The following is a 111,388-nucleotide window of genomic DNA, read 5'->3' on the forward strand; positions in this document are numbered from 1 at the left end:
CGGTCCGCGCATCGAACACGCTGATCGAGCTGTATCGCCCGGGAACCGGCACTGCGGTCACCTCCAGCGGCCCGGCTGTCAGGTCGTAAGGGCAGGCAGAATAGAGCAGGTCGGGGCTCGGCCGCACGACGAATTGCCGCTCCGCACGCACCGGCGGCAGATGGGTGAAGTGGTTGGTGGGCGCGTTGCTGGCGATCTTCGCTTCGGCCAGCCGCATCAGGCCGAAGGGCGCGGCTGCGAGCGTCGCATAATAGCTGCCAACGGCTGCAGCAGCGACAACCGCGAACGGGGCAAGACGCCGCATCATGGGCGGCACTCCCCGCGGGTGATCGAAGGCAGGCTTATTCGCGCTGGATCGCGCGCCATGGTCCCGCGCGGTCGATAGGCCCTGAGGGTCAGCTCGAAAGGGCCATCCGTGCCGGTAGGCACCCACAGTCCGGGCTGCTCTGCCGGGCCGATCCTCACCGTCCAGCGGGTGGCGGGGTCGGCGTCAATCCGCGCGCTGCCGATGGAATGGCGGTGCCATCGGTTGGGGATCAGCCAGCCGCCGCGGTCATAAAGGGTCACGCTCCACCAGCGCGCCTCGATCGCTCCGCCGGTCAGGGCATAGCTGCACTTGCCGGAAAGCGGCGCCCCGGCACTGTCGGTCGTCGCGGTGAAATAGCGCGCTTCCTGCGCCGGAAGGGCCAACAGCCCGCGCAGGGCGACGATTGCGCGCGTCTTCATGTCGGCATGGGCGGTGCCAATGTCGCGTCCGGTGCTCCATGGCCCCACGCGCACATCATTGCCAAGGCCGCTCGCCTGCATCTGCCAGACCGCAAGGCCGCCGCCCAGCGCAAGTCCCAAGGCGACGAGACCTGACCATTTGAACACTGCCTTCACCTGTCTCTCCCCGCCTCACCAGCGCCGCGCAGCTTCAGAAATAGCGCTTCGGGATCAGCCCCTGGGCATAGGCCTCGCGCTCCAGCTCCTCGCGGAAATCGGGGTGTGCGATGGAAATCATCGCCTTGGCGCGTTCTGGCACCGGCAGGCCCTTCAAACAGGCCATGCCGTACTCGGTCGCGACATACATCACGTCGGTGCGCGGCACGGTGACGATGGTTCCCGCGGAGAGGCCCGCGACCACGCGGCTCTTGCGCACGCCGTGCTTCTCGTAGGTCGATGGCATGCACAGGAACCCTCGCCCGCCTTCGGATTCATAGGCCGCGCGCACGAAACCGAGCTGGCCGCCGGTGCCGCTGAAGTGCCGGTAACCGTCCGCCTCGGAGGCCGCCTGCCCCTGCAGGTCCATCTGCCCGGTGCTGTTGACGGAGAACACATTGTCGTTGCGCGCCACGGTTCGGGGCAGATTGGTATAGTCCACCTGTCGCGCGGTGAAGGCCGGATTGCGGTCCAGCGCGGCGTAGATGTCCGCCGTCCCGATCGCGAAGGCATAGACCGCTTCGCCCACGTCGATCTGTTTGCGCGCGCCCGTCGCGGCGCCCGCCTTGACCAGCTCGACCAGCCCCTCGACCATCATCTCGGTATGGACGCCAAGGTCCTTCACGCCCGCGCCGGCAATCGCGCGGCCCACCGCATTGGGCAGCCCGCCAATGCCCAGCTGCAGGCAGTCACCATCGCGGATTTCCGCTGCCACCAGCCGCGCGATGGCAAGGTCCACCTCGCTTGAGGTCGCGCCCGGCAGCTCGGCCGCAGGCAGCGTGAGGCCTTCGATCACGAAGTCCACTTCGCTCTCGTGCACGGCATTGTCCGGTCCGAAGCAATACGGCAGCGCCGGATTGACCTCGACGATCACCACGTCCGCCTTCTCGACCAGCGATCGCAGGTAGGAGGCGGAGACCGAGAAATTGTAGTTGCCCTGCGCGTCCTTCGGGCAGACCTGGAACACCGCGATATCCACCCGCTCCACGAACCGCCGATAGAGATCGGGCCACTCGCCGAGGTTCAGCGGGATATAGGTGCAGCGCCCCGCATCGAACTGCCGCCGGTCGTACCCGCTGAAATGCCAGCTGGCGCTCAGCACATGCGCGCCTTCGGGATCGGCCTCCTGATACGCGCGCGGGCGCGTCGTCAGGCAGCTGCGCACTTTCACGCCCGAAAGCGCGTGCACGCGGGCGGCCAGCGCCGTGTCGAAGGCCTCGGCCTGCGTCGCGCCAAACCCGTAATCGAGCCACATGCCGGACTTGACCAGCGCAGCGGCTTCTTCTGCCGTAATTGCTTCAGGCATTTCAGGCGCGCTTTCCCGTGCGCAGCAGCCAGAAAGCGCCCGCAAACAGGCCCGCCACCAGCAGGCTCATCCACAGCTGGCTCGCGAGATCCGGCTGGAGCCCCATGAACACGAGCACGGCCAGCATCGCCGCCAGGGCGGTCAGTGTGCCGAAGGGGTGGAACCACATCTTCAGCGTCAGCCGCTCCGGCGCCTCGCGCTCCATCCGCGTCCGCTCCTTGAGCTGCGCGATGCCCACCAGCGCGTAGAGCAGGATCATCGTCACGCCCGAGGAATTGACGAGGAAGCTGAACACCGTCCCCGGCGAAAGCCACTGCGCGGCCAGCGCGCCATAGGCGAAGAGGCTGGCGGCGATGATCGCCCGCGCCGGCACCCCGCGCGCGTTCACATGCACCAGCCAGTCTGGCGCATCGCCGAAGCGGGCAAGGCCAAACAGCGCGCGGCTCGTCACGTAAAGTCCGCTGTTGAGGCACGACAGCACAGCCACCAGCACCACCGCGCTCATGATCGTCTCGCCGCCCGGGATGTGCATGGCCGCCAGCGTCGTGGCGAACGGCGAATGCCCCGGCACGATCTGCGTCCATGGCACCACCGCGACGATGAGACCGATCGCGAGCACGTAGAAGATCACGATGCGCAGCGCGACCGAGACGGTCATCCGCGCGATCACCTTGGCTGGATCGGGCGATTCCGCCGCCGCAATCGTCGCGATTTCCGCCCCGCAGAGCGAGAAGATGGTGGAGGCCACACCCGCCAGCACCGGCCCCCAGCCATGCGGCGCGAAGCCGCCATGCGCGGTGAGGTTGCCAATCGAAAAGCCCTGCGGCGCGGTGATCCCAAAGACCCACAGCGCGCAGATCAGGCTGAACACGAGGATCGCGGCAACCTTGATCGAGGAGAACCAGAATTCGAACTCGCCGTAGCTGCGCGTCGACATGAGGTTCACGCCCGTCATCAGCGCGGTCAGGCCTGCGCCGATGGCCCACTCCGGCACGCCGGGCAGCCAGCCGCCGATGATCTTGGCCCCGGCAATCGCCTCCACCGCCACCACGACGACCCAGAAATACCAGTAGAGCCAGCCGGAGAGGAAGCCTGCCAGATGCCCCAGCCCCGCACGCGCGAAGTCCGGGAAAGTCCGCACGCCTTCGAGCACGATGGCCATTTCGGCGATCATGCGCATGACGAGGAGGATCAGCAGCCCTGCGATCAGATAGGAAATCACCGCCGCCGGCCCGGTCAGCGCAATCGTGGTGGACGAACCGACGAACAGCCCTGCGCCGATGATGCCGCCAATCGCGATCATCGAAACGTGGCGCGGCAATAGCGTACGGCTCAGCTCCACGCTCCCCGCACCGCCTGCCTCTGCAACTCCCACTGCGCCCACGCCATTCCCCTTTGCTTGACCTGCCATAGGGATAAGCGGCGCGGCGGTGCTGTCAAATGCCGACTGTCATCTGAAAGCCCCCCTCCCCGGCGGGGAGGGGTTGGGGGAGGGGGCTCGGCCTCTCCGGAAAGCGCTGGTCACCCCCACCCGGCCTCCCCTGAACGGGGGAGGAGCCACTTGCACCACCCCCTCAAAACCCCAGCGGCGCGTTTTCCTTCACTTCCTTCATCACGAAGAACGTCCGCGTCTGCCGCACGCCCGGCAGGGTCAGGAGCCGCTGACCGTGGAGCGCGTTGAAATCGGCGATATCGCGCACCCGGATTTTCAGCAGGTAGTCGAAGTCCCCCGCCACCAGATTGCAGTCCAGCACTTCCTTCATGCCCAGCACCGCGCCCTCGAACGCGGCAAAACTCTCGGGCGTCGAGCGGTCGAGCACCACGCCCACCATTACCAGCGTGCCGAGTCCGACCACGACGGGATCGACCGCGCCCCTGAAGCCGGTGATCGCGCCCAGTTCCACCAGCCGCGCCACGCGCCGGTGGCACGTTGCGGGGCTGATGTTGGCCATCTCTGCCAGTTCCGCATTGGACCGCCGCCCGTCGGCCTGCAGCAGGCGCAGCAAGTTGCGGTCGATCCGGTCAAACTCGATGGAAGGTTCTTTCATATAATGTCAATCTATCGGAAAAAGACGTAAATCGAAAGCCGATCAATCCCGATTAAAACCTGCTGATCCCCCAAATTTGCAAGCACCTTCCAGCTACTTTGCATTAGCTTCCGCAGCCGAATCACACCCCTTGCCGGAGCCGCCATGTCTCTCCTCGCCCCGTTCGAACGCTACCCGCTCACGTATGGCCCCACCCCCATCGAGCGCCTGCCGCGCCTTAGCGAGGCCTTGGGCGGCAAGGTCGAGTTCTGGGCCAAGCGCGATGATTGCAATTCCGGCCTCGCGTTCGGCGGCAACAAACTGCGCAAGCTCGAATATATCGTCCCCGATGCCATCGCCTCGGGTGCGGACACGCTCGTCTCCATCGGCGGCGTCCAGTCCAACCACACCCGCATGGTCGCCGCCACCGCCGCCAAGCTCGGCATGAAGTGCGTCGTCGTGCAGGAAAAGTGGGTCCCGCACTACGACGCTGTCTACGACCGCGTCGGCAATATCCTGCTCACCCGCCTGATGGGCGCGGACAGCCAGCTCGTTGATGACGGCTTCGACATCGGCATCCGCCAGAGCTGGGAGGACGCGATCGAGAGCGTCAAGGCCGCGGGCGGCAAGCCCTATCCGATCCCCGCCGGTGCCTCGGTCCACAAGTACGGCGCGCTGGGCTATGTCGGCTTCGCCGAGGAAGTCGCCGCGCAGGAGGCCGAGCTTGGCTTCCAGTTCGACTACATCGTTGTCTGCGTCGTCACCGGCTCGACCCAGGGCGGCATGATCGTCGGCTTCGCCGCGCAGGACCGCGCCCACACCGTGATTGGCATCGACGCCTCCGGCACGCTGGAGCAGACCCGCGCGCAGGTTCGTTCCATTGTCGACAACACCGCCGAACTGATCGGCCTTGGCCGCACGATCCGCGAGGACGAGATCGTCATCAACCCGGACTACGCCTACCCGGCCTACGGCGTCCCGTCCGAGGAAACCAACGCGGCCATCCGCCTCGCCGCCCGCACCGAGGCGATGATCACCGACCCGGTCTATGAAGGCAAATCGATGCAGGGCATGATCGACCTGACGCGCAAAGGCTTCTTCCCCGAAGGCAGCCGCGTTCTTTACGCCCACCTCGGCGGTGCCCCCGCGATCAACGGCTACAGCTACTACTACAAGGACGGCTGAGCCTTCTTGATCCTCCCCTTTTTCGCGAAGCACAAAAGGGGGAGGTGGCCCGTGGAGCGGGCTGGAGGGGCTTACAAGCGCTCCAGCGTCAGCAACCGCCGATCCCCCAACCACGCCCGCTCCAGCGCTGCCTCCGCGGCGCGGGCTTCCAGATCATGGCCCAGCGCCCGCTCCGCCTTGGCCAGCCCCCACAGCGCCCAGCCATTCCCCGGCGCCACCAGCAGCGCCTGATGGAACGCATCGCGCGCCTCGCTCGCCTTGCCGCCCGCAAGCAGCGCGGCGCCCAGCGACTGGCTGACCGGATAGTACCAGTAAGGCGGTTCCTGATAGGGGATTGTCCCCTCGATCGCCTGCGCCTTGCGGTATGCCTCCGCCGCTGCCACGAAGTCCCCTCGCGCAAAAGCCAGCCGCCCGCGCACCACATGCTGAGCCAGATGGATCAGGTCGGTCGCCGGAAGGCCGGTCCCGTCCACAGCCTTGATGCCCGGGTCTGCCGTCACTCGCTCCATCGCCGCCAGTTCCGCCTCCAGCGCGTTCGCCTGCTTCAGCCGCGCAAAGGCTACGCCCCGGGCATAGTGCCACATCGCCAGCACATAGGGCAGGCGCGCGGTCGGCTTCGGCAGCGCCAGGATCTGCGCAGGCGTCCCCCCTTGCGCAAAGGCGAACGAAGGCGCGGCGACCACCGCCTCGATCCAGCCCAGCTGCACCGCCTTGTCCTCGGGGATGATCCGCATCAGCTTGCGCGCCTGCGCCACCGCCAGTCCCAGATCGCCCGCCTGCTGTGCCGAGGTCACGATGAAGTGGACGTTGTGCGGATAGTATCCATAGCGGTACATGCCGTCGTCCGGCACCTTTGCCAGATAGGCCTCATCCGCTTTCGCCGCCGCGATATTCGCCCGGATCGAATCCTTGTAGCGTCCGATGCGGTAGTAGATGTGCCCCGGCATGTGGACGAGGTGCCCCGCCTCCGGCATCGCGCTCAGATTGAGCGCGTCCGCCGCCTTCTCCCCGCGCTTCGGATCAACATAGTTCTCCGTCAGGTGAATATAGAGGTGCGCCGCTTCATTGTGCCCGGGATGCCGCGCCAGCACGCCTTCGACCAGCGCCACCGCCTTGTCGATGCGCACCCGTGGTTCGGAACGCCCCGGCTGCCAGTAATTCCACGGGCTCGTATCCATCGCCGCTTCGGCGGCCAGCACGGCGACTTCATCATTGCCCGGCACCCCGTCCGCCAGCTTCAGCATGGCATCGGCATAGGCCGCATCCATCGCGCTGCGATCCGCCTTGGGGTCCGCCGAATAGCGCGCCGCCAGCGCCGCGATCAGCGCGCGGTCCAGCGCCGGAGCGCCGGGCGCGAGCGCCTGTGCCTTCTCCAGCGCTTTCAGTGTCGGTGCCAAGGCCTTCGCGTCCATCGGCGCGTTGATATTCGGCCCCTGCACCAGCGCCTCGCCCCAGAAGCAGAGTGCACACCCGGGCGCGAGCGCCTGCGCCTTGCGGAACGAGGCGACCGCCGCCGCATGGTTGAAGTTGTAGGCCATTTCGAGGCCTTGATCGAACCACGGCCGCGCCTCGGCCGTCAGCCCGCCCGGCTCCAGCGCCGAACGCGGCACCCCGCCGTAAAGCGGGAACTTGTCCGGCACCACAGGCCCCATCAGCGAGGCCGCCTGAGCCAAGCGCCGCAGCAGCACCGGCTCGCTCGCCCGCGCCTTCTCCGCACAAGCGGCCGCTGCCAACCGCGAGGGATCGAGCATGGCGAGCGCCGCCGCATCGGAATGCGGCGCGGGATGCCACCGCGCCGCTCCGGCAGCGGCGGCTATCCCGCCTGAGGCGAGCAGTACCAGGGCCATGATCGGATGAATGCGCAAGGACGGCCTCCCGTGTCAGAGGGTCGAGTGTATGCCGCGCGCATGCCGTTCGCACCAACGTTTTGGCAGGATTGCAACGCTGTGTTCGGATGCCACAAAACCGGCATGACCGGGGCGGAGGGGATTATGAGTGCGATGGCGTGCTCCGCATTCGCCATTTTTCTGCAGGCTCGGATATTTGCGCCATTCCGGGCACTCGCGCGGCGGCTTGGGCTGGTGCGCGCGTGGCAGCCTGCGTCTGCGGCGGAGTGGCGGCGCCCCCGCGATCAACGGCCACAGCTGCTATTGCAAGGACGGCTGACAGTCCCGCCAGAACGGGCCAATCCGTTTCGCCAAATCGATGGACTCCATACGTGAATTCTGGAGACGTCTTCCCGGAAGCCCGCAAGAGGACCGAGGATACCCATGGCGAACATCGCCGGCACCGCGAATGCCGATACTCTCGATGGCACCGCGCAGAACGATGTGATCGATGGTCTGGGGGCCGACGACGTGATCCGCACTGCCGGCGGGCTCGATACGGTCCATGGCGGTGATGGCAATGATCGCATTGGCGCCAACTACTTCGATGGGTTCAGCGGCACTCTCTACGGTGATGCCGGCAACGACCTGATTCTCGCGACGGCCTATCGCGGCGCGACCACGGTCAGCGGTGGCAGCGGTGACGACCGGCTCTACCTCGGCTTCTACAGCAGCTATTCCGCCAACACCCTGACCGGGACCGGCGGCGAAGGCAACGATCTCGTGGTGCTCGGGTCGGCCGGAACGGTCGATCTCGGCGCAGGCGATGACCGGTTCATTTCCCAGGCAGGCTCTGCGCAGACGGTCACCCTCGGTGCAGGCCGCGATGAAGTGGTCCTGGGTTTCCGCGGACTGGGCTCGACCGATCTCTCGACGACGACGACCTTCGATTTCGGCAGCGGCACCTCGAATCTCACGATCACCGATTTCAAGCCCGGTGAAGACCGCATGACCTTCAATCTGAAGCAGGCATGGTCTGCCGCCAGCGCCAATCCTTTCGCGGATGGTTACTGGCGGTTGGAGCAGCGCGGCGCCGATGCCGTGCTCGAATACGACACCACCTACGGCTCTGGCCTCGCGGCGAGCTACACCGATTACATTACCTTCAAGAACCTTGACGCCACGCTGCTCACCGCTGCCGATCTCGATGGCTTCGATCCCCATGGCGCCCTGCCCACCGGCAAGGTGATCACCGGCACGGCCGCCTCCGAAGGCGGTCCGTCCGATCTCATGCTGCGTGCCGCCGGCCTTGTCGGCAGCAACGGCGCCGACAAGATCTACGGCAATGGCGGCAACGACGATCTCTTTGGCCGGGGCGGCAACGATGCGCTGATCGGTGGGTCGGGGGATGACAACCTGTTCGGCGGCCTCGGCATTGATGTGCTCCAAGGCGGCACTGGCAACGATTATCTCGAAGCCGGCAGCGAGAACGATCGCGCCTATGGCGGTGCGGGCAATGATACGCTGGTCGGCGTGCTGGCCGATGGTCACACGGCCCTGATCGATGGCGGCAGCGGCGCGGATACGCTGTTCGGGGCCGGCGGGCGCGATATCCTCCTCGGCGGCACCGGCAACGACCGGATCGATGGCGGGCTTGGCAATGACGCGCTCTATGGCGGGCAGGGGGCGGACACCTTCGTGTTCTCCACGGCGCCCGGCCCGGCGAACATCGATTCCATGGCCGATTTCTCTTCCCCGCTCGGGGATCGCCTCTCGCTCAAGGCTTCTGCCTTTGCCGGGATCGGCGCCGTCGGCGCACTTTCGGCGGACGCGTTCTACGCGGCAGCAGGCGCCAGCGCGGCGCACGATGCCAACGACCGGATCATCTACGATACCGCGTCAGGCACGCTCCGTTTCGATGCCGATGGCACCGGCACGGCAGCGGCCATAACATTGGCCGTGCTCAAGGGGGCACCGCTGCTCGCGGCGACCGATCTGCTGGTGTTCTGAACACCGGCAGATCGGCCAATCAGGCCGGATTATTCCGCCGCCTCGCGCTGCGCCTCGCGGGCGAACATCTCCACCAGCTCGTCGTCGGTCGCCCCGAGCAGCTTGGCCGCCCAGGTGTGGAACACCTGCCCGCCGCGCTCGTTGCGGCCGAAGAGCACGTCCTTCATCAGGCCGCTCTGCAGCGCCACATGCTGGCGCTTGCCGGTCTTGTAGTCCTCGTCGCGCACCACGATCTCGAGGAAATCGAACTGCTCGTGCGCGGCCTTGATGGCCACTTCGTCCGAGGGCTTCTTCTCCATCACGTAGAACTGGGTGGTGTAGCTTTCGCCCACCGTATCGCCGGGGAAGAGCTGGCTGATCATCGCGCCGCGCAGGCCGCCGCCGTAGAAGCTGGCGATCGAGATATGCGGGAAGATCGTCCAGACGCCCTGCACCAGCACGTCGTCGGGCAGGTCCTCGTCCTTCAGCGTGGTGAGGTCGATCTGGCGGTCATCCTCTGAGGAAACCTTGATCGCATACTTCGAAGGGGTCGAGAGGCGCTGATGCGGGCCGAACTCGAAGTAGTTGGCGCGGTTGTAGAAATCCGAACCGAAGGTGTTCGCGTGGAGCACCGGCAGGTGGTAGAAATCGAGGTAGCCGTCGTAGGCGGTCTTCCAGTTCGGTCCCGAAAGCGTGCGCTGGCTGAACAGGTACCAGTCCTTGAACCCGAAGGCCTCCAGCAGGCCGTCATAGCCGCACAGGTAGTCGGCGATCGAGAGCTTGGAATTGGGATCGAGCGTCGCCCAGATCAGGCCGGCGCTTTCATAGACCGGAAAGCGCGTCAGGCACAGCGCCGCCTTGTCCACCGCGCCGAAGTCCTGCGGGCTGGCCACGCCGATGAGGTCGCCGTCGTTCTTGAAGGTCCAGCCATGATAACCGCAGGTGAAGCGATTGGCATTGCCGCTGCCCGAGGCCACCGGGTTGCCGCGGTGCGTGCACATGTTGAGGAACGCGCCCACGCTGCCGTCGCGCTGGCGGGTGAGCAGCAGCGGCACACCGGCAATGTCCATCGCCTTGTAATCGCCCGGATTGGGCAGCTCGCACGAAGGCGCGACCATCAGCGGCAGGCGGCGGAAGATCTGCTTCTTCTCGCGCTCGAACAGCGCCTCGTCGGTATAGGTCGAGGCGGGAATGCGCACAACCTCGTCGGCGAGTTCCATCGTCCCGGCATCGCCATGGGCGATAAGCGAACGGGTCATTTCGATCAGCTGTTCACGTGACATGGCGTTATCCTCGATTCCCAAGGCAGGGCTTTTTCTTGGGCTACAGTGATCCCCGGCAGTCCTGCCTGCAATTGTCATTTTTGCTTGGCGCACGTGTTTGAGGCGGCACCGGCCCGCTCCGTTTCGGCGCGGCCGCAGCAGCCATCAACGCGCCAGCTGCGCGTTGAGCAGCATGTGGAAGTGCCGGATCTTCGTTTCGCCATAGTTCGCGAACACGATCTCCTTCGACTTGATCGATTTCATGCCCCGCTGCACGTGCGGCAGGTTGACCACGTCCTGATTGAACACCTTGGCCAGCATGCCCAGTTCCTCGGCGTCGCAATAGTCGTCGTCGAAGTCCAGCCAGTGCACCTTGGCCGGGGCCGGGCGCTTCTCGCCCTTCTTCACCGGCATCATGAACATCGTCTCGTGGATGCATTCCTCCGGATTGTCGCCCAGCGGGCGGAACCGGTAGAAGATCGGGTTGAGACACCCCCACGGGCTGATGTTGGGGAAGAGGTTGTAGTAGATCGTGTCGACGAACTCGGCATCCGAAAGCCTGTCGACCTCATCGCCCAAAGTCGCCCGCCAATGCTCGCGCGATGCGTCCGCCAGGGCCTTGCGGCGGTCCGGCACCGGACCGGTCGTGGTGTGATCCTCCTCCAGCTCCCACCCGGCGGGCAGCTTGCCGCCAACCCAGTCGCACAGTTGCACGTCCGCGTGGTCCAGCTCGCCTTCGATGTGGTGCGCCTGGTGGTCGAACACGCCCGTCCGCCCATCGCGCGCGGTCACTTTCACGCGGTCTTCGACCAGCCGCTCGTACACGCTCCCCGAAAGCGCGTGGCGCACCTTGGCATACGTCTTCGCGCCCTCCAGCGGCTCGGCCACCAGCGCGGGGTTCACATGCGGGCTGAGCAGGCCATTGGCCGAGATCGCGCGCGACATGTTGCCAAACACGTCATACTTCGAATTGGCGTCGCCCATCACGTCGAGCAGCGTCGGGTGCGTCGCCACCACGTGATAGGCCTCCATGAAGGCCTCCTGCGCCACCTTCCAATTGCAGCGCAGTTTCTTCGCGACGTGCACCGCCTTGTAGCGCCGCTCGAACGGGATCGGCTGGAAGTGCCGGTCGATATCGCCGAGGAAGTCCTCGAAGGCTTGCGCCTTGTCATCCGGATTGATGAACACCCAGCCGCCCCAGCGCCCCACCCGCACCGGCGGCAGGCTGTGCGTCTTTGCGCTGACGGAGGGGAAATCCCACTGGCACGGCACTTCCTTCAGCGCCCCGTCGATGCCCCAGTTCCAGCCATGGAACGGGCAGCGGAAACTTTGCACCCCCTTGCTGTCCTCGATCAGCAGCGCGCGGCCGCGGTGGAGGCAGGCGTTGGGAAAGGCCTTGATCTCATCCGGCCCGGTGCGCACCACGATGTAGGACAAGTGGGCGATATCATAGACATGGCTGTCGCCCACGTTCGGGATATCGTCTTCATGGCAGGCCATCTGCCACACCCGCTTCCACAGCCGCTCAACCTCGAGATCGAAGAAATCGCGCGAGTAATAGATGCTCGGATCGACAATCGTCGGCCCCGGCGGCAGCGGACTGTCCTCGCGCAGGCGCTCCGGCACCTGATGCGTGTCCATGTCCAGCAGCGCGTCATAGGTGATGCCCTTGGACCGGTTCGTCCCCGTCAGCGTCTCGACCATGCTCGGCTCTCCTCTTCCGCGTGGGATGATGGCGCAGGACACCCGCCACAGGCTTTGACCTGCCTCAATTTCGCCGCCCTCAAAATTGAGAGCGAAACGCGCAAGGCTTGCAACTGCCGCCTCCATGCGTACCAACGGGCGCGCAACCGGAACGGACCCTTGCCGATGATCCTCCATAGCTGGCGCGTCCTCCTCGCCGCCGCCGCGCTCCTTCTCGGTACCCCGCTCGCCGCCCAGTCCGCGCCGCAGGGTGAAGTCATCACCACCGCCTCGGGCAAGGTCGAAGGCTTCGTTCGGAACGGCGTCCTCGAATTTCGCGGCATCCCCTATGCCGCCCCTGTTTCCGGCAATGCGCGCTGGAGCCTGCCCCAGCCCGCCGCGCCATGGACCGGCACGCTCCCCGCCATGCACTTCGGCGGGGCCTGCCCGCAGGCCGCGCGCTACGGCCTCACCGAACGCAGCGACGAGGAGAACTGCCTCACCCTCAACGTGAGCCTGCCCACCACCAAAAGCGCTACCCGGCGCCCCGTCCTCGTGTGGCTCCACGGCGGGGCTTTCGTCGGCGGCGCGGCCTCGCTCTACCGGCTGGACCGGCTTGCCAAGGGCATGGATGCCGTCGTCGTCAGCGTGAACTACCGCCTCGGCGTGTTCGGCTTCATGGCCCCGCCGGCGGGCACGTCCGGCGCAGGCCACGTCCTCGGCCTCGAAGACCAGCGCCTCGCCCTCCGGTGGATCAAGGCCAACGTGGCAGCCTTCGGCGGCGATCCGGACAACATCACCCTCGCGGGCGAATCCGCCGGTGCGGCCTCGGTCTGCATGCAGCTCATGGCGCCCGAGGCCAACAAGGGCCTGTTCCACCGCGCCATCATCCAGAGCGGCGCCTGCGGCACCCCCTTGCGCACGCTCCCGCAGGCCGAAATGTTCGCCGCCAAGGTCGCGAAGGAAGCCGGCTGCGCCGATCTCGCGTGCCTCAAGGCCATCGAACCGCAAGCTCTCATCGCCGCCGGCACCCGCGCGGCCAAGGGCGAACTCCTCGCCTTCGCCCCCTTCACCGGCGGCTCCACCGTCCCGGGCTCCACCCTCGATGCGCTCAAGGCTGGCGATTTCCTCCGCGTCCCCGTCCTCAACGGCTTCACGCGTGACGAAATGAACCTCTACGTCGGGTACGATGTGCAGGGCGGCGCCAGAATCACCCATGAAACCTATCCCGCCGCCGTCCGCGCGATCTACGGCGACAAGACCGACAGAGTCCTCGCCCGCTATCCTCTGGAGCCCGACGAAAATCCTGCTGAAAAGCTCGGTTCGCTGATGAGCGACTTCATGCCCGGCCTCGGTATCACCCACTGCCTCGAAATCGAAAGCGGCCTGCTGCTCGCGGTGCAGACTTCGGTCGTCCAGTGGGAATATGCCGATCGCTCCGCGCCGTCACGCGGCGTCTCGATCCCGATCAGCCCCGACCCAGGCTTTTACCTTGGCGCGGTCCATTCGGCAGAGCTTAACGCCCTGTTCCCCGGATTCTCGAACACCAGCACCATGAGCGCGCCCGATCTCTACCCCACCTCGCAAGGCATTGCAGACGTCATTGTCGATTCATGGGCCCGCTTTGTGCGCCGCAGCCCCGGCGCAGAGGATCGGCGCATAACCCGGCTTGGCAGAGTCCTGCGCTACGAGCCCGGTGGCGTCAGCCTGTTCGACGCATGGTCCGAATACCAGTGCGATTTCTGGCGCGCCGAATATCCCGCCTTCTTCGCCTCCCCATCCCGCCCCAGCAAGGAACCCCAATGAACACCGCTATCGTCACCGGCGCCGCGCAGGGCCTCGGCCTCGTCACCGCCCGCCGCCTCGCCGCAGCCGGCTACCGCGTCGTCCTCACCGATCTGCAGGACGTTGCCGAACAGGCCGCTGCCATCGGCGCACCGGCCATCGGCATCAGCGGCGACGTTTCGGACGAAGCCTTCGTCGAAGACATGGCGGCCCGCATCGCCGCGGATTTCGGCGGCGCGCAGGTCCTCGTCAACAACGCCGGCATCAGCCTGATCCAGCCCGCCGAGGAGACCACGCTCGATCAGTGGCAGCGGATGATGGCCATCAACCTGCAGGGCCCCTTCCTCCTCTCCCGCGCCTTCGGCCGCCAGATGTTGCGCGCGGGCAAGGGCGCCATCGTCAATGTCGCCTCGGTCGCGGGCCTCGGCGGGGTGATCCACCGCTCGGCCTACAACACCTCCAAGCACGGCCTCGTCGGCCTCACCCGTACGCTCGCGGGCGAGTGGGGCGGCCGCGGCGTGCGCGTCAACGCCGTCTGCCCCGGCTGGATCAAGACCGAGATGGACGTCAAGGACATGGGCTCGGGTGCTTACGACAACGCCGACATCGAAAACCGCGTGCCGATGGCCCGCTTCGCCCAGCCCGAAGATGTGGCCGAGGCCATCACCTTCCTCGCCTCCGACGCCGCCGCCTTCATCAATGGCGTGGCGCTTCCCGTCGATGGCGGCTGGACCGGCGACATCAGCTGGGACAGCCTGCGCCTCAAGACCCGCGCCTGATGGCATCCGGCGCAGGACGGTCGCCGCCAGGTGAACCGTCCTGCGCCAAGGGCGCTGCGGAAAAAAATGGAAGCGCGATCGGCCATCGGAAATACCCTGTCGGAGACATCGAAGTGTCGGATTAAGTAAGTAGGCTGATATCTTTCGGAATAGTGAAAGATAATCTGTCTTGCTTTGAAACAAATTACGTCAAAGATCCCTATTTTTACTTAAATGAATTGTAGTCGTCTGATTGTTTCTGCAGAAAGGAATATCTTTTATCACCGGTCGTTGTTCCCAGCGAAGCCACGCGGCGTTCGTGCTTGCGTGACGCACCGGAGGAAGAATCATGTCGGACCTTTTCAAGTTTGTAGTTAACCAGAACCCGGTCCAGATCGCCGAATACAACGATGGCGGGTGGTCTCCGGATCACCTCAAGCTGAACCAGACGCTTTCGGTCGATGCGGTCACGCACGATGTCACCATCACCTCCACGTTCGATAGCTATGTGAAGGTCGAAACCTTCAGCCAGGACAGCAACCTGTCGGACAATCCGACGAACGATCCCACGATCTACAAGCTCACCAACGAGACTTTCCTCGCTCCTGGCGGTGGCAGCCAGATTGCCGACCCCACCGGCAATGTCACCAACGAGCACCTGCAGGGCACCGGTGGTGACGACAACGAGCAGGGCGGCGGCGGAAACGACGTCATCGACGGCGGCAACGGCAACGACGACATCAGCGGCGGCCAGGGCGATGACAACCTGATCGGCGGCAACGGCAACGACACGATCAACGGCGGAACCGGCTTCGATGCGATCACCGGCGATGCCGGCAACGATACCCTCGATGGCGGCGCGGACAACGACATCGTGGCGGGTGGCGCCGGCCAGGACAACGTCAGCGGCGGCGACGGCAACGACCAGCTTTCGGGCGATGCCGGCAACGATACGCTGGACGGCGGCAACGGCGATGACTCCATCAACGCCGGTACCGGCAACGACACGGTTGTCGCGGGTGCGGGCGCCGATACAGTTGTGGGCGGCGACGGCAAGGACAATGTCAGCGGCGGCGACGGCAACGACCAGCTTTCGGGTGATGTCGGCAACGATACGCTGAACGGCGGCAACGGCGATGACACGATTGACGCCGGCACCGGCAACGACGCGGTTGTCGCGGGGGCAGGCGCCGATGTCGTGCTGGGCGGCGACGGCAACGACAAGGTCGATGGCGGCACGGGCAATGATACGCTCGATGGCGGTGCCGGCGGCGACAAGCTCGCGGGTGGCGACGGGGTCGATGCGCTCCATGGCGGCGACGGCAATGACGCGCTGAGCGGCGATGCCGGCAACGATTCGCTGGATGGCGGCACGGGCAACGACATCCTCAAGGGCGGCGATGGCAGCGACGATCTGAACGGCGGCGACGGCTCGGATTCGCTCACCGGCGATTCTGGCGACGATACGCTCCAGGGCGGTGCGGGCAACGACAAGGAACTTGGCGGTCTCGGCAGCGATCACTTCCTCGCTGGCGTCGATGCCGGCAACGACAAGCTCGATGGCGGCAAGGGTGAAGACCTCGTCGATTACTCGCATGCCGCAGCCGGGATGACGATCGATCTCGCCGCCGGCATCGCGCATGCGACCACTGCCGATGCCGGAACGGGCACCGATACGCTGAGCAATATCGAAGACGTCACCGGCAGCGCGTTCGATGATATCATCGTGGGCAGCAAGGAAGGCAACGTCATCACCGGCGGCGGCGGTGCCGATACCCTCACCGGCGGCAAGGGCGCAGACGTGTTCGTGTTCACCGCCGTTACCGACAGCCAGGCCGGGCACGCCGACACGATCACCGACTTCACCGCCGGCGACAAGATCGACCTCTCGGCGATCGACGCCATCGACGGTACGGCCGGCAGCGCCTTCACGTTCTCGAATGCAGCCCCCACCGAAGGCAATGCCGCCGGCGTGGTCTGGTTCGACAGCGCGACGCACACGCTCTACGCCAGCACCAACGCCGATGCGGCGCCGGAACTCGCGATCGTGCTGCAAGGCGTCGACACCCTGACCGCAGCCGACCTCGTGCTCTGAACCTGCTGTGTGCGGCGGCCGGCAATGCCCGGCCGCCGCACCTTCCCCGTTCTCGCGCAGCATGGAGGGGGACACGTCTTCGGCCCGGCCGATGTCGATAGGCTGGACCTGCCCCGAACCGGGGGCGGGAAACTTTCGAAGATGGCGGTGCGGACCGCTCCCGCAAGGCGATGCCAGCAGACAACCGGCGCGTCGGTTGATCACAATTTGCTGTCCTACAGCCACTCCCTTGCGGCAGGATGGGGCTCCCCTTCCTCACGCCGGGATCGCCCATCTTGCCCCGTTCCGCGCCCCGAACCGGCCATCCGGTGATCGCCTTGATCGATCAAATTTTCCGTATTGATCGAATGCAATTATTCCCCAGGACAGTGTCAACTGTGTCAACCTGCCTGCGAACGGCCTCTCCAATTGGGGAGTAGGCAAGCCGGCCCCCCACGCGTTTCATGGGCCCGATAAGATAGGGAGAATGCCATGCGTGTTGCTCTGCCCGAGGCCCATCACATGAACCCGCTCGGCCACTTGTCCGAGCATTATGCACCCGAGATCGTGAACGCCGCCTTCGGCTTTTCCGATGTCACCTACCGCATGTCGAAGCTGCCCACGCGCCTGTTCGAAGGCGCGCGGATGCGCACCGCGCTGATCAACGGATGCCAGCTCTGCCAGAACTTCCGCGTGCTGCGCGACCGGCCCGATATCGACCGTACGAATGGCCCCGCGCCGGACGAGGCATTCTATGCCGCCGTCCACGAATGGCGCACCTCGCCCGTGCTGTCAGAGCGCGAGAAGCTCGCCATCGAATATGCCGAGAAGGTCGGCCTCGATCCCAAGGCACTTGCCACCGACGAGGAGTTCTGGGCGCGCTGCAAGGCGGCGTTGACCGATGACGAGATCGTCGATCTCGCCTTCTGCGTGGCGGTGTGGATGGGGCTGGGGCGCGTTGCCCACGTGCTCGGGCTCGATGCGGTCTGCGCGCTGCCGGCGCTGCGCGAGGTGGCTTGATGGATCGCAGAAGCCTGCTTGGCGGGCTGGCCGCCGGTAGCGCGGCGCTGGCGGCTGGCGGGAAGGCGGCAGCGGCGGCGGCGGGGCCTGCCGTCCCGCGGGCGGTGCTCGTCTACGAAGCGGTCGCGCTGCTGGAGGAGACGATCCCCCACGGCCTCACGCCGTATGGTGAGCGGTTCCGGGTCCCTATCATCGGCGGGCATTTCGAAGGGCCGGACCTGCGCGGACGTATCCTTCCTGGCGGGGCAGACTGGCAGCTGAAGCGCGGCGACGGCTACCTCGAACTCGTCGCTGACTACTACATGGAAACCGATGACAAGGTCCTCATCCAGGTCACCAATCGCGGGCTTGTCCAGACCCAGGGCGGAAACTACGCGATGACCACGCCGCGCTTCGAGGCGCCGATGGGCAAGTATGGCTGGCTCAACCAGTTCATCTTTGCCGGCACCGTGGCGGACGGTGATGGGAAGGTGCCGTCGGTCAGGCTCGCGATCTTCAAGCTGGTCTGAGGCTTTTCCCGGCGCGCCGAACGTGCCACGCTGTGCCCGTTTGTGTGCCAGCTGAAAGTCCTCGCCGATGAACACGCCCGATCTTGCCGCCTGGTGGATGCCTTTCACCGCAAACCGCCAGTTCAAGGCGCAGCCCCGGCTCCTCGCCGAAGCGCGCGGCATGTTCTACCGCTCGGCTGACGACCGCGAGATTCTCGACGGCACCGCCGGCCTGTGGTGCGTCAACGCCGGGCACGGGCGGGAAGAGATTGCCGATGCGGTCTCGCACCAGATCCGCACTATGGATTTCGCGCCGGCCTTCCAGATGGGCCACCCCATCGGCTTCGATTTCGCGTCCCGACTTGCGGAGATCGCGCCCGCCGGGCTCGACCGCATCTTCTTCACCGGCTCGGGTTCGGAATCGGTCGATACCGCGCTCAAGATCGCACTCGCCTACCAGCGCGCCATCGGCCAGGGCACGCGCACGCGTTTCATCGGGCGTGAGCGCGGCTATCACGGCGTCGGCTTCGGCGGCATTTCGGTCGGCGGCATCCTCAACAACCGGCGCGTGTTCACCAGCCTGCCCGGCACCGATCATCTGCGCCACACGCACGATCTTGCCCGCAACGCCTTCAGCCGCGACCTGCCCGAATACGGCGCGGAACTGGCCGACGATCTCGAGCGGCTGGTCCAGCTTCACGGCGCGGAGACCATCGCGGCGGTGATCGTCGAGCCGGTCGCGGGCTCGACCGGCGTACTGTTGCCGCCAAAGGGCTATCTCGAGCGCCTGCGCGAGATTGCGACCCGGCACGGCATCCTCCTCATCTTTGACGAAGTGATCACCGGCTTCGGTCGCCTCGGCACGCCGTTTGCGGCGGACTATTTCGGGGTGACGCCCGATCTCATCACCACGGCCAAGGGTATCACCAACGGCACGCTGCCGATGGGCGCGGTGTTCGCCAGCCGCGCTGTGCATGACGGGATCGTTAAGGGCCCGGAAAACCTTATCGAATTGTTCCACGGCTACACTTATTCCGGCCACCCCGTCGCTTGCGCCGCGGGCCTTGCCACGCTCGACATCTATGCGCGCGAAGGCTTGCTGACGCGCGGCGCGGCGCTCTCCGGGACCTGGGCTGATATTCTCCACGGTCTGCGCGATGCGCCGCATGTGATCGATGTGCGCACAATCGGCCTCGTCGGCGGGATCGAGCTTGCCTCGCGCGAAGGCGCGCCAGGCGCACGGGCCTACGATGTATTCACCGATTGCTTCCGCGAAGGCCTGCTGATTCGCGTGACGGGGGACATCATCGCGCTCTCGCCGCCGCTCATCGTGGAGGAAGACCACATGGCGCGTATCGCCGAAACGATCCGCGCCGCGCTCGAGCGCGCAGGGTGAACTGCGGGGAAAAATGGTGCCCAGAAGAGGCGTAGAAGTTTCGTCTCAGGCAATGCCGGGGCGTCTCTACCTACCCTGTAAAATCAGCGATTTGTCTTGTAAGGTGTTCGTGGTCGGTCGCCCTCATTTGCCTGAAATCCCGCCGAAATGTGGGAACGAATGTGGGACCGTTTCAGGCGTCAAAATGTGGGAACAGATGCCTGAAATTCCCTGACAGGGACTCGAACCAATGGCGCTTACGACGTTGAAGGTGAAAAATGCAAAACCCGGTCGCCATGTTGATGGCCGGGGCTTGTGCTTGCTGGTGAAAGACAGCGGCGCGCGAACCTGGGTGCTGCGGATGCAGCGCAACGGCAGGCGGCGTGACTACGGCCTGGGATCAGCGCTGGAAGTATCGCTCGCAGAGGCCCGCGATGCGGCAGCGGAATTGCGCCGTCAGGTCCGTGAAGGTGCCGATCCGGTCGCCGAACGGCGCAGGGCGCGCAAAGTCATGCCGAGCTTTGAGACCGCTGCCCGCGACTGCTATGATGCACTGAAGGAGGGCTGGAAAAATCGGCGCTATGCCAACTGGATTTCCAGCTTTGAAAACCATGTCTTCCCACAGATTGGAACCAAGCCGGTCGATCAAGTGGACAGCGCGTGCGTGGTCGAGGTCTTATCGCCCATCTGGCTCGAAATACCAGAAACGGCCCGCCGCCTCCTCCAGCGCATTGGCTCTGTGCTGGACTTCGCGCATATCAAGGGCTGGCGGGAGGAAGAGGCGTCCTTGCGTTCAGTTCGCAAGGGCTTGCCGCGCCAGACTGTCAAGAGCGTCCATCTGGAAGCCATGCCCTATTCCGACGTGCCCGCGCTCATGGAAACGCTGGCGACTGCATCACCGACGACTGGCCGGGATGCACTGCGCTTCACCATCTACAATGCTGTGCGGTCAAACGAGACTCGCTTTGCGGTCTGGACCGAGTTTGATTTGGACAAAGCCATCTGGACCATCCCCGGCGAGCGGATGAAGGCAAAAGCAACCCACGTCGTGCCATTGTCAGCACCTGCGGTAGCATTGCTGCGGAGGCGCTGGAATGAACGCGCTAACGATACCGGACTGGTGTTTTCCGCTGACGGCGAAAAGCCCATGAGCGATATGACCATGACCAAATTGTTGCGCGACGGCGGCATCAAGGGTGTGACCGTCCATGGCTTCCGTTCCGCTTTCACGGATTGGGCGGCAGAGAAAACAGATTTCCCGAAGGAAGTTGCAGACAAGGCGCTGGCGCATAAATTGACCAATCAGGTCGAGGCCGCCTATCGCCGGACGGATTTTCTGGAAAAGCGGCGCGATCTGATGGCGCGGTGGGCACGGCATTTGGATGGTGGGCTGACCAGCATAGCCATTCATACAACCGAAGCGGCAGGCGCGCCTATTCCGGCCCGCGCTGCCGCATGACGAGACGGTGGAGGCTGGCGGTGATCACACGGGTGGATTTGCCCAGCTTCACCGTATCGACCTCACCATCCGCGATCAATTCGTAGAGCTTGGTGCGACCGACGCCGATCATGCGAGCGGCGTCGTTGACCCTGACACAAATTGGCTCAACCGGCGGTGACGTTGTCACCGCGCCGCGCTTTCGTCACGGAATGCAACCGGATCATCGATCCAGCGGTTCACGGCGGACTCCCGCCAGCCGGTGCCGTGAACGCTGATTTTGACTTGGTGGGGGAAAGTGCCCTCGGCAATTTTGCGATACACGGTTGAGCGGGACAGCCCGGTGCGGGCCAATACGGTTTTCAGGCGGATGATTCTTTCAAGGTTTGGCATGGCATTATCTTCCATCAGTTGGCAGTCGTTGACACCCCCTTGGAAGAACAATTGGCAAACGAAACGAGTGATGCAAGCGCATTTTTCGGCCGTCTAACGCCAGCGCATTCAGGGATACAGTGACTGATAAAAGGATAGAGACGGCTTCGGAAGCGTAGAGAAGATTACACACGCCAACATAAGGTTATCTATTGCGGTGAAATATTTTTCCATATTGCTGCGAATGGTTTGGTATATATTCCGAATTCATAACCTGCCGCAAAATTTTCTTGCATGGGAGTGATGATCGATTCAGTCATGATAGATGATCCATGGCGGCTTCCTCACCCCTGAACAACGGCGGAATCTGACGACCTTGGCGCAATCCGGCGGTTGCACACCGTGCTCTGCGGCGAGCAAACGCGCTGGCGCTGCTGGATCGCGGGAAGAGTTGCGAAGAGGTGGCCGAGGTTCTGTTGCCGGGTGGCGACACGGTCAGGACCTGGCACAGCCTGTCTGAGCAAACCGGCATCCGAGCGTTCGAATTTACACCCATCAAACTACCTTTCCGCTGATACTTGGTCGTCGTTGTTCCTAAAGCAGCTATATCTAGGAATTCTCAGATTTAGCGATTCAAGGCAGAAGGATAATCAGGTAGGGCAATTAGATTCGTTGGCGATTTGCAGTTCGCCGGTACAAACATGCCGATCAGTTCGGGCATTAAGGGAAGTGAAGTTGGGGGCCAATTTAGAACAACAACAGGTGATTGAGTCTCTCGATGGGCCTGTGTTGATCGTCGCAGGCCCCGGCTCTGGAAAAACCTTCAGCCTTGTTGAGCGGACTGCGAACCTGCTTGCGACGCGTGATGTCGTACCCGAACGCGTGCTGATTTCGACGTTTACCGAGAAAGCCGCCAAAGAGCTTAAAACCCGTATCACTGACCGCCTGCAGAAGTCGGGTTCAGCCATCAACCCAATGGACCTGACCGTTGGTACGCTCCATTCCATTTTCCTCGATATCATCGAGGAGTTCCGTGCATTCTCGCGTATCCGGCGCAACTTCACGATCCTTGATCAGTTTGACCAGCAGTATTTTGTGTTCCAGCGGCTGCCTGAGTTTCGGGAGATTGATGGGCTGGAGGCATTCATTCGGCCGACGCCTGGGCTATCCTCCTGGCGGGTCGCTGACCGGCTTTGCGGATACCTCAACAAAATTTCGGAAGAGGCGGTTGATCCTGGCGCGCTGGCAACTGCTACCGCTTCGGAATTGCAAATTCTTGGCGCGGCTTACACACGCTATCAGGCATTGCTGGAGCAATACAACTACGTCGATTTTTCGACCATTCAGGTTGAGGTGTTGCGGCTGCTCGGCCTGCCAGAGGTCCTAGAAAAGCTGTGTTCGCGCTTCGATTATCTGATGATCGACGAATATCAGGACACGAACACGATCCAGGAGCGGATTGTGCTCAAACTGGCCTCTCGCCATCACAACATCTGTGTTGTCGGCGATGACGATCAGGCGCTGTATCGGTTTCGCGGTGCTTCGATCCGTAACATTCTCGAATTCCCGTCGCGGTTTCCTGCCGGGAGCTGTAAACAGATTTATCTGACCAAGAACTATCGCTCCCACCCCGACATTGTCGATTTCTACAACCGCTGGATGGAGCTGGCGGATTGGCAGGGGCCCGACCGCTCCTATCGCTTCGGCAAGGTGATTCAAGCTGCCAGCGATGATCGTGCTGCGCGGCCTGTCGTTTTCAAGGTTTCTGGCGAGGATGGTGAAGACAACTGGGCGAGTGAAACTGTTGCGTTTCTGACCAAGCTCCGGGCTGACGGCATCGTCAAGGATTGGAATCAGGTCGCGTTTCTGTTCCGTTCGGTACGCAATCCCAAGGTTGTGAGTTTCGCCAATGACCTGGAAGCTGCGGGCATCCCGATCTTTGCGCCGCGATCGAACATGTATTTTGAGCGCGACGAGATCCGCCTGATGATCGGCGCCTACATGTTCCTGTTCCCGCAGTATGGCTCGATCCGTGCCACGCGCGAGGGGATGCAGCTGGATGTCTGGGCCTATTTCGACCGTTGCCTGAGTGACTTCATCGCGCACCTTAAATCGGGCGAGGACGCGCAGATCGCGGCCTGGATCAAGGACAAGGCCCGGCAGCACCTGTCGTTGTCCGAGAATACCAACTACTCGTTCGCCAACCTGTTCTACGATCTGGTCCAGTTCCCCACTTTCAGCCGCTATCTCGGCGAGGACATTGCCCATGGCGGCGTACGCGATAGGCGCCCCGCGCGGAACCTGGCTAAATTTTCGCGCCTGCTGAACAAGTTCGAATATCTCTACAATGTCATCATCCTCCAGCCGGACCGGCTTGAGCGCGACCTGCTGATGCTCTTCAACTATTTCCTGCGGTTCCTCTGGGATGGCGGGATCGAAGAATATGAGGATGAGGCTGAATATGCCCCTTCCGGCTGCGTCTCGCTGATGACCATCCACCAATCAAAGGGCTTGGAATTTCCGATAGTCATTGCCGGCTCGCTCGATGCGGTGCCGCGTCACCAGCAATCCCCGCTCGATGCGCTGCTAGAAACGGAGTTTGGCGAAGGCGAGCCGTTCGAACCGCTCGACCGGATTAAAACGTTCGATTTCTGGCGCTTGTTCTACACCGCCTTTTCGCGCGCGCAGAACATGTTGGTGCTCAGCTGCCAGGAAAACACGCCCAAGGCCAAAGGGCAGCGCAATGTCCCGACGCAATACTTCAAACCCGTCTACACCCCGCTCAAAAGCTGGCGCGAACTGAAATTCGATCCGGCGATCACCAAGCTGGCCACGATCAAGTCGGGCAACCTCAAGCATAGCTATTCCTTCACCTCGGACGTGCTGATTTTTGAGGCTTGCCCGCAGCAATACCGCTTCTTCAAGGATCTGGAGTTCGCGCCAGTGCGGACCAATGCCATCCTGTTTGGAACCTTGGTCCACCAGACGATCGAGGACATCCACAAGGCCGTGCTGCGCGGTGACGAAAAGAAGGTCACCACGGATCAGATCGATCACTGGTTCCGTACCAACTACGCCAACATCTCCCAGAAGGAGCGGGTCTATTTGGGCGAGCCGGTGCTGCGCATCGCGCGCCGCCATGTTGCGACCTATGTCGACCGGGAACGGGGCAACTGGCATCGCCTGCGCGAGGCCGAGGTCGAGCTCAGCCTGCTCAAGGAAAATTACGTCCTGAGCGGCAATGTCGATCTGATCCAGGCCGAGGATGGGGCTTGGGAAATCATCGACTTCAAGACAGAGAAGAAGCCCGATCTGATCGACGATGCGGAAAAAGTGGCGCGATACCGGCGGCAGCTGCAGATTTACGCGCACCTGTTCGAGGAAAAGCGCGGCGTGCGGGTGGACCGGATGGCGCTGTATTATACCGGCGAGGAATCCGGGAACCCGCGCATTACGTTCAACCGTGAGACGGCGGATATCAAGGGCACGATTGACCAGGTCGATTCCGTTATCGGCAAAATCGTTGCCAACGACTATGGGTTGAAGGAGCGACCGGAGAAGCTGTGCAAGAACTGCGACTTCCGGTCATTTTGCGATATGACTTTTTGCCGTGCCTGATGCGCGGCTACACCAGTGAGACGGGATTCAAAGGGCGGCATGAGCAAGGATAACCCAGAAGCATTTGAGACGTTTGAATTCGATCTGCCGCCGATCCGTGGGTTCCCCGAACTGCGTTGGGCGGGCAAGCGCCCGTTCAAATCCACCCAGTATTTCCCTGCCCAGAAGAAGGAATCCTATGGCGACCCGACCGATGGTTGGTGGAACCGCCTCTACTGGGGCGACAACCTACAAGTGATGTCGCACCTACTGCGGGAGTTTCGGGGTCAGGTTGATCTCGTTTACATCGACCCACCGTTTGACAGTAAGGCTGACTACAAAAAGAAGATAAAGCTGAAATCTGGAAAATATACGAACGATTCTTCAGTTTTCGAAGAAAAGCAGTATGAAGATATTTGGGTATCTGATTCATATTTTCAATTCATGTATGAACGGCTTCAACTTATAAAGGAGCTATGCTCTGACCATGCTAGTATATTTGTACATATTGATCCTGGAACATCGCATTACATAAAAGCGATAATGGACGAAATTTTTGGTCCAGACAATTTCCTTAATGAGATTATTTGGAGTTATCGTCGCTGGCCGTCGATTTCGAAGAAATTTCAAAGCATGCATGATGTCATCTTGTACTATAGTAAATCAAAGTCGGATGAAAGGCGGTTTGAGGTCAGTTATGAGGATGCTTCTGAAAGCTATATGAAGAGATTTGGGGGGAAAACCCAAATACTTGACGAATCGACCGGTACGCGGAAAATTACCTCGGACGAGGATACTAAGGGAATGCCTCAGCGCGATGTCTGGGATATTTCAGTTTTAGCCGGAAACAAGCCTGAACGTGTCGGTTATCCAACGCAGAAGCCGGAGGAATTGATTGCTCGTATCGTCAATTCGGCTTCAAAGCCAGGCGACCTTGTGTTCGATTGTTTCATGGGTTCTGGGACGACGCAATCTGTTGCGATGCAACTCGGAAGGCGATTCATAGGGGCCGATATCAATCTTGGCTCTATCGAGACTGCGAGCAAACGACTGATTGGCGTGAATAAAATCATAAACGCCGGTGAAGCCGACCTCCTTGAAGGGCTGGCTGAAAAACCTCAGAAATTTTTCACTGGTTTTGAACTGTATAACGTCAATAATTATGATCTCTTTCGCAACCCCTCAGATGCTAAGAACCTCATAACCGAGGCGATGGAATTGCAGCCATTGCCGCCAAGCAGCGCGTTCGACGGCCAGCGTGAGGGCTATCTCGTCAAGATCATGCCTGTGAACCGCATTGCCACGCGGCAGGACTTGAACGAGGTGATCAACGGCCTCGACTTCAAAGCCTTTGAACGCCGCCAAGCCGAGGCACCGAACAAGCCGGTCGAGCGCATCCACCTGGTTTGCATGGGGCATGAGCCCGATCTTGGGCCAGCCTTGCAAAAGGAGGCCAAGCCGTTCGACATCGAGGTGATGGTGACGGACCTGATCCGCGACAAGGCGCACCTGCATTTCAAAAAAGCCTCCGACGCCCGCCTCGCCATCGAGAATGGCGAACTGGTGATCAAGGGCTTCTACCCGATGAACCTGCTCCAGAAGCTGTCGCTGGAAAGCGACGCGGTGGAAGACTGGCGCCAGCTGGTTGAGAGCGTGAAGGTCGATTTCAACTATGACGGTGCGGTGCTGACACCTGCCATTGTCGATGCGCCGGGCAAGGAAGAACTGGTCACGGGCCGCTATGCGATCCCCGCCGAAGCCGCGACGATCCGGGTGAAGATCACCGATCTGCTTTCCGAGTCATGGGAAGGCGAAATCGAAAATGGCTAAGGGCAAGAAGACGATCCGGCAGGATTTCGCCTTCTTTCAGGCCCTGCTGAAATTCTACACCGAAAACCGCGGCACGATCCGTAAGCGGTACAAGCAGCTGTCGAAGCAGGTGCTGGATTTCAACGATCCGGAACTGCGGACCGATGCCTTTCTGCGTAAGCCGCAGTTCGAGGCGCTGGAAATCTACATTTTCCTCAAGGAATTTGGTGACAACGCCCACGTCCACCAGCTGTTTCAGCAATGGGCGAAGAATGAGGGGATGTTCGCCGAATTCCAGACGACCGGTGCTGACCGCAGGGGGCAGGGCACCCTGCTGCCTTTCATGGAGTTGGAAGGCGAAGAGCAATATCAGGCCATCTTCGCCAAGCTGAGCGAGCGCGCCCGATCCTACCCCAACTACATTTTCGCGCTGACCATGGGCTTGGGCAAAACCATCCTGATGGCGACGTGCATCTTCTATGAGTTCCTGCTCGCCAACAAATTCAGCAAGGACACGCGTTTTTGCAAGAACGCGCTGGTGTTCGCGCCCGACAAGACGGTGCTGCAATCGCTGAAGGAAATCCAGACGTTCGATCTCAGCAACGTCGTCCCGCCCGAATATGCCAATTTCCTGCGCTCGAATCTGAAGTTCCACTTCCTTGATGACACCGCCTCGACCATCGGCGCGCAGGACGGCTCATCGTTCAACGTCATCATTTCGAACACCCAGAAGATCATCCTGAAACGCCGCTCTGCCGCGCCGACCGCGACCGACAAGCTGTTCTCGGAAAAGACCGGCACGCTGTCGGAAGTCTATGGCGAGCTCTACGAAATGCTGGGTGAAGCTGCGCCGGAAACCGACGCCGATCTGGCTGTCAACGCCCGGTTCCAGCGCATCGCCCGCCTGCCGCAGCTCGGCATCTATGTGGATGAAGCGCACCATTCGATGGGAGCCGCGCTGGAAAAGGATCTCGGCCAGGCCAAGCAGGATTCTGCGTTGCGCACGACCATCGACGAGTTAGCCCGCGCGCTGGAGCACAAAAAGACCAGCGTGGTCGGATGCTACAACTTCACCGGCACGCCCTATGTCAAAGATACGATCATGCCCGAGGTTGTTTATGCCTACGGCCTGAAGCCGGCTATCGATAACAAATACCTCAAGCAGCCCGATTTCGTGGACTATTCCGGCAACGTGAAGTCCGGGGACTTCCTCAAGCTGGCTGTGCAGGATTTCTGGGAGCGCGAAGGCGAAAACCGCCGGGAGGGCATGCTCCCCAAACTGGCAATCTTCGCATCCACCATCGATGAACTCGATACGGAACTTCGCCCTGCCTTGGAGAAGATTCTCACCGATCTGGGCGTGCCGACGAACCGAATTCTGGTGAACGTCGGTGATGAAAAGCTGACCACCGGCGAGGATATTCGCGAATTCAATCGCCTCGATACCGAAGCCTCAGACAAGCAATTCATCCTGCTGGTCGGCAAGGGGCGTGAAGGCTGGAACTGCCGTTCGCTGTTTGGCGTGGCGCTCTATCGCAAGCCCAAGTCCCGAATTTTTGTGCTGCAATCGACCATGCGATGTCTGCGATCGATTGGCGAGATTCAGGAAACCGGGCACATCTACCTGTCGGCCGAGAACATGGAGATTCTGAAGGACGAGCTTCAGCAGAACTTCCGCGTCACCACTGATGAGATCGGCCCGAAAAAGACCGATGACAGCGAGACTTACATTGTAACAGCGGTCCCCCCGCCGGTCGTTCTGACAATCACACGCCGCCGCCAGCTGTTTCAGACGCGGCGGAAAGACGAGCCCGAGAAACTGGCATTTGACCTTTCGGATACCGCCTTGGAGCAATATCGGGCAACCCTGCGTCGCCGGAAGGCCGTCAACGCCGCGATTGAAGAGCAAGAGGATGTCACCGAGCGGCTCGATAATCGCAAGTTTAGTGAATATACTTTGGTTGCCGAAGTCGCCCGATATTTCGCAGGCGATGGCGTCTCCCCCTTTGACATTTCGGCAATGTTGGAAGCGACCGATGCAGGGCTGCCGCGACTGGTCGAAGCCGTCAACATGTCGAATGACGTGCTTTATGATCTGGTGATACCTGCCGTTTTCCAGGCGCTGTTCGAGATCAAGACGTTCGATGACCCGGTCGAGGAACAAATCGAGCTGGTAAAGGGCTACAACCCGGAAACCAATCGAGTGCCAACCTTCACCTTCCGGGCGAAGCCGCATCTCGTCGCCAGTCGCGATTTTCCGCAATACGCAGGAACGCGGCACCGGACTTTCCACCTCGACCATTACTGCTTCGACAGCCAGCCAGAGATCGACTTCTTCGAAAAGGTTCTTAAACTCAACGACGGTGACAAGATCTACTTCACCGGCATGTTGGTGCACGGGCAATCCGGCTTCAGGGTCAATTACATCCACCCGGAATCGCATACCGTCTGCAACTATTATCCCGACTTCCTCATCCTGCGCGAGGATGGATCGACTCATCTGGTAGAAGTAAAATCGGCATGGAAGTCCGATGATCCGGTGGTGGTAGCAAAGAAGGAAGCGGCAGAGCGGCTCGCTGAGGGCAGCCGATTCCATTACGCATTGTTGACCAAGGACGACTTCGACGAGTTCCTGGGCACGGAGACCGGTTGGCAAAAATTTGCAAAGCGACCGTTGAGAAGTGGTACGTTGGACCTTGCACCACATTGATCGCAAGCGGTGGGGGGCCATGATCCCGATAGCATGTTGCATCACGTACGCCGGTTAAACCAGAGGGTAGGCTGTTGTTTCCGCCCATGATAATTAGAATCTGCGGGGACGAAGTTTGGAAGTCCAGCAAGGGGGGGGAATTCCCCTGCGGCCGAGCCGAGGTCTCTGCCGACCCCTTTTGCGGGGGCACCCCGCAACGCCCCAGGAGAGTGAGAGTGCGGAAAGATTTTCCGTGACGGGTTGAGTGCCGAGAGAGAGGCTTCCGGCGCCCGTCATGGAGATTTTCCCATGAACATGCAGGTTTTCGACGCCCGCGCCGATGCGCGCGGCGGATACAAAGTGGATGTCACGCGCGGGACACGCATCGGCCGCGTCTCGTCCGAGTGGTTCTCGCGGCCCGATGACGAGCGGTTCCTTTCGCTGGACGAGCTGGCCAGCGCGGTGCGCGGCCGTTCCGAGCGCAGCCGGACCCGTATCGTCGAAACGGCCCTCATTCATGTTGAGGCGAACCGGAATGATCCCGAGCGTCTGTCCCTGATCCTGCCCGGTGCCGAGGCGCCCGTGGCCCCCACCCACTGGAGTTTTGGCCAGTTGGCGGCCCAAGTCGGGGCGCCCGCCGCCTATCTGCGGCAGCTGCCCGCACCATTGGCCGCGATCAATCTGCAATATGGCCTGACCTCGAACCGCGCCGAGCAGATCAAGACGCTGGAAACCGATGATGCTCGATCTGGGGGCCGCATCGAACTGCGCGCCGTCACCGGCCCCGACTATGGCCGCATCTACGACCATGAACTCGTCGAAGCCGTGCAACGCATCGCCGGCAACGGCACCGGCGATACCCGCTGGAAAGTCCCAGGTTGCCTCGACTGGTCGACCGGTATCTACAATCCGCGCGTCGACATCACCCGCGACACCACCACGCTCTATGCCTCCGACAGGGACGTCTTCCTCTTCCTGGTCGACGATCTTAACCCCATCGAGGCGGGGCGGCTGCCCGATGGCTCGCCCGATCTCTATTTCCGGGGGTTCTATTGCTGGAATTCCGAGGTGGGCGCCAAGACGCTCGGCATGGCGAGCTTTTACCTGCGCGCCGTGTGCCAGAACCGCAACCTCTGGGGCGTTGAGGATTTCGAGGAAATCACCATCCGCCACAGCAAATATGCTGCCAATCGCTTTGCCCATGAGGCAGCGCCTGCGTTGCTGAACTTTGCCAATTCCTCGCCGCAGCCCTTCGTTAACGGCATAAAAGCGGCCCGGACAAGGATCGTTGCCCGCACCCACGAGGACCGCAGTGATTTCCTGCGGGGGCGCGGCTTCTCCAAAGCCGAGACTGGCAAGATCATTGAGACCGTGCTGACCGAGGAAGGGCGCCCACCGGAATCGATCTTCGATTTCGTCCAGGGCATCACGGCGGTGGCCCGCGACAAACCCCACCAGGACGCCCGGCTCGACATGGAGGCCAAGGCGAAGAAGCTGCTCGATCAGGCTGCCTGAGTTTCTTGAGGCCAGGGATGCGGATAGGCGTGTCTCCGGCTTTGCGCTTCATCCATGCCGTTTCCCTGATTGCCTTGGCGCTGCCCCCTCCGAAAGGAAGAGGGCGGCGCCTCACTTCGTGACGGGTTGAGGTCCAAGAGAGAGGCTCTCGGGCAGCCCGTCGCGGAGTAATCAACGATGGCTACTGCCTTTCAGAAAATCACCCTGTCGTCCTCGTACGACATCCCCTTCAACAAGCTGGTCCTGAGCCAGGCGAACGTCCGGCGGGTGAAGGCCGGCGTCTCGGTCGAGGAACTCGCCGAATCCATCGCCCGATGCGGCCTGATCCAGTCCCTGCATGTCCGGCCCGTCCTCGACGCCGAGGGCGCGGAAACCGGCATGTTCGAGGTGCCAGCCGGCGGGCGCCGCTATCGCGCGTTGGAACTGCTCGCCAAGCAAAAGCGTCTGGCCCGAACCACGCCGGTGCCCTGCGTCGTCGGCGACGCCGCCAGTGGCATACTGATCGACGAGGTGTCGCTGGTCGAAAACATCGAGCGTGCACCGCTGCACCCGCTCGACCAGTTCCGCGCATTTCAGGCCATGCGCGACAAGGGCATGACCGAGGAGGCCATCGCCGCGGCCTTCTTCTTGGGCGTCAACGTCGTCAAACAGCGCCTGCGTCTCGCCGCCGTTTCGGCGAGCTTGCTCGAGGTCTATGCCGAAGATGGCATGACGCTGGAACAGCTCATGGCTTTCACCGTCACCGAGGACCACGCACGGCAGGAACAGGTCTGGGAAGCGATCCAGGGCAGTTGGCAGAAAGAGCCTTGGCAGATCCGCCGGATGCTGACGGAAACCACGGTTCGGGCCTGCGACAAACGCGCGCATTTTGTGGGCATCGCGGCCTATGAAGCCGCTGGCGGCATCGTCCTGCGCGATCTGTTCCAGTCCGATGATGGCGGTTGGTTGCAGGATGTCGGACTCCTTGATCGACTCGTTGCCGAAAAGCTGCGGGCCGAGGCCGACAAGGTCGCCGCCGAGGGTTGGAAGTGGGTCGATGCCAGCCTCAGCATTCCCTACGGTGTCACTCACAGCATGCGGGAGATTGTCGGCACGCCGATCGACATGACCGACGACGAGCAGGCGGCGCGCGCAGCGCTCCAGGCAGAACTCGATCGCCTGACCGAGGAATACGAGGATGCCGACGAACTGCCGGATGCAGTTGATCAGCGGCTCGGTGAAGTCGAAGCTGCGCTGGAGGCGCTCGACAATCGCCCCATGCGTTACGACCCCGCCGAAATCGCCACCGCCGGAGCCTTCGTCACTATCGACACCGACGGATCGCTGATCACCGACCGCGGCTATGTCCGCCCCGAGGACGATGCGCCCGCCGAGCCGGTGATGGGCGATAGCGATGCCTACGCCGATGTCGTGCGTGACGGGCCCATCGCCCATGCCGTCAGGCCGGTCGTGGTCACCATGGGCGGCCAGCCTGTCCCGAGCGAGGAGGACGAGGAGGACGGGATCAAGCCGCTACCCGAGCGCCTTATGACCGAACTTACCGCGCACCGCACCCTGGCGCTGCGCGATGCGCTCGCTCACCATCCCCGGATCGCCATGACGGCATTGCTGCACAAGCTGGTCTCCGACATTTTCCACCAGCGCTCGGCAAACGGCGTCCTCGAAGCCCAGGTCCGGCACATCTTCTTTCCGGCCCAATCCGAGGAACTTGGCGACAGCCTCTCGGTCAAATCGGTCGATGAACGCAACGAGCTTTGGAAATGCCGGGTCCCGGCCGATGATACCGCGCTCTGGGATTGGCTGACCGCGCTTGATGAAGAAGCCCGCATGGCGCTTCTTGCCCATTGCGTCAGTTATGGGGTGAACGCGCTGTATGAACGGCCCAATCCCTATAGCAGTTCGGGCGTCAGCGAGCACGGACTGGAACTGCGACTGGCCCAGGCCAATCGACTGGCGCGCGAAACCGGGCTCGACATGGTGAACGCAGGGTGGCGACCGACCGTCGGCAACTATCTTGGCCGGGTCACCAAGGCTCGTATCCTCGAAGCCGTCCGCGAGGGCGCCGGCGAACGGGCCGCCCAACTCATCGACCACATGAAGAAGGGCGATATGGCCAAGGAAGCAGAACGCCTGCTGGCTGACACCGGCTGGCTGCCAGAACCGCTGCGCCTTGCCGATCTCAGCGGCGAGTGTGCTGCGGATGACGACAGTGGCGACGAAGCGCTGCCCGCCTTCCTGACCGATGGCGACGAGGACGAGATGGCCGAAGCGGAAGACGACGAGCCCAGCGCGATCGCCGCCGAGTAGCCAGTCCCGGCGGGGAGTGCTGACACCGCTCCCCGCCACCTCGCCAAGGGAGGCACATCATGCCCGAAACCACCACGCAGCAACCGTGCCGGGTTGTGTTTCAGTATCTCGTCCCCGTGCATGTCGAGGTCGAAGATGGCCTCGTCGCCTGCGTCAGCGTGATTGATGAAACCCCGGTGCGTGATCCGACATTTGTCGAGGGCGATGCCAGCTATCTCGCTGAAGCCGTCGCTGCCGCTGATGATGGTCAGGACTGGCCATCATGGCAGTTCGGCACCTGACCGCCGATCACCACCACCTTCCCATCAAAGCCCGGCCAATTCGCTTAGGCCTGCGCGGCATATGCCTCGCGGGGCCGGGCTTTCTCGTTTCAGGAGCCTGACATGGCTGATTATTTCACGCATTTCTCATGCCTGCTCGATGTCGGCACGCCCCAGAACGCTGCGCGGGCACTCGAGCTTTACAACGCGCTATCTCAGGATGGCGCATCGGAAGAACCGCCATCGGACGGATTTCTTCTGTCCATCCAGCCCGAACATGGCGGATCCCAGCTATGGTTGCACGACGATGTAACCGGCGATCCCGAGCGACTGCTCCAGTTCGTCAAAATCTGCGCCGCCGAGTTCAACCTGTCCGGCCGCTGGGGTTTCCAATACGCCAACACCTGCTCAAAACCGCGCCTCGATGGCTTCGGTGGCGGCGCCCATGTCCTCGATCTGGCCACCTGCGAAACTGTCGCCTGGACCTATACCGATGGCTGGCTGGCATCGGTTCTTGACGGGGGCGACGGCGATGCCTGAGATCATCGAAACCACCGTCTATCGGCTCGACGAATTGCCCGAGGCGGCAAAGGACAAGGCCAGATCCTGGTATCGTGAGGGCGGCTTCGACCATGAATGGTACGAATGCGTCTATGCCGATTTCGAGGCCATCTGCGCCATCTTCGGCGTGGAACTCAAAACCAGACCCGTCCGGCTGTTCGGGGGCGGATCGCGGCAAAAGCCGGCGATCTATTTCAGCGGGTTCTGGAGCCAGGGCGACGGTGCCTGCTTCGAAGCCTCCTACGCATACAAGCGCGAAGCCTCACGCCGGATCAGGGATCACGCCCCCAAGGATCCCGACCTTCATGCAATCGCGGACAGCCTGCAATCCGTGCAGCGGGGCAATTTCTATCAGCTTCGCGCCGATACGTGCCACCGCGGGCGTTACTACCACGAATATTGCATGGACGTTGCGGTCGAGCGCGACAGCCCAACCCGGCAGGAAATGACAGCGGATGCCGAAGAGGCCGTCATTGAGGCGATGCGCGATCTGGCGCGCTGGCTCTACCGGCAGCTTGAAGCTGAATATGCGTATCAGGCATCCAACGAGGTGGTCGATGAGGTCATCGCCGCCAATGCCTATACTTTTACCGAGGCCGGCCGTCGGTTCGGCTGACGACAGAACAGCGCCCCGCCAATGGCCGAGGCGCTGTTGCCGGATTAGCCGTTCAGCTTGTCCTTCACCGCCTTGGCAGGCGCGAACGTGAGCTTCTTGGATGCAGCGATCTGAATAGTAGCGCCAGTCGAAGGATTGCGGCCTTCGCGGGCCGGTGTGTCCTTGACCTTGAACTTGCCGAAGCCATTCAACGCAATTTCGTCACCCTTGGCAGCGGCGTCAGCAATCGCGGCGAAGACACCGTCAACCAGCTTACGCGCATCAGCTTTGGTCAGTTCATGCGCGGCGGCAATCGTATCGGCAAGGTCACTATTATTCATCGGTTCGAACTTTCCTGAATTTGTGGAGTGCCCCGCTTAGCGGCCTGCGTTGCGAAAATCTATATTGGGCAGGTTTACCGCCCGAGAGTGAGAGGGTCGCCGGGATGGAGATGAGTCCGGGCGGTTCGAGAGAGCGCCCGCGCGGGCTTGTCCCTTTCCGCTCTCTTGGGGCTTACCTCCATGAACATTCTGACCTGTGTGCCAGGCGCTGCGGCCACGCCGCTTTCACCGTCCTCGGCAATCCTTGCTGCCGCCAAGGCCCTGTTGACCCATCTCGAACGGGGCGAACGGGTGACCGCCGCCCACCTGCGCGTTGCCATGGAAAGCGCTTTCGGCGCCTCTGACGCGGCCGGTGCATGGGACTGGAAGGCCGCCTATGAGGCCTGCGAGGTCGCGACGGTGCTGTTTATGCGCAAATATGGCAAAGCCCTGTTTCGCAAATCTGCATCCCCGGCGGCGCGGCTTTGCGTTCTGGAGAAAATCGCCGACCTGCTGCCAACACACACCCGCCGGTCCGAGGAGGGCCAAGCGCTTCAGCAATTTTCGACGCCCTTGCCGCTTGGCCTCGCCGCGCTGACCGCCGCCGCCATCGCGCCCACCGATCGCGTGCTGGAACCCTCGGCCGGGACAGGCCTGCTGGCGATCCTTGCCGCAACCACCGGCGCCCCGCTCATTCTCAATGAACTGGCGGAAACCCGCGCTGATCTGCTCGCCGCGCTCTTTCCATCGCTCGCCGTCACCCGCTTCGACGCCGCCCAGATCGACGATCACCTGGATGACGCGTCCATCCCCAGCGTCGTGCTGATGAACCCACCCTTTTCGGCGATGGCCAACGTCGAGGGCCGCGCGGCGGATGCCGCCTATCGGCACATCGCCTCGGCACTGGCGCGCCTCGCCCCCGGCGGCCGGATGGTGGCGATAACTGGCGCAAACTTTGCGCCCGATGCGCCCGCATGGCGCGATGCCTTCATCCGCCTCCAGCAACGCGGCCGCATCGTCTTCTCAGCGGCGATCGATGGCTCGGTCTATGCGCAGCACGGCACCACATTCCCAACGCGGTTGACCGTCATCGACAAGGCACCGGCCGATGATCCATGCGTGTTTCCCGTCTCACCGGGCCGCGCGCCGGACGTCGCCACGCTGCTCGATTGGATCGAAACGCAGGTTCCGCCTCGGCTGCCGGTGGCCTTGCCGATCAGTGCCCCGGTTCCTGAACCGCGCCGCGCCAGCCCCAGTTTTGCGCGCCCAAGCGCCATCGCGATACAATGCGGTCGACCAAGCCTGGCTGATCCAGAAGCCGTTGAACTTGCCTACGAGTCGATCGATTGGGCACAGCCCGAGGGCACGCGCCTGACCGAAGCGATCTATGAAGAGTATGGATTGCAGTCGATCCGCATTCCCGGTGCCCAGTCGCATCCGACCAAGCTGGTGCAATCGGCCGCGATGGCCAGCGTCGCGCCGCCCAAGCCGACCTACCGCCCGCTGCTGCCAGCCAACATCCGCACCCTCCTGTCAGATGCCCAACTCGAAACGGTGATCTATGCAGGCGAGGCCCATGGCGATCACCTCGCCGGCTCGTGGACCCTCGATGAAACCTGGGATCTGATGAAGGCAGCCCCGGTTGATGCCCAGAACGCCGTCCGGTTCCGCCGTGGCTTCATGCTCGGTGATGGCACCGGTGCGGGCAAAGGTCGCCAGTCTTCCGGGATCATCCTCGACAACTGGCTGCGCGGACGGCGCAAGGCCCTATGGATTTCGAAGTCGGACAAGCTGCTCGAGGACGCGCAACGCGACTGGTCGGCCCTCGGCATGGAGCGGTTGCTGATCTCGCCGCTGTCGCGCTTCCCCCAAGGCAAGCCGATCACGCTGGCGGAAGGCATCCTGTTTACAACCTATGCCACGCTGCGATCCGACGACCGCGGCGAAAAGGTTTCGCGGGTCAAGCAAATCGTCAATTGGTTGGGCGCCGATTTCGACGGTGTGATCATTTTCGACGAGAGCCACGCCATGCAGAACGCCGCCGGTGGGAAAGGAGAACGCGGGGATGTTGCCGCCTCGCAGCAAGGACGTGCCGGGCTTCGGCTCCAGCACGCGCTGCCCGATGCCCGCATCGTCTATGTGTCGGCGACCGGCGCCACCACGGTTCACAATCTCGCCTATGCCCAGCGCCTGGGGCTCTGGGGCGGCGAGGATTTCCCTTTCGTCACCCGTGCCGAATTCGTCGAGGCCATCGAAGCTGGCGGTGTGGCCGCCATGGAGGTGCTTGCCCGCGATCTGCGTGCATTGGGGCTCTACACCTCCCGGTCGCTTTCCTACGACGGCGTCGAATATGAACTGGTCGAACACGCGCTGACCGATGAGCAGCGGCGCATTTATGACGCCTACGCCATGGCATTTTCAGTCATTCACAACCACCTCGACGCAGCCATGGAAGCGGCCAATATCACCGGCAGCACCGGCATGTTAAACCGCCAGGCAAAGTCCGCCGCTCGCAGCGCCTTTGAATCCGCCAAGCAACGCTTCTTTGGTCATCTGCTGACCAGTATGAAAACGCCCACCCTGATCGGCGCAATCGATCAGGATCTGCGCGATGGTCATGCCGCTGTCATCCAGATCGTCTCCACCGGCGAAGCTCTGATGGAACGCCGCCTTGCCGAACTGCCGACCGAGGAATGGAATGACGTTCGCGTTGACATCACGCCGAGGGAATATGTCCTCTCCTATCTCCAGCACTCGTTCCCGGTGCAGCTCTACGAGCCCTTCACCGACAGCGAAGGCAATCTGTCGTCGCGGCCGGTTTATCGCGATGGCCAGCCCGTCGAAAGCCGCGATGCTGTCGCGCGGCGTGACGAGCTAATCGAACATCTCGCCAGCCTGCCGCCAGTTCCCGGCGCGCTCGACCAGATCGTCCAGCGCTTTGGAACCGACATGGTGGCTGAAGTCACCGGCCGGTCGCGGCGCATCGTCAGGAAGGGCGACCGCCTCGTCGTTGAAACCCGCGCCCCTTCCGCCAATCTGGCCGAGACGTCGGCCTTCATGGACGATCAAAAACGCATCCTGATCTTCTCGGACGCGGGCGGTACGGGACGCAGCTATCATGCTGATCTCTCGGCTCGCAACCAGCGGCTGCGTATTCACTATCTGCTCGAACCGGGCTGGAAGGCTGACGCTGCCATCCAGGGGCTGGGCCGCACCAATCGCACCAACCAGGCGCAACCCCCATTGTTCCGGCCCATCTCGACCGATGTGAAGGCCGAGAAACGCTTCCTTAGCACCATCGCCCGGCGCCTCGACACGCTCGGTGCCATCACGCGCGGGCAGCGGCAAACTGGCGGTCAGGGCCTGTTTCGACCCGAAGATAATCTGGAAAGCCTCTATGCCCGCGATGCCCTGCGCCAGCTCTACCTGCTGCTCGTGCGCGGCAAGGTCGAGGGCTGCTCGCTGCAACGGTTCGAAGACGCCACCGGGCTGAAGCTGATCGACGACAACGGCATCAAGGATGAATTGCCGCCCATCACCACCTTCCTCAACCGGCTTCTGGCCCTGACCATCGCTCTGCAGGGCGTGCTTTTCACAGCCTTCGAGCAGCTGCTGACGGCCAAGATCGAAGGCGCGGTCGCGGCCGGCATCTATGACGCCGGTCTCGAAACCCTCACGGCGGAAAGCTTCGTCATTACCGACCGCAGCACCATCCACGTCCACCCCGGCACCGGCGCGGAAACACGGCTGCTGACTATCACCGAACGCCAGCGCAACCGGCCCGTCACGCTTGCGGATGCCATGGCACGGCACCGCGATGGCAGTGGAAAGCTGCTGGTCAATGATCGGTCCGGCCGGGCCGCCGTGCAGGTGCCGACAACCAGCATCATGCTCGACGACGGCGAAATCGAACGCCGCGTCCGGCTGATCCGCCCCATGGAAGCCCATAACATCGCCTTCAAGCTGATGGGCGAAAGCCATTGGCAGGAGGTCGAACCGGCTATCTTTGCTGCCGCCTGGAACGCTGAGCTTGCCGAACTGCCCGAGTTTGAGGATCGCACCATCCATATTGTCGCCGGGCTCCTCCTGCCGATCTGGAAGCGACTGCCCGACGAATCGACGCGGGTCTATCGGCTCCAGGCCGATGATGGGGAGCGCATCATCGGTCGCCGCGTCTCGCCGGCCTGGGCGGTCAATGCCACAAGCATGGGCGCGATCAGCCTGACGCCGGACGAAGCATTCGCGGCGCTGATCGACGGGCGCACCATTCTCGACCTGACCGAGGGGCTTCAGCTTCGCCGGGTGCGGGTTATGAGCACCAACCGTATCGAGCTGTCCGGCTTTACCGACACCATGCGCGAGCGCTTGCGGGCATACGGCTTGTTCAGCGAAATTATCTCGTGGAAGTTGCGCTTCTTTGTGCCGACCGATGGCAGCGGCTGCGCGGTTTTGGCGCGATTGCTTGACACCTATGCTCTGACACGCATCGCCGAGCGGGAGGCCGCGTAATGGTTCGCCATGATGCTTCCGATCTTGCGCATCGCCTTGGCCGACAGGCCGAGGCGGTTTGCCGCCATTATCTCTCGTCCGGTCATCGCCAGGGGCACTATTGGCAAGTTGGTGATGCCCGCAACGCGCCCGGCCGGTCGATGTTCGTCAGACTCAAGGATTCGTCCAAAGGCCCTGCGGGCAAATGGCAGGATGCAGCCACCGGTGAGCATGGCGACCTGCTCGATGTGATCCGGGAAGCACTCGGCCTCATCGATTTTGGCGATGTCGCAGTGGAGGCGCGGACATTTCTCAGCCTGCCGCATCCCGCACCAGAACCAAGGCCGCCCAAACGAAAGGCAATGCCAGCGCCATCTGGCTCATCCGAAGCCGCCCAGCGGCTCTTTGCCATGTCGCAGCCGATTGCGGGCACCCTCGTCAAAACCTATCTCGCCCATCGCGGCCTTGTGGGCCTGACCGGCACGGCAAGCCTGCGGTTCCATCCCCGCTGCTATTATCGCGCCGGTCAGCATGAACCCACCGAAATCTGGCCAGCGATGATCGCCGCCGTCACCGATCTCGAAGGGCAGATCACCGGCGTACATCGAACCTGGCTGGCACCGGATGGCTCGAACAAAGCCCCGATCGACACTCCGCGCAAAGCGATGGGCGCCCTCCTGGGGCACGCAGTCCGCTTTGGCCTATCCGGCGATGTAATGGCCGCCGGGGAAGGCATCGAGACCGTATTGTCGCTGCGCCAAATACTGCCCGATATGGCGATGGCTGCGGCGCTCTCGGCAGCACATCTCGCTGCTTGCCTGTTCCCGCCATCCCTCCGCCGCCTCTACATCGTCCGCGACAAGGATCCGGCCGGGGACGGTGCGCGCGATAGCCTGATCGAACGGGCCAACGCTGCCGGGATCGAGGCGATTGTGCTGTCGCCCCTGCATGGCGATTTCAACGAGGATCTCCTTGGCCTCGGCATCGCCGCGCTTGCGGCAAATGTCCGGGGCCAGCTTGCCACGCCGGATGTCGCCCGCTTTTTGCAAGTCACGACGTAGCCCGGAACGACGAGAGGTGTGCGACGGCGGCCCCATCAACGCCCGCTCTGATAATTCTCAATCGGTAGTGGCCCGCGCCTCGGCCTTCGAGAGGGCGATCGGCCGGCAAACGGTCCTGATCAGCAACGGCTGCGACCAACGATTTTCCGCCGCCCCGATCCACCCCACGCGGAAGCCCGCGCGAGGACCCCGGCTCAGGCCTTTGCATCGCGAAGCAAAATCGATGGTCTGCGCCATCCTTCGCTGCGCTTCGGCCCTACAGCTTCGCTTTGGGTGCAGATCCAGCCCGCCCGCCAGCTTTTCTCGCCATGAAGGCCGCGATGATCGCGGTCAAACCGAGGAACCATCCCATGAGCGAGCATGACGACTTCGAGCCCGAGCACACTTCATCCCCAACCGACCATTTGCTCCAGGAACTTCAGCTTTACGGCTATCGCCCCTTCGAGGACGAACCCGACCCAAGGCCTTTGCCCGAAGGGAACCGCGTTGCCGGTGCCGTTGCCGATATTTTCGACGCCCTGATTGCGACGCTGGAGGACACCCGCCTCGAACCCGATCTCGACGACTTGCTCTGGTCGACGGTCAATATCTTCCACCGGGCCACCGATCGGATCGAGCGCGAACTTGACGACAATGAGCAGGCGCAGCGCCGGGGGCAGCGTGAGCAAGACGGCAGTGAGGTCAAATCCGTCGAACTCGAACGCCTGATCGCGCAAGGTCAGACCCTGCTGGAACGCCGTGACGCCTTCGAACTGATGCGTGACCAGGCCGCCGACCACTTCGAACGCCAGACCCGATCAAGCTGGAAACCGCGCTCCGGATCGATGGTCAACCATCGCAATCTGACCTCGGCCATGATCGACAGCCGTGATTTCCTCGCCGCCAAGCGCCGGGCAGAAACCGAGGTTCTACTTCCGGCCGGAGCGAAAATCGCCTTCTCCGGTGGCGACAGCGCCGATCACCAGCTCATCTGGGCCAAGTTGGATCAGGTCCACGCCAAGCACACCGACATGGTGTTGCTGCATGGTGGCTCGCCCAAGGGTGCCGAAAAGATCGCCTCGCGCTGGGCCGACACCCGCAAAGTGCCGCAGGTTGCCTTCAAGCCCGACTGGACCAGGCACGCCAAGGCGGCTCCCTTCAAGCGCAACGATCAGATGCTGGCCATCATGCCGATCGGGGTCATCATTTTCCCCGGCACCGGCATCCAGGACAATCTTGCCGACAAGGCCCGCAAGCTGGGCATTCCGGTCTATCGCTTCGGGGCGGGCGGCGCGTAAGCGTCGCCGATCAATAATGGAAACGGCATTGCGCGATTTCCAGCTGCTGATCGGGCGGACTGCCCGTGACACGGTAGACCAGCCGGTCTTCGAGCGTGACCCGCCTGGACCACCAGCCTTTGAGGTCGCCTTTCAGGGGCTCGGGCTTACCCGTCCCCTTGAATGGTGTGCGCTGGCATTCCTTGATGAGATCGTTGACGCGCCCAAGAATATTGGGGGCATTGGCTTGCCAGTAGAGATAATCTTCCCAGGCAGCGTCGGCGAAGACCAGCTTCATGGCTCGATCAGATCACGCGCCATGCCCTTGCCACCGTCCAACTGCCCGATTGCAGCCATGAGGCGGTTCCGGTTGGCCTCCGTGGACAGCAGGTGCATCGACTCCTCGATCGCGTTCCAGTCCGAAAGTGAAATCATCACCACGGACTCGGCTTTCTGTCGTGAAACAACCACAGGCGCGCGATCCGCAACGACGCGGTCCATCACCTCTTTCAGGTGCGCGCGGGTATCGGAATAGCTGATCACGTCCATACTGGGTCTCCTGCCCACTTATATGTACCAATTCCTGTACAATTGCAAGGCCGGGATCGAGGCCGATGCTGCGCCGAAGCAGAAGCCCAGAATGACATGCGATCGAATGAGGGCAATTGCCAGAAGGCTTTGCTCCGAATGATGCCTTCGATCCCCTGTGCCGGACGGTGAAACCACCCCCGCTTCAAACGCGCTGATCCTTGGCCCAGCCAAGGGCCTGACGCCATCAACCCGTAAAGGGTCGGACTACGCATCCGCGTGCCGCCACACTGGCTTTGCCAGCGCGGTGATTGCAGCCCTTGGCCGGTCACTTCGGGCGCCTGTCAGCGGGGGGATGGTCCTTCCGCTTCGCACAGGAGCCGGATCGATGTCCCTCAACGACGCTCAAGCCTTCGCCTTCAGCCTCGCCGCCACCCTGATGGTTGCCATCGTGATCTTCCGCGCAGGCGACGGTAGCCTGTCAGTCGTACCCGCCGCCGAATTCGACCATGACGCCGAAATTATCGCAGAAATTGACCCATTCGCGCCCTGACCGGTCGCGATGGCCAGCCGGAGCGGAGATCCCAATCGATTTCCGCTCCCTCTTTGGCCTGACTTTCGCTATACTACGCGGCGTGCCGTGGAGGTGGTGGAGGCGCGACCGTCAGACCAATTCATACGGGAGTCCACCACCATGATTATCCTTGGCATACTGCTGTCCATCGCTGCGATCGGCCTCTTGTGCTGGTTGCTGTTCACCCTTGCTGTCTTTGCATTGCCCTTCCTTGTCGGCGTCAGCGCGGGCACATGGGCCTATCATACTGGTGCTGGCTGGTTGGGCACGATCCTTGTCGGCCTCACCGTCGCAGGCGTGACGCTCGGCCTTGGCCAAGTGTTGCTCAAGACCGTCCGCCCACTTTGGGCGCGGTTGCTGATCGCACTCACTTTCGTCGTGCCCGCTGTCATCGCGGGCTATCACGCCACCCACGGCATCGTGAAGCACACCATGCCGTCCGAAACCTGGCAGATGGCCTTCTCGATTATCGGCGCAATCTCGGTCGGCGTCACCGCGTTCGCTCGGGTCGCGGGAATGGCGGCCACCGGCCCAGCCAGCCGGAGCATGGTCAGGGCCTGACAGGCCCCGGCGCAAACGAATTGGACGACCAGAGGGGCGTGCTCGATCGACATTGACAGTTACCTTCTGCCCAACGACAGTAGTCGACCAACTTACGTCGTTGAGGCCCCCGGTTGCCAGTGACCGGTTTAGAAAAAACCCGCCATTCAAATCGAGTGCGCGCGGTTGGCGCGCTATGGCCGTGATACCAAAAGCGGAACAGTCAGAAGCTTGGCATATGTTTACAACCAGATTCTGCCACCTGTGATCAACAAATCCTTCGCCTGCCGGCCACGTTCGCTTGCTATAACTGATGATCAAATCGCGCGATATATGTGATGATCACGGCGCGGTGGCGTTCGACGATACGCTGTTTTTGCTCAACATCTCCTGCCACACGCAATATCTGAATGCCCAGCCCATCGACGATCGCCGAAATATAAGCAAGTTCGTCCTCTAGTACTGATGCGTCACAGAGTTTTGCCAGGTTGTCGCGGATGGCCTGATCCCATAGCGCATAATAGCGGTCGTTTTCTTCTGCCAATCGCGCGTGACCGGTTGCACCTGCTGTCCAGAAAGCAAACCAAACCTTCCATTCGATTTCTCGTTCTTCATCAAACGGCAATCCCTGAAGAATGATTTCGCGCAAACATTCGAAATGGCTCATGCCGGACTGGTTGATCATACCGATCCGGTTGAACGAAACTTCGCAAACAACGCGCAGGATTTCGATCAGCAGATCGTCGCGGTTGGAAAAATGGTGGGTGATTGCCCCCGTTGTATACCCCGCTTCGGCTGAAATGCGCCGAAGCGTTGCGCCTTGCAGACCTTCTTGGGCGATCAGGCGCATGCCGGCTGCCACAAATTCCGCACGGCGGCTTGCTCTCTCGGCACTTTTTGACATTTACGCTCCTTGACGCATAACGGTCGTTATGCAACACCTGTTATGTCGAAATTGTGACCAAGCGGCATGGCGGTGTCTTTTGAGATGACATCTCGGGATGAAACGGTCTGGCACGGGGCTGTGTCGCTCAACTGCGGGTGTTGCGTTGCTCCAAGCGGCAATGCGCCAAACCGCATAGTAGGGGTGTGCCAAAAATGCAACACATAAAGCCCCGCGCGAGTGCGGAGCACAAAGTGGAATTCACCATCGGTTAAATCTGAACTTCTTGCAGAAATAATTTTAACAACAAATATATTTACGCAAATTTGCAAAATGGGGGCAAAAATGGATATCACAAAACAAGTTAATATGCTTTGTTTGCGCAAATTACGCATTCTATTTCTTGGTGGGGCGGCCTTGGCGTTGAACGCCACGATGACACTGCCTGCCCATGCTCAGGCCGAACCCGCAAGGGCGGCCCAGCAGCAGGCAGGTGCCGTTACGGGCGACATCGTGGTGACCGCCCAGCGCCGTGAACAAAAGGTGCGTGATGTCGGCATTGCCCTCTCGGTGCTGTCCAGCAAGGAGTTGCGTGCACTCAACGTCACCAATGCCACCGATCTCGTGCGCGCCGTACCCAATCTCAAGTTCAACGCCTATGGCAGTTCGCAAGTGGTGTTCAATATCCGCGGCGTCAGTCAGAACGACTATGGCGACCAACAGGAACCCCCTGTCGCCGTCTATCAGGACGACAGCTACGCAAGCTCGATTACCACGGCCAGTTTTCCGGTCTTCGATCTCAACCGCGCCGAGGTGCTGCGCGGTCCCCAGGGCACCCTCTTCGGCCGGAATGCGACGGGTGGCGCGGTGCAGTTCCTCTCCAATCAGCCAGGCAAGGCATTCGGCGGCTATCTGACGGGCACTTATGGCCGTTTCAATCAGACCATCATCGAAGGCGCGCTGACGGGGCCGATCGCAGAGGGGCTGACGGCACGGATTTCCGGCCAATATGATCGCGACGACGGCTATATCAAGGATGTCACGCCGGGGCAGCCCAATCGCGGTGCCGACAATCATTGGGCCATGCGCGGCATTGTGCAGTGGGATGCATCGCCCGACTTCAAGGCTCGCCTGACTTTGCGCTACGCCGAAGCGGATCATGAACGACAGGCTGGTATGTATGCCCTCGCACCCAGTTGCGCCAATGCCCAGGGGCAGGGTGTCTATCTTGCCGCCTATCAGGTTTGCCAATATTGGTCGGGTTATAACGGCAATAGGCCGGGCGCCATGGCCACCGGCTACGCGAATCCCTCGATCACGCCTTCGCAGGGCGGATATGCGTGGGCAACAGCGGGGACCGGTGATCCTTATGTCGATCGCAAGCAATTTGGCTCAACCCTGCGCCTGGAAGGCAATCTTGGCATTTTTTCTTTGGTATCGATCAGCGACTATCAACATCTGAGCAAATTCTATTCCGAAGTTGGCGATTATCAGCCGGAATTGCCCTATGTCTATGGTCAAGGCTCCTATACGCCGGGCCCATGCCCGGGCAATTCGAACTTGACCTGCTACGCACCGGGCAGTGTATTCAATCAGGGCACGCATCTCAATCAATATAGCCAGGAGGTGCGAGCATCGGCCACGCTGGGCCATCAATTCCTGACTTTTGGGGCATTTGGCATGGTCATCAAGGGGAAATATACCGCCAAATACGCGACGCCTTTCGACGATTATGATCCCAACGTCGTTTTCAGTCAGCGCACCGACAGCTTTGCCTTTTTCGCGCAGGATGAATGGAAGATCAGCGATCAGTTCAAAATAATCGGTGGTTTGCGCTACTGGCATGACCACAAGGTTGGCGATTATTCTGCATCCGAATTGTTCGATGGCGGCAGTACGCCGGCCGCCATGCCGTTTACGATGCATTTCGGCTCCAGCGGATTGTCCTATAACGATCCGAGCTGCACGACCTCACCTTGTTCGTGGACGTATGGCAGCGGCGTCGCTTCAGGCATCACGGTGACGCCGGCCGATGCCCGCCCGAGTTACAGCGGCGTCACCGCGCGGGCGGAAATCGACTACAAGCCCGGCAAGGACACGCTGATCTATGTCAGCTACAACCGCGGCTCCAAATCGGGCGGCTTCACTTTCAGCACCGGTACGCCAACGCTCGGCCAGTCGGTGATCGATACCTTCAACAATATCCCTTACAAACCCGAAACGCTCGACGATTATGAAATCGGCCTTAAGGCCAAAATCAATCGCATGGTCGAGATCAATCTTGCCGCATTCTACTATGCTTACCACAACTATCAGGCCTATACCCAAGTCGGCTACACGCAGGTCGTACGCAATCTGCCGGCCGGCAACCGCGGTGTGGAGGCCGACCTGACGCTGCATCCCTTGCGCGGCCTGACCGTGCAGACCAGTGGATCCTTGCAGCAGAGCCATGTCGACAATGTCTTGCTGCCCGATGGTGTGACAATCGTCAGGCATGACTTGCCGCAGACGCCGACCTTTGCCGGCAACGCGCTGATGCGTTACGAATTCGATCTGGCGGGGGGCCGCGCCGCGCTTCAGGCCGATTCTCTCTATACGGGCGGCTTCTGCTTCACGGTGATGTGCGCCCCGGTCGAACAGGAAGCGGCCTACCATGTCGAGAATGCCAGGATCAGCTTTACGCCCGCAGGCGATCGGGTCGATCTGGCTTTATTCGTAAACAACCTCTTCAATCGCGCCTACCGTGTCTATGCCTTTGATGGGACGGCCTATGAAGGCGCGGTCGCAGGGGTATATGCCAAGCCGCGCACATGGGGTGTGACTGCCACGGTTCATTTCGGGCCGCGTTGAGGGCCCGGTTGAAAAGCCGGATGATCGTGTCGGCCGTTCCTCAACAGGGGGCGGCTGACGCATCCCCGCTCTGGGTCCCCAATCGGGATACTTCTCGTGGACGTACGCGATGCCCTTGGTCCCCTATATCGGGCGCGAGAGGCGATAGCGGTCGCCCCAGGCGGCCAAATCTGGTGACATGATGTTGGATACGATGACAAACTACCCACCGTTTCGCCTGGGCGAACGCAAGCATGTGATGATCGGCGATCTGGCCCTGGCCTATCTCGATGATGAGGCCTGGCATCTCGAGCCGGTCATTCTGGTGCACGGCTTCACCGATTCCGCCAATACCTGGGATCTGCTGGTGCCCTGGCTCGCGGAGCATCGCCGGATCATTCGCTTGGATCTGCGCGGACATGGCGGCTCGATGCGGCCGGACAGTGGCTATGACCTCGACAGCCTTGCCGGCGATCTCATCCGGTTCACCGCGGCGCTGGGCATCGGGCAAGCCGATTATGTCGGCCATTCGCTGGGCAGCCTTGTCGTCGCGCGGCTCGCCGCTCTCGCCCCGGAACGCGTGCGGGCGATGGTGTTGATATCCTCGACCGCAAGCGTCGATGACAGCGCGACGATGCGCGTGCTGCATGACAGCATCGCGGGCCTTCGCGATCCCATCGATCCTGAATCCGAATTTTTGCGGGGCTGGTGCAACAGCCCGACCCCGGTCGATGTCGGCTTTGTTGCGCGTGAACGGCAAATGGCCGCGCAAATGCCCGCCCGGCTCTGGCAAACCATCCTGCGCGAGGCGCTCGATTTGGGCGATCTGGATCGCAATTTTGCGCAAGTCACCGCACCCAGCCTGCTGCTGTGGGGAGACGCCGATGCCATATTTGACCAGCCACACCGGGATAGCCTGATCCGCGCCATGCCGCATGGCAAGGTTAGGATCTACGCAGGGCTTGGGCATAATCCGTTCTGGGAGCAGCCGCAGCGCGTTGCGGCCGATATTTTGGACCACCTGCAATAACGGCCTGCCCCCTGACGTCTCGCCCTCCATTCAAAGGACGCCACTTTGTCCAGCGCCAGCCTTATCGAAAAGCGTTCGATTGACTATGTCCCCTTGTCCGAGCGCCACGGCAAGGTGTGGCACTTGTGGCCGATCTGGTTTGCGGGGGACGCCAATCTGGGTACGCTGGCCATCGGCGCCATCGGCCCGATGGCGCATCTGCCGTTGATATGGAGCCTGGCGGCGATCGTCACCGGATGCGCGTTCGGCACCTTTTTCATGGCATTCCATTCGACGCAGGGGCCACAGATGGGCCTGCCGCAGATGATCCAGTCGCGCCCGCAATTCGGCTATATGGGGGCGCTACTGGTCTGGATCGTGGCGATTATCACCTATTTTGGCTACAATATCGTCTGCCATATCATCGCGGGCCAAGCGGTCCATCAGGTCACTGGGTTGGCTCAAACCACGGCCTATGTGCCCTTCGGCGGCATCGCGATCGCGCTGGCCGTCGTTGGTTACAAGTGGATTCACGTTGCACAGCGCTGGCTGTCCTATGTCATGATCGCGGCGCTGGTGATCTTCTCGCTGGGTGCGCTCAGCCATTGGGATCAGTTGGTCGCCTTGGCTCCGGCGGCCAGTCGCACCGGCTCTCTGGCGATCAAGCCGTTCATGGCACAATTCTTTGCCGCAGCGGCCTATCAACTCAGTTGGTCGATCTATGTGTCAGACTATTCGCGCTACCTCCCACCCAAGGTCGGGGTTCGTGCTTCCTTTTGGTGGACGTTTCTGGGGGCGGGAATCGGCGGCGCCTGGACCATGGCGCTTGGCGCCGTTGCGGTTGTCGTCAGCGGGAATGCCGATGTTGTCGCCGGGATCGTGCAGACGGGCGATGCCATCGTCCCTCATCTCGGCGTCGCGGTCCTGTTGGGAGCTTTGCTGGGGCTGCTGACCATATCGAGCCTCAATTTCTATGGCGCTTCGCTGACCTTGCTCAGCATCATGGATTCGCTCTCGATTACCCATGCTATCATCAGGAACCGCCTGTTCGCGCTGAGCGTGATGTTCATTCCGACCCTGATCATCGCTTATCTGGCAAGAGGCGCATTTGTCGTTCTCTATTCAAGCTTCCTGAGCATAATCATTTATCTCTTCACCCCGTGGACGGCCATCAATCTGATTGATTTCTATTTTCTCCGCAAAGGTCACTATTCGATCAACGAGATTTTCAATCGGGATGGCATGTACGGCCAGTGGAATAAATCCGGCATTTCAGCCTATTTCATCGGCTTTATGGCGATGGTTCCGTTCTTTTCGACCGATGCTTATATCGGGCCAATTGCGAAGATGCTCGGTGGGATAGATGTTTCGATGCTGATTGGATTGCCTGTTTCTGCGCTGCTCTATTTGTGGTTCAATGCGAACTATGATCCCGCGCGTGAATTGAGGCAAATTGCACTCGCCGACGCGAATCTGCCCGCCTAATCTGACTGAGTCACGAACTGACGAAGGGATGAACCGATGCCCCCCTTCGTCCGGCATCGTATGATGCGGGTCGCCTTGAAGCGTCCCTGGTTTTCCGGAGGCAGGTTCAATTGAGTCATGCAGCCATATCGAGGTTCTCAAGAGCTGCATAGTAATTGGCGTCGGCCTCGGTAGGAGGAATGTAGCCGATGGGTCCGAAGACGCGTTGATTGTTGTACCAGTCCACCCAGCGCAAGGTGGCCATTTCAACGGCCGATGCGCTCGGCCAGGAGCGCTGGCGCCAGATCACCTCGGCCTTGTAGAGCCCGTTGATCGTCTCGGCGAAGGCGTTGTCATAAGAATCCCCGACGCTACCGACGGAGGGTACGAGATTGGCCTCCGCCAAGCGCTGAGGGTAGGCCATGGCTGTGGCAGCAAATATTGGGCGCTGCATAACTTCAATTGTAACCGCCCGATTGCTACCGCAGCTTATGGGTCTTGACGATCTCGATGGTGGCTGGATCGGAGACAAAGTCTTCGAGGAATTGGTCCCATTCTTCAGGAGAGCGCCGGGCGTCGGCGATCATGCTGCGTAATTCGTCGATGGCGTCGTCAGTCAGTGCAGTGCGCCATTCGTCCGGTCCCAAACCAACGGAGATGATCGATCCATAGGTGAGGTTATCGTCATTGCTGACGATGGCGTCGATGAGTTCAGGGTGCTCGTCGAGGATGTCGGCTACATAATCGAGCATGAAGACGTGGGTGACGGTGGGCATCAGGCCGCCTTGGCTGCCTGCATCAGGGGCCGCCAGTTCCAAGGCAACAATTCGTCGAGCCGGTTGATCTTGTGATCGTTGATGCGCGCCAATACGTCGGCAAGGTAGGCTTGGGGATCGAGCCCGTTCATCTTGGCCGTCTCGATGATGGTCATGGCACGCGCCAGGGTCTCGGCGCCGGTATCGGCTCCGGCGAATAACCAGTTTTTCCTGCCGATTCCAATGGACTTCAAGGCTCTTTCGGCCGGATTGTTGTCGATGGCCACGCGGCCATCTTCGAGGAACAGGCAGAAGGCCGGCCAGCGTGAGAGCGCATATCGGAAGGCATTGCCGAGGTCGCTTTTGCCGGGGAGCTTGGTCAGTTGGGCCTGCGCCCAGGCGTGGAACGCCTCAACCCTGGGCTTGCTTTGCGTTTGGCGCGCGGCAAGCCGGACCTGTGCGCTTTGGCCGGTGATCTGGCTTTCGATGTCGTAGATGGCGCCAATGCGATCCAGCGCTTCGCGGGCGATCTGCGACTTGCTGCCGACCCACAGGTCATGGAAATCACGGCGCAAATGCGCCCAGCAGGCAGCCTCGCGGAACTGCGCGATACCATCGGCATTGGGCGCGTAGAGCTTGCCATATCCCTTGTAACCATCGGCCTGCAGAATGCCGCGCGCATGCCGCAGATGCCCGAGGACATGCTCTTCCTTCCAGTTGGCGGCGAACTTGTAGGCAACGCCGGGCGGTGCTGGCCCGGCCCAGGGGCGCTGGTCGAGGAGATAGGCCCAGATGCGCCCCTTACGGACACCCTTGCCAAGATTCCCGCTGACATTGAGATTACGCAGGCTGCGATCCAGCACTCGGATGGGCGTATCATCGGCATGCAGCAGATCGCTGGCCATGACGTGGCTCTCGATCCGCTCGACTAGAGGCAAAAGCAGCTTCATGGCGCGGCCGCACCAGTCGACGAGGGTGGTGTCGGGAATGTCCGCCCCCATGCGGGCGAAGATTTCATTCAACCGGTAGAGCGGCAGGTGGTCATCAAACTTGGACACCAGAATGTAGGCCAACAGCGAGGCCGTGGCCATGCTGCCGGGGATGGGGCGGCTCGGTGCCGCGACCTGCACCATCTTGTCACAGCCACGACAGGATTTTTTGACCCGCGCGATCTCGATCACTTTGAGCTGGGCGACGATCATGTCCAGCATCTCGCTGACGTCTTCACCAACCCGGCGCAATTGGCCGCCACAATCGGAGCAAGTCGTGCCCGGGTCGAGCTCGCGACGTTCGCGCGGCGTATCGGCTGACACTCTGGGCCGGCGGCGCGGTGCACGCACTGGCGCAGCATCGTCCCCGACCTTCTCTGGGACCGGCTCTGGAGCCTCGTCCTCTTCCTCCACCGGCGATGAACTGGCCTCGGCCTTGGCGATCAGCAGATCTTCAAGGACCAGTTCCAGTTGCTGGATCTCGCGCTCGACCTTCTCCGAGGCTTTGCCAAAGGCCTGACGCTTGAGCTTGGCGATGCGCAGCTGCAGGTTCGCGATATGTTGCTCGAACACCCGCACGGTGGCCGACAGCGCGATGTTTTGAGCCTGCAACTGGGCCACCAACGCCTTGAGGGCGATGGGATCATTTGGCAGCGATGCAGGCTGAAACGACATGGCCTTTGCTACCAGAAATGGCGCAAAACTGCCAGAAAAATGCTGCGTTTGAGACCGATAAATCAGCCAACGCGCGCAGGCGGGGCGCCCCAGGATGGCCTGCGCCAATCAATCCCTTCCCACAGCATCGCCAGTTGCGCGCTGGTCAGGCGAGCGACCGCGTCGCCGCTGCCGGGCCACGGAAACGTGCCTTTTTGCAGGATCTTGTAATAGAGGCAAAAGCCCTGACCATCCCAGTACAACAGCTTGAGCCGGTCGCCCTTGCGTCCGCGAAAGGCAAAGACTGCCCCACTGGATGGCTTTTGGAGCAGGTGGTCCTGGACCAGCACGGACAGACCGGTGATGCTCTTGCGCATGTCGGTCACGCCGCAGGCCAGATACACCCGCACCCCCGTGCCGGGCCCGATCATGACGCCTCCAGCACTTGCAGCAAGTGTATCAGCGCCACATCCGTAATGGTCTCGCGGCAGCGCAGTTGCCGCCCGTTGGGCAAGGTGATGGTCACTTCCGCCACACCGGCATCGCCAATAGGCATGGGACGCGTCTCGGTGGAAACTGTCAGCTCAACCGGCACAAAGGTATCCCGGACCCCATCCGACAACAACCCTTTCGCTCGCAACTCGTGACGCCACCGATAAAGCTGCTGCCGGGTCAGATCATGGCGTCGGGCGACATCGGCAAGCGTCCAGCCATTGGTCTTAATCTGCGACAATATCTCGAACTTCGCCGCGTCCGACCAGCGCCGCCGACGCTCCACACCCAAGACCTCCAACCGTTCCAAACCAACCACCTTCGCATGTGACGTGCATAGAGACGTCTTTAACGACGTACCTTATGGCGGTAAGGCGGCCTCAATCGGGTGGTTACCTTCAATTGGCTGCAATGCGCCGACAGCCGTGCTACCGCCCTGCCATGCCATTATCGTTGTGCAACTCGGCGCGCAGGCGACAGGGTTAATTGTCGAACTGGTGAGCGACATCGTAACGGTTGAAGATGAAACCCTGCAATCGCCGCCTACCATAGGCGAAAATCAGGGGATCGCCCGTTTCCTCGACGGCATTGCCCCGATCGAAGATCGCATGGTGATGATCCTGAACTGCGCGGCACTCACCGACGTTGGCCAGACTGTAGCCGCAGCATGATGCTTTTCGCTTTGTGATCGCTATTTCAGTGCGAAAATAAGGCGTGTCGCAATTCCAACGGACTTCCTCGATTAGCGTGCGTCCCAGCCTTGGGGAAAGATCGGGTTACGGCGGGTGCGGTCAATCACCAACTGGTGAAGGAACGGCGGCAAGTGGGGCGGAAGCTGCCTTTGGCGGTCACCATGTCGAATGACCGGAAAGTCCCAGACTTGGTCAATCCTGCGCCCCCCTTCGTGTTGAACAAACCGGTTACGACGCCCCGACTTGACCTCGTAACCGTTAACTATGTCGGCGGCATCCGCCATTGCCCGAAGTCCCAAACTACGGCAGGATTCCAGACCTCAACTCGTGAACCTACCGGTCCGGAATTCGCGGCCAAGGTATCATTCGCGGACGTAGCCAGCCATGCCGCAGTCGCCAGCTGAGGCGTGTTGAGGTGGCCAATCGGCGAGCCAATGACACTCGGATCATGGCCATGCCCACAAGGCGGCAAGCCTATATCGAAAGTCGACCGACCGCCGTGTTCGCGTGGGGACCAACCAACCCCGAGGCTCGGGTTCTCAGGCAACTATGGGTGTAGGAAACGGCGCATTCCCGAGCCCTGGAATGGGTGATTGCGCTGGCGGAGAATTCCGCATGCCTGCCTGCCGGACTGCGCGATGTCACCACGATCTCCCTTTTCTGATCGCTGTGGGCCCGTCCCAAACGGCCTCTTCAATGGGCTGATCTGGCCGAAGGTCGGCTTCGCCTCGACCGCCTATGCCGCAACGGCGCTGTGCCAACTTTCTTCCCCTGACGGCAAAGCCGCCATTCCTCGCGAGACAAGAAAGCCGGCTTTGCGCCGTCCTCCGCTTCGCTGCGGCAGCAAGCTGTGCGCCGTCGGTCGCCTCCGGCCCCTCGATCGCCATCGAGGCCGCAATGGTGCGGGCTCGAACACGAAAGAATGGAGATTTCTCATGGCTACCATCGGCACCTTCAAGAAGGCTGGCACGAACGAGTTCACCGGCGACATCGTCACCCTCAACGTCCAGGCCAAGGGCGTGCGCATCATCCCCGACCCGCGTGCCAACGGCGAGAACGCCCCCAGCCACCGGGTCCTGGTCGGCCGCGCAGAAATCGGCGCAGCCTGGTCGAAACGTTCGGGCGAAGGCCGCGACTATCTGGGCCTCAAGATCGATGATCCCAGCTTCAACGCCCCGATCTACGCCAACCTCTTCGACGACGAAGACGGCGAAGGCTACTCGCTGATCTGGTCCCGCCCCAACGGGCGCCGGGGGGATTAACCCCTCCGCCAGGCCCCGGCCCGAACGGCCGGGGCCTTTTGGCGCTTGGGCGACCGAATCAGTTCTACCCGCAGTGACACTTGAGACGCGGTGCGAACCGTTCACGGCGAAGAATTTGAGTAGCAATCCGCCCAAGAGCGACTAATATAGCCGTAGTTCTGGCGTGTGCGCTCGCACCGGTGGGAGGTGATCATGCATGATCACCGCTCGACAATCGCGGGCCGCACGCGCGTTGCTGGGATGGACACAGGAGACGCTCGCTGACAGGGCCCAAGTATCACTGACCGCGCTCAAGCGCCTCGAATCCGAAAGCGGACTCGATGTGTACGAGACAACGCGCGATCAGGTACGCAGGGCGTTTGAATCAGCTGGCATCGTCCTTCTGTCCACCGACAAGGGCGAAGGTGTTCTGCGGCTTCATGAAGGTAACACCCCCAAACCGCGCGCGTAGTTTCCGTTGGGCAATTGTTAACGCGCTCACACCATTTTGGTGGTATCTGTCGCAAGTCAAAGACAGCGGCGAAAGCGATCGGCAAACACAACACGCGCGCTTGCCCTGGCTCAAGGGGGCCAACCATGTCGCAATTTCTTGATGAGCCACCGCAGAGCGAGGGCCTGACTGATTACGACCGTGAGCACATGAAGCTCTATCTGCGCCTGCTCGACGCTGCTCGAGATGGCGCAGACTGGCGCGAAGCTGCGCGTATCCTGTTTGGTGTCGACCCGGACGCCGAGCCGACACGCTACCAGCGCATGCATGACACGCACCTTGCTCGCGCCCGCTGGATGAGCGAGACCGGCTACCGGCTTCTCGCCAACGAAAAGCAGCCGCATCAGCCGTGATGCCGCCGCGGCATCGCATGATGCCGTGAAACAGGCTTCCCAGACGGCGCGCTTCGCGGAATTCTGATCCTCCTGCAATCGATTGAGCTGTAGGGAGAATCGCAATGATGCCCGATGCCTCACATTGGCGCGCCGCCAGTAGGTATGATCACGTCGACATATTGTCAGGATCGGGCCTTGCCTGGGAGTGGCTGCGACGCAACGAAGCCTATAACGAAGACTTCGAGACTTTTTCCACCCACATAGAGGAGGCCTCCACGCTCACGGCAAAGATCCGCGAGCGCTGGAGGTTGCGATTTCCCGATCAGTCCCGACCTCGATCCCGCCGCTGCATCGGTCTTCTGGCTGCCAGAAGACGATACCAGCGTGGTTATCCTGGGGCCCGAGCCCAAGGTTTTGAAGTCAGGGCGACCGCCTCGGCCATTTGATCTCGGCCATATTGAGCGCGACGAGCAAGGCATCCACGGGTTGGTTCAGCTGAGTCCGGTCGACCGCATTCAAGTCCTCGCCACCGGCGGCCCGCCGATGGCAGCCGTCATCCCTCTCGACACAGATGGCTTTGCCCGGCTCGACGCAGTCTATCGCCTGCTTGCCGCCATCCATGGCCGGCGCATTCCGCCCGATAAGCGCCTGACGCCCCAGCAACGCGGCCGGGCGCGGCACATGCTGCGCGCCTTCGACGCCGCGCGCGACGGCGCCACCCAGCTGGACATCGCTCGCATCCTTTTCCGCACAGGCGCGCTCAGTCGCGATGAATGGCAGGCGTCCTCAGTCCGCCATGTCATCAAGACCCTGCTGCGCGATGCCCGCGCCATGGTCGCGGGCGGCTATCGCCGCCTGCTGCGCCCGCGCCGCTGATCATCAGCTTGCGCTCCCTTCCCGGTGGGCGAATTTGATACCCCAAAACTTCGCCCTGCACCCTGCCAGATTCGCTTCGCCATCGTGGCCTGCATCCGCCGCACTCCAGCGGCGGCATCCCGCCCAGCCACGAAAGGCCGATCCATGCACCCCAATCTCGCCGCTTTGCCGCCGCGCTTCCTGCGCACCAAGGAAGCCGCACAATTTCTGAGCCTGTCGGCGCGCACGCTGGAAAAACATCGCACCTACGGCACCGGCCCCGCCTACAAGAAGCTGGGCGGCCGGGTTGTCTATGCGATCGATGATCTGCAAGCCTGGGCCGAACGCGGCGCCGTCACCTCGACGTCCGATCCGCGCGGCCAGGTGCTCCCCGCCAAGCGGCATTACCCCGCGCCCGAAACCGCGATCAGCCGCTTCGCCCGCTGATCGCCGGACCTCGTCGCGATGCGGCACCAATCCCCACAGGAACGCGGGCAACTCGATCTCTTCCGGGCATTGCCCGGCGAGTTCGCCGTCCGGGATGCGCAGGATCTCATGGCCTATCCCTTCTTCTCGCTCTCAAAATCCCATCGCATCGCACCGATCGACTTTACGTCCGGTGCGGTGACCATCAGGGTCGAGGCCGTGCCCGACCATGGGATGGCAACGATCTGGGATGCCGACATCCTGATCTGGGCTGCCAGCCAGATCGTCGAGGCGCGTGACGCAGGTCTGCGCACCTCGCGCCTGCTGGCCGCCACCCCCTATGAAATCCTGCGTTTCATCGGCCGTCGAACCGGCGCGCGCGATTATCAGCGGCTCAAAGCCGCGCTCGACCGGCTTCAGTCGACCACCGTGTCCACGACGCTGCGCCAGGCAGCCGAAGGGCGCCGGCACCGCTTCTCGTGGATCAACGAGTGGAAGGAACGCACTGATGGCTTCGGCCGCGCCGATGGCATCGAACTGATCATCCCCGACTGGTTCTATAATTGCGTGCTCGATGATGCGCTCGTGCTCACCATCGACCGGGCTTATTTCGATCTCACGGGCGGGCTCGAACGCTGGCTCTATCGCATCGTGCGCAAACACGGCGGCCATCAGCGCCGGGGCTGGCGCTTTGACCTTCGCCATCTTCACCAAAAGTCCGGCTCCCTCTCGGTCTTCAAGCGCTTCGTGTTCGAGCTGCGCGACATCATCCGCCGCCAGCCCCTGCCGGGTTACACATTGCGCCTCGAAGGCGCCGTGGGCGGCCGGATGATGCTCGCTTTCGAGCCTGCCGCGCCCTGTGGACAAGCTGTGGATAGTTTCGTGCTATCGGGAACCCTGGGGCACGTGCCATCGGGAACCGCAGGCACATGCTATCGGGAACCGAAACAGGGTGTAAACCGCTCTGCGACAAGCGAAATTCGGCCCCTTAACTTAGACTCTAACATAGAATCTAACTTTAGAACGCGCGCGCGAGCCGTTGAAACCCTGATTCAGAGCACAGCCCGGGCGCTGAATGCCCGTGGATCTCGCGATCGCAGCGCCGCGCCACAGGCAAGGTTGCAGGCTGCCAGCAAAGCGCAGCCGGACGCGCCCGAGCTGCCCTTCGACCCCAGCGCCAAAGGCACGGGCGCATGAGCGCGCTCCATCCTTACGCGCCGTCCAGCCAGCCCGGCGACAACGCCCACCAGTGCGGCGAGCCTGAGCCGCTCTCACACAGCGATCAACCTCCTTCCTCCCGGAGAACCCGCATGACCGACACCGCAGCCATGCGCGCAGCGGACTTTTGCGCAGCCCGTGCGCAGTCCGCTGACAACCGCACCCATGTCGAACTCACCTGGATCGAAAAGCGTATCGAGAACTGGATTCTCTTCGGCCGCGAGGTTGGCGAACAGATCCTCGACCGCCGCCGCCGCGTGCTGTCTTTCCGGCCCGGCAGCGTTCTCGCCTTCGTGCGCTGGTCCGCAAACGACTATGGCACGGTGTTCTCGCGCATCGACATCCTGCGCGCCGTGCAGCCTGGCGAGCCTTACCAGACACTGCCCTTCGTGCAGCCCGGCGGCGAGATCCTGCTCACCTGCGAAGGCTGGCCAAAGGTCGAGAAGGTGCTCCAGCACATCGACGCGATCGAGGCAGCCGGCGTCGATGCTTGCGAGGTCTCGCCCGACCATTGGCGTCATGTCGGGGGCCGTCTCAGCGTCAATCTCGAACCGCGCGCCTACACAATCGAGCGCCATCACGCCTGGCTCAAGCGCCGGAGGATCGAGGGATGACCCGCTTCGGATATGTCATGGTGACCTATTTCGGTGGGATAGGCATCGCCGCCGCATCGCTCGTCACCGTGCCGGTGAAGTTGCTGTGGAACGCCACCGCCAGCACGCCGGTCGGGCTCTATAGCCTTGGTGCGGCGGATCACTTGAAGCGCGGCGATCTTGTCGCCGTCATGCCGGACAAGGGCCTTGCCGACTTCATAGTGGGGCGCGGCTATATCGGGCGGGGCGTGCCGCTGCTGAAGCACATCGCGGCCCTATCCGGCGACAGCGTGTGTCGGCGCGACAACCACGTGACGGTCAATGGCCGGGTTACTGCAGAAGCCTTGGCACGCGACCACCTCGGACGACCCTTGCCCGTCTGGCGAGGCTGCCGGCGCCTGTCGGACGGCGAGATCTTCCTGCTGAACAGCGGCGTCCGCGACAGCCTCGATGGCCGCTACTTCGGCGTACTGAAGCTAAGGGCCATCCTCGGCAAAGCGACCCCGCTCTACACCGATCCTGCTGGCAACGGCCACTTCGTCTGGCGTGCCACATCGCACTGACCCTTTCCAAACCCGCAAACCAACGGAGGTTTTCATGTCGCAGATTGGCCAATTTACCCGCACACCTTCCGGCTTTGTCGGGCGCTTGCACACGCTCACGCTCGACGCTGAAATCGCCATCCTCACCGAGAACCCCAGCGATTGCGAAAACGCTCCCGATTACCGCGTCCGTCTCGGCGGTGACGATGGACCCGAAATTGGCGCGGGCTGGAATCGCACCGGTGAGCGCGCCGGCGCTTTCATCGCGCTGGTGATCGACGATCCCAGCTTCGCGCAGACAATCCGCCCGAACCTCTTTTGCGACGATGACACTGGCCATGCCTGGTCGCTGCGCTGGAGCCGTCTGGCGCGCCGCGAAGGTCGGGACTGACACGATGCGCCGCACCTTCCTTCCTCTCCTTACCGGCCTCGTCTTTGCCTGCGCAGCGCCCAGGCCGGCGGCTGCGCAAACCACTGCCGGACCTAGGTCCTTTTCGATCGACCCGCTCGGCACGGCGATTGCCGAAGCCGCGCAGCGCTTCGCGCTTCCCGCGACCTGGATCCGCGCCATCGTTCGCGCCGAAAGCAACAGCAATCCGCGCGCGACCTCCCCAAAGGGCGCCATCGGACTGATGCAACTCATGCCCGCGACATGGTCAAAGTTGCGTCTCGTCCACGGGCTTGGCGGCGATCCCTATGATCCGCACGACAACATCATCGCCGGTTCTGCCTACATCCGGACGCTGTTCGACCGCTATGGAACGCCGGGCTGGATCGCCGCCTATAACGCTGGCCCTGCTCGCTACGAGGCATGGCTCAGGGGCCGACCGCTGCCGAGCGAAACCCGCGCCTATGTCGCAACCGTGGCGCCCAATCTGGCGGAAGGCGGTATCCTGCAACGCGCCCGAACTGCGATCATTCTGCGCATCGACTGGACCCGATCTCCGCTCTTTGTTGCTCAACAACGGGATGCGGCGGCTGCCACCCCACTGCCACGTGAACGCATGCCGAGCGAGGCAGCAAAGCCGCCGATCTCGGGCGCTGACCCTGCCAAAGCACCACGCTCGAACGGCCTGTTTGTGGCGCGCGGCGATCAGGGAACCCGGCCATGAAGCCTAGAGGGTGCCTTCGCGAACTAGCGGGCTTTGGCGATATCTGGCGTGAGGTCAGGTGGGGCAGAAGAAACACGACTGATAGATTGCTAGATAAAAGCCCATTCCCGAATTCACCCAACCCTCTGACGAGGCTTGTCTTTTTCGGCGCATGTCGGTCGGCGCTGTGCATGCACAGCGCTTTTTTCAAGCGAATTCAGAGCTCTTCCATGCACACATGGCCATTTGGCCCAGCCAGGTGGCCGCAATGACCACCGAAGACAGCGATCTGCACATCCGGCCAGGGCGCAGCCGCTCAGCCGGCAATGCCAACCGCAACGTCATTCAACAGGTGCTACGCGCCGCGCAACGAGCCGGGCATGTATCCCTTTCTGCCATCCCGGGGCTTGTCGCAGGTCGGTATGCCGGATCAACCTTTGGCCGTGGGCGCACCAGCTTCAGCCGCAACCGGCTGTTCGGTTCCAACCGGAGGGTCGTCATCAAGGCCCGCATCGTCCGCCATAAGGGCCGCGCTTTCAGCGCGGCTCCCTTGTCGGCGCACCTGTCTTACCTCAAGCGCGAGGGCGTCAGCCGGGACGGCGAAAGGGGCGTCCCCTTTGACGGGGCGTCCGACCGAGCTGATGACATCGGCTTTGCCCGCCGCTGCGACGAGGATCGCCACCACTTCCGCTTCATCATCTCGCCGGAAGACGCGGGCCAAATGGAAGACCTCAAGGCTTTCACGCGCGATCTTGCGGAGCAAATGCAATCCGATCTCGGCACCCGGCTCGACTGGGTCGCCGTCGAGCACTGGAACACCGAACATCCCCATGTTCACCTGCTGGTGCGCGGTGTCGACGATACCGGCGGCGATCTTGTGATTGCGCGCGATTACATCAGCCATGGGCTGCGTTCGCGCGCCGAAGAGCTGACCGAAATCGAACTTGGCCCCAAGCCCGAACACGAAATCCGCGTAGCTCTCGAAAAGGACATCACTGCCGAGCGCTGCACCCGGCTTGATCGGGAGCTTCGCCTGGCCGCCGATGACCTCGGTCACCTCGATCTACGCCCCGATCAAACCGGCATCGCCGATCCGGAAATCCGCCGGCTCATGGTCGGCCGTGCCCGGCATCTCGAAACCATGGGTCTCGCGCGCCCAATCAGCTCGGGGGAATGGATGCTGCGCCCCGATGCCGAGGAACGCCTGCGCGATCTAGGCCAGCGCGGCGACATCATCAAGACCATGCATCAGGCGCTCGCCCGTCGCGGCGAGGAACGCGCGCTCGCCGATTATGTCATCGATACGGGGCGCAGTGCGACGCCCATCGTCGGACGCCTCATCGACCGCGGCCTCCACAATGAGCTTACCGGCGAAGCCTATGCGGTCATCGATGCGACCGATGGTCGGGCCCACCACATACGCCTGCGCGGCATCGAAGCCTTCGAACACGCCCCACCAATCGGCGGGATCACGGAGGTACGACGGTTTGGTGGGCCCGATGACCCGAGGCCGACCTTGCAGCTTGCCAACCGTTCCGACCTCGATCTCGCCGCCCAAGTGAAAGCACCGGGCGCGACCTGGCTCGATCATCGGCTCGTCGAGCGTGACCGCATGCCACTGGCTATGGTGGGCTTTGGCCAGGAAGTGCGCGAAGCCATGAAGACGCGGGCCGAACATCTGGTGGCTGAGGGGCTGGCCCGCCGCGAAGGCCAGCGCATCCTTCTGCAACCGAACCTGCTCGCCAATCTCCGCCGGCGCGAGTTGGACGTCGCGGGCAAAAGCCTCGCGGCAGAAACCGGGCTTACCCACATTCCCGCCAAAGCGGGCCAGCGCCTGTCCGGCATCTATCGTCGGCCGGTCAATCTCAGCTCGGGTCGCTTTGCCCTCATCGAAGTCATGACCGGCGACGGCGGCCTCGGCTTCCAGCTCGTGCCCTGGAGCCGGGAGATCGAGAAGAAGCTCGGCCAGCAAATCACCGGAACCCACCGCTCGGACGGCGGCATCGAATGGAGCCTGGGCCGCAAGCGCGTCCTCGGGCTCGGCATTTAACCAGAAGGAACGCTCATGCCCGCAACCAAAATCCTATGGGGTCAGATCCTCATCGTCCTCACCATCGTACTTGCCACAAACTGGGGCGCCACCGAATGGGTGGCCTGGAAGCTCGCGTTCCAGCCCGAACTCGGCAAGCCCTGGTTCCATCTTCTCGGGCTGCCTGTCTACCTGCCGCCCGCCTTGCTCTGGTGGTGGTACGCCTATGACGCCTATGCGCCCGCGATCTTCGCACGCGGCGGCATGATCGCGGCGTCTGGCGGCATCATATCTGTCGCAGTCGCTATCGCCCTTTCCGTGCATCGGGCCCGCGAGGCGAGCCATGCCCAAACCTACGGCTCTGCCCGTTGGGCCGACAAGAAGGAGATCCGTGAAGCCGGGCTGCTTGGCTCCGATGGCCTCATGCTGGGTCGCTATAAGGGGCAATATCTTCGCCACAATGGGCCTGAGCATGTGCTGTGCTTTGCACCGACCCGTTCGGGCAAAGGTGTGGGCCTCGTCATTCCGACCCTGCTCACCTGGCCCGGCTCGGCCATCGTCCACGATATCAAGGGCGAGAATTGGGAACGTACGTCCGGGTTTCGCGCGCAGTTTGGCGCCGTCTGGCTGTTCAACCCCACCGATTCCAGCTCGGCGGCCTTCAACCCGCTGCTCGAGGTAAGGCGCGGCGAATGGGAGGTGCGCGACGTCCAGAACATCGCCGATGTGCTGGTCGATCCCGAAGGCAGCCTCGAAAAGCGCAACCATTGGGAGAAAACCGCGCATTCCCTGCTGGTGGGCGCTATCATCCATGTGCTTTACGCCGAAAAGGACAAGACACTCGCGGGTGTCGCAGCCTTCCTTTCCGACCCGAAACGGACCTTCAAGAAGACCCTGCATGCCATGATGGCAACCCGCCATCTGGGCGATGACGGGCCGCACCCGGTGGTCGCCTCAACAGCTCGGGAACTTCTCAACAAATCGGAAAACGAAGGCTCAGGCGTTCTGTCGACCGCCATGTCTTTCCTCAGCCTTTACCGTGACCCGGTGATTGGCGCCATTACCAGTCGTTGCGATTGGCGGATTGCCGACCTCGTGGCCTCACCCCACCCGGCCACGCTCTACCTGGTTATCCCACCCTCCGACATTTCGCGCACGCGCCCGCTCATTCGCCTGATGCTCAACCAGATCGCCCGGCGCCTGACCGAAGACCTGAAAACCAGCGAAAACCGCCAACGGCTGCTCTTGCTGCTTGACGAGTTTCCGGCGCTCGGCCGGCTCGATTTCTTCGAGACCACCCTGGCCTTCATGGCGGGCTACCGCATCCAGAGCTTCCTCATCGCCCAATCGCTCAGCCAGATCGAGAAGGCCTATGGCCAGAACAACGCCATCCTCGACAATTGCCATGTGCGCATCAGCTTTTCGACCAACAACGAGCACACCGCCAAGCGCGTGTCCGAAGCGCTGGGCACCGCAACCGAAATGCGCGCCATGAAAAACTACGCCGGCAGCCGCCTGTCACCCTGGCTCGGTCATATCATGGTCTCGCGCTCGGAAACCGCCCGTGCGCTCGTCACCATCGGCGAGATGATGTCGTTTTCCAAGGCCCACGAAATCGTCATGGTCGCAGGTCTGCCGCCAATCCGGGCCAAGAAGGCGAAATATTACCGGGATGCACAGTTCAGGAAGCGGATCCTGCCGGCTCCGGCCCCCAAGCCGGCAAAACGCACACCGCCCACCGACGGCTGGACAAACCAGCCTGCGCTTAAGCCTGATCCTGCGCTGCTGGCGGTCTATGAGGGAAGCGACGAGGACACGGCGAATTCCGGCCTGCGCCGCGAGCCCGACCTGCCCGACCACGTCGCCATCGTGCCGGAGACGACACCCAGTGCGCCCGACAGGGAATTTGAAATCGGCGAGGATGATGAGGCTGATAATGCCGCTCGCCAACGCGAGGCCCTGTCACGCAGCCAGTCTGGTTTAGCGAGGCAGGTCTCGCTGGACCCAGACGACGACATGGATCTTTGAACCATGCGCGACCGGCTCAACGTCACAATCCCCGCTGAGATGATCGGCCAGATTAACGAGCTTGCCGAGCGCAAAAAAGTGCCGCGCTCGGCAATTATCGAGGCGGCGGTGGCCTCATTCTTGTCGCCCGATGCTTCTGACCGGCGCGAGGCGGCTATCACCCGGCGCCTCGACCGGCTGTCCCGTCAGACCGCCCGCAACGAACGTGATCTGCGCATTACTGCCGACATGCTCGCGATGTTCATCCGCTTCTGGCTGACCGTTACCCCGCCATTGCCGGACGACGCGCTGTCGTCCGCGCAGATCAAGGGCCGAGAGCGCTTCGAGGGTTTTATCCAGACCCTTGGGCGCCGACTCCAAAAGGGATCGAATGTCCTGCGGGAGATACCTGACGACATCATTCCCGGCGGGCATAGGGAAGGCGAACCTGAGGCGTGATGGTGGGGAGGGCGTGGTGATGCATATCCGGCCGGACCAGGTCGCCTGTGATGCCAAGGATGCGCTTGGGGAGCCCTTGCGCCAAACGGTAAGTTTGCCAGACTAACCGGCGCGGCGAGCACCATTCACCAGTTCGTGCAGGGCCTTATCCGGCGAGATCGGCCCCTTATACAGCGGGCTGCATGGCGTTCCGGCGAGTTTTACGGAAATGGCCAGCAGATCGTCATCATCGCCCTTTGTGTAGGCATAAGCGGCCAGCCAGAATTCAGCCTGCCGCAAAAACTCGTTGAGGATGCCCACCACGCTGCGGTTGGCGGTCTTGGCGTATTGGACACTACCCATGCGCCAGACCTCCTGGGCGATAAAATCGGCTGTGATCCCGTGTTCCTTCAGGACAAGCGCCAGCTGAGCCGGGAAACGCCGTGCCAGCGTGGCAGCAGGTGCCAAGGGCATCAACACGGGCAGCAGGGTGCGCTCTGACACCAGCAAGGCGACCTGTGGCTTCCAGAACAGGGCCGTGGCGTACCAGTTACCAAGCAAAGTGTCGGTGTCGCCCGGCCGTGCAATGTCCGGCTTGATCCGATCCAGTAATTTCTTGGTGCAATGCAAGTAGAACATCACGCATGGGGATAAGGAGCCATACCCGGCGAGTCCAGTCGTGCCTATTGCCCGAACTATCCGATCCTGCCGGGAGATCAGCAATTCAACGGACCCAAACTACGCGGAGAAAGCAGCCTCCCGGTCACCCGGCATTGCTGGATCATCGCCCCCCGGACTTCAAACCTGAAGTAGGGGCGAATTTGGCGAGCGGCGCTAAGCAGCAAGAGCGGTCAAGCGGGCGGCCGTTTTCTGATCACCACGGGCTTGCATCAGGGAGATGATCTCCTGCAATTCGGGCGATGGGAGGTCCTGGGGGCCACGGATTTCGAGCATTCCTGCCACGGCAGTATGGGCATGCATGTCCATGCACCACCGATAGTAGTCAAAACGCAGGCCGTTCAGATCTTCAAGGTCGCGCCACAAAACCTCTTTGCACAGATCGATCGCCATACGCTTGTTCTGGCGGGGACCAGCCCGCCAGTAGTCTCGAGCCAGCAAGCTGCGATTTTCCGCAAAATGCTTGAAATGTTGCGGCGGCAGATAGCCAGGCTTGGTGATCGGAACGGGGGTGACCAATTTCTGAGCAGCGCGTTCGCCTTTGAGAAGCGCCCAGCGGCGCTCAAAATCGTCCGCTTCGGTGCGGGCGATGATGGCGTAAGCAGCGAGTTCCCTGGAATTGTTTTTCTGGACGCGGCGGGCCAGAGCGTTGGCGGCCGAATGGTCGCCGGCCTCGAATGCTTCGAGAGCTAGAGCGAGAAGATTTTTTCGGCCGGAAGGTTTTGACGGCACCTCCGCCTCGTTATTGTTGGCTGGCCTAAGGATGGCGCGCAAAGCGATGGCGTAGGAAGCGAAGCCTGCGTCCACCGCGGCCCGATCAAGCGCTTCATGATGTGGTATGCCGAGTCGCTTGGCATAGGACTTGGCGAGCCTCTTGATGCCTTCAACAGTAGTCGGGACAATTGGCGACGTGACCATCGGTGTTCTCCTAAGCCTGTGGAAGTGTTGCCCGCCAAACACCCCCCGGACCATTGGAAAACCCGGAAAGGATCAAGTTGCAAATTCACTGTCGTCAACGACTTCGCGGCGGCGGGCTGCATGCCAGTGAGGAGGCTCCGCTACATTATTTCCTGCATGGGCGATTTGCAAGCATCGGATTTCGCGCTCTGCGGTTTGAGCACACCCTACGCGGGCGCTGTCGCCCTAAAAGCGGTCGTTCGCGGCCCCAGAGCGGGCCATTGGAAGCCGACATCGAAACGGACAGACAAATTGGTGCTGGACCGCGCCGACTATCGAGGCGAATGTCGACACAGGGCGTCATGTTGCCCAACGGTGCCTGAGCAAGAGATATCCGAAGAATCAGCGGCATGAAAGTGTGGATTGATTGAATTCGTCACGGCAATGCAATTGACCCACCCTGATGGGCATGGCACAAAACAGGTACAAATATTCCTGTACCACAAGATTGTGTCGCGAAAGGATGGCAGTGTTCAAGATCGAAGGTCTCGAAAAGCTGCAACGGCAGATAGCGGAAGCCGAAAGGGCATTCGCAGAAGTTGACGGTGAACTCGGCAGTGTATCGTTTAATCCCGAGAATCCAGAAAGCATCGAAGCAGCCATTGTCTCAATGGAGCAGATGATCGACGGCAGACTTGGGCCTTATGCGAACAATCCTCTTGTGGGGCCAATGATTGACGAGATGAAGGACAAATACCGGACGGCAATCATCGACAGGGCAGCGGAAGCACGCCTCGGAGGTGCGCCCGACGATGGCGAATGACCTGTTCAAGCAGATCAACAATGCCGTGATGGACCTGCAAGCGGCCGACTTCCAGGGCGTTGAACGACCGCTCAAGTTGTTGGCGCGCTTGCTTGATCATGCTGATTTGCGCGACGCCAACGAAGAGCTGACGGCCAACGTGGACCTCGATGCATTTTTGGATGCAAGTAGTAAGACGGGCGGCTCGATGGCGGGTAGCCACACACTTTGCTGGCCGGACGACGCACGGGAAGATTTGGGAGTGCGACTACTTTTGATCCGGAAGCTCGCGGATCAAGATTTCGCGTTTCAATTCGGGCACACCTATTTCGCGGGAAGCAGCTCGAAGGTCATTGCGGCATTTCAGGGAATGACCCGGCAATTGATCATTCCGTTTGTGCGTGACTATCAGACTTATGTGCTGCAACATGGACGGATTGAGCCGCGGCTCGTGCTGCCAACATCTAAGCGCATTTTCATAGTGCATGGGCATGATGGCGAAGCCCGAGAAACCGTCGCTCGTTTTATTACCACAATTGGGCTTGAGCCTGTCATTCTGCACGAACAGGCCAATCGCGGTCGCACGGTGATCGAGAAGGTGGAAGCCAACAGCGATGTTGGTTTTGCTATCGTGCTGTTGACGCCCGACGATGTCGGACGCGCCAACGACGCGACGGAGTTGGAGCCGCGTCCAAGGCAAAATGTTTTGTTGGAGCTTGGCTACTTTATTGCGAAGCTCGGTCGAGAACGTGTTTGTGCTCTGAAACGTGGTCGTGTTGAAATCCCAAGTGATTTCGCTGGCGTGGTCTGGGAGGACATGGATTCGAATGGTGGCTGGAAGCAGCGCCTTGGGCGCGAATTGGAAGCTGCGGGTCAGTCGATTGACTGGAACTTGGTGATGCGCGGCTAGATTTATTCCACCTCACCCATCGTGCTACTGAGTATCGAATCTTGGTGCTCCAGTCACTAAGGGGTTGTGAGCCCAGTTTATGATTCGGTTTTGTGCTACAAAGCATGTATTGAGGGCGCTGACTGAACGGGGGGTGAAACTTTGGCACGTAACGGAAACTATTGCGCCTTCTATGTCGCGGAACCATTCAATTCTGGGGCCTTGGGGGCTCATGCGACCAAGGACTTTTGCTACTATAACCTATTTCGTTCCTGGAAAGGTGCGGATTCGACCTTCCCGTTCAGCGATTCGCACGCGCTGACATATAACGTCCGTGATGGGAGCAATTGGGAACTGACCCTGAAACCCAGACTTAGGGAACGGCTACGCTCTTCGCAGAATGTAGTCTTGTTTCTTAGTTCTGATACAGCCAACTCCCGGGCGTTGCGTGAGGAGATCGACTACGCCATCAACGATCAGGGCCTTCCGCTGATCGTCGTCTATCCGGAATTCAAAACGAAGGAGAGCCTCCTCACCAACGGATCGCTCAAGCAATCAGTTAAGAATCTCTGGTCGAAGGTTCCGGTCTTGAGAGATTCGATTGACAATGTTCCGAGCCTGCATGTGCCGATGGTTAAGTCGCTGATTTCTTCCGCGCTGAAGGACCCCGACTTCAAGCTGTCTACAAAGACAACGGCGTCAGTCTATCATTACAAGATATAAAGCTGTGGCGATTAGACGCAATCAGGGAAGCGCTACGGGGGCTATTGGTTCGTGAGGTATTTTTTCAAATCGGTAGCGACATTCTCATTTTGGAAGTACGCTCTCTTTTCTGGAGAGGCAATTGCAAAGATTTTTGCAATTGTTGGTATGCAGTACGCTTTGATGGATATGGCTGATTTTTTCAGTATTTATACAAAAGATAAGTACAGCAAATTTGCTGTCATAGTGATGCTTGTTATTGCGGTCATCTGGGTGGCAGTGCGCAGACGACCAATCACCCGCTTTTCCTACAAAGTTCCTGGGAAAGATGTTTCAATCGAGGTGAAGATCGGTGATCTGCTTGACGGCAACAACGACGTTGTGGTGAGTACGAATACAACTTTCGATACCGACATGGCAGGCGGTCTGATTGATACTGACAGCGTTCAGGGGCAGGTTGCCACCCGCTTTTTCAATGCAAACACCGTGGAAATTGATCGTCAGCTCGCGTTGGATCTGGCATCCGCCCAAAGCACGCATCGCGCCGACGCTCCGGGAAAGCAGACCGAGTATCCCATTGGCACAGTCGCTAGGGTCAAGAGTCACAATCGCACCTTTTATTATGTGGCAATGGCGCGGCTCAACGCTCAGGGCACAGCTAGCTCCACGCCGCGAGAAATCGAGGACGCGCTTGAGGCCACGTGGTCGTTCGTTCAGAGCCATGGTAGCGTGAGGGATCTTTCGATCCCGCTCTTGGGCACCGGACGTGGCCGGACAGGGATCCAGAGGAAGAAGATGGTGGAGCGGATAGCACAGTCCTTCGTGGACGGATCGACAGGTCAGATCTTCTCCAACCGCCTGTGCATTTTCATCCGACCGCAGGACGCCGAGAGTTTCGCAGTCAACCTGTATCAGATTCGCGACTACCTCATCCAGAGTCTCCATACCTGACGTAGACACCTGTCTCAATGCACTGATCGTGGACGACGAAGTGCGCGGTATCGCAATCGCATGTCTGCTATCCTCAATACTCTTGAAGGTAACCACCCGATTGTTACCGCGGGTTATGCGGCTTGACGCTTGAGATAGTTGCCATCACGCGGCCTCAGCCATGGGCGCGAGCGGTGTCCAGTTCCACGGGAGCAGTTCGTCGATCCGGTTGATCTTGTGATCGTTGATGCGCGCGAGCACGTCGGCGAGATAGGCTTGCGGGTCGAGGCCGTTCATCTTGGCCGTCTCGATGATGGTCATGGCGCGAGCCAGGGTCTCGGCGCCAGTGGCGGCACCGGCGAACAACCAGTTTTTTCTGCCGATTCCAATGGGTTTGAGCGCGCGTTCGGCGGGATTGTTGTCGATGGCAACGCGGCCATCCTCGAGGAACAGGCAGAACGCTGGCCACCGCGCGAGCGCGTAACGCAAGGCGTTGGTCAGATCACCCTTGGCGGGGAGTTTGGTGAGTTGGGCCTGAGCCCAGGCGTGGAAGGCCTCGACCCTGGGCTTGCTCTGGGCCTGACGCGTGGCGAGGCGGACGGCTGCGCTTTTGCCCATGATCTGGGCTTCGATGTCGTAGAGGGCGCCGATGCGGTCGAGCGCCTCGCGGGCGATCGGTGATTTGGCGCCGACCCACAGGTCATGAAAATCCCGCCGCAGGTGCGCCCAGCAGGCCGCCTCGCGGAATTGCGCGGTGCCATCTGCCGCTGGCGCATAGAGCTTGGCATAGCCCTTGTAGGCATCGGCCTGGAGGATGCCGCGGGCATCGCGCAGGTGGGCGAGTACATGCTCCTGCTTCCAGTCTGCGGCGAATTTGTAGGCGACGCCCGGTGGCGCCTGCCCGGCCCAGGGTCGCTGGTCGAGGACATAGGCCCAGATGCGCCCCTTGCGCACGCCTTTGCCGAGTTGCCCGCCGACCCCTGCGGTCCGCAGGCTGCGATCGAGCACCCGGATCGGGGTATCGTCGGCATGCAGCAGGTCGTGCGCCAGGACGTGGCGCTCGATCCGCTCGATCAACGGCAGGAGCAGTTTCATGGTGCGCCCGCACCAGTCGGCCATCGTGCTGTCGGGGATGTCCGCGCCCATGCGGGCGAAGATCTCGTTCAGCCGATAAAGCGGCAGGTGGTCATCGAACTTGGAGATCAGGATGTACGCCAGCAACGAAGCGGTCGCCATGCTGCCGGGGATCGGCCGGCTCGGTGCCGGAGCCTGCACCATCCGCTCGCAGGCGCGGCAGGACTTCTTGACCCGCGCGATCTCGATGACCTTCAGCCGGGCGGCGATCAGGTCCAGCATCTCGCTGACGTCCTCGCCGACCACGCGCAGGGTGCCGCCGCAATCGGGGCAGGCCGAGTCCGGATCGAGTTCGCGGCGTTCGCGCGGCGTCTCGGCCGAGACGCGGGGGCGGCGGCGCGGTGCACGCTCTGCCGCGACGGCGGGCTGGGCCGGTTGCGGTGCGTCGTCTTCGTCGCTTGGCTGAGCCGAACTGGCCTCGGCCTTGGCGATCATCAGACCTTCAAGCGCGAGTTCGAGTTGCTCGATCTCGCGCTCGACTTTCTCGGACCTCTTGCCGAACGCCTGCCGCTTGAGCTTGGCGATGCGCAACTGCAGGTCGGCGATGTGTTGTTCGAAGACACGTACCGTGGCCGACAGGGCGCTGTTCTGCGCCTGCAAAGCCGCCACCATCGCCTTGAGCGCGATGGGGTCATCAGGCAGCGATGCGGGCGCGGACGACATGCCGCAGCTTAGCAAAACGGACGCCAATCCGCCAGAAAAATGCCGTTAATCAGCCTGATAAATCAACCGACCCGCGCCGGTGGCGCACCCCAGGAAGGCCGCCGCCAGTCGATCCCTTCCCACAGCATCGCCAATTGCGCCGAGGTCAGCCGCGCCACGGCATCCCCGCTGCCGGGCCAGGGAAAGCGGCCTTTCTGGAGGATCTTGTAATAGAGGCAGAAGCCCTGCCCGTCCCAGTACAGCAGCTTGATCCGGTCGCCCTTGCGCCCCCGAAAGGCAAATACGGCACCGCTGGCCGGGTTCTGGCGCAGATGGTCCTGCGCCAGAACCGCAAGGCCGGTGATGCTTTTGCGCATATCGGTCGCGCCGCACGCCAGGTAGACGCGAGCGCCGACGCCGGGCCCGATCACGCCGCCTCCAGCACACGCAGCAACCGCGCCAATGCCAGATCGCCGATCGTCTCGCGGCAGCGCAACTGACGACCGTTGCCCAGAATGACGGTCATCTCGGCCATTGATGCCTCGCCCGTCACCGGCACCGTCTCGACAACTGGCAGCATCTCGACCGCAACGAACCCATCGGCGCCGCGGCCAGGGCATAGGCCCTTCTGCCGCAAATCCCGGCGCCATTGATAGAGGTGCTGGCGCGTCACATCGTGACGCCGCGCTACATCCGCCACTGTCCAGCCATCAACGCCAACCTCGGCAAGGATCGAGGCTTTCACCGCATCCGACCAACGCCGACGCCGCTCGACACCCAAAATCTCGAGCATCGCCAAACCAGCCTCCATCGATCATGACGTACATAACGACGTCAATAACGACATAGCTTACGATCGATAGGCGGCCTCAATCGGGTGGTTACTCTTGAAGTGAGCTGCCGTTCCGGTCTGTCCCCATTCATGGACGAAACCGCTGGCTGATTCGCGAGCCGAGGACGCCCGCCGCCGATCTCCTGTCATTGCACGCCAGAGCCCTACGCCGCGCAAAACCTGTTGAATCCGAACAAAATCTGGCTCTCTTAATCATCCCCATCGGGGTGAGCATTTGAGCCTGCCCCGATCTCAACGGGGATCTGATGGCGGCTTCGCACCACAATTCAGAAAGGTTGGCACGCGGCGCGCGCATGTTGCGCACCGCGCTTGGGCCGGCCATTGCCCGCTTCCTCGAAGACCCCTCGATCGTCGAGGTCATGCTGAACCCCGATGGACGAATCTGGATCGACCGGCTGTCAGAAGGCCTGTCCGATACCGGCGAGCGATTGGGGCCGACCGATGGCGAGCGCATCGTGCGCCTGGTCGCCCACCATGTCGGCGCAGAGGTACATCCCGGAGCCCCGCGCGTTTCCGCAGAGCTGCCCGGAACGGGGGAGCGCTTCGAGGGCCTCTTGCCGCCCGTGGTGGCAGCCGCAGCTTTCGCCATCCGCAAGCCTGCCGTCGCGGTGTTCACCCTCGACGACTATGTCGCGGCCGAGATCATGTCAGCCAGCCAGGCCGACGCTCTGCGCCATGGCGTCGAGACGCGCGCCAACATTCTGGTCGCGGGCGGCACCTCGACCGGCAAGACCACGCTCACCAACGCGCTGCTCGCCGAGGTCGCCAAAACCACCGATCGCGTGGTCATCATCGAGGACACGCGCGAGCTGCAATGCGCCGCGCCCAACCTCGTTTCCATGCGCACCAAGGACGGCGTCGCCTCGCTGTCCGACCTAGTGCGCTCGTCCCTGCGCCTGCGCCCAGACCGCATCCCGATCGGCGAGGTGCGCGGCGCCGAGGCGCTTGATCTCCTCAAGGCCTGGGGCACCGGTCATCCGGGCGGCGTCGGCACCATCCACGCGGGCTCGGCCATCGGCGCGCTGCGCCGCTTGGAGCAGCTGATCCAGGAAGCCGTCGTCACCGTGCCCCGCGCGCTGATCGCGGAAACCATCGACATCGTCGCCGTGCTGGCAGGCCGCGGCAACAAGCGCCGCCTCGCCGAACTCGCCCGCGTCGAAGGCCTCGGCCCTGATGGCGACTACCTCGTCACGCCGATTACCCAATTTTCCTCACCGCCCCCTGCCCCCCAAGGAGACCCCGCATGATGCCTGCTGTTCGCACCCTTCGCCGACGCCTGATCGCCGCCACCTCGATCGCCGTGGTCAGCATGATGATGGCGCCCGCCGCCTATGCCTCCGGCTCCTCGATGCCCTGGGAAACCCCGCTCAATTCGATCCTGCAATCGGTGCAGGGCCCGGTCGCCAAGATCATCTCGGTCATCATCATCACCGTCACTGGCCTCAGCCTTGCCTTTGGCGACACCTCGGGCGGTTTTCGTCGACTGATCCAGATTGTCTTCGGCCTCTCCATCGCCTTTGCGGCCAGTTCCTTCTTTCTCTCCTTCTTCAGCTTCAGTGGCGGGGCGCTCGTCTGATGACGGGCATGGCCGATCCGACGAACACGGTGCCAGGCTTTTGCGTGCCCGTGCACCGGGCGCTCACCGAACCGATCCTGCTCGGCGGCGCCCCGCGCGCGCTCGCCATTCTCAACGGCACGCTCGCGGGCGCGATCGGCCTCGGCCTGCGCCTCTGGCTGATTGGCCTCGCCGTCTGGGCGCTCGGGCATTTCGCGTCCGTCTGGGCCGCCAAGCGTGACCCGCTGTTCGTCGATGTCGTGCGCCAGCATCTGCGCACCCCAACCCATCTCACCGTCTGAGCGAGGCTGCCCCATGATGAACCTCGCCGAATACCGCAGCCGCCATAGCCGGCTTGCCGATTTCCTCCCCTGGGTAGCGCTGGTGGGCAAAGGCATCGTCCTCAACAAGGACGGCAGCTTCCAGCGTACCGCGCGCTTCCGGGGCCCCGACCTCGACAGCGCCGTGCCCGCCGAACTGGTCGCCGTCGCCGGCCGTCTCAACAATGCTTTCCGCCGCTTGGGGTCAGGCTGGGCCATTTTCGTCGAAGCCCAGCGCCATGCCGCCGCTGATTATCCGGCCAGCATATTTCCCGATGCCGCCTCGGCGTTGCTCGATGCCGAACGCAAGGCCGATTTCGAGGAAGCCGGCAGCCATTTCGAGTCGAGCTATTTCCTGAGCCTGGTCTGGTTGCCGCCGGCCGAGGACGCCTCACGCGCCGAAAGCTGGCTCTACGAGGGCCGCGAGACCAAGGGCATTGATGCGGGCGAGGCGCTCTCCGGCTTTGCTGATCGCACTGACCGGCTGCTGCGCCTTATCGAAGCCTTCATGCCCGAGTGCCGCTGGCTGGGCGACGGCGAGACGCTGACCTACCTCCACACCTGCGTTTCCAGCCACCGGCACCGTGTCCGCGTGCCCGAAACGCCGATGTATCTCGACGCGCTGCTCGCCGATCAGCCACTCACTGGCGGGCTCGAACCGTGCCTCGGGGCGCAGCACCTGCGCGTCCTCACCATCACCGGCTTTCCGACTGCGACAACGCCAGGCCTCCTCGACGATCTCAACCGCCTCGCCTTTCCCTACCGCTGGTCCACTCGCGCGATCCTGCTCGACAAGACCGATGCCACCAAGGTCTTGACCAAGATCCGCCGCCAGTGGTTCGCCAAGCGCAAGTCGGTCGCCGCGATCCTGAAAGAAGTGATGACCAATGAGGCTTCCGTCCTCGTCGATAGCGATGCGTCCAACAAGGCTGCCGATGCCGATTTTGCCCTGCAGGAACTGGGCGCGGACTATGCTGGCATCGCCTATGTGACCGCGACGGTGACGGTGTGGGATGGCGATCCGCGCGCCGCCGACGAAAAGCTGCGCCTCGTCGAGAAGGTCATCCAGGGCCGTGACTTCACCGCGATGGCCGAGACCATCAATGCGGTCGACGCCTGGCTCGGGAGCCTGCCGGGGCATCTTTACGCCAATGTTCGCCAGCCCCCCATTTCAACGCTCAATCTCGCCCACATGATACCCTCGTCAGCAGTGTGGGCGGGGCCGGAACGGGACGAGCATTTTGCAGCGTCCCCACTGCTCTTCGGCAAGACCGAAGGCTCGACCCCGTTCCGGTTTTCCCTTCACGTCGGCGACGTCGGCCATACACTCATCGTCGGCCCGACCGGCGCTGGTAAATCGGTGTTGTTGGCGCTCATGGCGTTGCAATTTCGCCGCTATGCAGGCGCGCAGGTCTTCGCCTTCGATTTCGGGGGATCGATCCGCGCGGCGGCGCTTGCCATGCGCGGCGACTGGCACGATCTGGGTGGCGGTCTTACCGAGGGGAGCGCGGACAGCGTTGCGCTCCAGCCCCTCGCCAGGGTCGGCAACATTGCCGAGCGCGCATGGGCTGCGGATTGGCTGGTGGCCATCCTGACCCGCGAGGGCGTTCCCATCACGCCCGAGGTCAAGGAGCACCTCTGGACCGCGCTCACCTCGCTGGCTTCGGCACCGATGGAAGAACGCACCATCACCGGCCTGTCGGTGCTTTTGCAATCCAACGACCTCAAACAAGCTCTGCGCCCCTATTGCGTTGGCGGAGCCTGGGGCCGTTTGCTGGATGCCGAGAGCGAACATCTGGGCACCGCCACCGTGCAGGCCTTCGAGACCGAGGGGCTGATCGGCACCGAGGCGGCGCCCGCAGTGCTGGCCTATCTCTTTCACCGCATCGAGGACCGCCTTGATGGCGCCCCCACGCTCATCATCATCGATGAGGGCTGGCTGGCGCTCGATGATGAGGGCTTTGCCGGACAGCTGCGCGAATGGCTCAAAACCCTGCGCAAGAAGAACGCCTCAGTCGTCTTCGCCACGCAGTCGCTTTCGGACATCGACGGTTCGGCGATTGCGCCTGCCATCATCGAGAGCTGCCAGACCCGGCTGCTGCTCCCTAACGAACGCGCCATCGAGCCGCAGATCACCGCGATCTATCGCCACTTCGGTCTCAATGACCGCCAGATCGAGATCATCGCGCGGGCCATGCCCAAGCGCGATTATTACTGCCAGTCACGGCGCGGCAACCGGCTCTTCGAACTGGGGCTTTCCGAAGTCGCGCTCGCGCTCTGCGCCACCTCATCCAAGTCCGATCAGGCCGCTATCACCAGCATAACCGCGGAATATGGTCGCGACGGATTTCTGATCGCCTGGCTGCGCCATCGCGGGCTCCGCTGGGCCGCCGACATCATCCCCACCCTCACCAATCTGGAGAAACGCTCATGACCCCGCGTTGTTTGGCAGGCCGTCGTTTGGCCGGCCGCCGTCTGGCCGCTGCCCTGCTTTCTGCCGCCATCGTCCTCACGCCGATGATGGCACCGCCCGCTTATGCGCAATTTGGCGGGGTCGTCTTCGACCCCTCCAACTATGCCCAGAATGTGATGACCGCGGCGCGCTCGCTCCAGCAGATCAACAACCAGATCCAGCAGATCGAGAACCAGACCCAGTCGCTGATCAATCAGGCGAAGAACCTCGCCAGCATGCCCTATTCGCTGGTCTCGACGATCACTGCACAAATTCAGCACACCGAGCAGCTGATCACCCAGGCCCAGCGCATCGCCTACAGCATCAGTTCGATCGATCAGGCCTTCACCAGCAACTACGGCGCGATCAATCTCAATCTCAGCCAGCAGCAGATGGTGGCTCAGGCCCAGCAGCGCTGGCAGACCTCGCTGGCCGGCCTGCAAGACGCGATGCGCATGCAGGCGACCGTGGTCGGCAACATCACTACCGCACGCAGCAATGTGACAGCGCTTGGCACCTCCAGCCAGTCGGCAAGCGGTGCTCTGCAAGTGGGGCAGATCAGCAACCAACTGCTCATCCAGATCTCGCAGCAATTGTCCGATCTCATCGCGCTCGAAGCCGCCGATGGCCGCGCGCAGGCAATGATCGCCGCCTCGAAAGCCACCGGCCAGAATCAGGGCGCAACGCAGATGCAGACCTTCCTGACGCCCGGCACCGGCTATCAGCCTGGCACCGTCAAGATGTTCCACGGCAATTGAGGGGGCGGCGATGGGCGGCAAACACCTCGCGCAGATCGGCGCCATTGTCTTTGTCGCGCTGGCCATCACCGTGGCACTGTTGGGCTTGGACACCAAGGACAGCGCGCCCACCGACGCTGTGCTGACCGCGCCCGCATTGTCCGCCGACACCGATCCCATGGCGCGCGAACTCCAGCATTGCCAGATGATCGGTGAAGCCGGTGCACGCGATACCGCCTGCCTCGCCGCCTGGGCCGAGAACCGCCGCCGCTTCCTGACCCCGAAAAGCGCCGCGCCCATAGCCGCGCCCGCGCCAAGCGATCCGACCGCCACCACCAGCGATAAGGGGCTATGAGCCATGAACGGCACCGGCGTCATCGACCAGTTCCTGAACATTTTCACGACCTATATCGATTCAGGCTTCGGTCTCCTGGGCGGCGAGGTCGGTTTCATCGCGACCACGCTCATCGTCATCGACGTGACGCTGGCCGCCCTGTTCTGGTCCTGGGGCGCCGACGAGGACATCATGGCGCGCCTCGTCAAGAAGACCCTGTTCGTCGGCGCCTTTGCCTACCTCATCAACAACTGGAACAACCTCGCCAACATCATCTTCCAGTCCTTTTCCGGCCTTGGCCTCAAGGCCTCGGGATCGAGCCTTTCCGCCAGCCAATTCCTCCAGCCCGGCCGCATCGCCCAGGTCGGTCTCGATGCCGGAAGGCCGCTGTTGACCTCGATCTCTGGACTGATGGGCTACGTTTCCTTCTTCGAAAACTTCATCCAGATCGCCGTGCTGCTCTTCGCCTGGGTGCTGGTCCTGCTCGCCTTCTTCATCCTCGCCATCCAGCTCTTCGTGACGCTGATCGAGTTCAAGCTGACGACGCTCGCCGGCTTCGTCCTCATCCCCTTCGGCCTCTTCGGCAAATCCGCCTTCATGGCTGAACGTGTGCTCGGCAATGTCATCGCGTCGGGTATCAAGGTGCTGGTGCTCGCGATCATCGTCGGCATCGGCTCGACGCTCTTCACCCAGTTCACGGCGGCAGGTTCAACCACCGCCAGCATTGATGATGCCATGGCGATTGTCCTGGCTGCCCTCTCGCTGCTCGGTCTCGGCATCTTCGGCCCCGGTATCGCCAATGGGCTGGTCTCTGGCGGACCGCAGCTCGGCGCAGGGGCCGCCGTTGGCACCGCGCTCGCTGGTGGCGGTGTAGCTGCTGCCGGCTTCGCCGCCGCAGGCGCTGCTGCCTCGGGCGGCGCGGCCCTTGCCAGCGGTGCTGGAGCTGCCGCACGCGGCGGCGCAAGCCTCGCCGGCGGCGCCTCGGCTGCCTATGGCCTCGGCGCTGAAGGCAAGAGCGGTGCCCGCGCGGTCGCCTCTGGCCTTGGCAATGTCGCGGGCACCGGCGCCAAGGCCGCCGTCTCGCCACTGCGCCGCGCCGCCGGGCGCGCTGCCGACAGCCTAAAGGACAGCTATCAGGCCGGGAGTTCCGCAGTAACCGGCGCCGGTGGCGGAGCGTCAGAAGCAGCCGGTGCCGCCACGCCCGATGCCGCGCCGCCCTCCGGCGACAGTTCACCCAACAATATCCGCCGCTCCCAGCAAATCAGCCAGGCAGCCCAAACCACCGCTCACGCCGTGCGCAGCGGTGATGCCCACGGCGGCGGACATTCTGTCGATCTTTCAGAAAGCGAGTGACCCCATGTTCAAGCGATCCTCCGCCCATTACGGCAAATCCCCAGTACCCGAGACGCCCTACCAACGGGCCGGCCAGATCTGGGATGAACGCATCGGCTCAGCCCGTGTGCAGGCAAAAAACTGGCGGCTGATGGCCTTTGGCTCGCTTGCCCTCTCGGCCGGGCTTTCGGCCGCGCTGGTCTGGCAATCGCTTAATGGCTCGATCGTCCCTTGGGTCGTTCAGGTCGACAAGCTGGGCGAGGCGCAGGCAATCGCGCCCGCCACCCCAGACTATCAGCCCAGCGATCCGCAAATCGCCTTCTACCTCGCCCGTTTCATTGAGGAGGTTCGCGCGATCCCCGCCGACCCGATCATCGTGCGGCAGAACTGGCTGCGGGCCTACGACTTCACCTCGCAGGCGGGTGCCGTCGCGCTCAATGACTACGCGCGGACCAACGATCCCTTCGCCGCCGTCGGCAAGACCCAGATCGCGGTCGATGTCACCTCCGTCATCCGCGCATCGCCTTCAAGCTTCCGCATCGCCTGGGTCGAACGGCGTTACCTGGACGGCTCGCTTGCCAGCTCCGAACACTGGTCGGCGATCCTCACCATCACAGTTCAGTCTCCCCGCGACGCCGACGCGCTGAGGAAGAACCCACTCGGCATCTACGTCAATGCCATCAACTGGTCGAAGGAGCTTGGATCATGACCACCGCCAACCGCAATTCCGAACGGCCATGGCGCCGGATCGCCGGCCTGCCGCTGCTCCTTCTCACCAGCACGGCGCTCGCCGCCTGCGCCACCGCGCAAAACCCGCCTGTCCTCGCCTTGGACAACGCCGTGCCGGCGGTGCAGGCCGCCGATCCAGCGGCACCTGTCGCTATCGTCGAGATCCCCAAGCCTCTACCGCTGCCGGGTCAGCTGATGCCGATAGGCGGGGAGCACAGAGACATTGAGGCCGCCGATCCCACGCTGCGCATCAAGCAGGCCAATGCCGCCGCCCGGATGCAGCCGGCGCGCAGTGGCTTTATCAACGCGATGCAGGTCTTCCCCTTCGCCGACGGCGCGCTGTATCAGGTCTATACCGCGCCTGGGCATATCACCGACATCGCGCTTCAGCCAGGCGAACAGCTGGTGGGCGCGGGGCCGGTTGCCGCTGGCGATACCGTCCGCTGGATCATCGGCGATACGGAAAGTGGCGCAGGCGGCGCCAAGCAGGTCCATATCCTCGTAAAGCCGACCCGCGCCGAGCTGACGACCAATCTCGTCATCAACACCGACCGGCGCACCTATCACATGGAACTGCGCGCCACGCCCGCGACCTATATGGCCTCGGTCTCCTGGCAATTCCCACAAGACCAGTTGATCGCGCTGCGGCGGGCAAATCAGGAAGCCACCATCGCCCAGCCGATTTCGAACGGTATCGATCTTGCGCGGGTCAATTTTCGTTACGAGGTCTCGGGCGACCGCGCACCCTGGCGTCCTTTGCGAGCCTTCGACGATGGCAGGCAGGTTTTCATCGAGTTTCCGCGCGGAATCGCCCAAGGCGAGATGCCGCCGCTCTTCATCGTAGGCGCCGAAGGCAAGACCTCGGAACTGGTCAATTACCGCGTGCGCGACAACTACATGATCGTCGACCGGCTGTTTGGCGCCGCCGAACTGCGCTTCGGCTCGGCCAAGAAGCAAACCCGCGTGCGCATCACCCGCTCTGACGGGAGGGCAGCACTGTGAGCGACGCCATCAATCCCGGAAAGGAAAAGGGTGTGCGGCCAGATCCGGCGCCCCAAGAACAGAGGGGAGCAGATGACGAAAGGCCGCTGATCGGCGACCCCGTAACGGCCATGCGGCTGCGCCCAGAACTGCCGGGCGTGACCCGCCTCTCGCGCAAGGTGCTGGCCGGGCTTGGCCTCGCGGCCAGTCTCGGTGTCGGCGGTGCGCTCATTTACGCGCTCCAGACCGGAAACCATGGCCAGCCTGTCCAGGAAGTCGCCGCAACCGACAGCCGCTCCACACCCGACGGCCTCGCCAATCTCCCCAAGGACTATGCAGGCGTGCCCAAACTTGGCCCGCCGCTGCCCGGCGATATCGGCCGGGCGATCCTCAACGCCCAGAACGCCGGACAAGGCATGACGGCGCCAGCCATGGGCACAACGCCTGCCGGTCCGAGCCCAGAGCAGCAAGCGCGTGCCCAGGAGATCGCGGCGGCACGCGGCGCCCAGCTTTTTACCTCTGGGCAAGCCCGACAGACTGGCGGTAGCGCTCAGACGTTGCCGGGGTCCACCACACCGCCCACCGATCTCGCAAGCCTTGGTCTGGCGCCGCCCGCCGCAACGCCAAGCGCGCAGGATCGGCAGCTGGCGTTCCTCAAACAGGCATCCGACCGGCGCACCACGGCTCCCGACCGCGTGACCGCGCCCGAGGCGGCCAATGTGCTGCAGGCTGGCGCCGTCATCCCGGCGGCGCTGATCACCGGCATCCGCTCTGACCTACCCGGTGAAATCACCGCGCAGGTTACCCAGAACGTCTACGACAGCCCGACCGGGCACCTTCTGCTTATCCCGCAGGGCAGCCGCCTCATTGGCCAATACGACAATGGCGTGGGTTTCGGGCAGCGCCGCGTGTTGCTCGCCTGGACCCGGCTGATCTTCCCCAATGGCCGCTCGATCGTGCTCGAGCGCCAGCCCGGTGCCGATGCGCAAGGCTTTTCAGGCCTTGAGGACGGCGTCGATTACCATTGGGGCTCGATCTTCAAGGCTGCGGCCCTTTCGACCATCCTCAGCGTCGGGGCTCAGGCAGGGAGTACCAATAGTGAAAACAACCTAGCCCAGGCAATCCGCACCGGGGCCTCGAACAGCGTCAGCCAGGCGGGCCAGCAGATCGTTGCCCGCGAACTCAATATCGCGCCGACGCTCACCATCCGGCCGGGATTTCCGGTGCGGGTGATGGTCACCCACGATCTCGTCATCGAACCCTACGGAGGCTGACATGGCCAAACTGAAGCTGGCGCCGATCGCCGACGACAAGCCCGTCAAGGTGACGCTGGAACTTCCGGCGAACCTCCACCGCGATCTGGAGCTCTATGCCAAAATCCTGGGCCAGGAGACCGGTAAGCCACCTCCCGATCCGGCTCGCCTGATCGTGCCGATGCTCGAGCGGTTCATCGCGACGGATCGGGGCTTTGCCAAGGCTCGTCGCTCAGATCCGGCGCACCAAATATAAAGCTGCCTTGGCTCCCATATTCCGTCTGGGACATCTCCCTTGCAAGCACCAGCAGGCTGCGCAGCGCCGGATTATCGTTCTGCGCTGACCAGACCATACTGTAGGGCAAGGCCTCATCGACGACAGGTCGGAAGACAACGCCCGGGACATGAATCGTCGTGACCCCTTCGCTGGCAAGCGTCAGCCCTTCGCCCAAGGCTACCAGCGAAAGCAGATTATGCCGGCCAACGGCATGCTCATGGATCTCGGGATGGTGGCCAAGCCCGGACAAATGCTGCACGAGGTAGTCGTGAATTTCCGGGCCAGGTACAGAATGGCTGACGATAAAACGCTCGGCGACAAGGTCGCTCCAATCGAGCGCCGCCCGCTCTGCCAGGGCATGATCGCCCGGAAGCGCGACAAACACGCCTTCTGACCACAGCTCTTCGGTTTCGCAGCCTGGCCAGAGCGCGGTGCCGGTCACGAAGGCCACATCAAGTTTGCGCAGGCGTATCGCGGCGCCATGGTCTGTCTGGTTGCCGTCAATAAAGGTCATGCGAACCGCGCCATGGCGCTGGCGGTACGCCTGGATGAGATCGCCAAGGAACGGCGAACCCAGTGAGGACAGGATGCCGATCGTCAGCTGCCCATCCTCAACCCGGCTGATCGCGGAAACTTCGGTGCGGGCAATGTTGATTTCTGAAAGAGCCTTGCGCCCACGCTCAACGAATTGCCGGCCGGCCGATGTCATCTGCACACCGCCGCTGGTGCGCACGAACAACGCCACGCCAAGCCGCACCTCAAGATCACCGATCCGCCGGCTGATCGCTGATTCCTGAATACGCAAGGCCGCGGCAGCACGCCGGAAGCTGCCGAATTCCGCAGCCGCTACCACATAGCGGATGTGGCGCAGTTCAATCTGGGATCCTGGCAGCGCCCCGTCTCCCCCTTTGGTTCGACCCGAAGTTTCTCCGATGTAAGGGAGGTTATCCTGAGAATAACGCCATGACGAGTCAGTAAAAAACCGGGGTATCATGCGTTACGCGGCAAATGCCGTTGAGGGCCTTTGGATTTCAATTTGACCTTACTGCATCCCATGATCACTTGCAGGATGCTATCCATGTCGGATGCATTGAGCACGGCGCCGACTTGATAGCCGTACAGGCTATTGAATCGTTGGTTCGCACAACCACGCGTTCACCTGCAGAAAGCCTCACAATATGCATAAACCTCTGTGAGCAGAGCTGTGCCCATCGCCTTATCCTACCCTGACGCTGACAAGATCAGCCCATTTTGTGGTGAAACTAGGCGACAAATTCTCCCGCCTCATGCTCCAATCCCGGTCCTTGCCAGCCAAGCCGAGCTTTACGCTTCCCCGGCCATATTTTGCGTTGATCTGGTCCATGGCGGTCATCAGCCCGTCATCGGGGCTGGCGATTGCATCAAACAGCGACGGCGGGGCCGAGCCCTTGGCGGACAGGTCCAGCAGCAAAATCCCTGCCTTCTTCCAGGCATAGCCGGCCCGCCATATGCGTTCCAAAATACGCGTCGCAGTGCCTGTGATGGCTCTGGCGTCAGATGTGGGTTGTGGGAAATTGGCAGAGCCCGACAGCGATTTCTGAGGAGCGTTGGCATTGAACGGGTCAGTTCTGATGAAAATCTGCATGGCCCCGGCGACCTGATCGGCAGACCGGACCTTTTCCGCTGCCCGTTCGGCAAACTGCATCACCGCGTCATGCACCTGAGATTTGTCGGTGATGGTGGCGCCAAAACTGCGTGAGCAGCATGTGGTTTGCTTGGGCTGCGGCTGATCTTCCAGGGCATGACAAATATAGCCGCGCAGTTCATGGGCGGTTCTCAGCCCCACCACGCCCATCTTCTGCCTGATCCAGCCATCTTGGGCATGGGCGAAATCATGCGCGGTCACCATGCCGCGCTCTTCCAGCATTTGTGACCAGCGGCGCCCAACACCCCAAACATCCCCAATGGGCGTCTTTCGGAGCGCAGTGTCGATCCATTCCGGGTGATGGGCCAGATCGATGACTCCGCCAGCTTTAGCCGATTTCTTGGCCAAGCGGTTAGCCAGTTTTGCCAGGGTCTTTGTGCCGCCGATGCCGATCGACACCGGGATGCCAGTCCATTGATAGGTTCTCTGGCGCAAGCTGCTGCACCACGCCGTCAGATCCGGCACGCCGAGATTGTCGAGATCGAGGAAACACTCATCGATGCTGTAGACCTCGTGGCTCGGGGCATTTGATCCCAGCATCGTCATGACGCGTTCGGAGATGTCGCCATAGAGGGCGTAATTGGAGGAGCAGACGGCAACGCCATGCTCTTCCACGAGGGTGCGAATTTTGAACAGCGGGGCTCCCATGGCGATGCCGACGGCCTTGGCTTCCTGTGATCGGGCGATCACGCAGCCATCATTGTTGGAGAGGACCACGACCGGCTGATTTTTGAGGTTCGGGCGAAACAGCCTCTCGCACGAGGCGTAGAAGTTGTTGCAGTCCACAAGGGCGAAGGTGGCCATCAGCGCCCACAATGCCGCCGGATGCTATGCGTGACGACCCCCCAGATTTCGCAGCCTGACTCATCAAGGGGTATGGCCGGGAAGTTCGTGTTCTCCGGGACCAGCAGCCACGCATCCGCCGATTGCCGAAGCCGTTTGACGGTCAATTCGCCATGGATCGAGGCGATCACAATGTCGTCGGACTTCGCACTTATCCCCCGGTCGATGATCAGCAGGTCACCATCAAAGATACCAGCATCGCGCATGGATTCGCCCGACGCGCGAACAAAGAAGGTTGCCGAGGGTCGCCGGATCAGATGCTCATTCAGGTCGAGCCTGCCTTCGATGTGATCATCAGCTGGCGATGGAAATCCGGCAGGGACACTGGACAAGAAGGCATTCAGCAACAGCTTCGAGGGGGCATCGGTGAAGCGCAGGACTTGGTCTGATGGGTTTTGCATAATGGAACATACAAAGAACGAATTGTCGTGATTCGTCAACCAGGGCTTGCCCTCAAATTATTGCGCTGCTTGGGTAAGCAGCCTTATCGCCAGGCGTCGCCGCGCCGGATTGAAAAGCCTCAATCGCTTTGACCTTTTCGCCGAGCCTGGCCCTCTCACGCGGCATCAAAGCCATCGCCGATCACCCGGCTATGCAGTTGACGCCAGATAGCCTTGGCTTGGCGCGCGCATCGAAGCCGTGGCGGAATCGGCGCGGCGATCAGACCACGACAGAATCAGGCAAGCGCAAACAGCAGGCGAGCAACGCCAGTAACTCTTCCAGGTGGCAGGTGGCTGTGTGCTCGCCGGGATATTCCTCTGGTCATTTCTTCCCGGCACCATCGCCCGCGCAATGCCGGAAAACTGGCACTGGCCGGAGCGCATTGCCGCAAGAATGGTGGGCGCACCTTCACTGTGGGACGCGGGAGCGTGGATGATGCAGGCTGGTGATCCACAAGCATGGAACGCGCAACTTCATGCCGCTGACATCCAGCGCGACAACCGAGATGCCATTGAGGATTGCAGGAAGTCCGCCACAACAACGCGACAGCCTGTCCGCTGCACGGTGCGGATTCGGGCGGAAAACAAGGCCGAGCGATGATATACTCGCCCATCAGAGACCATGCATTATAGTCCCGCCTTTACCCCGAAAGGATCAATCCGGCCCATGCGAAATGTGGGAACTAAAGTGGGATCAGATTTTCAGGAACTCCACTTTATCGTGTAAAAACAACACGATAAAGTGGTTGACTGGTGCCCAGAAGAGGACTCGAACCTCCACGCCGTTTCCAGCGCCGCCACCTGAAGACGGTGCGTCTACCAATTCCGCCATCTGGGCACGGGAGCGGAGAGCGAGTGGCCCGCCGCCGGGTAGGAAGGCGCCGATAGGGGATGGTCCGGTGCGAGTCAACCGGGGTTTGCATTTGCGCCGGAGAGGTGGCGTAACCCATTGAAGAGGAGGGCGCGGGTGTGGCAAGGGCGCGCCTAGGAAGCACAACGCAAACGATACGACGGGACTGACCGGCATGAGCAAGGACATGGTGCACGATCTCGAGGGGCAGCTTATCGCACTGGTGGGCGGCAGCGGCTTCATCGGCACGCATGTTGCCCAGGCTTTGCTGGCGCGCGGCGCGCGGCTCAGGGTGTGCAGCCGCCATCCGGAGCGGGCCTTCCGGATCAAGACGCTCGGCGGGCTCGGCAAGGTGCAGCTCGTCGCGGTCGACGTGACCAAGCCGCACACGCTCGAAGTCGCGCTCACGGGCTGCGACGCGGTGGTGAACCTCGTCGGCGCGTTCAAGGGCAAGCTCGATGCGGTGCAGGGATCGGGTGCCGGACAACTGGCGGCCATCGCCCGGGCGAAGGGTGCGAAGGCGTTTGTCCATGTTTCGGCGATCGGGGCGGATGCGGGATCATCGGTGGCCTACGCCAGCACCAAGGCGGCGGGCGAGACGGCAGTGCTCGCCGCGTTTCCCGAAGCGGTCGTGCTGCGCCCTTCGGTCGTGTTCGGGGAGGACGACGCGTTCATCAATCTCTTCGCAGGGCTGATCGCCAGCGCGCCGGTGATGCCGGTCTTCGCCGCCGATTCGCGGTTCCAGCCGGTGTTCGTCGACGATGTGGCCGATGCGATTGCCAATGCGATCGCCGCGCCCGCATCGTTCGCCGGCCAGACGTTTGAACTGGGCGGGCCGGAAGTCATCACCATCGGCGATCTCAACCGCCGCATTGCCAAGGCTTCGGCACGCACGCCGTTGTTCCTCGCGCTGCCGGACGGCGTTTCGGCAGCCTTCGCTACCCTCACCGGCTGGCTGCCCGGTGCACCGATGAGCCGCGACCAGTGGACGCTGCTGCGCAAGGGCAACGTGGCGAGCGGCGCGCTCCCGGGCCTTGCGGAGCTTGGCGTGCAGGCACGGCCGCTTGGTCTGTTCCTCGACCGCTGGATGGTGCGCTTCCGGAAAGCAGGCCGATTCGGCAGCCGGACCAAAGCTGCGTAACCGGGGCTGCAAAACCGGGGCTGCCTAACCGAGGTTCACCGACCCTGTCGGAATTCCTTACGGTTGACACAGTTGACACTGTCCTGAGGAATAAGTCCTTTCGATGAGTGTTCGCCCATTGATCGACCTGAGCGATCAATGGGCGGCAAACAGGCGGGCTGGCGGCTGCGGGCATGGCGGCATCGTCTCGGCGGCGGGATCGAACCGCCAAACCTCGCAGATCTGTGCGATGTAGGAAAGCCGACGGTCCCGTCAGCATGGCCCCGTCAGCACGGCCCAGGCAGCACGGCCCAGCTGCAGGGCCCCAGCTACAGGGCCCCGGCAGAAAGCCCGGCTGGAGTGCACAGCCGGGCGAAGCCACCACGACGGACTGGATTCCCCTTAGCGTCAGCCCGCAGATGTGGCAGCCTCACAAATCGGAAGCCTCGGATCTGACAAGGCGTTTTGCGGGGGATGAGGGTGCAGCGGATCGGGGTGCTGGCTGGATTGGTGATGGCAGTCCTGTGCGCAGGCGCTTCGCCGGCATCGGCCAAGTGCACGATCGGTATGGTTGCGCGGCTGCCGGTCACGCTGGAGGGACTGCGCGCGACGGTTCCGGTCGAGGTCAATGGCAAGACGGCGACGTTCTGGCTCGACAGCGGCGCGTTCTTCAGCGTCATGTCCAAAGCGCAGGCCGCCGCGCTCGGCCTCAAGACGACCAGCCTGCCGCAGGGCTTCTTCATCAGCGGCATCGGCGGCGATGCGACGGCCGAACTTGCCACGATCCGCTCGTTCAAGATCATCGGTCAGGAACTGAAGAACCTGCAGTTCCTTGTCGGCGGCAGCGATCTGGGCGCGGCGGTGATCGGGCAGAACATCCTTGCCGCATTCGATACCGAGTACGACCTCGGGAACGGCCACGTGAATCTGGTGCAGGTGAAGGACTGCCGCGAGGTGAACCTGGCCTATTGGGCCGCCGGCAAGACCGTGGCCATGGCCGACCTGATCAGGCCCGAAAACGAGCTGGCCAAGCACATCTACGCCAAGGGCATGATCAACGGAAAGCAGGCGCGGATGATGTTCGACACCGGCGCGCCGGCGACGACGCTGACCCGTTCCGCCGCCGAACGGTTCGGGATCGATCTTTCCGCACCCGGTGTGGTCGAATCCAGCCGGATGTCGGGCATCGGCCGGTCTTTCCGCCGATCATGGATCGTGACGCTGAACAGCTTCGAGATCGGCGGCGAGGAAATCCGCAACACCCCGATCCGTGTCATCGAAGACAAGGGCGACGACCTCGACCACGACGTGCTGGTGGGGATGGACTTCTTCCTTTCGCACCGGCTGTTCGTCTCTCCGTCGAGCGGGCACCTGTTCCTGACCTATAACGGCGGGGCGATTTTCTCGCTGACGACGGATGGCGAGATCGGCGCGCGCCCGACCCGGAGCGAGGGGAATGTGGCGGCCGGCACGGGCGACACGCCAAAGGATGCGGCAGGCTTTGCCCAGCGCGGCAGCGCCCGCGCCGCCCGGGGGGATTGGCAGGCCGCGGTTGCCGACTTTGACGAGGCGATCAAGCTGGAGCCGGCAAAGGCGGAGTACTGGCGCGGCCGTGCCAGCGCACGGGGCCGCGCCGGGGATGGCCCCGGCGCGCGGGCCGATTTCGACAAGGCGATGGCGCTCACCCCGAACGATCCGGATCTGGTGATCCAGCGCGGGTTCATGCGCCTGAGGGACGGCGACGAAAAGGGCGCGCTTGCCGATGCCGAAGCGGCGCTGGCGGGCTATCACGAAGGTTCGCTCGAACGGCTTGCCGTGGTCGCCTTGTTCGACCGGCTGCACCGTGCGGACCGGGTGCTGGCGCTGATCGACCCGATCATCGCGCTGCACCGGGCCGACAACGAACTCGGCAACCTGCTCAACACGCGCTGCTATTCGCGCGCGCTGGCCAATATCGAGCTGCCCAAGGCGATGGCCGACTGCACCGGGGCGATCAAGCGCCTCGGGCCGCTGCCCGCGCTGGTCGACAGCCGCGCCATGGTGAAGGTGCGGATGGGGGACGTGGCGGGGGCGCTGGCCGATTACGACACGGTGCTGGCCAAGGCGCCGCAGCAGGCCGCATCGCTCTACATGCGCGGCTGGGTGCGGCGGGCGAACGCCGGGGGCGACGCGGAGAAGCTGAAGCTGGCTGCGGCAGACTTTGCGACGGCCAAGGCCGTGAAGGCCGATATCGCGGACGATTTTGCACCATATGGCTTTGCGCCGTGATCTGTCAGCCGGGGCAGGTCCGCCTGCACCGGAGCAGCCTGATGAAACAGGCACCGAGTGGGGGAGCGGGGAATGCCGGTACCAATAAGCATTGATAACAGGACGTCACATCCCGTGGCGCTGGTGGGATTGGATAACTATGCGACGTGGTCCAAAACCAAGGGGACGCTGTCGGCCTTGGCCTGGAACCAAGCGGCCAAAGAGGCCGTCAGCGATGGATCGGTGTTTGACGATTACACGAACAATGCCCCCGATACATTATTCTGGCGGTACGTGGCCAAAAACAACGGCGTGACGGATTTGCTCGAATGGAAAATTGAAAGTGAAGGGAAAGGGATCAACTATTTAACCGAGACGGAGTTTTTGTTGCTCTGGCAGGTGAATGCTGAATTTGCGCCCCAGGGATCATGGAAGCTGCCGTTCATCGGTGCAGAATATGGGACCAGCGGCGTACCCTGCTTCCGTGTCAAACTCACAGCGAAGCCGGAGGGCTCGAAGAGTGGCGTGACCGTGACCCTCGACCGTCCTGCCCTGATTTGCTCTGGGACCGCCAAGGGTTCCATTGCCCCCGTGGAGCCCGAGAAGGTTGAGGGTGAGGACAAGGAACCAAAGTACCTTCCTCTTGGCTTGAATGGGTTCGGGCTGGGCGTGACTGCGAGCTATTCCGGTGGCCAGTTGGTGATCACTTTCGAGCAGGTGAACTCGCTCGGCGACCTTGCACGTGTTGCGAGGCTGATGGGCTGCCCTGCACCGACAGCTTGTTGGCGCAATACGGCCCAACTTGTCTCGCTGGTTCGCGAAGAGCCGGATCGCAACGGCAATATGCGCTGGGACGAGTATCACGGCTACAATTGTGTCGCGGCCTATCAGGAGGTGCCATCCGGCTCACCAACGGGCGGGACTTCCGACCATTTTATCTACAACTACAACTCGAACCGGACAGTGAAACTGACCAGGGACAGCGGCGCGTTCCTGCATGTTGACCCGCCCAGCCCCGCGGACGGCTCTGCGCCGAGCTTCGCAACCCCTGTCGACCAGATCGTGTGGAAGGACCATCTGGCCTATTGTGAAAGCGGAGGCTTCATGCCCGGCTAGGGCAGGGGCTCACGGCTGCCGCCCCTTTTGCACTTTGTGAAAACGGGGCCGCAGCTTGTGGACCGGAAGCGGATCAGGCGTTCACGTCGGCGTAGTGGGACGGGGGCTGGATCACGTCCATGCGTTCGGTGAGCAGGGGGCGGAAGCTGGGGCGGCTCTTGAAGACGGAGTACCAGCTGGCGGCCTGCTCGTGGAGCGACCAGTCGATCCCGCCGAGGTAATCGGCCACCGAGATCTGCGCCGCGGCGGCAAGATCGGCGAGGCTCATCGTGGAGCCGGCCAGCCAGGGGCGGTTATCGATCAGGTAGTCGATATAGTAGAGGTGCTCGTTGGCGAGCTTCATCGCATCGCGCAGCGCGCGGCTATCGGGAGACTGGCGGTAGACGAGGCGCTTCTTCATGCGTTCCTCCAGCAGGGGCTGGGTGACGGCGGCGAAGAAGTTTTCATCGAACATGGCGACAAGGCGGCGGATTTCGGCGCGGCCGGTGGCGGTGCCGTTGATCATCGGGGACTTGTCGACCGTTTCCTCGATATATTCGCAGATAGCCCGGCTATCGGCGAGGGTGATCTGCTTTTCGGGATTGTGCAGCACGGGGGTGCGCCCGGCGTGGTTGAGCATCTGGAAGGCTTCGCGGTGCTCCCACGGGTTTTCGCGGACAAGTTCGTAGGGCACGCCCTTTTCAGCGAGGAGCAGGCGCACCTTGCGGCTGAACGGGCACAGGGGGAATTGATAGATCTGCCACATGGTCCGTTTCCATGTACGCCGGGGCGAGGCGAAGTCCAGTACGGGCGGGCGCGCGGGGACGGAAAATGTGGAGGATTGTTCGCTGGCTTTCGCATTCGGGCCGCGCCTGCTAGGGGCGCGCCATGCTGACAATTCAGGGCCTCACCGTGCGGCTGGGCGGGCGCACCATTCTCGACCGCGCCTCCGCGACCATCCAGCCGGGCTCCAAGGTGGGGCTGATCGGCCGCAATGGCGCGGGCAAATCGACGCTGATGAAGGCGATCATCGGCGAACTGGAGCCCGACGAGGGCAGTATCGACATGCCCAAGCGCATGAGGCTGGGCTATATCGCGCAGTCCGCGCCGGCCGGTTCGGCGACCCCGTTCGAGACGGTGCTGGCCGCCGACACCGAGCGCGCGGCGCTGATGGCGGAGGCGGAGACCTGCGAGGACCCGGACCGGCTGGGGGCGCTCTATGACCGGCTGATCGCGATCGACGCCTATACGGCCGACGCGCGGGCGGCGCGGATCCTGATCGGCCTCGGCTTCGACGAGGCGATGCAGGCGATGCCGCTCGACAGCTTCTCGGGCGGGTGGAAGATGCGCGTGGCGCTCGCCTCGCTGCTGTTTTCCGCGCCCGACCTGCTGCTGCTCGACGAGCCTTCGAACCACCTCGATCTGGAAGCGACGCTGTGGCTGGAGAGCTTCTTGCAGAGCTATCCCGGCACGATCGTGGTGATCAGCCACGAGCGCGATCTGCTCAACAATGTGGTCGACACCATCCTCCATCTGCAGGGCGGCAAGATCGCGCTCTATGCCGGCGGCTATGACGCGTTCGAGCGGCAGCGGGCCGAGCGGGCGGCGCAGATCGCCGCGGCGAGGGCCGCGCAGGATGCGCAGCGGAAGAAGCTGGCGGACTATGTGGCGCGCAATTCGGCGCGGGCCTCGACCGCCAAGCAGGCCCAGTCGCGCGCCAAGATGCTGGCGAAGATGCAGCCTGTGACGGCGATGATGGAAGACCCGACGCTGAGCTTCGGCTTTCCCGATCCGGAAGAGCTGCGCCCGCCGCTGATCACGCTCGATCTGGCGGCGACGGGCTACAGTGCGGAGAAGCCGATCCTGCGGCGGCTGAACTTGCGCATCGATCCCGACGACCGGATCGCGATGCTGGGGCGCAACGGCAACGGCAAGACCACGCTGGCGCGGCTGCTGGCGGGGCAACTGGCGGCGAGCGAGGGCGGGATGACCGCCTCGGGCAAGCTGAAGATCGGCTATTTCACGCAGTATCAGGTGGAGGAACTGCCAGCGGATTCGACGCCGCTGGAGCTGATGACGCGGGCGATGCCGGGCAAGACCCCGGCGGCGGTGCGCGCCCAACTGGGGCGGTTCGGCTTTTCGGGGCCGCGCGCGGAATCGCAGACGGCGACGCTTTCGGGCGGCGAGCGCGCACGGCTGGCGCTGGCGCTGGTGACGCGCGATGCACCGCATATGCTGATCCTCGACGAGCCGACGAACCATCTTGATGTCGATGCGCGCGAGGCGCTGGTGCAGGCGCTGAACGACTATGCGGGCGCGGTGATCCTGATCAGCCACGACCGGCACATGGTGGAACTGACCGCGGACCGGCTGGTGCTGGTCGATGGCGGTACGGCCAAGGACTATCCGGGAAGCATCGAGGACTACATCGACTTCGTGCTGGGGCGGAACCAGCCGAAGGGCGATGCGGGCAAGAACGGTGCCAGCGGCGCGAAACCCAAGGGAGGGGCGAAGAACCGCGAGGAGATGAAGGCGCTGCAGAAGGCGGTGAGCGAGGCCGAGAGCGCAGTCGGCAAGGCCGAGGCGCGGCTGGCGGCGATCGACGCGGCGCTGGCAGGATCAGGCAAGCCTGCGGCGGACCTTGCCGGGCTGAGCATGGCCGAACTGGGCCGCCAGCGGCGCGAGGTGGCAGAGCAGCTGGCAGCGGCGGAGGCGCGCTGGATCGAGGCGGGCGAAGCGCTCGATGTGTTCCTGAACTGAGGGTTCAGCCCTCGAGCGCGGCGCGCATCGCGAGCTTGGCCTCGATCCCGTCCCACAGGCGCTGGAGGCGGGTGTTGACTTCGGACCAGGCGGCGAAGGTGGCCAGCGGGGCGCGGCGGGCGGCGGTCTGTTCGATGGTGCTCGCCATGGGGATCACCGGCCAGCCGGCGGCAAAGCCCGACAGCACTTCGCGGTGGAGCTTGCGGCGGGCGTCGTACATCGAAAGCACCGGCAGGATCGGCGGGTGGCGCGGCTGGCGCTCCAGAATTTCCTCGCGGATCATCGGCAGCGCGCGGGCCGACAGCGGCGAGGGTGGCAAGGGCACGATGAGCAGGTCGACAGCGGCGAAGACCTGATCGCTGATCTCGTTCAGCACCGGCGGGCAATCGATCACGATCCGGGGGTACTCTGAGGAGAGAAAGGAGGCGGCGCGGGCCAGGCGCTTGCGCTTGCCGATGCGGGCGAGGGTGAGCGAGAGACCGCGCATGCTCTCGTCGGCCTGCAGCACGTCAAGGCCGGGATAGCGGGTCGGCACGATGAGGTCGGTCGGCCTGCCATCCCGCAGGAATGCGGAGGCGGCCCGGTTGCCGACGCGGTCGGGAAGGCCGAGCAGCCAGCCCGCGCCGCCTTGAGGATCGAGGTCCCACAGCAAGGTGCGCTGGCCCGACACGGCAGCCGAGCGCCACGCCATATCGACCGCGAGGGTTGTTTTCCCCACGCCGCCCTTGACGCTGTATATTCCGATGACCGCCATTCTGGTCGCCGCCCCGCTCTGCGCTTCTGCCCCGAACCGCTCCATTTCGGATATTGCCGGGCGCTTGGCAATCATCGGGTTTTACCCGAATCCCTTTACGGGACAGGGTGCAGGTCGAGCGTGTTGGGAGGCGGCGAGGGCACGGCCCATCACCGCATCAGGCGCATCCTTTCCCGCAGGATATCGAGCCCGATGCGTTCCACTTCGGTTTCAAGGCAATCGGCGTGCAGCAGTTTGGCGAGGCTGCGCTGCTTCTGGGCGATCAGGTCGATTGCCTGGAGGCTGTCCATGTGCCGCATGGCCACGTCCATATCGCCGCAGAGCGATGCGCCGAGAGCCTCGACTTCCTGCGACAGTTCCTCGAGCACCAGCGCGATCTGGCGGTGCGAGGCGGTGTTGGCGGGGGCCATCGGCTGGGTTTCCTTGAACGGGCAGATCAGGTGTCAGGATCGGGCAGCAGGATCGGGTGCCGGAATCAGGCGGCGGCGGCCAGCTGGGCACCGTCGCTGAGCGCGACCAGGTTCAGCACCATGACCATCTTGTCCTCGATTGCGGCGAGCCCTTCGAGGAAGGGGACCACGCTGTCATTGCCCACGCCCGGGGGCGGTGCCTGCAGGGTCTGATCGGGCACGGTGACGATATCGCTCACCGAGTCGACGATCCAGCCGCCGACCTGCGCGCCGAGCTGGGTGACGATGATGGCGTGACGCGGGGTCGGTTCAGTCGCGCTCCAACCGAGCCGGGCGGCGAGATCGACCACCGGCAGCACAGTGCCGCGCAGATTGACGACACCCGCGACATAGTGCGGCACGCGCGGCAGGCGCGTGGTCGGCGTCCAGGCGCGGATTTCGCGGATCGACATGATGTCGAGGCCGAAAACCTGGCCTTCGACCTCGAAAGTGATCAGTTCGCGGATCATCGTGGGGTTCCTTTGAGGGAGAGGAGTTGAGGGCGCTTCAGTGCGCGACGCGGCGCACGGCGGCGACGAGCTTGGCGGCATCGAAAGGCTTGACGATCCAGCCGGTGGCGCCTGCCTCGCGGGCGCGGGCCTTCTTCTCGTCCGAGCTTTCGGTGGTGAGCACGAGGATCGGCCGGTCGCGGTGGCGGGTGCCCTCGCGCAGGCGCTCGATCAGGCCGAACCCGTCGAGCCGCGGCATGTTGATATCGGTGATGACGACATCGACCTCGTTGAGCGCCAGCCAATCGAGCGCGGCGAGGCCATCTTCGGCCTGCGCCACCTCGAAACCTTGCGTCGAGAGGGCGTGGTTGAGCAGGGCCCGCATGCTCGGGCTGTCGTCTACGGTCAGGATTCGGGTGGCTTGGGTCATGCTGTGCTCGCTTGTTGCATCCAAGGGTGGGGAGATCAGAACAGTTCGACATCGCCGGACGCGCGTTCCGGACGAGTGGTGGGATTGACCGGCGGAGCGAGGCGATCCTCGACCGTGCGGCAGCGGATCTGGCCCGAGGCCGGGCGGAAATCGACGCGGCGCGCGTTGGTGCCGCCCAGATCCTCGCGCATCACGACGATGCCTTCGCGCTGGAGGAACCCTTGCGCAAATTCGGCATTGGCGGTGCCGATGCGCATCATGTTGCGGTTGACGTTGGCCCCGCCATAGAGATGCGCGCGCAGGCGCGCCTTGCGCGCACCCATGCCGAGCATCTGGTTGACGAGAAGCTCCATCAGATAGACGCCGTAGTGCTCGTCCACGGCCGTCGTCGCCGAAAGGCCGGAGGGCGGCTCGGCCAGCAGGAAGTGGTTCATGCCCCCTACCCGCGCCTCGGGATCATAGAGGCACGAGGCGACGCAGCTGCCGAGCACGGTCGAGAATTCGATGTGGGCCTCGCTGCTGACGAGCGCCTGCCCCTGCATCACGGTGACGCGTTCAATGGGGCGCTCGAGGCTTCCGGGAATGCGGCGTTCGAACATCGGATCAGGCCGCCTTGCTGAAAGCGTGACGCGCGATCGTGCCGATCGGTGCGACGACGCCGGCGGCGCCGAGCGCGATGGCCGCGCGGGGCATGCCGAACACCGTGCTGGTGGCCTCGTCCTGCGCGATGGTGCGCGCACCGGTCCGGGCGAGCGCCAGAAGGCCTTCTGCGCCATCGGTCCCCATGCCGGTGAGAAGGATGCCGACCGCACCCGCGCCGACCACTTCGGCAACCGAGTGGAACAGCACGTCGACGCTGGGGAGGTGGCCGGAAACCGGCTCGCCCCGGCGCAGACGCTGGTAGAGATGACCGCTGCGCCCGCCGACGGTGAAGTGCCGTTCATCGCCCGGCGCGATGTAGACATGCCCATCGAGCAGCGGCAGATCGGGCTCTGCAATCACGATACGCGGCGGGCAGGACTGATCGAGCGTGCGCGCGACGGCCGGGGCAAAGCGCGCGGAAATGTGCTGGACGACCACCGTGGGCGGGCAATCGGCGGGAAAGCCGCCAAGCAGGACCTGAAGCGCTTCCACGCCGCCGGTGGAGGAGCCGATGGCGATCAGGCGCGGGCGTTCGGTGAGCGCCGGGCTGCGGGGCGCGGTGGACGTGCGCGGCGGCGTGGACGGCGGCGGAGGTGCGGGCCGCGTGACAAAACGCACCTTCGATGCATCGCGGATGAGATCGGCAAGCCGGCCCTGATCGTCGAACCCGTAGCTGCCGCCGCCTTCGCTCTTCGCGTAGCAGCCGACGGCGCCGATCGCGAGCGCGCGTGCAGTGGTTTCAGCGCCTTCATGGGTCGAGCCCGAAACGACGATGACCGGCGTGGGGCGCAGCGCCATGATCTTCTCAAGGAAATCGAGCCCGTTCATGCCGGGCATCTCGACATCGAGCGTGACCACGTCGGGATCGAGCTCGCGGATCATCTGGCGGCCTTCCGCCGCATTGGCCGCGGCGCCGACTACGACGATATCGTCCTCGCGCTCGAAGCGGGCCTGCAGGATGGCGCGCATCGTCGCGGAATCCTCGACGATCACGACGCGGATAGGCTTGGTCGTACGGCTCATGCCTCGCTCCGACGGTAGATGGTGGGGCCCGCCGTGGCGAGCAACTGGAGCGCGGGGCCGGTCACGCGTTCGCTGTGACCGACATAGAGCCAGCCGCCGGGCACGAGCGCTTCGGCAAAGCGCGCGACAAGGCGCTCCTTGGTGGGATTGTCGAAATAGATCATCACGTTGCGGCAGAAGATCACATCGAACTTGCCTTGCATCGGCCAGGGGCCGTGCAGATTGAGCGTGCGGAAGCGGGCCAGCGAGCGCACGGCCGGGGCGATCTCGGCTTCCTCTCCGGCGGGCACCGTCCAGGCGCGCACGAGCGCCTCGGGGACGGCTTTCAGCTCCTCGGTGCGGTAGCGCGCGGCCTCCGCCTTGCGCAGCGCGTGGGCGGCGATGTCGCTGGCGAGCAGGCGTACATCGCCGCGCGCAAGGTGCTCGCCGGCGGCGCGGTCCGGGCCCAGCAGGGTCATCAGCAGCGACCAGGTTTCCTCCCCGCTCGAGCTGCCGGCGGACCACAGGCGGACCTTGCCGCCGCGCCCCAGCGTTTCGAGCAGGCCAGGCCGCACGTGGCTCGCGAAGTGCTCGAAGTGATGCGCTTCGCGGTAGAAGAAAGTGTGGTTGGTGGTGAGCGCCATGATCGCACGATTGCGCTCCTCGGCGTCCTCGCGGATGCGCAGGATGTAGGACCCGAACGTGGCGCAGCCCGAATCGCGCACCAGCGGGGCGAGGCGCGAATAGACCAGCATGGCCTTGCCCTCGGCCAGCACGATGCCGGCCTCGCGGTGCGCGATCTCGCTCACCGCAGCAAAGTCTGCCGCGCTGTAGATGCCGGGGCTGATGCCCGGCAGCGTTTCGGGAGGAGCCAGCATGGCGGTCAAGCAGCTTCGGCCAGCGACTGTACGGGGCTCAGGCTCTGGCCGGAGAGGCTGCGCGCGACGAGGCTGTCGACATCGACGATCAGCGCGACCATCCCATCGCCGAGGATGGTGGCTCCCGAGACACCTTCAACCGAGCGGTAGTGGGTGTCGAGGCTCTTGATCACGACCTGGCGCTGATCGCAGATCGCATCGACGAGGAGGGCCGCGCGCCCCGCACCTTCGGTCTCGACCACGATCAGCACGCCTTCATGCGCCTGCTCGATCGCGCCCTGCGCGCCGACGGCGGCATGGAGCGGGAGCACCGGGATGAACTTGCCGCGCACGTTGATCATCGCGCGGTGTGCGCCGAGGCCCTGTACTTCGGCCTCGGTTGGGCGCAGGCTTTCGACGACGTTGGCCAGCGGCACGACGAGCGTCTGGTCACCCACGTTGACGACCATGCCGTCCGAAATGGCGAGGGTGAGCGGCAGGGTGAGGGTGAAGGTGGTGCCCGAGCCGGGCTCGCTGTCGATGGTGATGCGCCCGCCCAGTTCCTTCACGTTCTGGCGCACGACATCCATGCCGACGCCGCGGCCGGAAACGTTGGTGATCTGCGCGGCGGTGGAGAAGCCGGGGGCGAAGATGAGGTGGTCGATCTCTTCCTTCGAGAGCTGGGCATCGGGGGCGACAAGGCCCTTCTCGACCGCCTTGGCAAAGACGCGCTCGCGGTTGATGCCCGCGCCGTCGTCGGCAATGCGGATGAGGATGCGCCCCGAACGGTGCTCGGCGGAGAGGGTGAGCGTGCCTTCGGCAGGCTTGCCGGCGGCGATCCGCGTCTCGGCGCTTTCGATGCCGTGGTCCACCGCGTTGCGGATGAGGTGGGTGAGCGGCTCGCCCAGGCGCTCGATCACGGTCTTGTCGAGTTCGGTGCTTTCACCCGAGACTTCGAGGCGGACATGCTTGCCGGTGGTGGCGGTGAGTTCGCGCAGGATGCGGGGCACGCGGCTGAAGACCGAGCCGATCGGCTGGGCGCGGATCGACATCGCCGATTCCTGGATGTCGCGGGTGAGCCCTTCGAGGATGGTGAGCTCCTCCTTCACCGCGAGGCCATCGCCCGCGAGGCGCTGCGCCATCATCGCCTGTGCGATGACGAGTTCCCCAACCGCGTCGATCAGCTTGTCGAGCTTGCCGAGTTCGATGCGGATCGACTGGCCAAGGGCAGGCGGCGCAGGCGGTGCAGGCGCGGCGGCGGCGGGAGCGGGCGCCATGCCGCCAGCCTCTGCGGCAGCGGCGACCGGCGCGGGCGCGGCGGGCGCTGCGACCGGCACCGGGGCCGGGGCCGGGCGGACGGCGGGCATCGGCGCATCGCTGCCAACATCAAGGCCGCAATCATCGCCGACGAATTCGAAGATATCGCGCGCGCTCGCCTCGCTGACATCGGCGTCGAGCGAGAAGGTCCAGCCGAGATAGCCGGTGCCGGGATCCAGCGTATCGAGCGGGGGAACCGCGCCGCAATCGCATTCGATGCAGCGCGCGCCGAGCGCGGTCAGCTCGCGCAGCAGGAGCAGCGGTTCGCCGCCGTTGCGCATGGCGCCGGCGTGGGGGCGGACCTTGAGCAGCCACGCGGAGGCAGGGGCCGGAGCGGGGGTGTCCATCGCGCCCGTGATATCGTCGAGCATGGCGTCGAGATCGAAGGGATCGCTGCCGGTGTCGTCGTCTGCCGATGCGGCCACGGGGGCAGCCACAGGGGCAGCCACGGGGGCAGCGGGGGCGGGTTCGGCAGCAGGGACAGGCGCGGGAGCAGCGCCTGCGTTGGCGGCCTGGGCGGCGGTCAGCTCGGCAAGGAGGCCGACATCGTCCGGCACCTCGGCAAGGCCGCGCGCGGCGCCGACGTGGTCGGACAGCGTATCAAGCGCGCGCAGCAGAAGATCGACGAGCGGTTCGGTCACTGCAACCGCGCCTTCGCGCACATCGGAGAGCAACGTCTCGAACGTGTGGGTGAAGGCCTGCAGCGCGACATAGCCGAAGGCGCCCGCGCCGCCCTTGATCGAGTGGACTGCACGGAACACCGCGTTGACGGTGTCATCATCCTGCGTGCCGGCCTTGCAGGCGGCGAGGCCGGATTCGGCCGCTGCCAGCGATTCCTCGCACTCGGCGAAGAAGATTGCCTGGATTTCCTCGGCGTTCATGCCCCTACTCCCACATGACCGGCTTCATCGAAAAGCTCGGCTTCGAGGCCGAGCTGGCGCGCGGTTTCGCGCAAGTGGTCGGACGGCTCGATCACCGCGCCATCACCGGTGCGGCGCGCGCTGACGAGAAGCTGGAGCATGGCCTGCCCGATCTGGGTGCACTCGCGCGCATTGATGTGGAGCGCGCCCGAACCGAGCCCGGCCACCATTTCGGGCAGCAGGGCCTCGGCTGCGGCGCGGTCGCACCGGGGGGGCAGGGTGATCGTCGGCATAGAGGCGGTTTCCCTCGCTGGCCCCTGGGGTGGGGGCACGCTGTCCCAACCGGCATAGGCGGCAAGCGGCAAAGGTCGCCTTGCCCCGACCTTACGGTGAGATACTTAACGCGGTGAGGAGGATTTGCTGGGAAGGACCGCGCTAGCACGGCGGCACAGGCGCCGATGCACCGGCGCGAAGATCAGGAAGGTCAGCCTCTCCATGCACGAAGCCCGGGTTCTCGTGGTCGATGATTCCGCCGCGATGCGCGCGCTGTTCTCCGACATTCTGGACGAGGCGAAGAACGTCCGCGTTGTCGGCGTTGCCGCCAATGCCGGTGCCGCGCGGGAACAGATTGCCGAGCTCAAGCCCAATGTCATCACGCTCGATGTGGAGATGCCGGGGATGAGCGGGATCGAGTTCCTCGCCGAAATCATGGAAACCAATCCGCTCCCGGTGGTGATGCTCTCCAGCCTCACCCAGGCCGGCACCGAAACCTCGCTCAAGGCTTATGAACTGGGCGCGGTGGAATGCTTCCCCAAGCCGCTCAAGGCCACGCCCGAGCAATTCAGCAAGACGGTGGGCAAGCTCGGCAAGATCGTGCTTGCCGCCGCGAACAGCAATGTGCACGACCGCAAGGCGCGGCCCGAGCACAAGAGTGCGGCCGATGCCCCTTTCGAATGGAACGGGCGCATCGCCGCGTTCAGCGCCTCGATGGGCGGGATCGACGCGCTGACGACAATCCTCTCGCAGTTTCCGGCCAATTGCCCGCCGACCGTGGTGTGCCTGCAGGCCGAGCCGATGGTGGTCGAGACCTTCATCAAGCGGCTGGACACCGATCTCAAATGTAACGTGCGCGCCGCCAAGGATGGTGCGAGCCTGAGCCCCGGCACGATCCACATCGCGGCCGACCCGGAACGGCATGTGGTGGTCGAACCCGGCCAGCCGGCGAAGCTCCGCCTGATGGCGCGCGATCCGGTGGATGGCGTGCGGCCTTCCGCCAATCTCCTGTTCGGCTCGATCGCGCGCGGCGCGGTGCCCGCCGTCGGCACGGTGCTGACCGGCATGGGCAGCGACGGTGCGCGCGGCCTCAAGCTGATGCGCGACGCGGGGCTCGATACCCTGGTGCAGGACCGCGCGACCGCAATGGTGGCCGAAGCCCCGACGGCCGCCATCGAACTTGAAGCCGCGACCCGCGAGGTTGGTCTCGGCGATCTGGGCGCAGCGGTGCTGAAGGCCTGCGCGATCGGCTGATCACACGAATACCCCTGGCGCTCATCCCCTGAAAAGCGCCATCTCGGGCCCGTTCCTGCCATGCGTGCGGGGGCGGGCCTCTCTTTTTGCCGCGGGCGCGGGGCTGCGCTTTTTTCTCCTGCAATCGTCCGAATCAGCATCCCTCGCACGAAAGGGAGGGGAATACGCGGAAACGGCGCTCGACAGGGTCGGTCTGCTGTGGTGTTTTAGTGGCGAGCGACTCATAAGCATTTGTGAGCGTTGGGGGATTTTCGCCATGGGACGGGCGGCAAGGGTTGCGGTGCCGGTAATCGACCGGCGAGGGCTGGAACGGCTAGAGACGCATTTCGTGTCTCCCGACGTGTACCGCCGCGATGATGTGGCCGTGCGGCAGGCGCGGCTGGCAGAGGTCGTCGCCGATCGGATCATTCCGCAGCTCTTGCGGCTCCATACCGAAGTTCTTCCCGATGCGCCGCCCGTAGAGCTGGTGGTCGAGGCCCTGGCACCGAGCAGCTCGGACATCTCGGGCCTCGCGCATGTCGTGCTGGGCAGCGATCTGGAGGCGGCGGCACGCTATGTGCTGGTGCTGCGCGACCGCGGGCTTTCGATGGAAACGCTGTTTGTCGAGCTGCTCGAACCCGCAGCCCGCTATCTGGGCCAGCTGTGGGATCAGGACGAATGCGATTTCATCGACGTGACGCTGGGCGTGGCGCGGCTGCAGAAGCTGCTGGCCATGTTCAACGGTTCGCACCTGCTGCCGGAGCTCGACACCCGCCGCACCGTGCTGATGGCGATGACGCCGGGGGATCAGCACTCGTTCGGCGCGAACATGGTGCTGCGCTTTCTGGAAGGCGCAGGCTGGGACGTTGCGCCCGCGTTTGACCGCACCGCCGCCGAAATCGCGAGAGCCGTCGGTGCGCGGTGGTACGCGGTGGCAGGGCTGACGGTCGGTTCGGAGCGCTCGCTGCCCGCGCTGGAAGAAACGATCCGGCTGATCCGGCGGGAATCGCGCAACCAGATGATCGCGGTGATGGTGGGCGGCCCGGTTTTTGCCGCGAATCCCGCGCTGGCGCTGGAAGTGGGGGCGGACGGCACCGCGATGAATGCGCCGACGGCGGTGCTGATGGCGCAGAAGCTGTTTGACGAGATGGTGCTGAAAACCGCGAACTGAGGAGGTTCAGTTCGCGGTGCCCAGCATCGCCTCGCGGATATCGAGGAGATCGGTGCGGATCGTTTCCAGCTGGGGTGCATCGAAGCGCAGGGCATTGTCGAGAATGGTGCGGCGCGCCGCCTGATAGAGCTGGAGCAGCGGCTGGCCGACCGGGTTCGAGGTGTCGACCCCAAGTTCCAGGGCCGTGATCGCGGCGACGGCGCGGGTGAGCGCGGCGCTCTTGGCGGCGTTGTCGCCCCGGCTTTGCGCGTAGATCGCGCGGCCGAGCGAGCCGGCGGCCTGTTCGAGGCACAGCGCGACGAGCTGGAGCGAGCTGGCACCCTTGACGCGTGCGTCGAAATCGACGCGGCGGTAGGTTTCGCCGGGGTCCTTGCGCAGCAGCATCAGTTGCTCTTCCCGTTCCACGCGTTGATCTGGGCCTGCAGGAACGACAGCGTCGATTTCGAGCCGCTGATGTTCGTATCGAGCTTGGCGAAGCGCGAGACGAGGCGCTGGCGCAGGTCTTCCTGCTTGGTGGTGATGTCGCTTTTCTGCGTGCCGAGCGTGGTCTGCAGCTTGGTGAGCCGCGCGATCGTGCCGCCGAGCGAGGAGGGATCGGTGGCGGCACCGACGGTGCGGGCGAGCTTGTCGAAGCTGGCGTAGACACCGTAGAGCCCGTTGGTGAACATCGCGCCGGTGCCGATGGGATCGCGCTTCAGCGTGGCGGCGAGGCGCGTGGTATCGAGCGCGAACGTGCCGTCGCGATTGGTCTTGAGGCCGAGATCGGCAAGCGTGGTGGGCGCGCCGGTGGCGTTGGCGGGCATGACCTGCGCGCTCGCCAGCGTGGTGAGCTGGCGGCGCAGGGCGCGCGTGCCGGGATCGTTGCTGAGCACGCCGGTGGTGGGGTCGGTATCCTTGTTGAGTTCCCCCACCATTTCGTTGAGCGCGGCGGTCAGGTCCTGCATCGCGCCGGTGATGGCGCTGCCGGGATCGCTGTAGCTGATCGTGGTGGGCGCGCCCGAGTTTGTGCCGGTGAGCTTGAGCGAAAGGCCGGGGGCGACATCGGTGACGGTGTTGGTCTTCGCCGTGCGCGCCACGCCGTCGAGCAGGAAGGCGGCGTCGGTCGCCGGAGCCTTGAGCCGGGTGGCATCGCCCGAGGGGTCCCAGGCCAGCGCGGCAAGGCCGGGTTCGGTTGGGCTTTCGGCCGCTTCGAGCACGAAGCCGTTGGCCGCGCCGTCCTCGCCCTTGAGCACGATCTGCGCGCCGCCGGTGCCGGTGGCGACATAGGCGGTGACGCCCGCACCCTTGGCGTTGATGGCAGCGGCGACATCGGCAAGGGTGGCACCGGTGGGGATCGTGACATCGACCGCGGCGCGTACCGTATCGGCGGAGAAGGTGCCGCCGCTGACGGTGCCGAAGCGCAAGGTGAGCGTGCCTGCGCCGACGGGGGTGGTCTCTGCAGCGACGGGGGGCGTGACGAGGGTTTGCGCCTTGGCGAGCGAGGTGACCTCGAGCGTGGTGGTGCCGCGCCCGGTGGCGGCGCCCTTGCTGACCTGCGCGACGGCGCTGTTCGCGATCTGCGGCGTGGCGGCGAGATCGCCGGTGCGCACACGGTCGCCCAGCGAGGATGCCAGGCTGGAGATCATCGACTTGAGCGTGGAGGCCGACGAGATCTGGGTGGTGATCTTGTCCGTCTTCGCGGTGATCTGATCGAGCCGCGCGGCATATTGCGCGGCGGAGAGCTGTTCGGCCAGCTGCGACATGTTGATGCCGCTGCCCGCGCCGAGCGTGGACACCAGGCTGGCGGTGGCCGAAGTCGAAGAGGTTGCGGACGTGGTGGCCATGCTTTCTAGAACGGCGGATTTTCAGGCGAGTTAAGCGGCCGGGACGGCGGCTTCGGGTCGGCCTTCGGCATCGAAGCGAAGCGCGAGGGGGACATCGACCTGCGGCTGCGGCGGGGCATCGCCGCGCTTCAGGGCCAGCACGAAGGCGAGCACGGCGGCGATGGCGGCGTAGAGTTCCTCGCGGATCATCTGGTTCTCGCGCGTGGTGAAGTAGATCGAGCGGGCGAGCGCGGGCGAGGACAGCGTGGGGACGGCCAGTTCGGCGGCCATCTCGCGCATTGCCAGCGCCTTTTCGCCGCGGCCCTTGGCCAGCACGACGGGGGCGGGGGCCTTCTCCGGATCATAGGCGAGAGCGACGCTGTAGTGCGTCGGGTTGGTGATGACGAACTGGGCTTCCTTCATCGCCTTGGCGAGGCCGCCCATCGCGATCTGGCGCTGGCGCTGGCGGATCGCGGCCTTGCGTTCGGGCGAGCCTTCGCTTTCCTTGCTCTCGTCCTTGAGATCCTGCAGCGACATCCTGAGGCGCATCATGCGGCGCAGCCACTGGACCGGGTAATCGACCAGCGCGATCACGACGAGGCCGCCGCCGAGCGCATAGAGCAGGGCCAGCAGCGCATCCCAGCTATAGGCCAGCTGGCCGCGCAGTTCACCATTGCCGAGGTCGGCGATCGCGGGGAGGCGGCCCTTGAGCCACACGAAGGCGATGGTGCCGAGGAGCGCGAGCTTGGCGAGGCCCTTGGCCAGCTCGATCCAGCCTTGCGGGCCGAACATGCGCTGGAGACCGGAGACCGGATTGAGCCGCGAGGCCTTGGGGGCGAGGTTGCCGCCGACCCAGCGGCCTTCCCCAAGGCCGAGTTGCGAGATCAGCGCGGCGGCCATCAGCACACCGCCAAGGGTGAGGACGGGCGGCAGTGCGGTGAGGAGCGCGGCGTGGATCAGCGGGGCGGCATCGAAGCGCTCGAGGCTGGCGTGGTCCCAGACGAGGCCGGCGCGGGCGGTGCGCTGGAGGCTGGTGAGTAGCCACGGGCCGGCAAACTGGAGCCAGGCCGCGCCGGCAAGGACGCTGACGGCGATGCCGAGTTCGCGTGGGCGCAGGACGTCGCCGTTCTTGGCGGCGTCGGTGCGGCGCTTTTCGGTGGGGGCGAAGGTCTTTTCGCCCGGCGTTTCTTCAGCCATCGCGCGTTTCTTCAGCCATGCTTCGGGCCGATCAGCTGGGCAGCCTGGGTGACGGCGGCGAGCGAGAGGTCGCTGAGGCGGTCGGTCAGCAGCGGGGCGGTGAGGATCAAGGCGGCGATGCCGGCGAGGACGCCGGCCGGGAGCCCCAGCGAAAAGAGATTGAGGCTGGGCGCCGAGCGGCTGATCACGCCGGTCATCACCTGCACGAGCAGCAGAAGGAACGTGACCGGCAGCGCGATCATGATCACCGCCATCAGCATCTGCGTGCCGAAGCCGGCGACAAGCGCCATGCGTTCGGGCGTGAACCATGCGGTGCCGGGGGGGAAGGCGCGGTAGCTTTCGACAATCAGCGCGAACCACGTGAGATGTGCGCCAAGGCCGAGGAACAGCACGGTCAGCAGCACCGAGAAATACTGGCCGAGCACGGGCGAATGCGCGCCGCTGACGGGATCGGCGGTGGAGGCGATGCTCATGCCCATCGCGCCGCCGATCATTTCGGCGGCGATCAGCGGTGCGGCGAAGCTCCACTGGAGAACGAAGCCCAGCGAGAGGCCGATGAGGATTTCCTGCGCGGTGATGAGCAGGCCGGAAAGCGAGAACAGCGCGGACGGTGCGGCAACCGGTGTCCAGGCGCAGACCAGCACGGCGATGGCCCCGGCGAGGCTGACGCGCAATTGCATGGGCACGGAGTTTGCCCCGAACAGCGGAGCAGCGAGGAGCGCGGCGCCGATGCGGGTCATGACGAAGATCATCCGCCAGAATTCCGCTTCCAGCGCGCCGAAGCCGAAGTGGAGCGCGATCATGGCCCCGTCACTTCCCAGTCTGCGCGATCTGGGCGAAGATCTCGACGAGGAAATCGCCGATCAGGCCCATCATCGCGCCGCCGAGGAGGACCAGCACGAGGGCGATCGCGGCGAGCTTGGGGACGAAGGTGAGCGTCTGTTCGTTGATCGAGGTGGCGGCCTGGACCACGCCGACGACGAGCCCGACGGCAAGGCTGGCGAGCAGCACCGGGGCCGCGACGAGCGCGGTGACCCACAGCATCCGGTCAGCCAGAGCGAGGAGGGCGGCGGTGTCGTTCATCAGCCGAAACTCGCCGCGAGGCTGCCCATGAGGAGCGCCCAGCCGTCAACGAGGACGAAGAGGAGGAGCTTGAACGGCAGCGAGACCACCGTGGGCGACATCATCATCATGCCCAGGCTCATCAGCACCGAAGAGACGACGAGATCGATCACGAGGAACGGCAGGAACAGCATGAAGCCGATCTGGAACGCGGTCTTGAGCTCGCTGGTGACGAAGGCGGGGAGGAGGATCGAGAAGGGGACCTCGGTGGTCTTCGCGAACTTGGGCGCCTTGGCCATGCTGGCGAACATCTGGAGATCGTGCTCGCGCGTCTGGCGGATCATGAAGGTGTGAAACTCGGTGCCCGCGGCGGCGATGGCCTGTTCGGCGTTGATGGTGCCGGCGGAATAGGGCGCAATCGCACTGGCATTCACCTTGTCGAGCGTGGGGGCCATGACGAAGAGCGAAAGGAACAGCGACAGCCCGATCAGCACCTGATTGGGGGGCGACTGCTGGAGCCCGAGCGCCTGCCTGAGGATCGCGAGGACGACAAGGATGCGGGTGAAGCTCGTCATCATCAGCACGAGACTGGGCAGGATGGTGAGCAGCCCCATGATGAGGAGGAGTTGCAGCGAGAGCGAGAGCGTGCCCCCGGACTGCGCGCCCGCGAGCTGGCCGAAGGCGCGGTCGAGCGCGCCGGGGATGGCGGATCCGGTGGGGGCCGCGACGGGTGCGGCGGCGGCATTGGCGGCATCGGCGGCGTGGGCCGGGAGTGCGAGGCCGAGCACGAGCACGGCGATGAAGAGGAGGAGCGGCTTGATCTTCACCGGATCAGTCCTCCGCGCCGCTGCGCGCGGGCACTTCGGCGAGGCGCACGAGCCCCTGCTTGGTTGCCGAGACGAGAATCTCGCGGCCACGGAATTCCAGCACTGCGATGCGCTGCCCTGGGCCGAGCCACTGTGTCTCGATGATCTTCACGCTGCGCTGGCCGCCGGCGGGGCCAAAGCGCTGCTCCATGCGGCGGGCGAAATTGAGGCTGGCCCAGGCCGCGCCGACGATCAGCGGGAGGACCACGGCGAGCTTGAGAAGGTACCAGACCACCGGCCCTAGCCTTCCTGCCCGACGAGCTCGACGATGCGCAGCCCGAACCGTTCACCTTGCGCCACGACTTCGCCGCGCGCGATGAGCTTGCCGTTGACCATGACATCGAGCAGTTCGTCGGTGAGCCGGTCGAGCAGGACGACGCTTTCCTCGGTGAGCGAGAGCACGTCCTTGAGCTTCATCTCGGTGCGGCCGAGTTCGACGGTAAGGCGTACGTCGACGTCCTTGAGGAATTCGAAGCCGCGGGTCTGGAAGGTCATGAGGGCATCCTGGATGGGCCGCCGGATCAGGCGAGCTGGGTGAGTTGAAGGGCGACGCGGTCGTCCACCGCGCCAATGGTGCCATGGCCGACAAGCGCTTCGCCGATGCGCAGGGGAACGCTGCGCGCAACCGGGACGGCAAGAACCTGACCGACTTCGAGCGCGGAAAGCGTGGCCAGCGGAAGCGGCACATCGACGAGCACCGCGCGCAGGGTGAGCGGCATTTCGGCGAAGGGGGGATCGAGCGGGCTGGCGGGTTCGGCGCGCACGGCAGGTTTCGGCGCGGCCTGCGCGGCCCCGATGAGATCGGCCAGCGCCGCCATCGGAAAGCCGAGCCGCAGCGTCCATGGCGGCCGCGCGCCTTCGCGGATCGAGAAGGTCAGGACGGCGAGCGGGGCGTCCTCGGCCATGGCGCCAAGATCGGCCATCGAACCGGCGCGGCGCAGCACGCGGATCGGCCCCTCGAGGCCGAGCGCGGCGGCGAGGGGCGGGCCGACGAGCGTATCGATCCGCTGGACCATGAGTTCCGCCGAGAGCGGCAGTTCGCGCGGGAGCGGGGAAGGGGCGTCGCCGGGGCCGCCGAATGCCCGGTCGAGCAGGCGCAGAACGGTATCACCCTCGACGGCGGACAGCAGGGGCTGGCCATCGGCGATCGCGGCGAGAAGGCTGATCGAGACGAGACCGGGCGGGGCGAAGGAGGCCGCGGTCATTTCAGCCGGTGCGCTGCATTCGACCATGGCCGCCTCGCCGCCATGCACCGGCGCGAGCGCGAGGCGCAGCTTGCGCGCGAGACTGTCACCCGCGCGTGCCAGCAAGGGCAGCAGCTCCGCCACGGCAGGGGCCGGACGGAGCAGCGCCGCGCTGTGGCGGGCGAGCGGCCGCTGGGCGACGAGGGGGCGTTCGGGTTTCATCGGGCGGGCGGCGGCTACTGGACGATGAAGGTCTTGAAGTAGACGGCGTCGACCCCGCCAAAGCCTTCGGTATCGGTGAGCACCTTGTTGATCGTGGCGACGAGGCGCTTCTGCAGGCGGGCCTTGCCCTCGGCAGACTGGACTTCCTCGCCCGGGGTATCGGCGATCGCGGTGAGCAGGGCCGAGCGGACAGCGAGTTCGTGTTTCTGCAGCCAGAGGATCACGCGGTAATCACGGTGGGTCGAGCAGGCGAGGCTGACCTGCACAAGGAGGTCCGAATCCTTGAGATTAGAGGTAAAATCTTCGGTGAAGCTGAAATAGGCGGTGCGGTATTCGCTCCCGCCCTCGCCCTCGACGTCTTTGCCGCCGCCCTCGCCGCCCTTCTCGCCTTCCTTGGCGGCAGGCGCGTAGGGGTCTTCCTCACCCTTCCGGATGAGCTTGGGGTTCTTGTCCTCGTGTTCCTTGCCGTGGCTGCCGCCACCGATGATCCCGGCCGCGACAAGCCCATAAGCGCCGCCGCCACCCGCGCCGAGCAGCGCGACGACGGCACCGACCTTGAGCATCATGCCGCCGCCTTTCTTCTTGGGCTTGGCGTCCTTGTCCTTCTTGTCGCTCATCGAGGGTCCTTACGGGTGTTGCGGAATGGGATCAGGCGAAGATGCCGCCGCGGCGTTCGGTGCCGGGCGCGGGCGATCGCGCGGGGTTGGCTGAAGGACGCTGCGGAGCCGGGCCGTAGGCCCCCTGGCGCTGTTGCCCGCCGGACTGGCTCTGCCCTTGCGCGGGGGTCTGGCCTTGCGCAGGGTTCTGGCCGGGCGTTTCGGCGCGGTGATCGCCGGGGGCAGGGCGCCCCGGTTCCGCCGCCGCGACAGCGGCATGCGCGGCGGCAACGGCTGGAGCAAAGGCGGGATCGGGGCTCGCCATCGCGACCGAGAGGCCGGTGGCATCGCCTTCGATGCGCAGGGAAATCCGGCCGAACTCGGTATGGCGCAGGGCGACGGAAACAGGGCCCGCCGGCTCAAGCCCGTCGCGCGCGCGGGCGATGGAATCGACGAGTTGGTCGAAGCTGATCGGCTGGGGAGTGGATGCAGTGGAGGGGGCCTGCGGTGCGGTCACCGCGGCGGTGGACGGCAGGGCCTGCGCGAGCGCGCCGGCGGTTTCGGGAACCGGGAGGGCGGCAGCTTTCGCGGTGGGCAGCGCGCGTTCGGTCTCGGCGGGGAGCCGGCGCGCGGCGGGGCGTTCGGGCGCCGGGGCTCCCGTCAGCGCGGCGAGCGTGGACGGCTGCGCGCGCGCGGCGTTCTGGCCGGCGCTTTCGGGCAAACCTTCCGCCGGAGTGGCGGTCTGCGGCGCAGAATCGGCGGCAGCCTCGCGTTCGAACACGAGGCCGGCGACCGCGAAAGCGGCAGGGTGCGCGGTTTGCGCGGTCTGCGAGGCTGCGGCCCCAATGGGGACTGCCGTGGGGACTGCCGTGACGGCTGCGGTGGGAACTGTTGCGGGGGGCACTGTCGCCGCAACGGTTGCCGGGCGCGGTGCCGCGAGGCTGGCGCGCTGTTCGGGCCGGGCAGATTTGGGCGCGGCGCCCGCGACGGGCTGTGGCAGCGCCGGCATGGCAAGCGCAGGGACAGGGGCGATCGTGAGGACGGGGGCGAGCCCGGGCGGGGCATCGGCGGCCGTGGGCTGGCCTGGGGCGTCGGTTTCCGGGGGCTGCGCCGTGTCGTCTGCCTGTGCGGGGGCGGCCACCAGCCCTTGGCGGACGGCGAGCATCAGCGCGGCAGGCGATGCGGCAGGCTTTTGCCGGGTGGGCGGCAAGGCCTTGCCGGGTTCTGCCGGGAGGTCGGGCGTGATGGCCGGCTCTTCCGGCGATGCGGCGCTGGGTGCGGCGGACGGGGTTGGGGCCGAGGTGGGGGCCGAGGTGGGGGCAAGCGCTTTCACCGCGGCGATGAACAATGCTTCGGGGGCAACAGGCACCTCGCGCGCCAGATGCGCGGCAAAGCCTGCGGTTTCGGAGGACGGCGTGCCGGGCAGGGCTGCCGACACGGCCGGAGCCACGCCGGCGGCCTGAGCGGACGCCGGGGCCGCGGGGCCGGGAAGCAGAGCGGATGCGGGCACGGTCATGGCGGGGCGGCAGTCCTTGGCGAGCGAGTGTGGTTAACGCGTGCTATTCAAGAGCTGTGCCAAGCGGACCTGCGGGCTTGGCAGGATGCGCATTTTCTGCGGCCTTGCGGGCGATGCGCTGGCGTGCGGCATCGATGCGGTCTTCCACGGCGGCACGGCGGCGCTCGGCCTCGGCGGCTTCGGCGGCGCGGGCGTCGGCGGCTTCGCGGGCGCGGGCGAGATCGGCGGCGGTCTGATCGGCAATGCGGGTGAGCCCGGAGACAAACTGCTGTGTCTGGTGCAGATCCGCAGCCGTGCCGGCATCGCGG

110 protein-coding genes, 1 tRNA gene and 2 pseudogenes (2 of these 113 cut by a window edge) are annotated in these 111,388 nt (G+C 63.4%); 62 read left to right on the top strand and 51 right to left on the bottom strand.

Features of this window, described 5'->3' with window-relative positions:
* The 5 genes from AQZ52_RS05115 to AQZ52_RS05135 all read right to left on the bottom strand — a co-directional run.
* Positions 1-307, bottom strand: partial view of a DUF1254 domain-containing protein gene (locus AQZ52_RS05115; protein ID WP_067906971.1) — the 5' portion only. The gene continues 224 nt to the left of window position 1, outside the view; the window shows 307 of its 531 coding nt (coding positions 1-307); its start codon is at positions 305-307; the stop codon falls past the left edge of the window.
* Complete coding sequence (locus tag AQZ52_RS05120; protein ID WP_067906973.1) at positions 304-882, bottom strand: DUF1214 domain-containing protein; 579 nt, start codon at positions 880-882, stop codon at positions 304-306. The genes AQZ52_RS05115 and AQZ52_RS05120 overlap by 4 nt, the downstream gene beginning before the upstream one ends.
* Positions 883-916: 34 nt before the next feature.
* Positions 917-2,227 (bottom strand): acetyl-CoA hydrolase/transferase family protein, encoded by a 1,311-nt coding sequence (locus AQZ52_RS05125; RefSeq protein WP_067906975.1) that lies wholly within the window; start codon positions 2,225-2,227, stop codon positions 917-919.
* Between the two features lies 1 nt (position 2,228).
* Positions 2,229-3,611 (bottom strand): amino acid permease, encoded by a 1,383-nt coding sequence (locus AQZ52_RS05130; protein WP_240481455.1) that lies wholly within the window; start codon positions 3,609-3,611, stop codon positions 2,229-2,231.
* Positions 3,612-3,801: 190 nt separating this feature from the next.
* On the bottom strand, positions 3,802-4,275 hold the full coding sequence (locus tag AQZ52_RS05135) for an Lrp/AsnC family transcriptional regulator (protein ID WP_067906977.1): 474 nt from the start codon (positions 4,273-4,275) through the stop codon (positions 3,802-3,804).
* A gap of 144 nt (positions 4,276-4,419) precedes the next feature.
* On the opposite strand from AQZ52_RS05135, the gene AQZ52_RS05140 reads away from it, so the two are divergent.
* The gene (locus AQZ52_RS05140; RefSeq protein WP_067906979.1) at positions 4,420-5,439 is read left to right on the top strand and encodes a 1-aminocyclopropane-1-carboxylate deaminase; all 1,020 of its coding nucleotides are present in this window, start codon (positions 4,420-4,422) and stop codon (positions 5,437-5,439) included.
* Between the two features lie 71 nt (positions 5,440-5,510).
* On the opposite strand, the gene AQZ52_RS05145 is transcribed toward AQZ52_RS05140, so the two are convergent.
* Positions 5,511-7,286 (bottom strand): tetratricopeptide repeat protein, encoded by a 1,776-nt coding sequence (locus tag AQZ52_RS05145; RefSeq protein ID WP_082697691.1) that lies wholly within the window; start codon positions 7,284-7,286, stop codon positions 5,511-5,513.
* 423 nt (positions 7,287-7,709) lie between these two features.
* Here AQZ52_RS05145 and AQZ52_RS05150 point away from each other — a divergent pair, with 423 nt between their 5' ends.
* Positions 7,710-9,275 (top strand): calcium-binding protein, encoded by a 1,566-nt coding sequence (locus AQZ52_RS05150; protein WP_067906983.1) that lies wholly within the window; start codon positions 7,710-7,712, stop codon positions 9,273-9,275.
* A gap of 29 nt (positions 9,276-9,304) precedes the next feature.
* On the opposite strand, the gene AQZ52_RS05155 is transcribed toward AQZ52_RS05150, so the two are convergent.
* Both AQZ52_RS05155 and AQZ52_RS18420 read right to left on the bottom strand, forming a co-directional pair.
* Positions 9,305-10,537, bottom strand: coding sequence for an aromatic ring-hydroxylating oxygenase subunit alpha (locus AQZ52_RS05155; protein WP_067906985.1), 1,233 nt, complete (start codon positions 10,535-10,537; stop codon positions 9,305-9,307).
* A 144-nt stretch (positions 10,538-10,681) separates the two neighbouring features.
* On the bottom strand, positions 10,682-12,220 hold the full coding sequence (locus AQZ52_RS18420) for an aromatic ring-hydroxylating oxygenase subunit alpha (RefSeq protein WP_067906987.1): 1,539 nt from the start codon (positions 12,218-12,220) through the stop codon (positions 10,682-10,684).
* Positions 12,221-12,385: 165 nt separating this feature from the next.
* Between AQZ52_RS18420 and AQZ52_RS05165 the strand changes: the two genes are divergently transcribed.
* The 7 genes from AQZ52_RS05165 to AQZ52_RS05195 all read left to right on the top strand — a co-directional run bounded on the left by AQZ52_RS05165 (position 12,386) and on the right by AQZ52_RS05195 (position 21,158).
* On the top strand, positions 12,386-14,005 hold the full coding sequence (locus tag AQZ52_RS05165) for a carboxylesterase/lipase family protein (protein ID WP_067906989.1): 1,620 nt from the start codon (positions 12,386-12,388) through the stop codon (positions 14,003-14,005).
* Positions 14,002-14,763 carry an SDR family NAD(P)-dependent oxidoreductase gene (locus AQZ52_RS05170; RefSeq protein WP_067906991.1) on the top strand — a complete coding sequence of 254 codons (762 nt, stop codon included), beginning with the start codon at positions 14,002-14,004 and terminating at the stop codon, positions 14,761-14,763. The genes AQZ52_RS05165 and AQZ52_RS05170 overlap by 4 nt, the downstream gene beginning before the upstream one ends.
* A gap of 328 nt (positions 14,764-15,091) precedes the next feature.
* Positions 15,092-16,837, top strand: a complete 1,746-nt coding sequence (locus AQZ52_RS05175; protein ID WP_067906993.1) for a calcium-binding protein — start codon at positions 15,092-15,094, stop codon at positions 16,835-16,837.
* Positions 16,838-17,308: 471 nt separating this feature from the next.
* Complete coding sequence (locus tag AQZ52_RS05180; RefSeq protein ID WP_067906995.1) at positions 17,309-17,836, top strand: carboxymuconolactone decarboxylase family protein; 528 nt, start codon at positions 17,309-17,311, stop codon at positions 17,834-17,836.
* Entirely contained in the window at positions 17,836-18,345 is a 510-nt protein-coding gene (locus AQZ52_RS05185; RefSeq protein ID WP_067906997.1) for a DUF3237 domain-containing protein, read from the top strand. Before AQZ52_RS05180 ends, AQZ52_RS05185 begins: the two co-directional genes overlap by 1 nt.
* A 67-nt stretch (positions 18,346-18,412) precedes the next feature.
* The gene (gene aptA / locus AQZ52_RS05190; RefSeq protein ID WP_067906999.1) at positions 18,413-19,720 is read left to right on the top strand and encodes an omega-aminotransferase AptA; all 1,308 of its coding nucleotides are present in this window, start codon (positions 18,413-18,415) and stop codon (positions 19,718-19,720) included.
* 229 nt (positions 19,721-19,949) lie between these two features.
* The gene (locus tag AQZ52_RS05195; RefSeq protein ID WP_082697564.1) at positions 19,950-21,158 is read left to right on the top strand and encodes a tyrosine-type recombinase/integrase; all 1,209 of its coding nucleotides are present in this window, start codon (positions 19,950-19,952) and stop codon (positions 21,156-21,158) included.
* On the opposite strand, the gene AQZ52_RS05200 is transcribed toward AQZ52_RS05195, so the two are convergent.
* Together AQZ52_RS05200 and AQZ52_RS05205 are read right to left on the bottom strand one after the other, a co-directional pair.
* The gene (locus tag AQZ52_RS05200; protein ID WP_067907001.1) at positions 21,133-21,327 is read right to left on the bottom strand and encodes a helix-turn-helix domain-containing protein; all 195 of its coding nucleotides are present in this window, start codon (positions 21,325-21,327) and stop codon (positions 21,133-21,135) included. The two genes, AQZ52_RS05195 and AQZ52_RS05200, sit on opposite strands and share 26 nt — an antisense overlap.
* The gene (locus AQZ52_RS05205) at positions 21,324-21,530 is read right to left on the bottom strand and encodes a helix-turn-helix transcriptional regulator (protein WP_067909471.1); all 207 of its coding nucleotides are present in this window, start codon (positions 21,528-21,530) and stop codon (positions 21,324-21,326) included. The genes AQZ52_RS05200 and AQZ52_RS05205 overlap by 4 nt, the downstream gene beginning before the upstream one ends.
* Positions 21,531-22,238: 708 nt before the next feature.
* Here AQZ52_RS05205 and AQZ52_RS05210 point away from each other — a divergent pair.
* From AQZ52_RS05210 to AQZ52_RS05245, 8 genes are all read left to right on the top strand, one after another.
* Positions 22,239-25,127, top strand: a complete 2,889-nt coding sequence (locus AQZ52_RS05210) for an ATP-dependent helicase (protein WP_067907003.1) — start codon at positions 22,239-22,241, stop codon at positions 25,125-25,127.
* A 39-nt stretch (positions 25,128-25,166) separates the two neighbouring features.
* Complete coding sequence (locus AQZ52_RS05215) at positions 25,167-26,936, top strand: site-specific DNA-methyltransferase (RefSeq protein WP_067907005.1); 1,770 nt, start codon at positions 25,167-25,169, stop codon at positions 26,934-26,936.
* Positions 26,929-29,625 (top strand): DEAD/DEAH box helicase family protein, encoded by a 2,697-nt coding sequence (locus tag AQZ52_RS05220; RefSeq protein WP_067907007.1) that lies wholly within the window; start codon positions 26,929-26,931, stop codon positions 29,623-29,625. The genes AQZ52_RS05215 and AQZ52_RS05220 overlap by 8 nt, the downstream gene beginning before the upstream one ends.
* Before the next feature lie 288 nt (positions 29,626-29,913).
* Complete coding sequence (locus AQZ52_RS05225; RefSeq protein WP_067907009.1) at positions 29,914-31,119, top strand: hypothetical protein; 1,206 nt, start codon at positions 29,914-29,916, stop codon at positions 31,117-31,119.
* Between the two features lie 177 nt (positions 31,120-31,296).
* Positions 31,297-33,426: a ParB/RepB/Spo0J family partition protein gene (locus AQZ52_RS05230; protein ID WP_067907011.1), complete on the top strand. Its 2,130-nt coding sequence runs from the start codon at positions 31,297-31,299 to the stop codon at positions 33,424-33,426.
* A gap of 59 nt (positions 33,427-33,485) precedes the next feature.
* Entirely contained in the window at positions 33,486-33,707 is a 222-nt protein-coding gene (locus AQZ52_RS05235; protein WP_067907013.1) for a hypothetical protein, read from the top strand.
* 102 nt (positions 33,708-33,809) lie between these two features.
* Positions 33,810-34,226 carry a hypothetical protein gene (locus AQZ52_RS05240; protein ID WP_067907016.1) on the top strand — a complete coding sequence of 139 codons (417 nt, stop codon included), beginning with the start codon at positions 33,810-33,812 and terminating at the stop codon, positions 34,224-34,226.
* Positions 34,219-34,863 (top strand): antitoxin of toxin-antitoxin stability system, encoded by a 645-nt coding sequence (locus AQZ52_RS05245; RefSeq protein WP_067907018.1) that lies wholly within the window; start codon positions 34,219-34,221, stop codon positions 34,861-34,863. The genes AQZ52_RS05240 and AQZ52_RS05245 overlap by 8 nt, the downstream gene beginning before the upstream one ends.
* Positions 34,864-34,907: 44 nt before the next feature.
* Here AQZ52_RS05245 and AQZ52_RS05250 read toward each other — a convergent pair whose 3' ends face one another.
* Entirely contained in the window at positions 34,908-35,183 is a 276-nt protein-coding gene (locus AQZ52_RS05250; protein ID WP_067907021.1) for an HU family DNA-binding protein, read from the bottom strand.
* Between the two features lie 180 nt (positions 35,184-35,363).
* Between AQZ52_RS05250 and AQZ52_RS05255 the strand changes: the two genes are divergently transcribed.
* From AQZ52_RS05255 to AQZ52_RS05265, 3 genes are all read left to right on the top strand, one after another.
* Positions 35,364-39,671: a strawberry notch family protein gene (locus AQZ52_RS05255; RefSeq protein ID WP_067907023.1), complete on the top strand. Its 4,308-nt coding sequence runs from the start codon at positions 35,364-35,366 to the stop codon at positions 39,669-39,671.
* Positions 39,671-40,711: a DUF7146 domain-containing protein gene (locus tag AQZ52_RS05260; RefSeq protein WP_067907024.1), complete on the top strand. Its 1,041-nt coding sequence runs from the start codon at positions 39,671-39,673 to the stop codon at positions 40,709-40,711. Before AQZ52_RS05255 ends, AQZ52_RS05260 begins: the two co-directional genes overlap by 1 nt.
* Positions 40,712-41,061: 350 nt before the next feature.
* Positions 41,062-41,988, top strand: coding sequence for a DUF2493 domain-containing protein (locus tag AQZ52_RS05265; protein WP_067909474.1), 927 nt, complete (start codon positions 41,062-41,064; stop codon positions 41,986-41,988).
* Between the two features lie 10 nt (positions 41,989-41,998).
* Here the strand turns inward: AQZ52_RS05265 and AQZ52_RS05270 are convergent, their stop codons facing one another.
* Both AQZ52_RS05270 and AQZ52_RS05275 read right to left on the bottom strand, forming a co-directional pair.
* Positions 41,999-42,265 carry a Txe/YoeB family addiction module toxin gene (locus AQZ52_RS05270; RefSeq protein WP_067907026.1) on the bottom strand — a complete coding sequence of 89 codons (267 nt, stop codon included), beginning with the start codon at positions 42,263-42,265 and terminating at the stop codon, positions 41,999-42,001.
* Complete coding sequence (locus AQZ52_RS05275; protein WP_067907028.1) at positions 42,262-42,516, bottom strand: type II toxin-antitoxin system Phd/YefM family antitoxin; 255 nt, start codon at positions 42,514-42,516, stop codon at positions 42,262-42,264. Before AQZ52_RS05275 ends, AQZ52_RS05270 begins: the two co-directional genes overlap by 4 nt.
* A 367-nt stretch (positions 42,517-42,883) precedes the next feature.
* On the opposite strand from AQZ52_RS05275, the gene AQZ52_RS18715 reads away from it, so the two are divergent.
* Both AQZ52_RS18715 and AQZ52_RS05280 read left to right on the top strand, forming a co-directional pair.
* Positions 42,884-43,048: a hypothetical protein gene (locus tag AQZ52_RS18715; RefSeq protein ID WP_169793713.1), complete on the top strand. Its 165-nt coding sequence runs from the start codon at positions 42,884-42,886 to the stop codon at positions 43,046-43,048.
* A 141-nt stretch (positions 43,049-43,189) separates the two neighbouring features.
* On the top strand, positions 43,190-43,630 hold the full coding sequence (locus tag AQZ52_RS05280; protein ID WP_067907030.1) for a hypothetical protein: 441 nt from the start codon (positions 43,190-43,192) through the stop codon (positions 43,628-43,630).
* A gap of 283 nt (positions 43,631-43,913) precedes the next feature.
* On the opposite strand, the gene AQZ52_RS05285 is transcribed toward AQZ52_RS05280, so the two are convergent.
* On the bottom strand, positions 43,914-44,513 hold the full coding sequence (locus tag AQZ52_RS05285; RefSeq protein ID WP_082697565.1) for a TetR/AcrR family transcriptional regulator: 600 nt from the start codon (positions 44,511-44,513) through the stop codon (positions 43,914-43,916).
* A 26-nt stretch (positions 44,514-44,539) separates the two neighbouring features.
* Complete coding sequence (locus AQZ52_RS18720) at positions 44,540-44,926, bottom strand: hypothetical protein (RefSeq protein WP_169793696.1); 387 nt, start codon at positions 44,924-44,926, stop codon at positions 44,540-44,542.
* A 1-nt stretch (position 44,927) separates the two neighbouring features.
* Here AQZ52_RS18720 and AQZ52_RS05290 point away from each other — a divergent pair, with 1 nt between their 5' ends.
* The 3 genes from AQZ52_RS05290 to AQZ52_RS05300 all read left to right on the top strand — a co-directional run bounded on the left by AQZ52_RS05290 (position 44,928) and on the right by AQZ52_RS05300 (position 49,815).
* Positions 44,928-47,342 (top strand): TonB-dependent receptor, encoded by a 2,415-nt coding sequence (locus AQZ52_RS05290; RefSeq protein WP_240481456.1) that lies wholly within the window; start codon positions 44,928-44,930, stop codon positions 47,340-47,342.
* Between the two features lie 193 nt (positions 47,343-47,535).
* Complete coding sequence (locus AQZ52_RS05295) at positions 47,536-48,351, top strand: alpha/beta fold hydrolase (RefSeq protein WP_169793714.1); 816 nt, start codon at positions 47,536-47,538, stop codon at positions 48,349-48,351.
* A gap of 45 nt (positions 48,352-48,396) precedes the next feature.
* Positions 48,397-49,815: a purine-cytosine permease family protein gene (locus AQZ52_RS05300; protein ID WP_067907038.1), complete on the top strand. Its 1,419-nt coding sequence runs from the start codon at positions 48,397-48,399 to the stop codon at positions 49,813-49,815.
* Positions 49,816-49,930: 115 nt separating this feature from the next.
* Here the strand turns inward: AQZ52_RS05300 and AQZ52_RS05305 are convergent.
* The 5 genes and pseudogenes from AQZ52_RS05305 to tnpA (AQZ52_RS05325) form a co-directional block, all read right to left on the bottom strand.
* Positions 49,931-50,221: pseudogene (locus AQZ52_RS05305) on the bottom strand (integrase core domain-containing protein); the annotation flags it as partial.
* Positions 50,222-50,273: 52 nt separating this feature from the next.
* Positions 50,274-50,570 (bottom strand): hypothetical protein, encoded by a 297-nt coding sequence (locus AQZ52_RS05310; RefSeq protein WP_067907042.1) that lies wholly within the window; start codon positions 50,568-50,570, stop codon positions 50,274-50,276.
* Entirely contained in the window at positions 50,570-52,213 is a 1,644-nt protein-coding gene (gene tnpC / locus AQZ52_RS05315; protein ID WP_067907044.1) for an IS66 family transposase, read from the bottom strand. Before tnpC (AQZ52_RS05315) ends, AQZ52_RS05310 begins: the two co-directional genes overlap by 1 nt.
* A 62-nt stretch (positions 52,214-52,275) precedes the next feature.
* Positions 52,276-52,623: an IS66 family insertion sequence element accessory protein TnpB gene (gene tnpB, locus AQZ52_RS05320; RefSeq protein WP_067907046.1), complete on the bottom strand. Its 348-nt coding sequence runs from the start codon at positions 52,621-52,623 to the stop codon at positions 52,276-52,278.
* The gene (gene tnpA / locus AQZ52_RS05325; RefSeq protein ID WP_067907047.1) at positions 52,620-52,994 is read right to left on the bottom strand and encodes an IS66-like element accessory protein TnpA; all 375 of its coding nucleotides are present in this window, start codon (positions 52,992-52,994) and stop codon (positions 52,620-52,622) included. The genes tnpB (AQZ52_RS05320) and tnpA (AQZ52_RS05325) overlap by 4 nt, the downstream gene beginning before the upstream one ends.
* A gap of 115 nt (positions 52,995-53,109) precedes the next feature.
* On the opposite strand from tnpA (AQZ52_RS05325), the gene AQZ52_RS18725 reads away from it, so the two are divergent.
* The 15 genes and pseudogenes from AQZ52_RS18725 to AQZ52_RS05390 all read left to right on the top strand — a co-directional run bounded on the left by AQZ52_RS18725 (position 53,110) and on the right by AQZ52_RS05390 (position 64,683).
* Positions 53,110-53,355, top strand: a complete 246-nt coding sequence (locus tag AQZ52_RS18725) for a chemotaxis protein CheW (protein WP_067907049.1) — start codon at positions 53,110-53,112, stop codon at positions 53,353-53,355.
* A gap of 956 nt (positions 53,356-54,311) precedes the next feature.
* Positions 54,312-54,638 carry a DUF736 domain-containing protein gene (locus AQZ52_RS05335; RefSeq protein WP_067907051.1) on the top strand — a complete coding sequence of 109 codons (327 nt, stop codon included), beginning with the start codon at positions 54,312-54,314 and terminating at the stop codon, positions 54,636-54,638.
* Between the two features lie 196 nt (positions 54,639-54,834).
* Positions 54,835-55,089, top strand: coding sequence for a helix-turn-helix domain-containing protein (locus AQZ52_RS18105; RefSeq protein WP_082697568.1), 255 nt, complete (start codon positions 54,835-54,837; stop codon positions 55,087-55,089).
* A gap of 125 nt (positions 55,090-55,214) precedes the next feature.
* Complete coding sequence (locus AQZ52_RS05340; RefSeq protein ID WP_067907053.1) at positions 55,215-55,481, top strand: DNA -binding domain-containing protein; 267 nt, start codon at positions 55,215-55,217, stop codon at positions 55,479-55,481.
* 104 nt (positions 55,482-55,585) lie between these two features.
* A complete protein-coding gene (locus tag AQZ52_RS18730) occupies positions 55,586-55,909 on the top strand; it encodes a transcriptional regulator domain-containing protein (RefSeq protein WP_082697569.1) in 324 nt (107 codons plus the stop codon).
* A 97-nt stretch (positions 55,910-56,006) separates the two neighbouring features.
* Positions 56,007-56,339, top strand: coding sequence for a DUF2285 domain-containing protein (locus AQZ52_RS18425; protein ID WP_156424869.1), 333 nt, complete (start codon positions 56,007-56,009; stop codon positions 56,337-56,339).
* Positions 56,340-56,483: 144 nt separating this feature from the next.
* Positions 56,484-56,765, top strand: coding sequence for a helix-turn-helix transcriptional regulator (locus AQZ52_RS05350; protein WP_067907057.1), 282 nt, complete (start codon positions 56,484-56,486; stop codon positions 56,763-56,765).
* A gap of 18 nt (positions 56,766-56,783) precedes the next feature.
* Positions 56,784-57,593 (top strand): annotated as a pseudogene (locus tag AQZ52_RS05355) (replication initiator protein A); the annotation flags it as partial.
* Positions 57,594-58,072: 479 nt separating this feature from the next.
* Positions 58,073-58,576, top strand: coding sequence for a DUF2840 domain-containing protein (locus tag AQZ52_RS05360; protein WP_240481540.1), 504 nt, complete (start codon positions 58,073-58,075; stop codon positions 58,574-58,576).
* On the top strand, positions 58,573-59,118 hold the full coding sequence (locus AQZ52_RS05365) for a S26 family signal peptidase (RefSeq protein ID WP_067907063.1): 546 nt from the start codon (positions 58,573-58,575) through the stop codon (positions 59,116-59,118). The genes AQZ52_RS05360 and AQZ52_RS05365 overlap by 4 nt, the downstream gene beginning before the upstream one ends.
* Positions 59,119-59,152: 34 nt before the next feature.
* A complete protein-coding gene (locus tag AQZ52_RS05370) occupies positions 59,153-59,488 on the top strand; it encodes a DUF736 domain-containing protein (protein ID WP_067907065.1) in 336 nt (111 codons plus the stop codon).
* A gap of 4 nt (positions 59,489-59,492) precedes the next feature.
* Positions 59,493-60,209 carry a lytic transglycosylase domain-containing protein gene (locus AQZ52_RS05375; protein ID WP_067907067.1) on the top strand — a complete coding sequence of 239 codons (717 nt, stop codon included), beginning with the start codon at positions 59,493-59,495 and terminating at the stop codon, positions 60,207-60,209.
* Positions 60,210-60,456: 247 nt separating this feature from the next.
* Positions 60,457-62,238 carry a relaxase/mobilization nuclease domain-containing protein gene (locus AQZ52_RS05380; RefSeq protein ID WP_067909477.1) on the top strand — a complete coding sequence of 594 codons (1,782 nt, stop codon included), beginning with the start codon at positions 60,457-60,459 and terminating at the stop codon, positions 62,236-62,238.
* Between the two features lie 15 nt (positions 62,239-62,253).
* Positions 62,254-64,245: a conjugal transfer protein TraG gene (locus AQZ52_RS05385; RefSeq protein WP_067907069.1), complete on the top strand. Its 1,992-nt coding sequence runs from the start codon at positions 62,254-62,256 to the stop codon at positions 64,243-64,245.
* Positions 64,246-64,248: 3 nt separating this feature from the next.
* A complete protein-coding gene (locus tag AQZ52_RS05390) occupies positions 64,249-64,683 on the top strand; it encodes a ribbon-helix-helix domain-containing protein (protein ID WP_067907071.1) in 435 nt (144 codons plus the stop codon).
* A 102-nt stretch (positions 64,684-64,785) separates the two neighbouring features.
* Here AQZ52_RS05390 and AQZ52_RS05395 read toward each other — a convergent pair whose 3' ends face one another.
* Together AQZ52_RS05395 and AQZ52_RS05400 are read right to left on the bottom strand one after the other, a co-directional pair.
* On the bottom strand, positions 64,786-65,301 hold the full coding sequence (locus AQZ52_RS05395) for a DUF6933 domain-containing protein (RefSeq protein ID WP_067907073.1): 516 nt from the start codon (positions 65,299-65,301) through the stop codon (positions 64,786-64,788).
* 195 nt (positions 65,302-65,496) lie between these two features.
* Complete coding sequence (locus AQZ52_RS05400) at positions 65,497-66,258, bottom strand: P-loop NTPase family protein (protein WP_067907075.1); 762 nt, start codon at positions 66,256-66,258, stop codon at positions 65,497-65,499.
* A 508-nt stretch (positions 66,259-66,766) separates the two neighbouring features.
* On the opposite strand from AQZ52_RS05400, the gene AQZ52_RS05405 reads away from it, so the two are divergent.
* From AQZ52_RS05405 to AQZ52_RS05420, 4 genes are all read left to right on the top strand, one after another.
* The gene (locus AQZ52_RS05405) at positions 66,767-67,060 is read left to right on the top strand and encodes a hypothetical protein (protein ID WP_067909483.1); all 294 of its coding nucleotides are present in this window, start codon (positions 66,767-66,769) and stop codon (positions 67,058-67,060) included.
* On the top strand, positions 67,050-67,949 hold the full coding sequence (locus AQZ52_RS05410; RefSeq protein WP_067909480.1) for a TIR domain-containing protein: 900 nt from the start codon (positions 67,050-67,052) through the stop codon (positions 67,947-67,949). Before AQZ52_RS05405 ends, AQZ52_RS05410 begins: the two co-directional genes overlap by 11 nt.
* Before the next feature lie 141 nt (positions 67,950-68,090).
* Complete coding sequence (locus AQZ52_RS05415) at positions 68,091-68,651, top strand: TIR domain-containing protein (RefSeq protein ID WP_067907077.1); 561 nt, start codon at positions 68,091-68,093, stop codon at positions 68,649-68,651.
* A 51-nt stretch (positions 68,652-68,702) separates the two neighbouring features.
* Positions 68,703-69,581 carry a macro domain-containing protein gene (locus AQZ52_RS05420; protein ID WP_067907079.1) on the top strand — a complete coding sequence of 293 codons (879 nt, stop codon included), beginning with the start codon at positions 68,703-68,705 and terminating at the stop codon, positions 69,579-69,581.
* 144 nt (positions 69,582-69,725) lie between these two features.
* Here the strand turns inward: AQZ52_RS05420 and tnpC (AQZ52_RS05425) are convergent, their stop codons facing one another.
* The 3 genes from tnpC (AQZ52_RS05425) to tnpA (AQZ52_RS19035) all read right to left on the bottom strand — a co-directional run bounded on the left by tnpC (AQZ52_RS05425) (position 69,726) and on the right by tnpA (AQZ52_RS19035) (position 72,129).
* The gene (gene tnpC / locus AQZ52_RS05425; protein WP_067907081.1) at positions 69,726-71,357 is read right to left on the bottom strand and encodes an IS66 family transposase; all 1,632 of its coding nucleotides are present in this window, start codon (positions 71,355-71,357) and stop codon (positions 69,726-69,728) included.
* Positions 71,358-71,419: 62 nt separating this feature from the next.
* Positions 71,420-71,767, bottom strand: coding sequence for an IS66 family insertion sequence element accessory protein TnpB (gene tnpB / locus AQZ52_RS19030; RefSeq protein WP_067907083.1), 348 nt, complete (start codon positions 71,765-71,767; stop codon positions 71,420-71,422).
* Positions 71,764-72,129: an IS66-like element accessory protein TnpA gene (tnpA, locus tag AQZ52_RS19035; RefSeq protein ID WP_240481542.1), complete on the bottom strand. Its 366-nt coding sequence runs from the start codon at positions 72,127-72,129 to the stop codon at positions 71,764-71,766. The genes tnpB (AQZ52_RS19030) and tnpA (AQZ52_RS19035) overlap by 4 nt, the downstream gene beginning before the upstream one ends.
* A 305-nt stretch (positions 72,130-72,434) precedes the next feature.
* Between tnpA (AQZ52_RS19035) and trbB the strand changes: the two genes are divergently transcribed.
* From trbB to AQZ52_RS05490, 11 genes are all read left to right on the top strand, one after another.
* The gene (gene trbB / locus AQZ52_RS05440) at positions 72,435-73,436 is read left to right on the top strand and encodes a P-type conjugative transfer ATPase TrbB (protein WP_067907085.1); all 1,002 of its coding nucleotides are present in this window, start codon (positions 72,435-72,437) and stop codon (positions 73,434-73,436) included.
* Positions 73,433-73,765, top strand: a complete 333-nt coding sequence (locus AQZ52_RS05445; protein ID WP_156424784.1) for a TrbC/VirB2 family type IV secretion system protein — start codon at positions 73,433-73,435, stop codon at positions 73,763-73,765. The genes trbB and AQZ52_RS05445 overlap by 4 nt, the downstream gene beginning before the upstream one ends.
* A complete protein-coding gene (locus AQZ52_RS05450; RefSeq protein ID WP_067907087.1) occupies positions 73,765-74,046 on the top strand; it encodes a VirB3 family type IV secretion system protein in 282 nt (93 codons plus the stop codon). The genes AQZ52_RS05445 and AQZ52_RS05450 overlap by 1 nt, the downstream gene beginning before the upstream one ends.
* Positions 74,047-74,059: 13 nt before the next feature.
* Entirely contained in the window at positions 74,060-76,498 is a 2,439-nt protein-coding gene (gene trbE / locus AQZ52_RS05455) for a conjugal transfer protein TrbE (protein WP_067907089.1), read from the top strand.
* Positions 76,495-77,274, top strand: coding sequence for a P-type conjugative transfer protein TrbJ (gene trbJ / locus AQZ52_RS05460; RefSeq protein WP_067907091.1), 780 nt, complete (start codon positions 76,495-76,497; stop codon positions 77,272-77,274). Before trbE ends, trbJ begins: the two co-directional genes overlap by 4 nt.
* Before the next feature lie 10 nt (positions 77,275-77,284).
* Positions 77,285-77,608, top strand: a complete 324-nt coding sequence (gene trbK-alt / locus AQZ52_RS05465; protein WP_067907093.1) for a putative entry exclusion protein TrbK-alt — start codon at positions 77,285-77,287, stop codon at positions 77,606-77,608.
* Positions 77,609-77,611: 3 nt separating this feature from the next.
* Positions 77,612-78,940: a P-type conjugative transfer protein TrbL gene (gene trbL / locus AQZ52_RS05470; protein ID WP_067907095.1), complete on the top strand. Its 1,329-nt coding sequence runs from the start codon at positions 77,612-77,614 to the stop codon at positions 78,938-78,940.
* A gap of 4 nt (positions 78,941-78,944) precedes the next feature.
* The gene (gene trbF, locus AQZ52_RS05475; RefSeq protein ID WP_067907097.1) at positions 78,945-79,628 is read left to right on the top strand and encodes a conjugal transfer protein TrbF; all 684 of its coding nucleotides are present in this window, start codon (positions 78,945-78,947) and stop codon (positions 79,626-79,628) included.
* Positions 79,625-80,650 (top strand): P-type conjugative transfer protein TrbG, encoded by a 1,026-nt coding sequence (gene trbG / locus AQZ52_RS05480; protein WP_067907099.1) that lies wholly within the window; start codon positions 79,625-79,627, stop codon positions 80,648-80,650. The genes trbF and trbG overlap by 4 nt, the downstream gene beginning before the upstream one ends.
* Positions 80,651-80,760: 110 nt before the next feature.
* Positions 80,761-81,903, top strand: coding sequence for a TraB/TrbI/VirB10 family type IV secretion system protein (locus AQZ52_RS05485; RefSeq protein ID WP_082697571.1), 1,143 nt, complete (start codon positions 80,761-80,763; stop codon positions 81,901-81,903).
* A 1-nt stretch (position 81,904) separates the two neighbouring features.
* On the top strand, positions 81,905-82,138 hold the full coding sequence (locus tag AQZ52_RS05490; RefSeq protein WP_067907101.1) for a DUF2274 domain-containing protein: 234 nt from the start codon (positions 81,905-81,907) through the stop codon (positions 82,136-82,138).
* Here the strand turns inward: AQZ52_RS05490 and AQZ52_RS05495 are convergent.
* The 3 genes from AQZ52_RS05495 to AQZ52_RS05505 all read right to left on the bottom strand — a co-directional run bounded on the left by AQZ52_RS05495 (position 82,077) and on the right by AQZ52_RS05505 (position 85,126).
* Positions 82,077-83,153 carry a LysR family transcriptional regulator gene (locus AQZ52_RS05495; RefSeq protein WP_082697572.1) on the bottom strand — a complete coding sequence of 359 codons (1,077 nt, stop codon included), beginning with the start codon at positions 83,151-83,153 and terminating at the stop codon, positions 82,077-82,079. The genes AQZ52_RS05490 and AQZ52_RS05495 overlap by 62 nt on opposite strands.
* A 222-nt stretch (positions 83,154-83,375) precedes the next feature.
* Positions 83,376-84,647 (bottom strand): Y-family DNA polymerase, encoded by a 1,272-nt coding sequence (locus AQZ52_RS05500; protein ID WP_067907103.1) that lies wholly within the window; start codon positions 84,645-84,647, stop codon positions 83,376-83,378.
* A complete protein-coding gene (locus tag AQZ52_RS05505) occupies positions 84,647-85,126 on the bottom strand; it encodes a LexA family protein (RefSeq protein ID WP_240481457.1) in 480 nt (159 codons plus the stop codon). Before AQZ52_RS05505 ends, AQZ52_RS05500 begins: the two co-directional genes overlap by 1 nt.
* Positions 85,127-85,424: 298 nt before the next feature.
* On the opposite strand from AQZ52_RS05505, the gene AQZ52_RS18735 reads away from it, so the two are divergent.
* On the top strand, positions 85,425-85,727 hold the full coding sequence (locus tag AQZ52_RS18735; protein WP_169793716.1) for a DUF6118 family protein: 303 nt from the start codon (positions 85,425-85,427) through the stop codon (positions 85,725-85,727).
* Between the two features lie 150 nt (positions 85,728-85,877).
* Here AQZ52_RS18735 and AQZ52_RS05510 read toward each other — a convergent pair.
* Positions 85,878-85,964 (bottom strand) — tRNA-Leu (locus AQZ52_RS05510).
* A gap of 187 nt (positions 85,965-86,151) precedes the next feature.
* Between AQZ52_RS05510 and AQZ52_RS05515 the strand changes: the two genes are divergently transcribed.
* The 3 genes from AQZ52_RS05515 to AQZ52_RS05525 all read left to right on the top strand — a co-directional run bounded on the left by AQZ52_RS05515 (position 86,152) and on the right by AQZ52_RS05525 (position 90,459).
* Entirely contained in the window at positions 86,152-87,117 is a 966-nt protein-coding gene (locus AQZ52_RS05515; RefSeq protein WP_067907105.1) for a complex I NDUFA9 subunit family protein, read from the top strand.
* Positions 87,118-87,609: 492 nt separating this feature from the next.
* Entirely contained in the window at positions 87,610-89,364 is a 1,755-nt protein-coding gene (locus tag AQZ52_RS05520; RefSeq protein ID WP_067907107.1) for an aspartyl protease family protein, read from the top strand.
* Between the two features lie 114 nt (positions 89,365-89,478).
* Positions 89,479-90,459, top strand: coding sequence for a hypothetical protein (locus AQZ52_RS05525; protein ID WP_067907109.1), 981 nt, complete (start codon positions 89,479-89,481; stop codon positions 90,457-90,459).
* Between the two features lie 73 nt (positions 90,460-90,532).
* On the opposite strand, the gene AQZ52_RS05530 is transcribed toward AQZ52_RS05525, so the two are convergent.
* Positions 90,533-91,204 (bottom strand): glutathione S-transferase family protein, encoded by a 672-nt coding sequence (locus AQZ52_RS05530; protein ID WP_067907111.1) that lies wholly within the window; start codon positions 91,202-91,204, stop codon positions 90,533-90,535.
* 122 nt (positions 91,205-91,326) lie between these two features.
* Here AQZ52_RS05530 and AQZ52_RS05535 point away from each other — a divergent pair, with 122 nt between their 5' ends.
* Positions 91,327-93,198 carry an ABC-F family ATP-binding cassette domain-containing protein gene (locus AQZ52_RS05535; protein ID WP_067907113.1) on the top strand — a complete coding sequence of 624 codons (1,872 nt, stop codon included), beginning with the start codon at positions 91,327-91,329 and terminating at the stop codon, positions 93,196-93,198.
* 4 nt (positions 93,199-93,202) lie between these two features.
* Here AQZ52_RS05535 and AQZ52_RS05540 read toward each other — a convergent pair whose 3' ends face one another.
* The 9 genes from AQZ52_RS05540 to AQZ52_RS05580 all read right to left on the bottom strand — a co-directional run bounded on the left by AQZ52_RS05540 (position 93,203) and on the right by AQZ52_RS05580 (position 100,251).
* Entirely contained in the window at positions 93,203-94,027 is an 825-nt protein-coding gene (locus AQZ52_RS05540) for a ParA family protein (protein ID WP_240481458.1), read from the bottom strand.
* Positions 94,028-94,101: 74 nt separating this feature from the next.
* Positions 94,102-94,362 (bottom strand): hypothetical protein, encoded by a 261-nt coding sequence (locus tag AQZ52_RS05545; RefSeq protein ID WP_067907115.1) that lies wholly within the window; start codon positions 94,360-94,362, stop codon positions 94,102-94,104.
* 65 nt (positions 94,363-94,427) lie between these two features.
* Positions 94,428-94,871 carry a chemotaxis protein CheW gene (locus AQZ52_RS05550; RefSeq protein WP_067907117.1) on the bottom strand — a complete coding sequence of 148 codons (444 nt, stop codon included), beginning with the start codon at positions 94,869-94,871 and terminating at the stop codon, positions 94,428-94,430.
* Positions 94,872-94,908: 37 nt separating this feature from the next.
* The gene (locus AQZ52_RS05555) at positions 94,909-95,280 is read right to left on the bottom strand and encodes a response regulator (RefSeq protein ID WP_082697696.1); all 372 of its coding nucleotides are present in this window, start codon (positions 95,278-95,280) and stop codon (positions 94,909-94,911) included.
* A gap of 35 nt (positions 95,281-95,315) precedes the next feature.
* Entirely contained in the window at positions 95,316-95,879 is a 564-nt protein-coding gene (locus AQZ52_RS05560; protein ID WP_067907119.1) for a chemotaxis protein CheD, read from the bottom strand.
* Between the two features lie 4 nt (positions 95,880-95,883).
* A complete protein-coding gene (gene cheB / locus AQZ52_RS05565; protein ID WP_067907120.1) occupies positions 95,884-96,945 on the bottom strand; it encodes a chemotaxis-specific protein-glutamate methyltransferase CheB in 1,062 nt (353 codons plus the stop codon).
* Positions 96,942-97,802, bottom strand: coding sequence for a CheR family methyltransferase (locus AQZ52_RS05570; protein WP_067909507.1), 861 nt, complete (start codon positions 97,800-97,802; stop codon positions 96,942-96,944). Before AQZ52_RS05570 ends, cheB begins: the two co-directional genes overlap by 4 nt.
* Positions 97,803-97,807: 5 nt before the next feature.
* The gene (locus tag AQZ52_RS05575; protein ID WP_067907122.1) at positions 97,808-99,979 is read right to left on the bottom strand and encodes a chemotaxis protein CheA; all 2,172 of its coding nucleotides are present in this window, start codon (positions 99,977-99,979) and stop codon (positions 97,808-97,810) included.
* The gene (locus AQZ52_RS05580) at positions 99,976-100,251 is read right to left on the bottom strand and encodes a chemotaxis protein CheX (RefSeq protein WP_067907124.1); all 276 of its coding nucleotides are present in this window, start codon (positions 100,249-100,251) and stop codon (positions 99,976-99,978) included. Before AQZ52_RS05580 ends, AQZ52_RS05575 begins: the two co-directional genes overlap by 4 nt.
* Positions 100,252-100,453: 202 nt before the next feature.
* On the opposite strand from AQZ52_RS05580, the gene AQZ52_RS05585 reads away from it, so the two are divergent.
* Together AQZ52_RS05585 and AQZ52_RS05590 are read left to right on the top strand one after the other, a co-directional pair.
* Entirely contained in the window at positions 100,454-101,485 is a 1,032-nt protein-coding gene (locus AQZ52_RS05585) for a chemotaxis protein CheB (protein ID WP_067907126.1), read from the top strand.
* Between the two features lie 328 nt (positions 101,486-101,813).
* Positions 101,814-102,635: a cobalamin B12-binding domain-containing protein gene (locus AQZ52_RS05590; protein ID WP_169793717.1), complete on the top strand. Its 822-nt coding sequence runs from the start codon at positions 101,814-101,816 to the stop codon at positions 102,633-102,635.
* Between the two features lie 6 nt (positions 102,636-102,641).
* Here AQZ52_RS05590 and AQZ52_RS05595 read toward each other — a convergent pair whose 3' ends face one another.
* The 12 genes in view from AQZ52_RS05595 to AQZ52_RS05650 are tightly spaced (at most 43 nt apart) and all read right to left on the bottom strand, a layout consistent with a single transcriptional unit that may run on beyond the window.
* Positions 102,642-103,019, bottom strand: a complete 378-nt coding sequence (locus tag AQZ52_RS05595; protein WP_067907130.1) for a flagellar export chaperone FliS — start codon at positions 103,017-103,019, stop codon at positions 102,642-102,644.
* On the bottom strand, positions 103,019-104,458 hold the full coding sequence (gene fliD / locus AQZ52_RS05600) for a flagellar filament capping protein FliD (RefSeq protein ID WP_067907132.1): 1,440 nt from the start codon (positions 104,456-104,458) through the stop codon (positions 103,019-103,021). The genes AQZ52_RS05595 and fliD overlap by 1 nt, the downstream gene beginning before the upstream one ends.
* Before the next feature lie 30 nt (positions 104,459-104,488).
* Positions 104,489-105,634 carry an EscU/YscU/HrcU family type III secretion system export apparatus switch protein gene (locus AQZ52_RS05605; protein WP_067907134.1) on the bottom strand — a complete coding sequence of 382 codons (1,146 nt, stop codon included), beginning with the start codon at positions 105,632-105,634 and terminating at the stop codon, positions 104,489-104,491.
* A gap of 11 nt (positions 105,635-105,645) precedes the next feature.
* Positions 105,646-106,437 carry a flagellar biosynthetic protein FliR gene (fliR, locus tag AQZ52_RS05610; protein WP_067907136.1) on the bottom strand — a complete coding sequence of 264 codons (792 nt, stop codon included), beginning with the start codon at positions 106,435-106,437 and terminating at the stop codon, positions 105,646-105,648.
* Between the two features lie 7 nt (positions 106,438-106,444).
* Entirely contained in the window at positions 106,445-106,717 is a 273-nt protein-coding gene (gene fliQ, locus AQZ52_RS05615) for a flagellar biosynthesis protein FliQ (protein WP_067907138.1), read from the bottom strand.
* Positions 106,717-107,517 carry a flagellar type III secretion system pore protein FliP gene (fliP, locus tag AQZ52_RS05620; protein WP_067909510.1) on the bottom strand — a complete coding sequence of 267 codons (801 nt, stop codon included), beginning with the start codon at positions 107,515-107,517 and terminating at the stop codon, positions 106,717-106,719. The genes fliQ and fliP overlap by 1 nt, the downstream gene beginning before the upstream one ends.
* Positions 107,518-107,527: 10 nt before the next feature.
* Complete coding sequence (locus tag AQZ52_RS05625; RefSeq protein WP_067907140.1) at positions 107,528-107,797, bottom strand: flagellar biosynthetic protein FliO; 270 nt, start codon at positions 107,795-107,797, stop codon at positions 107,528-107,530.
* A gap of 5 nt (positions 107,798-107,802) precedes the next feature.
* Positions 107,803-108,057: a flagellar motor switch protein FliN gene (gene fliN, locus AQZ52_RS05630; RefSeq protein WP_067907142.1), complete on the bottom strand. Its 255-nt coding sequence runs from the start codon at positions 108,055-108,057 to the stop codon at positions 107,803-107,805.
* Between the two features lie 26 nt (positions 108,058-108,083).
* Positions 108,084-108,968, bottom strand: a complete 885-nt coding sequence (locus AQZ52_RS05635; RefSeq protein WP_067907144.1) for a FliM/FliN family flagellar motor switch protein — start codon at positions 108,966-108,968, stop codon at positions 108,084-108,086.
* 14 nt (positions 108,969-108,982) lie between these two features.
* A complete protein-coding gene (locus AQZ52_RS05640) occupies positions 108,983-109,585 on the bottom strand; it encodes a flagellar basal body-associated FliL family protein (protein ID WP_067907146.1) in 603 nt (200 codons plus the stop codon).
* A gap of 31 nt (positions 109,586-109,616) precedes the next feature.
* A complete protein-coding gene (locus AQZ52_RS05645; RefSeq protein ID WP_067907148.1) occupies positions 109,617-111,080 on the bottom strand; it encodes a hypothetical protein in 1,464 nt (487 codons plus the stop codon).
* A 43-nt stretch (positions 111,081-111,123) separates the two neighbouring features.
* Positions 111,124-111,388, bottom strand: partial view of a hypothetical protein gene (locus tag AQZ52_RS05650; protein ID WP_067907150.1) — the 3' portion only. It continues 167 nt past the right edge of the window; 265 of the gene's 432 nt are visible here — the last part of the coding sequence; its start codon lies off the right edge, out of view; the stop codon is at positions 111,124-111,126.

Origin of the sequence: Novosphingobium fuchskuhlense, from assembly GCF_001519075.1 — a bacterium.
Classification (GTDB): domain Bacteria; phylum Pseudomonadota; class Alphaproteobacteria; order Sphingomonadales; family Sphingomonadaceae; genus Novosphingobium; species Novosphingobium fuchskuhlense.

Excerpts from the sequence above, each read along its gene's own strand:
- AQZ52_RS05550 (WP_067907117.1), bottom strand. The coding sequence starts at position 94,871 with ATGATCCGCGAACTGATCACTTTCGAGGTCGAAGGCCAGGTTTTCGGC.
- AQZ52_RS18730 (WP_082697569.1), top strand. The coding sequence starts at position 55,586 with ATGATGCCCGATGCCTCACATTGGCGCGCCGCCAGTAGGTATGATCAC.
- AQZ52_RS05570 (WP_067909507.1), bottom strand. The coding sequence starts at position 97,802 with ATGCTGGCTCCTCCCGAAACGCTGCCGGGCATCAGCCCCGGCATCTAC.
- AQZ52_RS05195 (WP_082697564.1), top strand. The coding sequence starts at position 19,950 with ATGGCGCTTACGACGTTGAAGGTGAAAAATGCAAAACCCGGTCGCCAT.
- AQZ52_RS05170 (WP_067906991.1), top strand. The coding sequence starts at position 14,002 with ATGAACACCGCTATCGTCACCGGCGCCGCGCAGGGCCTCGGCCTCGTC.
- AQZ52_RS05380 (WP_067909477.1), top strand. The coding sequence starts at position 60,457 with ATGACCACCGAAGACAGCGATCTGCACATCCGGCCAGGGCGCAGCCGC.
- tnpC (WP_067907081.1), bottom strand. The coding sequence starts at position 71,357 with ATGTCGTCCGCGCCCGCATCGCTGCCTGATGACCCCATCGCGCTCAAG.
- AQZ52_RS05275 (WP_067907028.1), bottom strand. The coding sequence starts at position 42,516 with ATGGACGTGATCAGCTATTCCGATACCCGCGCGCACCTGAAAGAGGTG.
- AQZ52_RS05400 (WP_067907075.1), bottom strand. The coding sequence starts at position 66,258 with ATGGTCACGTCGCCAATTGTCCCGACTACTGTTGAAGGCATCAAGAGG.
- AQZ52_RS05535 (WP_067907113.1), top strand. The coding sequence starts at position 91,327 with ATGCTGACAATTCAGGGCCTCACCGTGCGGCTGGGCGGGCGCACCATT.
- AQZ52_RS05230 (WP_067907011.1), top strand. The coding sequence starts at position 31,297 with ATGGCTACTGCCTTTCAGAAAATCACCCTGTCGTCCTCGTACGACATC.
- AQZ52_RS05145 (WP_082697691.1), bottom strand. The coding sequence starts at position 7,286 with ATGGCCCTGGTACTGCTCGCCTCAGGCGGGATAGCCGCCGCTGCCGGA.
- AQZ52_RS05245 (WP_067907018.1), top strand. The coding sequence starts at position 34,219 with ATGCCTGAGATCATCGAAACCACCGTCTATCGGCTCGACGAATTGCCC.
- trbL (WP_067907095.1), top strand. The coding sequence starts at position 77,612 with ATGAACGGCACCGGCGTCATCGACCAGTTCCTGAACATTTTCACGACC.
- AQZ52_RS05515 (WP_067907105.1), top strand. The coding sequence starts at position 86,152 with ATGAGCAAGGACATGGTGCACGATCTCGAGGGGCAGCTTATCGCACTG.
- AQZ52_RS05575 (WP_067907122.1), bottom strand. The coding sequence starts at position 99,979 with ATGAACGCCGAGGAAATCCAGGCAATCTTCTTCGCCGAGTGCGAGGAA.
- tnpB (WP_067907046.1), bottom strand. The coding sequence starts at position 52,623 with ATGATCGGGCCCGGCACGGGGGTGCGGGTGTATCTGGCCTGCGGCGTG.
- AQZ52_RS05585 (WP_067907126.1), top strand. The coding sequence starts at position 100,454 with ATGCACGAAGCCCGGGTTCTCGTGGTCGATGATTCCGCCGCGATGCGC.
- AQZ52_RS05595 (WP_067907130.1), bottom strand. The coding sequence starts at position 103,019 with ATGCTGCTGCGCAAGGACCCCGGCGAAACCTACCGCCGCGTCGATTTC.
- AQZ52_RS05310 (WP_067907042.1), bottom strand. The coding sequence starts at position 50,570 with ATGCCCACCGTCACCCACGTCTTCATGCTCGATTATGTAGCCGACATC.
- AQZ52_RS18425 (WP_156424869.1), top strand. The coding sequence starts at position 56,007 with ATGGCAGCCGTCATCCCTCTCGACACAGATGGCTTTGCCCGGCTCGAC.
- AQZ52_RS05530 (WP_067907111.1), bottom strand. The coding sequence starts at position 91,204 with ATGTGGCAGATCTATCAATTCCCCCTGTGCCCGTTCAGCCGCAAGGTG.
- AQZ52_RS05260 (WP_067907024.1), top strand. The coding sequence starts at position 39,671 with ATGGTTCGCCATGATGCTTCCGATCTTGCGCATCGCCTTGGCCGACAG.
- cheB (WP_067907120.1), bottom strand. The coding sequence starts at position 96,945 with ATGAGCCGTACGACCAAGCCTATCCGCGTCGTGATCGTCGAGGATTCC.
- AQZ52_RS05520 (WP_067907107.1), top strand. The coding sequence starts at position 87,610 with ATGGCAGTCCTGTGCGCAGGCGCTTCGCCGGCATCGGCCAAGTGCACG.
- tnpC (WP_067907044.1), bottom strand. The coding sequence starts at position 52,213 with ATGTCGTTTCAGCCTGCATCGCTGCCAAATGATCCCATCGCCCTCAAG.
- AQZ52_RS05240 (WP_067907016.1), top strand. The coding sequence starts at position 33,810 with ATGGCTGATTATTTCACGCATTTCTCATGCCTGCTCGATGTCGGCACG.
- AQZ52_RS05265 (WP_067909474.1), top strand. The coding sequence starts at position 41,062 with ATGAGCGAGCATGACGACTTCGAGCCCGAGCACACTTCATCCCCAACC.
- AQZ52_RS05215 (WP_067907005.1), top strand. The coding sequence starts at position 25,167 with ATGAGCAAGGATAACCCAGAAGCATTTGAGACGTTTGAATTCGATCTG.
- AQZ52_RS05255 (WP_067907023.1), top strand. The coding sequence starts at position 35,364 with ATGAACATTCTGACCTGTGTGCCAGGCGCTGCGGCCACGCCGCTTTCA.
- AQZ52_RS05135 (WP_067906977.1), bottom strand. The coding sequence starts at position 4,275 with ATGAAAGAACCTTCCATCGAGTTTGACCGGATCGACCGCAACTTGCTG.
- trbE (WP_067907089.1), top strand. The coding sequence starts at position 74,060 with ATGATGAACCTCGCCGAATACCGCAGCCGCCATAGCCGGCTTGCCGAT.
- AQZ52_RS05375 (WP_067907067.1), top strand. The coding sequence starts at position 59,493 with ATGCGCCGCACCTTCCTTCCTCTCCTTACCGGCCTCGTCTTTGCCTGC.
- trbJ (WP_067907091.1), top strand. The coding sequence starts at position 76,495 with ATGACCCCGCGTTGTTTGGCAGGCCGTCGTTTGGCCGGCCGCCGTCTG.
- fliQ (WP_067907138.1), bottom strand. The coding sequence starts at position 106,717 with ATGAACGACACCGCCGCCCTCCTCGCTCTGGCTGACCGGATGCTGTGG.
- AQZ52_RS05410 (WP_067909480.1), top strand. The coding sequence starts at position 67,050 with ATGGCGAATGACCTGTTCAAGCAGATCAACAATGCCGTGATGGACCTG.
- AQZ52_RS05445 (WP_156424784.1), top strand. The coding sequence starts at position 73,433 with ATGATGCCTGCTGTTCGCACCCTTCGCCGACGCCTGATCGCCGCCACC.
- AQZ52_RS18105 (WP_082697568.1), top strand. The coding sequence starts at position 54,835 with ATGATCACCGCTCGACAATCGCGGGCCGCACGCGCGTTGCTGGGATGG.
- AQZ52_RS05175 (WP_067906993.1), top strand. The coding sequence starts at position 15,092 with ATGTCGGACCTTTTCAAGTTTGTAGTTAACCAGAACCCGGTCCAGATC.
- AQZ52_RS05645 (WP_067907148.1), bottom strand. The coding sequence starts at position 111,080 with ATGACCGTGCCCGCATCCGCTCTGCTTCCCGGCCCCGCGGCCCCGGCG.
- AQZ52_RS05340 (WP_067907053.1), top strand. The coding sequence starts at position 55,215 with ATGTCGCAATTTCTTGATGAGCCACCGCAGAGCGAGGGCCTGACTGAT.
- AQZ52_RS05125 (WP_067906975.1), bottom strand. The coding sequence starts at position 2,227 with ATGCCTGAAGCAATTACGGCAGAAGAAGCCGCTGCGCTGGTCAAGTCC.
- tnpA (WP_240481542.1), bottom strand. The coding sequence starts at position 72,129 with ATGCTCGAGATTTTGGGTGTCGAGCGGCGTCGGCGTTGGTCGGATGCG.
- aptA (WP_067906999.1), top strand. The coding sequence starts at position 18,413 with ATGAACACGCCCGATCTTGCCGCCTGGTGGATGCCTTTCACCGCAAAC.
- AQZ52_RS05350 (WP_067907057.1), top strand. The coding sequence starts at position 56,484 with ATGCACCCCAATCTCGCCGCTTTGCCGCCGCGCTTCCTGCGCACCAAG.
- trbK-alt (WP_067907093.1), top strand. The coding sequence starts at position 77,285 with ATGGGCGGCAAACACCTCGCGCAGATCGGCGCCATTGTCTTTGTCGCG.
- AQZ52_RS05485 (WP_082697571.1), top strand. The coding sequence starts at position 80,761 with ATGCGGCTGCGCCCAGAACTGCCGGGCGTGACCCGCCTCTCGCGCAAG.
- fliD (WP_067907132.1), bottom strand. The coding sequence starts at position 104,458 with ATGGCCACCACGTCCGCAACCTCTTCGACTTCGGCCACCGCCAGCCTG.
- AQZ52_RS18420 (WP_067906987.1), bottom strand. The coding sequence starts at position 12,220 with ATGGTCGAGACGCTGACGGGGACGAACCGGTCCAAGGGCATCACCTAT.
- AQZ52_RS05140 (WP_067906979.1), top strand. The coding sequence starts at position 4,420 with ATGTCTCTCCTCGCCCCGTTCGAACGCTACCCGCTCACGTATGGCCCC.
- fliN (WP_067907142.1), bottom strand. The coding sequence starts at position 108,057 with ATGACCTTCCAGACCCGCGGCTTCGAATTCCTCAAGGACGTCGACGTA.
- AQZ52_RS05395 (WP_067907073.1), bottom strand. The coding sequence starts at position 65,301 with ATGTTCTACTTGCATTGCACCAAGAAATTACTGGATCGGATCAAGCCG.
- AQZ52_RS05250 (WP_067907021.1), bottom strand. The coding sequence starts at position 35,183 with ATGAATAATAGTGACCTTGCCGATACGATTGCCGCCGCGCATGAACTG.
- AQZ52_RS05385 (WP_067907069.1), top strand. The coding sequence starts at position 62,254 with ATGCCCGCAACCAAAATCCTATGGGGTCAGATCCTCATCGTCCTCACC.
- AQZ52_RS05360 (WP_240481540.1), top strand. The coding sequence starts at position 58,073 with ATGCGCGCAGCGGACTTTTGCGCAGCCCGTGCGCAGTCCGCTGACAAC.
- fliR (WP_067907136.1), bottom strand. The coding sequence starts at position 106,437 with ATGATCGCGCTCCACTTCGGCTTCGGCGCGCTGGAAGCGGAATTCTGG.
- AQZ52_RS05290 (WP_240481456.1), top strand. The coding sequence starts at position 44,928 with ATGACACTGCCTGCCCATGCTCAGGCCGAACCCGCAAGGGCGGCCCAG.
- AQZ52_RS05185 (WP_067906997.1), top strand. The coding sequence starts at position 17,836 with ATGGATCGCAGAAGCCTGCTTGGCGGGCTGGCCGCCGGTAGCGCGGCG.
- AQZ52_RS05205 (WP_067909471.1), bottom strand. The coding sequence starts at position 21,530 with ATGCCAAACCTTGAAAGAATCATCCGCCTGAAAACCGTATTGGCCCGC.
- trbF (WP_067907097.1), top strand. The coding sequence starts at position 78,945 with ATGTTCAAGCGATCCTCCGCCCATTACGGCAAATCCCCAGTACCCGAG.
- AQZ52_RS05450 (WP_067907087.1), top strand. The coding sequence starts at position 73,765 with ATGACGGGCATGGCCGATCCGACGAACACGGTGCCAGGCTTTTGCGTG.
- trbB (WP_067907085.1), top strand. The coding sequence starts at position 72,435 with ATGGCGGCTTCGCACCACAATTCAGAAAGGTTGGCACGCGGCGCGCGC.
- AQZ52_RS18715 (WP_169793713.1), top strand. The coding sequence starts at position 42,884 with ATGTCCCTCAACGACGCTCAAGCCTTCGCCTTCAGCCTCGCCGCCACC.
- AQZ52_RS05495 (WP_082697572.1), bottom strand. The coding sequence starts at position 83,153 with ATGATACCCCGGTTTTTTACTGACTCGTCATGGCGTTATTCTCAGGAT.
- AQZ52_RS05155 (WP_067906985.1), bottom strand. The coding sequence starts at position 10,537 with ATGTCACGTGAACAGCTGATCGAAATGACCCGTTCGCTTATCGCCCAT.
- AQZ52_RS05490 (WP_067907101.1), top strand. The coding sequence starts at position 81,905 with ATGGCCAAACTGAAGCTGGCGCCGATCGCCGACGACAAGCCCGTCAAG.
- AQZ52_RS05560 (WP_067907119.1), bottom strand. The coding sequence starts at position 95,879 with ATGTTCGAACGCCGCATTCCCGGAAGCCTCGAGCGCCCCATTGAACGC.
- AQZ52_RS05225 (WP_067907009.1), top strand. The coding sequence starts at position 29,914 with ATGAACATGCAGGTTTTCGACGCCCGCGCCGATGCGCGCGGCGGATAC.
- AQZ52_RS05280 (WP_067907030.1), top strand. The coding sequence starts at position 43,190 with ATGATTATCCTTGGCATACTGCTGTCCATCGCTGCGATCGGCCTCTTG.
- AQZ52_RS05270 (WP_067907026.1), bottom strand. The coding sequence starts at position 42,265 with ATGAAGCTGGTCTTCGCCGACGCTGCCTGGGAAGATTATCTCTACTGG.
- AQZ52_RS05370 (WP_067907065.1), top strand. The coding sequence starts at position 59,153 with ATGTCGCAGATTGGCCAATTTACCCGCACACCTTCCGGCTTTGTCGGG.
- AQZ52_RS05365 (WP_067907063.1), top strand. The coding sequence starts at position 58,573 with ATGACCCGCTTCGGATATGTCATGGTGACCTATTTCGGTGGGATAGGC.
- AQZ52_RS05605 (WP_067907134.1), bottom strand. The coding sequence starts at position 105,634 with ATGGCTGAAGAAACGCCGGGCGAAAAGACCTTCGCCCCCACCGAAAAG.
- AQZ52_RS05295 (WP_169793714.1), top strand. The coding sequence starts at position 47,536 with ATGACAAACTACCCACCGTTTCGCCTGGGCGAACGCAAGCATGTGATG.
- AQZ52_RS05165 (WP_067906989.1), top strand. The coding sequence starts at position 12,386 with ATGATCCTCCATAGCTGGCGCGTCCTCCTCGCCGCCGCCGCGCTCCTT.
- AQZ52_RS05580 (WP_067907124.1), bottom strand. The coding sequence starts at position 100,251 with ATGCCGACGATCACCCTGCCCCCCCGGTGCGACCGCGCCGCAGCCGAG.
- AQZ52_RS05285 (WP_082697565.1), bottom strand. The coding sequence starts at position 44,513 with ATGTCAAAAAGTGCCGAGAGAGCAAGCCGCCGTGCGGAATTTGTGGCA.
- AQZ52_RS05545 (WP_067907115.1), bottom strand. The coding sequence starts at position 94,362 with ATGGCCCCCGCCAACACCGCCTCGCACCGCCAGATCGCGCTGGTGCTC.
- AQZ52_RS05555 (WP_082697696.1), bottom strand. The coding sequence starts at position 95,280 with ATGACCCAAGCCACCCGAATCCTGACCGTAGACGACAGCCCGAGCATG.
- AQZ52_RS05150 (WP_067906983.1), top strand. The coding sequence starts at position 7,710 with ATGGCGAACATCGCCGGCACCGCGAATGCCGATACTCTCGATGGCACC.
- AQZ52_RS05390 (WP_067907071.1), top strand. The coding sequence starts at position 64,249 with ATGCGCGACCGGCTCAACGTCACAATCCCCGCTGAGATGATCGGCCAG.
- AQZ52_RS05220 (WP_067907007.1), top strand. The coding sequence starts at position 26,929 with ATGGCTAAGGGCAAGAAGACGATCCGGCAGGATTTCGCCTTCTTTCAG.
- trbG (WP_067907099.1), top strand. The coding sequence starts at position 79,625 with ATGACCACCGCCAACCGCAATTCCGAACGGCCATGGCGCCGGATCGCC.
- AQZ52_RS05180 (WP_067906995.1), top strand. The coding sequence starts at position 17,309 with ATGCGTGTTGCTCTGCCCGAGGCCCATCACATGAACCCGCTCGGCCAC.
- AQZ52_RS05640 (WP_067907146.1), bottom strand. The coding sequence starts at position 109,585 with ATGAGCGACAAGAAGGACAAGGACGCCAAGCCCAAGAAGAAAGGCGGC.
- AQZ52_RS05235 (WP_067907013.1), top strand. The coding sequence starts at position 33,486 with ATGCCCGAAACCACCACGCAGCAACCGTGCCGGGTTGTGTTTCAGTAT.
- AQZ52_RS05335 (WP_067907051.1), top strand. The coding sequence starts at position 54,312 with ATGGCTACCATCGGCACCTTCAAGAAGGCTGGCACGAACGAGTTCACC.
- AQZ52_RS05635 (WP_067907144.1), bottom strand. The coding sequence starts at position 108,968 with ATGAAACCCGAACGCCCCCTCGTCGCCCAGCGGCCGCTCGCCCGCCAC.
- AQZ52_RS05500 (WP_067907103.1), bottom strand. The coding sequence starts at position 84,647 with ATGGCCACCTTCGCCCTTGTGGACTGCAACAACTTCTACGCCTCGTGC.
- AQZ52_RS05540 (WP_240481458.1), bottom strand. The coding sequence starts at position 94,027 with ATGATTGCCAAGCGCCCGGCAATATCCGAAATGGAGCGGTTCGGGGCA.